The 115,343-nt window shown below is 40.5% G+C and carries 120 protein-coding genes, 1 tRNA gene and 1 pseudogene (2 of these 122 running past the window's edge); 49 read left to right on the top strand and 73 right to left on the bottom strand.

The window, feature by feature from the left end:
• From AC570I_RS20200 to AC570I_RS20175, 6 genes are all read right to left on the bottom strand, one after another.
• Positions 1 to 72: the 5' portion of a hypothetical protein gene (locus AC570I_RS20200; RefSeq protein WP_497406942.1), read on the bottom strand. Its footprint begins 507 nt before the window's first position; the window shows 72 of its 579 coding nt (coding positions 1-72); it begins with the start codon at positions 70 to 72; its stop codon lies off the left edge, out of view.
• 216 nt (positions 73 to 288) lie between these two features.
• Positions 289 to 1,089 carry a hypothetical protein gene (locus AC570I_RS20195; protein ID WP_497406941.1) on the bottom strand — a complete coding sequence of 267 codons (801 nt, stop codon included), beginning with the start codon at positions 1,087 to 1,089 and terminating at the stop codon, positions 289 to 291.
• A gap of 293 nt (positions 1,090 to 1,382) precedes the next feature.
• The gene (locus tag AC570I_RS20190) at positions 1,383 to 1,823 is read right to left on the bottom strand and encodes a hypothetical protein (protein ID WP_497406940.1); all 441 of its coding nucleotides are present in this window, start codon (positions 1,821 to 1,823) and stop codon (positions 1,383 to 1,385) included.
• Complete coding sequence (locus AC570I_RS20185; protein ID WP_497406939.1) at positions 1,820 to 2,368, bottom strand: C40 family peptidase; 549 nt, start codon at positions 2,366 to 2,368, stop codon at positions 1,820 to 1,822. Before AC570I_RS20185 ends, AC570I_RS20190 begins: the two co-directional genes overlap by 4 nt.
• Positions 2,287 to 2,661, bottom strand: coding sequence for a hypothetical protein (locus tag AC570I_RS20180; RefSeq protein ID WP_497406938.1), 375 nt, complete (start codon positions 2,659 to 2,661; stop codon positions 2,287 to 2,289). Before AC570I_RS20180 ends, AC570I_RS20185 begins: the two co-directional genes overlap by 82 nt.
• 109 nt (positions 2,662 to 2,770) lie before the next feature.
• On the bottom strand, positions 2,771 to 3,421 hold the full coding sequence (locus AC570I_RS20175; protein ID WP_497406937.1) for a DUF6266 family protein: 651 nt from the start codon (positions 3,419 to 3,421) through the stop codon (positions 2,771 to 2,773).
• 536 nt (positions 3,422 to 3,957) lie between these two features.
• On the opposite strand from AC570I_RS20175, the gene AC570I_RS20170 reads away from it, so the two are divergent.
• Positions 3,958 to 4,593 carry a DUF6266 family protein gene (locus tag AC570I_RS20170; protein WP_497406936.1) on the top strand — a complete coding sequence of 212 codons (636 nt, stop codon included), beginning with the start codon at positions 3,958 to 3,960 and terminating at the stop codon, positions 4,591 to 4,593.
• Positions 4,590 to 5,774, top strand: coding sequence for a hypothetical protein (locus AC570I_RS20165; RefSeq protein ID WP_497406935.1), 1,185 nt, complete (start codon positions 4,590 to 4,592; stop codon positions 5,772 to 5,774). The genes AC570I_RS20170 and AC570I_RS20165 overlap by 4 nt, the downstream gene beginning before the upstream one ends.
• Positions 5,775 to 5,865: 91 nt before the next feature.
• Here the strand turns inward: AC570I_RS20165 and AC570I_RS20160 are convergent, their stop codons facing one another.
• The gene (locus AC570I_RS20160; protein ID WP_497406934.1) at positions 5,866 to 6,762 is read right to left on the bottom strand and encodes a LytTR family transcriptional regulator DNA-binding domain-containing protein; all 897 of its coding nucleotides are present in this window, start codon (positions 6,760 to 6,762) and stop codon (positions 5,866 to 5,868) included.
• 176 nt (positions 6,763 to 6,938) lie between these two features.
• On the opposite strand from AC570I_RS20160, the gene AC570I_RS20155 reads away from it, so the two are divergent.
• From AC570I_RS20155 to AC570I_RS20145, 3 genes are all read left to right on the top strand, one after another.
• Entirely contained in the window at positions 6,939 to 7,322 is a 384-nt protein-coding gene (locus AC570I_RS20155; RefSeq protein WP_497406933.1) for a hypothetical protein, read from the top strand.
• Positions 7,323 to 7,406: 84 nt separating this feature from the next.
• A complete protein-coding gene (locus tag AC570I_RS20150; RefSeq protein WP_497406932.1) occupies positions 7,407 to 7,961 on the top strand; it encodes a Crp/Fnr family transcriptional regulator in 555 nt (184 codons plus the stop codon).
• A 234-nt stretch (positions 7,962 to 8,195) separates the two neighbouring features.
• On the top strand, positions 8,196 to 8,555 hold the full coding sequence (locus AC570I_RS20145; protein ID WP_497406931.1) for a hypothetical protein: 360 nt from the start codon (positions 8,196 to 8,198) through the stop codon (positions 8,553 to 8,555).
• Between the two features lie 41 nt (positions 8,556 to 8,596).
• Here the strand turns inward: AC570I_RS20145 and AC570I_RS20140 are convergent, their stop codons facing one another.
• The 3 genes from AC570I_RS20140 to AC570I_RS20130 form a co-directional block, all read right to left on the bottom strand.
• The gene (locus AC570I_RS20140; RefSeq protein ID WP_497406930.1) at positions 8,597 to 9,952 is read right to left on the bottom strand and encodes a RagB/SusD family nutrient uptake outer membrane protein; all 1,356 of its coding nucleotides are present in this window, start codon (positions 9,950 to 9,952) and stop codon (positions 8,597 to 8,599) included.
• 15 nt (positions 9,953 to 9,967) lie between these two features.
• Positions 9,968 to 13,078 carry a SusC/RagA family TonB-linked outer membrane protein gene (locus tag AC570I_RS20135; protein ID WP_497406929.1) on the bottom strand — a complete coding sequence of 1,037 codons (3,111 nt, stop codon included), beginning with the start codon at positions 13,076 to 13,078 and terminating at the stop codon, positions 9,968 to 9,970.
• A gap of 62 nt (positions 13,079 to 13,140) precedes the next feature.
• The gene (locus tag AC570I_RS20130) at positions 13,141 to 13,734 is read right to left on the bottom strand and encodes a TlpA family protein disulfide reductase (protein ID WP_497406928.1); all 594 of its coding nucleotides are present in this window, start codon (positions 13,732 to 13,734) and stop codon (positions 13,141 to 13,143) included.
• Positions 13,735 to 14,054: 320 nt separating this feature from the next.
• Here AC570I_RS20130 and AC570I_RS20125 point away from each other — a divergent pair, with 320 nt between their 5' ends.
• The 4 genes from AC570I_RS20125 to tcmP (AC570I_RS20110) all read left to right on the top strand — a co-directional run bounded on the left by AC570I_RS20125 (position 14,055) and on the right by tcmP (AC570I_RS20110) (position 18,681).
• The gene (locus AC570I_RS20125; protein WP_497406927.1) at positions 14,055 to 14,306 is read left to right on the top strand and encodes a hypothetical protein; all 252 of its coding nucleotides are present in this window, start codon (positions 14,055 to 14,057) and stop codon (positions 14,304 to 14,306) included.
• Positions 14,307 to 14,890: 584 nt separating this feature from the next.
• Positions 14,891 to 15,451, top strand: coding sequence for a hypothetical protein (locus AC570I_RS20120; protein WP_497406926.1), 561 nt, complete (start codon positions 14,891 to 14,893; stop codon positions 15,449 to 15,451).
• A 584-nt stretch (positions 15,452 to 16,035) separates the two neighbouring features.
• Entirely contained in the window at positions 16,036 to 17,379 is a 1,344-nt protein-coding gene (locus tag AC570I_RS20115; protein WP_497406925.1) for a hypothetical protein, read from the top strand.
• A 462-nt stretch (positions 17,380 to 17,841) separates the two neighbouring features.
• Positions 17,842 to 18,681 (top strand): three-Cys-motif partner protein TcmP, encoded by an 840-nt coding sequence (gene tcmP, locus AC570I_RS20110; RefSeq protein WP_497406924.1) that lies wholly within the window; start codon positions 17,842 to 17,844, stop codon positions 18,679 to 18,681.
• On the opposite strand, the gene AC570I_RS20105 is transcribed toward tcmP (AC570I_RS20110), so the two are convergent.
• The 4 genes from AC570I_RS20105 to AC570I_RS20090 form a co-directional block, all read right to left on the bottom strand.
• Positions 18,682 to 19,443 (bottom strand): DUF5131 family protein, encoded by a 762-nt coding sequence (locus AC570I_RS20105; protein ID WP_497406923.1) that lies wholly within the window; start codon positions 19,441 to 19,443, stop codon positions 18,682 to 18,684.
• A gap of 1 nt (position 19,444) precedes the next feature.
• Positions 19,445 to 20,524: a three-Cys-motif partner protein TcmP gene (tcmP, locus tag AC570I_RS20100; RefSeq protein WP_497406922.1), complete on the bottom strand. Its 1,080-nt coding sequence runs from the start codon at positions 20,522 to 20,524 to the stop codon at positions 19,445 to 19,447.
• Positions 20,525 to 20,554: 30 nt separating this feature from the next.
• Positions 20,555 to 21,994 (bottom strand): AlbA family DNA-binding domain-containing protein, encoded by a 1,440-nt coding sequence (locus tag AC570I_RS20095; RefSeq protein WP_497406921.1) that lies wholly within the window; start codon positions 21,992 to 21,994, stop codon positions 20,555 to 20,557.
• Positions 21,995 to 22,084: 90 nt separating this feature from the next.
• The gene (locus tag AC570I_RS20090) at positions 22,085 to 22,342 is read right to left on the bottom strand and encodes a DUF5763 domain-containing protein (RefSeq protein ID WP_497407012.1); all 258 of its coding nucleotides are present in this window, start codon (positions 22,340 to 22,342) and stop codon (positions 22,085 to 22,087) included.
• A 383-nt stretch (positions 22,343 to 22,725) separates the two neighbouring features.
• Here AC570I_RS20090 and AC570I_RS20085 point away from each other — a divergent pair, with 383 nt between their 5' ends.
• Entirely contained in the window at positions 22,726 to 23,796 is a 1,071-nt protein-coding gene (locus AC570I_RS20085) for a hypothetical protein (protein ID WP_497406920.1), read from the top strand.
• 403 nt (positions 23,797 to 24,199) lie between these two features.
• Here AC570I_RS20085 and AC570I_RS20080 read toward each other — a convergent pair whose 3' ends face one another.
• Positions 24,200 to 24,328, bottom strand: coding sequence for a hypothetical protein (locus tag AC570I_RS20080; RefSeq protein WP_497406919.1), 129 nt, complete (start codon positions 24,326 to 24,328; stop codon positions 24,200 to 24,202).
• A 131-nt stretch (positions 24,329 to 24,459) separates the two neighbouring features.
• Between AC570I_RS20080 and AC570I_RS20075 the strand changes: the two genes are divergently transcribed.
• The 3 genes from AC570I_RS20075 (at position 24,460) to AC570I_RS20065 (ending at position 26,386) form a co-directional block, all read left to right on the top strand.
• On the top strand, positions 24,460 to 25,164 hold the full coding sequence (locus tag AC570I_RS20075) for a hypothetical protein (RefSeq protein WP_497406918.1): 705 nt from the start codon (positions 24,460 to 24,462) through the stop codon (positions 25,162 to 25,164).
• A 278-nt stretch (positions 25,165 to 25,442) separates the two neighbouring features.
• The gene (locus AC570I_RS20070; RefSeq protein ID WP_497406917.1) at positions 25,443 to 25,889 is read left to right on the top strand and encodes a LexA family protein; all 447 of its coding nucleotides are present in this window, start codon (positions 25,443 to 25,445) and stop codon (positions 25,887 to 25,889) included.
• Between the two features lie 215 nt (positions 25,890 to 26,104).
• Complete coding sequence (locus AC570I_RS20065; RefSeq protein WP_497407011.1) at positions 26,105 to 26,386, top strand: Y-family DNA polymerase; 282 nt, start codon at positions 26,105 to 26,107, stop codon at positions 26,384 to 26,386.
• A 13-nt stretch (positions 26,387 to 26,399) separates the two neighbouring features.
• On the opposite strand, the gene AC570I_RS20060 is transcribed toward AC570I_RS20065, so the two are convergent.
• A complete protein-coding gene (locus AC570I_RS20060) occupies positions 26,400 to 26,672 on the bottom strand; it encodes a hypothetical protein (protein ID WP_497406916.1) in 273 nt (90 codons plus the stop codon).
• A gap of 326 nt (positions 26,673 to 26,998) precedes the next feature.
• On the opposite strand from AC570I_RS20060, the gene AC570I_RS20055 reads away from it, so the two are divergent.
• Together AC570I_RS20055 and AC570I_RS20050 are read left to right on the top strand one after the other, a co-directional pair.
• A complete protein-coding gene (locus AC570I_RS20055; protein ID WP_497406915.1) occupies positions 26,999 to 27,430 on the top strand; it encodes a response regulator in 432 nt (143 codons plus the stop codon).
• Between the two features lie 19 nt (positions 27,431 to 27,449).
• A complete protein-coding gene (locus AC570I_RS20050) occupies positions 27,450 to 27,866 on the top strand; it encodes a hypothetical protein (RefSeq protein ID WP_497406914.1) in 417 nt (138 codons plus the stop codon).
• Between the two features lie 313 nt (positions 27,867 to 28,179).
• Here the strand turns inward: AC570I_RS20050 and AC570I_RS20045 are convergent, their stop codons facing one another.
• From AC570I_RS20045 to AC570I_RS19990, 12 genes and pseudogenes are all read right to left on the bottom strand, one after another.
• Entirely contained in the window at positions 28,180 to 28,968 is a 789-nt protein-coding gene (locus tag AC570I_RS20045; RefSeq protein ID WP_497406913.1) for a hypothetical protein, read from the bottom strand.
• A 564-nt stretch (positions 28,969 to 29,532) separates the two neighbouring features.
• The gene (locus tag AC570I_RS20040) at positions 29,533 to 29,748 is read right to left on the bottom strand and encodes a hypothetical protein (RefSeq protein ID WP_497406912.1); all 216 of its coding nucleotides are present in this window, start codon (positions 29,746 to 29,748) and stop codon (positions 29,533 to 29,535) included.
• A gap of 3 nt (positions 29,749 to 29,751) precedes the next feature.
• Positions 29,752 to 30,489, bottom strand: coding sequence for an SOS response-associated peptidase (locus AC570I_RS20035; protein ID WP_497406911.1), 738 nt, complete (start codon positions 30,487 to 30,489; stop codon positions 29,752 to 29,754).
• Positions 30,490 to 31,084: 595 nt separating this feature from the next.
• Positions 31,085 to 31,438, bottom strand: coding sequence for a hypothetical protein (locus AC570I_RS20030; protein ID WP_047801017.1), 354 nt, complete (start codon positions 31,436 to 31,438; stop codon positions 31,085 to 31,087).
• A 578-nt stretch (positions 31,439 to 32,016) separates the two neighbouring features.
• On the bottom strand, positions 32,017 to 32,778 hold the full coding sequence (locus AC570I_RS20025) for a hypothetical protein (RefSeq protein ID WP_047801016.1): 762 nt from the start codon (positions 32,776 to 32,778) through the stop codon (positions 32,017 to 32,019).
• Between the two features lie 46 nt (positions 32,779 to 32,824).
• Positions 32,825 to 34,039, bottom strand: a complete 1,215-nt coding sequence (locus AC570I_RS20020) for a hypothetical protein (protein WP_047801015.1) — start codon at positions 34,037 to 34,039, stop codon at positions 32,825 to 32,827.
• A gap of 1,510 nt (positions 34,040 to 35,549) precedes the next feature.
• Positions 35,550 to 35,822, bottom strand: coding sequence for a hypothetical protein (locus AC570I_RS20015; RefSeq protein WP_047801013.1), 273 nt, complete (start codon positions 35,820 to 35,822; stop codon positions 35,550 to 35,552).
• Between the two features lie 75 nt (positions 35,823 to 35,897).
• A pseudogene (locus tag AC570I_RS20010) lies at positions 35,898 to 36,035 on the bottom strand (YfcE family phosphodiesterase); the annotation flags it as partial.
• Positions 36,036 to 36,124: 89 nt separating this feature from the next.
• Positions 36,125 to 37,210 (bottom strand): ACR3 family arsenite efflux transporter, encoded by a 1,086-nt coding sequence (gene arsB, locus AC570I_RS20005; RefSeq protein WP_047801012.1) that lies wholly within the window; start codon positions 37,208 to 37,210, stop codon positions 36,125 to 36,127.
• A 4-nt stretch (positions 37,211 to 37,214) separates the two neighbouring features.
• Positions 37,215 to 37,634: an arsenate reductase ArsC gene (locus tag AC570I_RS20000; protein ID WP_047801011.1), complete on the bottom strand. Its 420-nt coding sequence runs from the start codon at positions 37,632 to 37,634 to the stop codon at positions 37,215 to 37,217.
• Positions 37,635 to 37,694: 60 nt separating this feature from the next.
• The gene (locus AC570I_RS19995) at positions 37,695 to 38,165 is read right to left on the bottom strand and encodes a DUF6428 family protein (RefSeq protein ID WP_047801010.1); all 471 of its coding nucleotides are present in this window, start codon (positions 38,163 to 38,165) and stop codon (positions 37,695 to 37,697) included.
• 48 nt (positions 38,166 to 38,213) lie between these two features.
• Positions 38,214 to 38,543: an ArsR/SmtB family transcription factor gene (locus AC570I_RS19990; protein WP_047801009.1), complete on the bottom strand. Its 330-nt coding sequence runs from the start codon at positions 38,541 to 38,543 to the stop codon at positions 38,214 to 38,216.
• A gap of 274 nt (positions 38,544 to 38,817) precedes the next feature.
• Between AC570I_RS19990 and blaOXA (AC570I_RS19985) the strand changes: the two genes are divergently transcribed.
• Positions 38,818 to 39,627, top strand: a complete 810-nt coding sequence (gene blaOXA / locus AC570I_RS19985) for a class D beta-lactamase (RefSeq protein ID WP_497406910.1) — start codon at positions 38,818 to 38,820, stop codon at positions 39,625 to 39,627.
• A 214-nt stretch (positions 39,628 to 39,841) separates the two neighbouring features.
• The gene (locus AC570I_RS19980; protein ID WP_497406909.1) at positions 39,842 to 41,062 is read left to right on the top strand and encodes a hypothetical protein; all 1,221 of its coding nucleotides are present in this window, start codon (positions 39,842 to 39,844) and stop codon (positions 41,060 to 41,062) included.
• A gap of 184 nt (positions 41,063 to 41,246) precedes the next feature.
• Here the strand turns inward: AC570I_RS19980 and AC570I_RS19975 are convergent, their stop codons facing one another.
• The 3 genes from AC570I_RS19975 to AC570I_RS19965 all read right to left on the bottom strand — a co-directional run bounded on the left by AC570I_RS19975 (position 41,247) and on the right by AC570I_RS19965 (position 43,837).
• Entirely contained in the window at positions 41,247 to 42,416 is a 1,170-nt protein-coding gene (locus AC570I_RS19975) for a chromate transporter (RefSeq protein ID WP_497406908.1), read from the bottom strand.
• Positions 42,417 to 42,419: 3 nt separating this feature from the next.
• Positions 42,420 to 42,935 (bottom strand): hypothetical protein, encoded by a 516-nt coding sequence (locus tag AC570I_RS19970; protein ID WP_497406907.1) that lies wholly within the window; start codon positions 42,933 to 42,935, stop codon positions 42,420 to 42,422.
• 62 nt (positions 42,936 to 42,997) lie between these two features.
• The gene (locus AC570I_RS19965; RefSeq protein WP_497406906.1) at positions 42,998 to 43,837 is read right to left on the bottom strand and encodes a chromate resistance protein ChrB domain-containing protein; all 840 of its coding nucleotides are present in this window, start codon (positions 43,835 to 43,837) and stop codon (positions 42,998 to 43,000) included.
• 129 nt (positions 43,838 to 43,966) lie between these two features.
• On the opposite strand from AC570I_RS19965, the gene AC570I_RS19960 reads away from it, so the two are divergent.
• The 3 genes from AC570I_RS19960 (at position 43,967) to blaOXA (AC570I_RS19950) (ending at position 45,825) form a co-directional block, all read left to right on the top strand.
• A complete protein-coding gene (locus AC570I_RS19960; protein WP_497406905.1) occupies positions 43,967 to 44,338 on the top strand; it encodes a hypothetical protein in 372 nt (123 codons plus the stop codon).
• A gap of 40 nt (positions 44,339 to 44,378) precedes the next feature.
• Positions 44,379 to 44,798 (top strand): hypothetical protein, encoded by a 420-nt coding sequence (locus AC570I_RS19955; protein WP_497406904.1) that lies wholly within the window; start codon positions 44,379 to 44,381, stop codon positions 44,796 to 44,798.
• A gap of 220 nt (positions 44,799 to 45,018) precedes the next feature.
• On the top strand, positions 45,019 to 45,825 hold the full coding sequence (blaOXA, locus tag AC570I_RS19950) for a class D beta-lactamase (RefSeq protein ID WP_497406903.1): 807 nt from the start codon (positions 45,019 to 45,021) through the stop codon (positions 45,823 to 45,825).
• A gap of 79 nt (positions 45,826 to 45,904) precedes the next feature.
• On the opposite strand, the gene AC570I_RS19945 is transcribed toward blaOXA (AC570I_RS19950), so the two are convergent.
• Positions 45,905 to 47,011: a transglutaminase domain-containing protein gene (locus AC570I_RS19945; protein WP_497406902.1), complete on the bottom strand. Its 1,107-nt coding sequence runs from the start codon at positions 47,009 to 47,011 to the stop codon at positions 45,905 to 45,907.
• 364 nt (positions 47,012 to 47,375) lie between these two features.
• Positions 47,376 to 47,543, bottom strand: coding sequence for a hypothetical protein (locus tag AC570I_RS19940; RefSeq protein WP_497406901.1), 168 nt, complete (start codon positions 47,541 to 47,543; stop codon positions 47,376 to 47,378).
• Positions 47,544 to 47,671: 128 nt separating this feature from the next.
• Here AC570I_RS19940 and AC570I_RS19935 point away from each other — a divergent pair, with 128 nt between their 5' ends.
• Entirely contained in the window at positions 47,672 to 47,887 is a 216-nt protein-coding gene (locus AC570I_RS19935; protein WP_497406900.1) for a hypothetical protein, read from the top strand.
• 462 nt (positions 47,888 to 48,349) lie between these two features.
• On the opposite strand, the gene AC570I_RS19930 is transcribed toward AC570I_RS19935, so the two are convergent.
• Complete coding sequence (locus AC570I_RS19930; protein WP_497406899.1) at positions 48,350 to 51,529, bottom strand: glycoside hydrolase family 2 TIM barrel-domain containing protein; 3,180 nt, start codon at positions 51,527 to 51,529, stop codon at positions 48,350 to 48,352.
• A gap of 322 nt (positions 51,530 to 51,851) precedes the next feature.
• Between AC570I_RS19930 and AC570I_RS19925 the strand changes: the two genes are divergently transcribed.
• Together AC570I_RS19925 and AC570I_RS19920 are read left to right on the top strand one after the other, a co-directional pair.
• Complete coding sequence (locus tag AC570I_RS19925) at positions 51,852 to 56,012, top strand: hybrid sensor histidine kinase/response regulator (protein WP_497406898.1); 4,161 nt, start codon at positions 51,852 to 51,854, stop codon at positions 56,010 to 56,012.
• 407 nt (positions 56,013 to 56,419) lie between these two features.
• Positions 56,420 to 57,493: a PAS domain-containing sensor histidine kinase gene (locus AC570I_RS19920; protein ID WP_497406897.1), complete on the top strand. Its 1,074-nt coding sequence runs from the start codon at positions 56,420 to 56,422 to the stop codon at positions 57,491 to 57,493.
• 161 nt (positions 57,494 to 57,654) lie between these two features.
• Here AC570I_RS19920 and AC570I_RS19915 read toward each other — a convergent pair whose 3' ends face one another.
• From AC570I_RS19915 to AC570I_RS19905, 3 genes are all read right to left on the bottom strand, one after another.
• Entirely contained in the window at positions 57,655 to 58,014 is a 360-nt protein-coding gene (locus AC570I_RS19915) for a response regulator (RefSeq protein ID WP_497406896.1), read from the bottom strand.
• Positions 58,007 to 59,560 carry a sensor histidine kinase gene (locus AC570I_RS19910; protein ID WP_497406895.1) on the bottom strand — a complete coding sequence of 518 codons (1,554 nt, stop codon included), beginning with the start codon at positions 59,558 to 59,560 and terminating at the stop codon, positions 58,007 to 58,009. Before AC570I_RS19910 ends, AC570I_RS19915 begins: the two co-directional genes overlap by 8 nt.
• Before the next feature lie 130 nt (positions 59,561 to 59,690).
• Positions 59,691 to 61,562 carry a glycoside hydrolase family 97 protein gene (locus AC570I_RS19905; RefSeq protein WP_497406894.1) on the bottom strand — a complete coding sequence of 624 codons (1,872 nt, stop codon included), beginning with the start codon at positions 61,560 to 61,562 and terminating at the stop codon, positions 59,691 to 59,693.
• Positions 61,563 to 62,103: 541 nt separating this feature from the next.
• On the opposite strand from AC570I_RS19905, the gene AC570I_RS19900 reads away from it, so the two are divergent.
• Entirely contained in the window at positions 62,104 to 62,739 is a 636-nt protein-coding gene (locus AC570I_RS19900; protein ID WP_497406893.1) for a DUF2306 domain-containing protein, read from the top strand.
• Positions 62,740 to 63,214: 475 nt separating this feature from the next.
• Here AC570I_RS19900 and AC570I_RS19895 read toward each other — a convergent pair whose 3' ends face one another.
• Positions 63,215 to 64,024, bottom strand: coding sequence for an alpha/beta hydrolase (locus AC570I_RS19895; protein WP_497406892.1), 810 nt, complete (start codon positions 64,022 to 64,024; stop codon positions 63,215 to 63,217).
• A gap of 82 nt (positions 64,025 to 64,106) precedes the next feature.
• Between AC570I_RS19895 and AC570I_RS19890 the strand changes: the two genes are divergently transcribed.
• Positions 64,107 to 64,460: a winged helix-turn-helix transcriptional regulator gene (locus AC570I_RS19890; RefSeq protein ID WP_497406891.1), complete on the top strand. Its 354-nt coding sequence runs from the start codon at positions 64,107 to 64,109 to the stop codon at positions 64,458 to 64,460.
• A gap of 205 nt (positions 64,461 to 64,665) precedes the next feature.
• Here the strand turns inward: AC570I_RS19890 and AC570I_RS19885 are convergent, their stop codons facing one another.
• Together AC570I_RS19885 and AC570I_RS19880 are read right to left on the bottom strand one after the other, a co-directional pair.
• Positions 64,666 to 64,884, bottom strand: coding sequence for a hypothetical protein (locus tag AC570I_RS19885; RefSeq protein WP_497406890.1), 219 nt, complete (start codon positions 64,882 to 64,884; stop codon positions 64,666 to 64,668).
• Complete coding sequence (locus AC570I_RS19880; RefSeq protein WP_497406889.1) at positions 64,884 to 65,261, bottom strand: hypothetical protein; 378 nt, start codon at positions 65,259 to 65,261, stop codon at positions 64,884 to 64,886. Before AC570I_RS19880 ends, AC570I_RS19885 begins: the two co-directional genes overlap by 1 nt.
• A gap of 417 nt (positions 65,262 to 65,678) precedes the next feature.
• On the opposite strand from AC570I_RS19880, the gene AC570I_RS19875 reads away from it, so the two are divergent.
• Positions 65,679 to 66,083, top strand: a complete 405-nt coding sequence (locus tag AC570I_RS19875; protein WP_497406888.1) for a DUF1801 domain-containing protein — start codon at positions 65,679 to 65,681, stop codon at positions 66,081 to 66,083.
• A gap of 58 nt (positions 66,084 to 66,141) precedes the next feature.
• On the opposite strand, the gene AC570I_RS19870 is transcribed toward AC570I_RS19875, so the two are convergent.
• Positions 66,142 to 67,158, bottom strand: coding sequence for a TlpA disulfide reductase family protein (locus AC570I_RS19870; protein ID WP_497406887.1), 1,017 nt, complete (start codon positions 67,156 to 67,158; stop codon positions 66,142 to 66,144).
• Between the two features lie 597 nt (positions 67,159 to 67,755).
• Here AC570I_RS19870 and AC570I_RS19865 point away from each other — a divergent pair.
• Complete coding sequence (locus AC570I_RS19865) at positions 67,756 to 68,721, top strand: NADP-dependent oxidoreductase (protein ID WP_497406886.1); 966 nt, start codon at positions 67,756 to 67,758, stop codon at positions 68,719 to 68,721.
• Positions 68,721 to 69,632 carry a helix-turn-helix domain-containing protein gene (locus tag AC570I_RS19860; protein ID WP_497406885.1) on the top strand — a complete coding sequence of 304 codons (912 nt, stop codon included), beginning with the start codon at positions 68,721 to 68,723 and terminating at the stop codon, positions 69,630 to 69,632. Before AC570I_RS19865 ends, AC570I_RS19860 begins: the two co-directional genes overlap by 1 nt.
• A 52-nt stretch (positions 69,633 to 69,684) precedes the next feature.
• On the opposite strand, the gene AC570I_RS19855 is transcribed toward AC570I_RS19860, so the two are convergent.
• Positions 69,685 to 70,107, bottom strand: a complete 423-nt coding sequence (locus AC570I_RS19855; protein ID WP_497406884.1) for a hypothetical protein — start codon at positions 70,105 to 70,107, stop codon at positions 69,685 to 69,687.
• Between the two features lie 338 nt (positions 70,108 to 70,445).
• Here AC570I_RS19855 and AC570I_RS19850 point away from each other — a divergent pair, with 338 nt between their 5' ends.
• Positions 70,446 to 70,886: a hypothetical protein gene (locus AC570I_RS19850; RefSeq protein ID WP_497406883.1), complete on the top strand. Its 441-nt coding sequence runs from the start codon at positions 70,446 to 70,448 to the stop codon at positions 70,884 to 70,886.
• Positions 70,887 to 71,009: 123 nt separating this feature from the next.
• Here the strand turns inward: AC570I_RS19850 and AC570I_RS19845 are convergent, their stop codons facing one another.
• Positions 71,010 to 71,162, bottom strand: coding sequence for a helix-turn-helix domain-containing protein (locus AC570I_RS19845; protein WP_497406882.1), 153 nt, complete (start codon positions 71,160 to 71,162; stop codon positions 71,010 to 71,012).
• On the bottom strand, positions 71,159 to 71,887 hold the full coding sequence (locus tag AC570I_RS19840) for an AraC family transcriptional regulator (protein ID WP_497406881.1): 729 nt from the start codon (positions 71,885 to 71,887) through the stop codon (positions 71,159 to 71,161). The genes AC570I_RS19845 and AC570I_RS19840 overlap by 4 nt, the downstream gene beginning before the upstream one ends.
• Before the next feature lie 210 nt (positions 71,888 to 72,097).
• Between AC570I_RS19840 and AC570I_RS19835 the strand changes: the two genes are divergently transcribed.
• The 4 genes from AC570I_RS19835 (at position 72,098) to AC570I_RS19820 (ending at position 75,985) form a co-directional block, all read left to right on the top strand.
• Positions 72,098 to 72,670 (top strand): DapH/DapD/GlmU-related protein, encoded by a 573-nt coding sequence (locus tag AC570I_RS19835; protein ID WP_497406880.1) that lies wholly within the window; start codon positions 72,098 to 72,100, stop codon positions 72,668 to 72,670.
• A gap of 222 nt (positions 72,671 to 72,892) precedes the next feature.
• On the top strand, positions 72,893 to 73,303 hold the full coding sequence (locus AC570I_RS19830; RefSeq protein WP_497406879.1) for a (R)-mandelonitrile lyase: 411 nt from the start codon (positions 72,893 to 72,895) through the stop codon (positions 73,301 to 73,303).
• Between the two features lie 81 nt (positions 73,304 to 73,384).
• Positions 73,385 to 74,383: a carboxymuconolactone decarboxylase family protein gene (locus AC570I_RS19825; protein WP_497406878.1), complete on the top strand. Its 999-nt coding sequence runs from the start codon at positions 73,385 to 73,387 to the stop codon at positions 74,381 to 74,383.
• 204 nt (positions 74,384 to 74,587) lie between these two features.
• Complete coding sequence (locus AC570I_RS19820) at positions 74,588 to 75,985, top strand: serine hydrolase domain-containing protein (RefSeq protein WP_497406877.1); 1,398 nt, start codon at positions 74,588 to 74,590, stop codon at positions 75,983 to 75,985.
• Positions 75,986 to 76,062: 77 nt separating this feature from the next.
• Here AC570I_RS19820 and AC570I_RS19815 read toward each other — a convergent pair whose 3' ends face one another.
• Both AC570I_RS19815 and AC570I_RS19810 read right to left on the bottom strand, forming a co-directional pair.
• Positions 76,063 to 76,329, bottom strand: a complete 267-nt coding sequence (locus tag AC570I_RS19815) for a type II toxin-antitoxin system RelE family toxin (RefSeq protein WP_497406876.1) — start codon at positions 76,327 to 76,329, stop codon at positions 76,063 to 76,065.
• Positions 76,329 to 76,577, bottom strand: a complete 249-nt coding sequence (locus AC570I_RS19810) for a hypothetical protein (protein WP_497406875.1) — start codon at positions 76,575 to 76,577, stop codon at positions 76,329 to 76,331. The genes AC570I_RS19815 and AC570I_RS19810 overlap by 1 nt, the downstream gene beginning before the upstream one ends.
• Positions 76,578 to 76,986: 409 nt before the next feature.
• Between AC570I_RS19810 and AC570I_RS19805 the strand changes: the two genes are divergently transcribed.
• The 3 genes from AC570I_RS19805 to AC570I_RS19795 all read left to right on the top strand — a co-directional run bounded on the left by AC570I_RS19805 (position 76,987) and on the right by AC570I_RS19795 (position 79,807).
• On the top strand, positions 76,987 to 77,460 hold the full coding sequence (locus tag AC570I_RS19805) for a hypothetical protein (protein WP_497406874.1): 474 nt from the start codon (positions 76,987 to 76,989) through the stop codon (positions 77,458 to 77,460).
• 201 nt (positions 77,461 to 77,661) lie between these two features.
• Complete coding sequence (locus AC570I_RS19800) at positions 77,662 to 79,467, top strand: glycoside hydrolase family 13 protein (RefSeq protein WP_497406873.1); 1,806 nt, start codon at positions 77,662 to 77,664, stop codon at positions 79,465 to 79,467.
• A gap of 70 nt (positions 79,468 to 79,537) precedes the next feature.
• The gene (locus tag AC570I_RS19795) at positions 79,538 to 79,807 is read left to right on the top strand and encodes a hypothetical protein (protein ID WP_497406872.1); all 270 of its coding nucleotides are present in this window, start codon (positions 79,538 to 79,540) and stop codon (positions 79,805 to 79,807) included.
• Positions 79,808 to 80,134: 327 nt separating this feature from the next.
• On the opposite strand, the gene AC570I_RS19790 is transcribed toward AC570I_RS19795, so the two are convergent.
• Entirely contained in the window at positions 80,135 to 80,713 is a 579-nt protein-coding gene (locus AC570I_RS19790; protein ID WP_497406871.1) for a Crp/Fnr family transcriptional regulator, read from the bottom strand.
• 1 nt (position 80,714) lies between these two features.
• Positions 80,715 to 81,071 (bottom strand): hypothetical protein, encoded by a 357-nt coding sequence (locus AC570I_RS19785; protein WP_497406870.1) that lies wholly within the window; start codon positions 81,069 to 81,071, stop codon positions 80,715 to 80,717.
• 162 nt (positions 81,072 to 81,233) lie between these two features.
• Here AC570I_RS19785 and AC570I_RS19780 point away from each other — a divergent pair, with 162 nt between their 5' ends.
• The 5 genes from AC570I_RS19780 (at position 81,234) to AC570I_RS19760 (ending at position 86,589) form a co-directional block, all read left to right on the top strand.
• Positions 81,234 to 81,578, top strand: a complete 345-nt coding sequence (locus AC570I_RS19780; RefSeq protein ID WP_497406869.1) for a hypothetical protein — start codon at positions 81,234 to 81,236, stop codon at positions 81,576 to 81,578.
• A 114-nt stretch (positions 81,579 to 81,692) separates the two neighbouring features.
• Positions 81,693 to 84,086 carry a TonB-dependent receptor gene (locus tag AC570I_RS19775; RefSeq protein ID WP_497406868.1) on the top strand — a complete coding sequence of 798 codons (2,394 nt, stop codon included), beginning with the start codon at positions 81,693 to 81,695 and terminating at the stop codon, positions 84,084 to 84,086.
• Positions 84,087 to 84,118: 32 nt separating this feature from the next.
• Positions 84,119 to 84,832 (top strand): DUF4625 domain-containing protein, encoded by a 714-nt coding sequence (locus AC570I_RS19770; protein WP_497406867.1) that lies wholly within the window; start codon positions 84,119 to 84,121, stop codon positions 84,830 to 84,832.
• Between the two features lie 8 nt (positions 84,833 to 84,840).
• On the top strand, positions 84,841 to 85,332 hold the full coding sequence (locus tag AC570I_RS19765; RefSeq protein WP_497406866.1) for a DUF4625 domain-containing protein: 492 nt from the start codon (positions 84,841 to 84,843) through the stop codon (positions 85,330 to 85,332).
• A gap of 18 nt (positions 85,333 to 85,350) precedes the next feature.
• Entirely contained in the window at positions 85,351 to 86,589 is a 1,239-nt protein-coding gene (locus AC570I_RS19760) for a YncE family protein (RefSeq protein WP_497406865.1), read from the top strand.
• Positions 86,590 to 86,791: 202 nt separating this feature from the next.
• On the opposite strand, the gene AC570I_RS19755 is transcribed toward AC570I_RS19760, so the two are convergent.
• The 5 genes from AC570I_RS19755 to AC570I_RS19735 form a co-directional block, all read right to left on the bottom strand.
• Positions 86,792 to 87,688, bottom strand: a complete 897-nt coding sequence (locus tag AC570I_RS19755) for an NmrA family NAD(P)-binding protein (protein WP_497406864.1) — start codon at positions 87,686 to 87,688, stop codon at positions 86,792 to 86,794.
• A gap of 12 nt (positions 87,689 to 87,700) precedes the next feature.
• Positions 87,701 to 88,630 (bottom strand): alpha/beta fold hydrolase, encoded by a 930-nt coding sequence (locus AC570I_RS19750; RefSeq protein ID WP_497406863.1) that lies wholly within the window; start codon positions 88,628 to 88,630, stop codon positions 87,701 to 87,703.
• Positions 88,631 to 88,704: 74 nt separating this feature from the next.
• Positions 88,705 to 89,274 (bottom strand): Crp/Fnr family transcriptional regulator, encoded by a 570-nt coding sequence (locus tag AC570I_RS19745; protein WP_497406862.1) that lies wholly within the window; start codon positions 89,272 to 89,274, stop codon positions 88,705 to 88,707.
• An 89-nt stretch (positions 89,275 to 89,363) separates the two neighbouring features.
• Positions 89,364 to 89,897, bottom strand: coding sequence for a GNAT family N-acetyltransferase (locus AC570I_RS19740; RefSeq protein WP_497406861.1), 534 nt, complete (start codon positions 89,895 to 89,897; stop codon positions 89,364 to 89,366).
• Positions 89,898 to 89,929: 32 nt separating this feature from the next.
• Positions 89,930 to 90,256 (bottom strand): DMT family transporter, encoded by a 327-nt coding sequence (locus AC570I_RS19735; protein ID WP_047800979.1) that lies wholly within the window; start codon positions 90,254 to 90,256, stop codon positions 89,930 to 89,932.
• A 141-nt stretch (positions 90,257 to 90,397) separates the two neighbouring features.
• On the opposite strand from AC570I_RS19735, the gene AC570I_RS19730 reads away from it, so the two are divergent.
• Positions 90,398 to 91,264: a LysR family transcriptional regulator gene (locus AC570I_RS19730; protein ID WP_497406860.1), complete on the top strand. Its 867-nt coding sequence runs from the start codon at positions 90,398 to 90,400 to the stop codon at positions 91,262 to 91,264.
• Between the two features lie 180 nt (positions 91,265 to 91,444).
• Here AC570I_RS19730 and AC570I_RS19725 read toward each other — a convergent pair whose 3' ends face one another.
• From AC570I_RS19725 to glgP, 6 genes are all read right to left on the bottom strand, one after another.
• Entirely contained in the window at positions 91,445 to 92,770 is a 1,326-nt protein-coding gene (locus AC570I_RS19725; RefSeq protein ID WP_497406859.1) for a MutS-related protein, read from the bottom strand.
• A 162-nt stretch (positions 92,771 to 92,932) separates the two neighbouring features.
• Positions 92,933 to 96,163: an error-prone DNA polymerase gene (locus tag AC570I_RS19720; protein WP_497406858.1), complete on the bottom strand. Its 3,231-nt coding sequence runs from the start codon at positions 96,161 to 96,163 to the stop codon at positions 92,933 to 92,935.
• Positions 96,164 to 96,174: 11 nt separating this feature from the next.
• Positions 96,175 to 97,683 (bottom strand): Y-family DNA polymerase, encoded by a 1,509-nt coding sequence (locus AC570I_RS19715; protein WP_497406857.1) that lies wholly within the window; start codon positions 97,681 to 97,683, stop codon positions 96,175 to 96,177.
• Positions 97,684 to 97,688: 5 nt separating this feature from the next.
• Positions 97,689 to 98,426 (bottom strand): ImuA family protein, encoded by a 738-nt coding sequence (locus AC570I_RS19710; RefSeq protein ID WP_497406856.1) that lies wholly within the window; start codon positions 98,424 to 98,426, stop codon positions 97,689 to 97,691.
• A 140-nt stretch (positions 98,427 to 98,566) separates the two neighbouring features.
• Positions 98,567 to 98,716 carry a hypothetical protein gene (locus AC570I_RS19705; RefSeq protein WP_497406855.1) on the bottom strand — a complete coding sequence of 50 codons (150 nt, stop codon included), beginning with the start codon at positions 98,714 to 98,716 and terminating at the stop codon, positions 98,567 to 98,569.
• On the bottom strand, positions 98,716 to 100,212 hold the full coding sequence (glgP, locus tag AC570I_RS19700) for an alpha-glucan family phosphorylase (RefSeq protein ID WP_497406854.1): 1,497 nt from the start codon (positions 100,210 to 100,212) through the stop codon (positions 98,716 to 98,718). The genes AC570I_RS19705 and glgP overlap by 1 nt, the downstream gene beginning before the upstream one ends.
• 325 nt (positions 100,213 to 100,537) lie before the next feature.
• Between glgP and AC570I_RS19695 the strand changes: the two genes are divergently transcribed.
• Positions 100,538 to 100,619, top strand: a tRNA-Leu gene (locus AC570I_RS19695).
• Between the two features lie 69 nt (positions 100,620 to 100,688).
• On the opposite strand, the gene AC570I_RS19690 is transcribed toward AC570I_RS19695, so the two are convergent.
• From AC570I_RS19690 to AC570I_RS19660, 7 genes are all read right to left on the bottom strand, one after another.
• On the bottom strand, positions 100,689 to 101,183 hold the full coding sequence (locus AC570I_RS19690) for a hypothetical protein (RefSeq protein ID WP_497406853.1): 495 nt from the start codon (positions 101,181 to 101,183) through the stop codon (positions 100,689 to 100,691).
• Between the two features lie 73 nt (positions 101,184 to 101,256).
• Positions 101,257 to 102,789 (bottom strand): DEAD/DEAH box helicase, encoded by a 1,533-nt coding sequence (locus tag AC570I_RS19685; RefSeq protein ID WP_497406852.1) that lies wholly within the window; start codon positions 102,787 to 102,789, stop codon positions 101,257 to 101,259.
• 122 nt (positions 102,790 to 102,911) lie between these two features.
• Positions 102,912 to 104,111: an ATP-binding protein gene (locus AC570I_RS19680; protein ID WP_497406851.1), complete on the bottom strand. Its 1,200-nt coding sequence runs from the start codon at positions 104,109 to 104,111 to the stop codon at positions 102,912 to 102,914.
• Between the two features lies 1 nt (position 104,112).
• On the bottom strand, positions 104,113 to 105,120 hold the full coding sequence (locus tag AC570I_RS19675; RefSeq protein ID WP_497406850.1) for an ATP-binding protein: 1,008 nt from the start codon (positions 105,118 to 105,120) through the stop codon (positions 104,113 to 104,115).
• Entirely contained in the window at positions 105,113 to 105,532 is a 420-nt protein-coding gene (locus AC570I_RS19670) for an anti-sigma regulatory factor (protein ID WP_231582718.1), read from the bottom strand. The genes AC570I_RS19675 and AC570I_RS19670 overlap by 8 nt, the downstream gene beginning before the upstream one ends.
• Complete coding sequence (locus tag AC570I_RS19665) at positions 105,507 to 105,914, bottom strand: STAS domain-containing protein (RefSeq protein WP_497406849.1); 408 nt, start codon at positions 105,912 to 105,914, stop codon at positions 105,507 to 105,509. The genes AC570I_RS19670 and AC570I_RS19665 overlap by 26 nt, the downstream gene beginning before the upstream one ends.
• 5 nt (positions 105,915 to 105,919) lie before the next feature.
• Positions 105,920 to 106,786 carry an STAS domain-containing protein gene (locus AC570I_RS19660; RefSeq protein WP_497406848.1) on the bottom strand — a complete coding sequence of 289 codons (867 nt, stop codon included), beginning with the start codon at positions 106,784 to 106,786 and terminating at the stop codon, positions 105,920 to 105,922.
• A 274-nt stretch (positions 106,787 to 107,060) separates the two neighbouring features.
• On the opposite strand from AC570I_RS19660, the gene AC570I_RS19655 reads away from it, so the two are divergent.
• A complete protein-coding gene (locus AC570I_RS19655; RefSeq protein WP_497406847.1) occupies positions 107,061 to 107,363 on the top strand; it encodes a hypothetical protein in 303 nt (100 codons plus the stop codon).
• Between the two features lie 13 nt (positions 107,364 to 107,376).
• Entirely contained in the window at positions 107,377 to 107,628 is a 252-nt protein-coding gene (locus AC570I_RS19650) for a hypothetical protein (protein WP_156166794.1), read from the top strand.
• Here the strand turns inward: AC570I_RS19650 and AC570I_RS19645 are convergent.
• On the bottom strand, positions 107,623 to 108,558 hold the full coding sequence (locus AC570I_RS19645) for a LysR family transcriptional regulator (protein WP_497406846.1): 936 nt from the start codon (positions 108,556 to 108,558) through the stop codon (positions 107,623 to 107,625). The two genes, AC570I_RS19650 and AC570I_RS19645, sit on opposite strands and share 6 nt — an antisense overlap.
• Before the next feature lie 89 nt (positions 108,559 to 108,647).
• Between AC570I_RS19645 and AC570I_RS19640 the strand changes: the two genes are divergently transcribed.
• A complete protein-coding gene (locus AC570I_RS19640; protein WP_497406845.1) occupies positions 108,648 to 109,253 on the top strand; it encodes an NAD(P)H-dependent oxidoreductase in 606 nt (201 codons plus the stop codon).
• Positions 109,254 to 109,309: 56 nt separating this feature from the next.
• Here AC570I_RS19640 and AC570I_RS19635 read toward each other — a convergent pair whose 3' ends face one another.
• On the bottom strand, positions 109,310 to 109,669 hold the full coding sequence (locus AC570I_RS19635; protein WP_047800963.1) for a winged helix-turn-helix transcriptional regulator: 360 nt from the start codon (positions 109,667 to 109,669) through the stop codon (positions 109,310 to 109,312).
• A gap of 100 nt (positions 109,670 to 109,769) precedes the next feature.
• On the opposite strand from AC570I_RS19635, the gene AC570I_RS19630 reads away from it, so the two are divergent.
• Positions 109,770 to 110,399 carry an NAD(P)H-dependent oxidoreductase gene (locus AC570I_RS19630; protein ID WP_497406844.1) on the top strand — a complete coding sequence of 210 codons (630 nt, stop codon included), beginning with the start codon at positions 109,770 to 109,772 and terminating at the stop codon, positions 110,397 to 110,399.
• Between the two features lie 72 nt (positions 110,400 to 110,471).
• On the opposite strand, the gene AC570I_RS19625 is transcribed toward AC570I_RS19630, so the two are convergent.
• Positions 110,472 to 111,812: a paraquat-inducible protein A gene (locus AC570I_RS19625; protein WP_497406843.1), complete on the bottom strand. Its 1,341-nt coding sequence runs from the start codon at positions 111,810 to 111,812 to the stop codon at positions 110,472 to 110,474.
• Between the two features lie 35 nt (positions 111,813 to 111,847).
• Positions 111,848 to 113,185: a paraquat-inducible protein A gene (locus AC570I_RS19620; RefSeq protein WP_497406842.1), complete on the bottom strand. Its 1,338-nt coding sequence runs from the start codon at positions 113,183 to 113,185 to the stop codon at positions 111,848 to 111,850.
• Positions 113,186 to 113,414: 229 nt separating this feature from the next.
• Here AC570I_RS19620 and AC570I_RS19615 point away from each other — a divergent pair, with 229 nt between their 5' ends.
• Both AC570I_RS19615 and AC570I_RS19610 read left to right on the top strand, forming a co-directional pair.
• Complete coding sequence (locus tag AC570I_RS19615; protein ID WP_255352168.1) at positions 113,415 to 113,543, top strand: hypothetical protein; 129 nt, start codon at positions 113,415 to 113,417, stop codon at positions 113,541 to 113,543.
• 307 nt (positions 113,544 to 113,850) lie between these two features.
• The gene (locus AC570I_RS19610) at positions 113,851 to 114,126 is read left to right on the top strand and encodes a hypothetical protein (RefSeq protein ID WP_497406841.1); all 276 of its coding nucleotides are present in this window, start codon (positions 113,851 to 113,853) and stop codon (positions 114,124 to 114,126) included.
• A 15-nt stretch (positions 114,127 to 114,141) separates the two neighbouring features.
• On the opposite strand, the gene AC570I_RS19605 is transcribed toward AC570I_RS19610, so the two are convergent.
• The 3 genes from AC570I_RS19605 to AC570I_RS19595 all read right to left on the bottom strand — a co-directional run.
• Complete coding sequence (locus AC570I_RS19605; RefSeq protein WP_497406840.1) at positions 114,142 to 114,453, bottom strand: hypothetical protein; 312 nt, start codon at positions 114,451 to 114,453, stop codon at positions 114,142 to 114,144.
• 118 nt (positions 114,454 to 114,571) lie between these two features.
• On the bottom strand, positions 114,572 to 114,973 hold the full coding sequence (locus AC570I_RS19600; RefSeq protein ID WP_047800958.1) for a DUF1634 domain-containing protein: 402 nt from the start codon (positions 114,971 to 114,973) through the stop codon (positions 114,572 to 114,574).
• A gap of 11 nt (positions 114,974 to 114,984) precedes the next feature.
• On the bottom strand, positions 114,985 to 115,343 hold the end of the coding sequence (locus AC570I_RS19595) for a sulfite exporter TauE/SafE family protein (RefSeq protein ID WP_047800957.1). It continues 475 nt past the right edge of the window; the window shows 359 of its 834 coding nt (coding positions 476-834); its start codon lies beyond the right edge, outside the window — the gene reads right to left on this strand; the stop codon is at positions 114,985 to 114,987.

The raw sequence follows: 115,343 nt of genomic DNA, 5'->3' as shown, positions 1-115,343 counted from the left end.
TTTTAGATGATCGATCAAGGCATCAACCTGATCAACACTATTAAGCGGTAAGAATTTATTGAGATCGAGCATACAAATTTAGTTGTATAAATTTAATAGAAGAAACATTAAAATCAAATACAGGAGTAAAAAACAAGAAAAATTTTCAGTTGCCAACCTCTTTAACCGCCCCGGCCTAAAACCCTGTATAGCCAGTCGATATTTTAGTTAAAAGACATTTAATAGTATTAGACATCTCAAAAGTCCGGCAGATGAAACACCTGCCGGACCAAATTTGCTAAAATGTGTTTAGCCGGTTTGTCTTGCCAGATCGTCAGCTTCAGCTGCCAGTGAAATAACATATTCCACAGAGAAGGTATCAATCAAAGAAAGTGCATAATCACGATCTATGGGCAACAATTCGGGCTTCAATATTTCTTCATCGATAAAACGATCAGCGTCCCACAAAGAACGGGTCAATTTCGGGTTATCTGGTTCTATGCGCTCAAAGACGCGTTCGAATGACTGGTTCGCCTCATATATAAATTCTTCCCTGTCCTCTTTATTTAAAGGAAATGAGGAAATTATTCGGATAGAAATATCTGAGAAGGTCTCAACTCCCGACAATGGTTCATCATATTCCCATTCAATTTCATCTTCATCACCTTTGAAAAGTCGATAATCATTATAATAAACGTTTTCCTGCCAAACTAAAAACCCTTCTTTAAAGATTTGGACTTTAAATTCGTCATCTAGCGTGACATTATTGGCGGTTTCAATATTTAAAACATATTGATTCCAATCTCGCACTTCGGCCTTATCCATATTGGTAAACAATAGAATTGACAATTCAATTCTAGCTGGCGATGCTTTTAATAGATCTGTCCATTTATTCAGTCCGCATAGTTTAGCAATGACATGCTGCGCATTACCTAGTTTAAAGCGTTCTTCATTAACGTTGAAGTCGTTCACAATCAAATCGAACTTGAAATACATTGGATCGTAATCATACAAGTTACGCCCCAGTTTCGAGTCGAAAGAAGAAGTTTGGGTTTTGAAATCTTTGTGAAGATTTTTTGCTTGCAGTTTTAAATACTCAATAGGTGTCATAATACATTCCTGTTTAGACCTACTTAGTTATCCGTGGTATTTGCGTTCGTAATCTTGTTTGGATAATAAGCAGGCAGGTTTGCATTATTAAACAATTAATTGGCTGAATAGATCTTTGCACGAACGGGCAAGCTTGCCAAAAAGCTTAAACAATTATAGGAATAAAAATCCTTATTGTCAATACTCAAAAATCATGTAATATCAGTCGGGATATACCCAACCTGCCAACTATACACAAACCTAAAACTTGATAATTGTTCCGTCGAAATAAAAACGTTAATCTTATTTTTAGTTTAACGCCCCACCCTCCACCACACCCACCCCACCATTCCCACCCCACCCACAACCCAATACCACCAGGTAACCCCAGCCTTCGTACTGCTCACCGCTCCCTTCTTCTCCTTTACACTCTGCTGCGCCTGTTGCTTTTGCGTCACAGTAGCCGCTCCTATTGTTTTTGTTGCCACCTTCCGGTTATCCCTTTTCCAAAGCTCCATCATTTCTACTTCCCCCTTAAAACCACTATCAGGCGAATAGTACACGATGCCCTTCGGCCAAATGCGCCATTGCAATTCGGAGTTAATGCTGTCATGAGTCATTATTGTCCATTGACGCGTAGCCACCAATTCACTTTGAAAACTACTCTTCTCAACAAATGATGATTTAGCACTCTCTTTCCGTAAAGCACTGCAGGCCGCCAGACAGGCGGCCAACAGTAATAGTAAACGCTTCATGACTTATTCCCTTTCAGCCAGTTGGCAAAATACTTGATCGTGCGGATATGGCGGTACTTGCTATACACGCCGTCACCTTCACGGCTTCCGACAACATTGGTATTCCCTTCCACGGTAATAATCCAGGAGCCACGTTGCATTTTCACGATGCCGCAATGGGCAATGCGCTTAAGCCCCGGGAAGTAAATGCCAAATACATCTGAAGGCTCAGGCTTGCTGGTACGTTTGCCTTCAGGAAACAATGCCGGACTCCAGGCCGAGCGGGGTTGCCCGCAGCCGGCTTGTCCGTATACCCAGCTTACAAACGCTGCACACCAGGGATCGCCTTTGGCATTGCCAGTATAATACAAAAACTTCTCTACAGCAGGGCCGTCATTGCTGCCGGTGGCTTCATGAATACCCAACTGGCTTTCCGCAACCTGAAGGATCAGTTGCCGGGTGGGTTGATTACGAAAAGGCGGTTTTAAAATACCGCCGCCAGGCAGCCCACTGCCGATAATAAAAGCAGTGCAAAGCAGGCATAATAAAAACTTAACTGTTGCCATGATGGTAAATTTTCAAATTGTGAAACCATGAAATAAATTGAAGGTAGTGCGAGTTGCTTTCGTAAAATATTGAGCAAGCCCAGCGTTAAGAGCAGCAGGCAGAACCAGCAAATCAAACTGAAAAATGCGAGTTGCCAGATGCCGGCGTCTAACCATCCTACGGTAGCATCGCCATTGCCCAGAAACATTGGTAACACCCGCCAGGCAGTTGTTAATCCCGATACCAATAGTAGCAGGAGAAAAACACGAAATAGTAAATCTCCTTTTCGGAGCTGTAATAATAAAGTTTTCATGATGAATAAATTTTAAGGTGAAAGAAATACCGCCCGGCTAAACCTTATGTTGCCCCTGGCTATAACCCCGGCTGGCCGGGCGGTAAATCAGGATAATTGATTTAGCCCCTTACAGCACCGTTAACTCGGAGATGTACGTGCTATCACTGTTTAAATCGGCAGTGGTAGTAGAGCTAAAAGCCACATAAATGTGAACCGTATCCCCAACAAACACGTTGGGAAGCTGCATGGCATAAGTACCGGCAGATCGCTCCGCTACCAGCGAAGCCCTCATGAATTTGGATTTTACCGGGTTGTATACCAATACACTTAAGCTGTCGCTAGGCATGTAGCGATCATCTTTAAGTTGTACATCATACTCCCAGCTGATGTTCACAATACCGCCCGCAGCCGGTTCTACCAGAAACTCAACCGGCAATTCCAGCGAACCTTCACTGAAACGTACCTTGGTCAGCTCGATTTCGTAATCCGGATAGATGCCCACAATTGCGTTTTTGATGTGATAAGAAACTGCAACGTTCATCGGCGTAGACACACCTGCCGATGAGGCAAAGCCCCTGTTGATCAGGGCTGCAAACCTGCTCAGGAATGGTGTGACCAATCCAAATTTAAGCTGTACCGACAGTTGCTTTTCGGTTGCCGCTTTTCCGCTACTGCGGGGCAAACCCCTGATTACATCTAAGCTGCGCCAATAAGCACCAACCACTGTTCCTGTTTTCTTACGGAATCCACCAAGGATCCCCTGTTTAATTACTCCCATTGTTTTATGGATTAAATGAAAAAATTTGTTAACTCGTCGACCTGTACCTGAAGCTAACCGGTGTGTTCATGCCAGCGGCGACAGAACAAAGGAACAGGAATAAAAAGCCCTAAAATAGTCCCCTGGGTACGGTACCTTTGGGCGAAATGTGCCATAGCACACACATAAAGGACATTTATTTTTATTTACAATTAATTTTGAGGGCTGTATTTCCGCTCAATAGGGTGACATTTGTAACCAAAAAATATTTTTTTTGGAAATTAAATTCTGATATTTTAAATTTAAGTGTTGGTTCGTCACAACACCTGTCTTTGAAATGAGGGAATGCTTCATTCTCCTCCTGTATTTCAGGCATAATACTTTTACTTTTCCCTATAACTTGTTCGTATTTCGTACGTGTCTTGAACGTGTCTCGAACGTGTCTGCTACGTGTTTTTACGTTCCAGGCCAGTTTCGGGTATGGCCCGGCTATGCTATGACCCTGTACAGGTTATATGCCGTGGTCGAAGGATTATAAAACTAAAACCAAAGGAATTATGACGAAGATTAAAAAAGGAATTTTAGGCGGCCTGTCAGGAAAGATAGGGCCTGTTGTTGGCGCTAACTGGAAAGGGACGGATTATTTACGGTCCAAGCCCTCCATACCGCCGGTGCAAACCCCACCGCGCAAAATGGCCCAGGCTAAATTTGGGTACCTCACTTCTTTTCTCAAACCCTTCCACCCCTATCTGTTGCAGGGATTTAAACATGCGGCAATAGGGAAAACGGAATTCAATGCCGCTTTTACGGCCAACTTCAAAACGGCGCTGCAAGGGGAATATCCCGATTTCAGTATCGACTTCAGTCAGTTGCTTTTGAGTTCGGGAAAGCTGGAAGTGGTTGCAAACCCAACATGTACCCGGCTAAGCCCATCAAAACTGCAGTTTACCTGGCAAGATGTAACCAAGGGTCATTTCCATATTGATGATCTGATCATGATTGTGGTATACAGTGCTAAACGGAAAAGGGCCGATGGTATGATCGGGGGTGTAAAAAGAAATGTGGGCAACTGTATATTCAAGATGGAGAAACGTTTATGGACCAGCGAGGTGGAGGTTTTCATCAGTGTGATTGGCCATAACGGAAGAGCAGTATCTAACAGCTATTATCTGGGAAAGGTAGATGTGATATGAAAAAACAGCTTCATCTACTCAGGCAGTTGGTGCAGCAAGCAGTAACGCACTCAGACAATACCACATCCATTGTTACAGATTCCTTTGCCGTAAATCAGGCTGGCGATTTGTTGATGATTAAAGATGTAATGATTGATTATTTACAGAATTTGAGCTTTAGTAAAAAGCCGGAAGTTTTCATTAAAAGGAAAATCCTGCATACGCAGCGCGAGTGTATAACGCTGCTTGATATGTTGCCCAGAACCAAAATGGCTACTCCTGATCAGGTTGCATTAGCAGATCAAATGAGGAAATGCCTGGATGAGTTACTGCGACATCTGCATCAGCACAACTGTTATTTCAGCTATGAGGTCAATGCGCCCTACATAGAAATACAGCGCATTACGGATAAAACCTTTCAGAAAATGACGGTGATGAAAGCTGCTTTGAAACGTAAAAAGATCTACAGTGAATTGCTCAACATTATTTGCGCTGCTTTTGAACGGTTTCATCTGAGTCAGCAACATACCTACCAGCACCTGCAATACATGTCTGCGCTACAGCTTTCCATTTTAAAACTATGTGAGAAAGCGAGTGATCTGGATTTCGATTATCAGCTCATCGAACACCTCACTTACTGGTGCTTCAATGAATGTCATTTTGTGGATTACTGCAAGTCGTTGATTAAAAAGGCGCTAAAACCCCATTATGGAACAAAACAGTGTTATGAACAACTATGTCATTTCGAAAAGCGGCTAACCGTACAACAGGAAAAAGCCAATCTCCGATATAGCGTGCAACGTAACAGTGTTAAGTATCAGTTAATGGTTTTTGTGCAGGCCGAGCTGGAGTGCATTGAAAAGAAACAGCAGTACCATTCTGGAGGTAAAGGTGTAACCCTGAAGCATACCGCTCAAATAGGTAGCTACCGGGTGCAAACCAGTTTCTCTGTAGCGGCACTGGCTTATTTCATGAAACTGTTGTGCGAGTCAGGCATCATTCAAGCCGAACCCCGGTCACAACTGCTGGCCTTTATTGCGCATCATTTCCAAACACCGCGCATTGGCGAGCAAGAGTTATCAGCCAGTAGTTTAGCCACTAAATACAAGCAGGTAACTCCGCGAACGGCCCATGCAATGAAAGCCAAGCTGAAGGAGCTTTGTCAGAGAATTGATGATGATTTTGGAGAAGAATTTAGCTGAATATCATCGAAATGATCGTTTAACAAGCGCGGTATTGACTCACCCAATATCGCGCTTTATTATCCATTGCCCTCAATTGCCGCATTCTCTATTAGGCACGCTTATTTCTGTACTTATCATACCACCTCTTTACACCTGCAACATTTCTTCTGCTTACCTTATAACATGCATTCTCGGGATAAAATACTACTATATATAATTCCTTCCCCTTTTGTTTAAAGTCCCTGACGTTCTTCCAGTGAATCAGAGCGCCTCTATTAATACGGAAATATTCATCAGATTTTAGTAACTCATAGGTTTGGTTTAAATTTGTTAGCCATATACCACTTTCTCCATCACTATTATAGAATTCAAATACAACATCCTTTATGTAAAATATATAATAAAAGTCCCCCTTTGCAATCAATTCTTTTTTGACAGGTTTAGATTTCAATATCTTGTATCTCACCTTTGGCGTCGCGGCGGGTGTCGGAATTGGAGGCACCGGATCTGCAGGCGGTACCGGAACGGGCAGCGGCGAATCAACTGGTACGCTTGGTTCAAGCATGTTAAAATATATGAAATAAATCAAATTCAGGATGAATACATATAACATCGCCATTATAAAAATAGTGTAGAAAAAACTTCCGGAAAGCGGTTTACGGCCATGAACTGTATATAAAATTGTTGCCAATATCATCTCCAGAATTGCCCCCAGGCCAACTCCGTAGATGACCTGATTTTTCAAACGCTTGATAGTCCGTTTGAATCCACCATCCCGTTCATTCAACCAGTTTGTAATTCCAAAGATATACCAGATCAAAATGAAGGCAGCTGCACCATTTAATACAGTTGAATAATAATACCGAAACTGGTAAATCAATTCAGAAAATCCAATTTGCTGACGCTGTAGTGAAATGATCCCACCAGCAAACAAAGAAACAAACAGGGTAACTCCAAAATGTACCCACGCCCACTTTGCGGGGCGGAAAGAAAAAAGGAAATGCATAAACCTAAGCTTTAATAAATAAGCTCATGGGATGTGATCTTGCCAACCAGTACCGTTCCTGAAAAAAGAATATACCGGTTAAATTCTAAGTGGTTGATTTGCTACAAATATAAAAATATACGGAATATTTTTGTAGTGCCGAAGATACACAAGGCAAAAAAAAATAATTACAAAATATGATTAAACAATCTTTTGATGAGGAGGGCGTACTGCAGGTGCAGGAAACCCTTCATGGTTTAACCGATGCGGAACGGCAGGAAGAAACTGCCGTCATCCGGCTGGATCTGCACACCTGGGTAGTCCGATGGTTTGAGCTTGATGCTCAACAACAAGCGTACTTTAATCAGATGAACAGCCAGATGATTGGTTTTTTAGCTGAGCAAGTCAGTTTCGCAGTAGCCAACCGTTTACCCATTACTTTAATCAAAAACAGCGCAAGAGCTGCAGGTGATGAAGCGGATAAACTATTTACACCGACCAGTAGCCTTACCGCCACTGCCGATGCAAACGGCAACTTCGAAGCCAGCGGAAGCCTGACGATTGAAGTAAGCTATAACTGACATGATATGGAACGAACAAGTCCTTAAATTAAGCCCTGCAATTGACGAAGGTTGCAGGGCATTTCTCATTTAAACTCAAAACCTATGGATCAGCTCATCCAACTTAAAACCAGTTTAGATACCCTCGGGCTCGCCGGGCTCCTGGCCTGGGAAGCACTTTCTGCAGCCTGCGTTAAGGTAGCGCTCAAAGCTGGCGAAAACTTTATCTGCCAGCCAGGTACAGTTGCATTTATTATCGAAGGTATTATTAAAGAATATGATTCCTCGCTTCGCAATAAGCCGTCAATCGTAAACCTGCTCACTACCAATCAATATGTTGTAACATTTGTCGGCAGCAATCACCACTTCTACCGGGCGAGTTGCCCATCTACCCTTGTCTACATTGACAATACCAAGCAGTGGCAGCTTTTCGATCAGTTCAACGAATTGCAAAATCTATACTTCAATATTGAAGATTTGCATTTTCAATCCCTGCAACGCCGTAGCCACTTACTGGAGTACAATACAGCACGAGCACGCATAAAGGAGTTTATCAAACTCAACCGCAGCATCATTCCTTTCCTGCGAAAAAAGGACATGGCAAACTACCTTAGCCTCGAATACAATTTATTCGTCAGATACTACAGCAAACTGCTATAATGCCTTTTTGGTGTTCGTCCGACAGTAAATTTACTACCCATCGCACAGCATTTTTGCCACCCGTTGAACATCGTTTCCAGGTAGCGTTTCATGGTACCTTAGTATTAGAAATCAGATACAAAACCCTGATCGCCTGAACCTGTACCGATACGGTTATCTTCAAAATTTTGGCGGAGTGGTTTACGTGATTGTGGTAATGCTTTTTGGTTTCTGTAAACCTTAAATTATAACATTATGTACAAATTAGTTAGTATCAAGTCCGGCCTGGTGGCCGTAGTACTTGGTTTAGCTACCGTAGCGGGCATGAGTGCCTTCACCCGCTCCGATGGCGAAAAAGAAAACAAGAGGGTGGAGTATTTTTATAAATACAAATTAACCACCTACACGCAGGCACAAATCGAGAATCCTGCAAATTACCAAAGAGAAGATTCTCCTTGTTCTACGGGTCCTCATGTATGTGGTTTATTCTTAGCTACAGATAACGGCGCACTTGCTGCACCAGATACCGATGAATTTGATGAACTTAAAGATCAATTGTGGCCTTCAGAACAAGGTGATGCCGCAACTATTAGCGAAATCAAAATGCGTAATTAAAACTTGGAGCGGCGGCATGCGGATACATGCCACCGCTTTTTTTATGGATTCTGTTCGATCCCGCTTAGCTGTATTGCTGTTTTGTCAATCGGTAACACATACCGGATGTCACCTGGCTTTAAAGTATAAACCACCTGTTTTATGGTTCGCGATAAAGTATTCGCCTGTGCAGGTTCCTGATTCAGGCGTTTTAAATCCGGCCAGCGCAAATTCCTGAACAGCAACTCCATTCTGCGTTCCAGCAAAACTGTACTTAAAGCAGTAGCCTGACTGGTAAATGTGTATGGACTGAATGTTCCTGTTTTAAATCTTTTACTTAGAAGGGTATTCAGGTCGCTTGCTGCAGCAGAAAGCAAGCCCAACCTGGCTTTGCATTCTGCCCTGATCAGCAGCACTTCATCGGTAGCCATGCCGCTAAAAAATACCGCAGTGCTTAATCCCGTATAATTTCCTTTAAATGCATAAGTAGCATCCGTGTTTTTCTTGAAGAATACGACTTTTCGGAGATCGTTCGCGGCATACGAGGCATACAATACCGGATCGACCTTCGCTTTGGTTTGTGCCAGTACCGAAGCTACCGCTGTCCGGCAATCGTAAATCACTTCATCATTGAACTGGGCAAAAGGAATGCTGGCTGTTGTACTTACACTATTATAATCGATTAGCGTACTGCTTACCTGCAGACAGGAATCGGCGTAAAGGGCGGCATCCTGATAATTCCCCATCAACAGGTTTATCCGCGCCAGTAATGCCCATGCGGCAGGTTTAGCTGCCAGATATTTGCCCTTAGCCTTATTGGGCAATAATCGTACAGCAGCTTTTCCATCGGCCAATATTTGCGAGTAGGTTTCAGCCAGGTTTGCCCTCACGCTTCTGGCCTCTACATCGCTAACCAGTTTAAGCGGAATACCCGGTTGGCTGGCCGCGTTGCTATTATTGTAGGTAGTGGCAAAAAGCTGCCCAAGTGCCAGATGATAAAAGGATCTTAAAAACAAAGCCTGCCCTTTAATTATATTCCCCTGGGGCTGTTCAGCATCGCTAAGCTGTAGTTTTGGTATAGTCTCAATAATCAAATTGGCGTTAAAGATTACTTTGTAGGGAGCGTTCCAATCTGCCGTGATCAGATCATACTTTTGCCAGAGGTATAGATTGCGTTGCTTTTCAGTTGATGATGACCAGCTGGCGTCGGTAAGGTAATAATCATCTGCCGAGGTTTCCCCTGCTGATGGGTATTGGGCGTTCATCACGAAATAATTATCCAGTATTCCTTGAAGGTCGCTCAACTTGTCGGGGGTCGAAATCCTTTTATTGGGTTTTTCTTCCAGGTATTTCTCACAACTCCAGTGCATTACTGAAAGTACGATGATTAAAGTGAGGTATAAAAATCTTGTTTTCATTATTTTTATTTTAAATTAAAAACCGGCTTTAATTCCAGCTGCCAGGCTGATCCTGTTTTGAATCCCTTGAACTGCATCAGGATCAAGTTTTAGTTTATTTTCCCTCCAAAGGATCAGGTTAAGCTGATTGGTGTAGAGGTAAAAGTTAACCTGCTTCAGGAATTTAATTTTTTGTGGCTGCCACCGGTAATTGAGGTAAACATCTTCTAATCGAATATGATCGCCCCTTTCAACAGTGATCTCTGATTGTGTATAAAACAGATCGCGCATCCCATTGTCCGGATAAACCAGCGAAGGCACACTGGTATTCGTTTCATCGCCTGGTTTTTGCCAGCGCTGTTCGTATTCACTGATTCCACTACTATTGAGGTACATACTTGCATAATTCAGAGCCGGCTTCCGGAAATAATATCCAAGTTTATAGCGGATATTTAACGTCAGGCTCAGACTTTTCCAGTTGAAGGTGTTGCGTAGGTTTCCGAAAACGGGCGGAACAGCAGGGCCATGTACCACCTGCTGGCTGAGCGGAGTCAGGGCAATGGCGTCGTAATCGGTGCTGATTTGGCCGTTTACATAACCACGCGGATTCCCTGTTGCCGGATCGAGTCCAGCCCATCTGAAGCTTACTACTGCATAAGGATTAAGGCCCAGAACTGGAAAAACGCTTACGCCATCACTGGTAAGCCCATCGGTTATTAAATTTGCTGAGGTACCCACCACTTTGTAATTAATGTAACTAAACAATAAGCTGCTCTGCCAGCTGAAATTACCATTAATGTTCCTACTGTTCAGTACCACGTCTATGCCTCTGGCTTTGATAGCTGCCGAGTTCAGTGTAACAGAACTAAAACCTGAAGTGGCATCCATATAAACCGTATTCATCAGATCAAAAGAATATTTTGAAAAGGCCTCGATAGTGCCGTTAACCCGATCATTTTTAATAGCGAAATCAAGACCCAGATTTAACTGTTCAGTTTGCTCCCACCTCAGGTTGGGATTAGGCGGCGTATTTACGGTAACGTATGCCTGGTTGATCGGTGAATTTGCAGCCTCTGCATAGGTGATCCGCGTGAGTGCAGATGCATTCGTATTTACATTCCCGCTAAAGCCATAAGATCCCCTCAGGTTCATTTTCGGGATGAACTCACTGTGATAAAATGATTCTTCACTCAATTTCCATAACGCGCCTACCGACCATAAGGGCACCCAACGTTGATTCGTCCTTACCCCGAACAAATTCGATGCATCCCTGCGTACGGTTCCCGTAATCGTGTAACGCTCGCGAAAGGTATAGGCAGCATTGGCATAGGCCGAAATAAAACGGTTCACAGTTTCAGCAGGTATGCCCGCAGTGGGAATATATACACTGCTGCTGAGGTTTAAATATGTTGGATAGGCATGTACCCCATCTACGGCCACACTATTCAGTGTTTCAGGATTATACCCATATAACAATGTATTATCCGTCCGCTGGTTTATTTCCCTTTGCTCCCCGCCTAAAATCGCATCCATCTGGTGATTGCCCCAGTGATGGTTCAGGTTGAGCTGTGCCCGTAGCGCATGGCTCTGCTGCGCAATCTCTGATGATTTATAAATTCCACCGCGAGGCAGGTTGTAGGTAGTAGAACTGCCTAACACGGTGAAACGGTTAATCAGGTCGCGGGTAAAATAGGTGTCTTCGCTATTGAATTGAGGTGTTTTCTCATTACTTCTTTGGTATTGATACTTCACATCGGCGCTGAGCCAGGGCGCGATGCGATAACTACTGCCCACATTCATCACCACGTCGAAAAGCCGGTTTTGTTTATCACTATTGGCAAGTTCATCGAGCGGCCGATATTTCCAGTCAAGTAAGCGGCCTTTCCCTACTGTATCGGTAAAGCGCCCCCTGTAATATAAATTGATGGGCAGGGCATTCCCCTGATCATCGGCTATCCTGCTGTAAGCAGAAACTCCGCCTTCTGATGCCGAAAAGCTGCCGTAACCGGCAGGGCTGTTGTTTTTACTCAGGCTAGTGGTTACCGCCACCCCCGCTTGTACCTTCCAGTTTTTGTTTAGCGAAATGGTATTGTCAAATCGAAAGGTTAACCGTTGTGATTCATTACCTACAAGATTACTCAAATTCTTGTCAGCACCTGCCGACAAACGGTAAGTTACCGAATTGCTATTCCCTGCAATGGACAAGGCATACTGCTGACCTACTGCTGTACGGTAAAGATATTTTAGCATATCGCTGCGCAAATCCTGTGTTCTCAGCTGATTCAGTTTTTGCCCTGCAAGCGTGGTTGTAATTGTACCTTGTCGCTGATCATTGAGAATTTCTGCAACCTCGGGAATAACCGGATAATGGGGACTATTGAAGCGATCATCATAATAGCCTTGTGCAAAAAGCATGCTTTCCAGATCAACAGTTGCTGCCGGACTAAGCTGATCGGCCTTGTATAGGTCTGGTTTGGCCTGAATGTTCACACTGCTGTTGAAATCAATATGCATGGCCTCCCCTGATTTGGCTTTTTTACTGGTCAAAACAATGACGCCGTTCCCTGCCCTCGCACCCCATATAGCACTTGCCGCAGCATCTTTCAGTACCGTTACACTTTCAATGTCGTTGGGGTTAATGTTATCAAGGTTGCCTTCATATGGAAAATTATCTAATACCACTAAAGGCATCATGCTTCGGCTATCCAGTGAAGCCAGCCCCCTAATCTGGTAGGTAGTGGCTACATTCGCCCGCTTATCTACCTGAAAACTACTGGTGATGTTCGCCAGTCTGGTCAAAATTGAAGGACTCACATTCTGTATTAGCTGTGCCTGATCTACTTTATAAAATGATGCGGTTGAACGGCCTTTTACCACATCCTGGTATCCTGTGCTCACCGTTACCTCTTCCAGCTGCCGGTTAGCAGGTTGCATCATTACCTGTAGATCGCGCTCCAATGGAACATTAACCACCGTATCAATAAAATGATACCCGGTATAGGTAATATTGAGGCGGTGCCTTCCCGCTGACAACGTGAACATGAACTCACCCCTGCCCCCACTTGATGTTTTATGGTTTGAGGGTAAGATTAATATAGTTGCATCTTTAAGTGGTTCTCCCTTCTCATTTAAGATAGTTCCTTTCAAGCTTTGGCCATATAAAACACAGCTATAACTCATCAGTAGCAATAAAAAAATATACTTCCTGATCATGGCTTTACCTTTTTCTGTTGTCTATACCTTTCCCGAATTACAAGGAGCTTCCTTCGTTCCTCAGCTAATGCAATGATGTCTGAGGAATGAAACATAGCACCCTCCATTACAGCGGTCAAATATCCATCTCCAGTGATAACCACCACAGTTGGTAAAGAAATGGATGGAAACAAATTGGCAATCAATGTATCTTCAACAAGCGTAAACATATTCGTTAGTGCCGCCTGATTTTTCTTGAATACCTCTTCAAGTGCAGGTCTGCTATCATACACTGTTTTCCTGTTTACCAAAACGACTTGAATGTCTTTTCCAAGACTATCTTGTAACTTTTTCAGTTTTGGAAAGCCTTCAATACAGCTCCCACAAGTACTCGCCCAAAAATCGAAAACAATGACCTTTCCTTTGTACGGCATTAAGTTCTCTGTAGTGTAAATTCCATTTCTGTAGACATGAAAGGAAGTATTCCAAAGTTCGTCAGGAACCTTTTCACCCCCTCTTACAGACCTAAGTGGATTTTGTTTTTTTTGCGCACTGGCGCAGAAATTCAGGCATAGCAAAGCCACTGCGCTGAAAAATATGTTTTTTAGCATTTGGTTTATTTTAAAAGTTTAGGATTGAGAAGAAAAAACAAGGCAGGTCAGTATAATCCGAAGATAAAAGAATTACATAACATGATCCGCCTGCCTTGCAATGGGGTTATTCTGGCTGCCGCGGCTTCATTGCGTAAAGCCTGTTGAGATGGTAAAATTGTCGTGGGTTCATAATATAGTTAGTTGTTTGTTTTAAATCATCGTCATTGCGAGGCTGAACTATCTTGAGCCTAATCAATCATATTCCATCAATACCTTTATCCTCAACATTGAGCGCCCCCCGCTGTCATCCTGAGCGCAGCGCCTGTCCCGAAATTTTGATGAAGGATCTATTCGCTATACACATTATTTACCTACCCTTACTTGTTCCCTTCGCCGCCCGGCACCCCGCGGCCATCGTGATGCACAGGCAACTCAGGAATCATACACCGCTCTCGTGGTTTGTCTTTTATGAAAAAATACCAAGCCTGATGGTTTTCTACCAATTGGCAGAAAACCATTACGCTAAATATCAAAAAGATGCTTACCTTAGAATCGCCACAACCCACTGGAATACACCTCATGTTAATTAGCATGGGGCTGGATCCGGAATTTAAATTGACTTAGCATCAAAAATCGCCTGTTTCAATAAGCAGGTACGCTTCTTTTTGCTTTAGCGCAATTCTCTTTCCGAGATTTCTTAATGTATAGGGATGTTAAAAGCAATTGTTCTTAAACAACTGAGGAAATGATCAGTGTAAACCATTTCAACTAAAATGGAACACTTCATTAAAGCGTAATCTTTTCGCTTTAATAAACACGTCATTTGGTAATGTTAACGACGTATACCCTTCAAAGCATGCAATAAAGCGCTAGCTATAAGGCAAATAAGCGAACCTTACTGCTTTTTAAAGAAATATCGTCACGAACCTTTTGCAACCTTGAATGTCACAAATGATTCACTTACAGCCACCTTATTAAGCAGCATACCACTTAGGTAACAAGCTCAATTTATAAGTCAGCTTATGATTGATTCATACGAAATTAGCCTGTATTTGTTCATATATAATACTGTAAAAGCAAAATTACACCCTCCTATTTGTCGATTTAATTAACTGATAACAAATATAATAGAAATTATTATAAATATATAATAATTTCTAATAATTAATTTTCTATGTCTGTATCCTCAGAATATGCGAAACAATTAAGGAAATACATGCGCCGATTTGGCTTGTTTAGCGTTGACATAGCTCATCTTGCTGATACGACAAGTGAAGTCATAAATGGGGTGCTTGAAGAAAAAAAGGGGTTAGTTTTGAACACGTTAGAGTCTATTTCATGTATCTTTTCATTGCGATATTTCGAATTTGGTAACCCAAAACATCCCTTCCCAAAATTTAAGCAGCTACCGGAAAAGACGCAATTAAGAATAAAATCTAGGAAAGAAAATGGACCACCAGAGAAAATCATTTATAAGCAACGTGATATTAATGCCCAAATCAGGGTAATATTAAGTACATATGATTCAAAAGATAACATCCTAATTACTGATGTTTTGAATAAAATACAGGACAAATATGGTGTATTATACAAGCCTAATGAAATAGCAGATCGTTTTTCCAAAACCTTTAATGGAGTAATATTCGACACTGGAGAAAAAGAAGATTCCAAAAAGGGACGAGGAGCAAAACCAAAAATTTATAGGTTGCTAAAGCCAGCCAAGCAAGATAGTTAGTTCTAGAATATCCTTTGTCAGTATTTTAACCGTAAAAAATCGACAGACAATGTCCGCTTGCCGATTTTAGATAACTTTTTCTCCAGGATTGAATAATTCCTGCAGCATATATGTCTAGAATCTCATCTGGCTACTTTCGAAGCATCTATCACAAAATATGACTTGTCCTTTAGAAGCCCTGATTGCTCGTTTTTTGTTGAAAAAATTGACTTTTAAATTCTTAGAGCAAGTATCCGACTTTTAGCCAAAATCATTTAAAGTCAATCAAAAAGTTACATCAGGTAAGAGATAGTAACAGAATCAGGAATCAAAATCAGCTTAAATGGAATCGAGTTTACTATGGGCTTGAAGAGAAAAAGAATTTTTGCCCAGACCTCAAACTTTTGAGGGGAAAGAGACATCATTGAGAAAATCCGATCAACAAATCTTCGACCAGTTTGGACCGAAATGGATGGTACACTTACGTTGGTATATCCACTACAGTTATTTTCCGTAAATTTAGGGATTACATGTTCACCTTTGCTGAATGTTAAAGATGATGTTTGGAATATTCACATTATTGTACCAAAACTTTCTATAACACTATGGAGCCAATCTCAAAAAACTTAGCTGATTTATACCTTTTATTCACCAGGGAGCCTTTTGCAAGAGCGCTTTGCACGGAGCTTGAGTACTATTCAAGCTCTGATGGTGGCTTGCTTGGGATTATTTTGGAGGACAATACTGACAGAGATTTTTTGACGATTGTTTTATCACGAGATGAATCCAGACAATATAAAGCTGTTAGTATCAAGATTGATATTGCAGATTTGGCTGGTGCTCGGGTTGTGCTCGGGGAAGAAATGCTAAAAGAGCAGGTAATTTCTCATGGTGACGCAAAGTTCTTTGATGTTTTTCAAGCGATTAATAAGCCTGATCAGGAACATCCATTTTTTGCCCTTTTGCGGGATAGCAGCGCATATTCTTCTGCGAAGGAAGCGATTAGGGAAGTTAGCTACCATTATAAAGATGTGGATGGCAATTTTGTGGATCAGTTTCAATCGATAAACGGTTTTGATGCCAGATTATGGGAACTGTATCTATATTGCTTTTTTAGGGAGCAGCTCTTTAGTTTTAACAGGAATCATGATGCTCCGGATTATATTGTTGAGAAGGGCGAAGTTAAAATTGCCGTTGAGGCTGTTATAGTGAGTAGGAAGAATAGTGATTTCGAACCTAAAGACATGAAAACTCCTGAGGAAATGAATAAACTTCTCAGGAATGAAGTTCCCTTGATGGTTTCGAGCGCCATATATGATAAAGTAAAGAAAAAGTATTGGGAGAAGGAGCATGTGAAGGGTCTTCCTTTTGTTCTTGCTATGGCTGATTTTCATGATACCGGTTCCATGACTTGGACATTTGAGGCTTTTTTAGTTGTTTTGTTCGGTGTGAAGCCTAAGATCAACGAAGATACAGTCAAGGGGCCTCATCAGGTGTTTGAGGAAGTGGGGCCTTTTATCAAAAAAAACGGTATGGAAATCCCTGCAGGATTATTCCATCAAGATGGTTATAAAGACATCAGTGCGGTTTTTTTCAACCCAACGGCAACAATTGCAAAATTCAATAGGCTCGGTATGCAGGCTGGAATAGGGACACTTGAACACACGCTAACCTGGTTTGTAGCCTTTCACGATCACGAACCGGGTGCGCTGAATCCGAAGATGGCTATATTGAACATTGATGAGCATTCAGGTGAGCCATGGTCTGCTGGCGCAAGCATTTTCCATAACCCTAATGCGAAAATCCCACTAAACCCTATATTGTTCAATCCTCAGGTTGCTCACTATTTCTTTGACGAAGGGAAGATTATTAGCCTGATACCCGATCTACACCCTTATAGTGGGAGGACTCTTAATCAACCGATACCTAACCTATCGAAAAATTCATGAAAATATAGGATCGGATTGATCAAAAAGGACATTGAATTTTTAGCCTTACCGACATCTTCAGGCTTAACAATTTTGAACACAAACATTGATAACATACTGATAACTTTTCACCTTCTATAGCTTGAAGAACTGACATTATTCTTGATAATATTCATCTAACCAATTCACAAGTACCTCTCACCTAACTCCAATATCAAATCAAATTGTTGTTCAGTGAAATAAGCAAGCATATTAGTAAAACTTTGAATAATTTAGCCCCTGCCCGCCTTTCAAATCATTTGTTTTTTGTGAAAACTCAATGAATGGTGTACTTATTATTCACACCCACTTTTGAGTCATTAATAATCATTGAATACAGAGTAGAAAATATATATAACTTTAAATGTCCATATTGAAAATAAATAAATATCATACTCTCTTACAAAAGAAAAATCTTATCTTGAACAAATCAAACGCACTCAAATGGAAAATGAATTTGGCGGTATCTGGACACAGACAAAAATAGAAATACTCGAAAAGTACACAACTGCATATCTAACTATCATGAATAAGCAGAGATTTCACCTGACTTACTTTGATGGTTTTGCGGGTAGCGGCGATATTAAAATAGGTAACAAGAATGATTTCAAGATAATTGAAGGAGCCGCAAAAAAGATAGTAAGTATTGCTAACCCAAGGAGTTTTGATATTTATTACTTTGTTGAGAAAGACGAAGAAAAGAAACAATTATTGGATTTTGCGGTTCGCTCGATACGGCCATCAAATGTTTTTGTCGTTGCCGAAGATTGCAACGCTGTACTTAAAAGACTAGCAGAATATTTACGAGCCGATAAGATGCGTAAAGCATTAGTTTTTCTTGATCCATTTGGAATGAGTCTGGATTGGGAATCAATTGAAGTATTGAAAAATCTGGGTGTTGATTTATGGCTATTAGCACCAACAGGTGTTGGTGCGAACCGCTTGTTAAAAAAGGATTTAAAAATTTCTGAAGCCTGGTGGAACAGGTTAGAGAAGTTTTTCGGTGTGAAACGGGAAGAAATAATTTCGAGTATTTATCAAGAGAATGAAATCCCTGACCTGTTTGGTATCAACAGGATAATTACTAAAACCACTAAGGCTAATGAAAAGTTATTTGAGATATATGCTAAGAAATTAAATACAGTATTCAAACTGATATCTAAACCTTACATTATAGTCAACAAAAACAACTCTTTAATGTATCATTTCTTTTGTGCGTCGAATAATGAAAGTGCTATAAAAATAGCGAACGACATCGTAGCTAAACATAACAAAAAAGATTAATTATGCAGCCTTCTTGGGCATAGCTCTGTAAATCTTACCATCTAACTCGCAACCACCTTTGGCATGTTTGGGATGTTTTGCATCAATTGTAGGGTCATTTTGATTTACATTAAATTTGGGCTTGCCCCATTGTTTGAAAAAGAATGCAACTTTCGATTCTACACAACGCTTTTTAACGTAATCAACCCACGATTTTTCAATTGGTCGTGCTTTATGTCCAGATTCGCCACCAACAATTACCCAGTCAATATTGCCAAGGTTTAATGTTTTTACAGGGCCGATTAGTGGTTCAATAGATAAAAATTTTATGTGGGCTGGCGTAATAGATAAATCATCTACTCTATAGGTGTAATCTTCGTTTTCAACCGAAACGCCCATCCAGATATTCTTTGTCCATTTCAATTCATGAGCAATTTCTACCAATCTTTCAGATCTTTTTGTTAAAACCTGGTAAATATGCTGTGGAGTTTGATTCATAACCAAAAATACAGCCTTAATAAATTCGAGAGGTACATCAGGATGAAATAAGTCACTCATTGAGTTTACAAAAACAACTTTAGGCTTTTTCCATGTAAACGGAATATTCAATGTATCAGGATGTACCCGTACCTTAAAGCCATCTTTATACTTTTCAACTCCCATTGCGGTCAACCGTTTGGTCATTGATTCTGCGTAGCAGAATTTGCAACCTGGGCTTATTTTACTGCAACCTGTAACCGGGTTCCATGTAAGTTCTGTCCACTCTATGTTTGACTGTGCCATATTATAAAATTAAACCTTGGTACTCTAAATTTCTATGCAAATCTGTTAAAATATATGTAATTTCAGATTTTATTTTTTTTTCGCTTCTTACTTTTTTCATCACCACGTTAGCATCCTTCAGCAAAAAGCCTTCATTCAATGCATATACGTAAGCTTCATTTCTCATAAGTATTTTACCCTCTTTGATTAGTTGGGCGAGCTTTTTTTCAAAGACTTCTCTCTTACTGGGAATATTATATTCTGGAAATAAACCAGGTGCCGTTACATCAATTCTTTCGCTATCGATATCATAATTTGCCTCACCTCTCAACGTATCATTTTTCCAAGCCACACTAAGAAATTTCTCTATACCAAGTGTATGGTTTGTCCCAAACACCAATCCATATATATTTTTGTCCTTTTTAATTGAAAATGGAGCTAAATAATACACCTTATTCCCAGGTATTAAGCTTTTGTAGTGATCCACCACTTTCCTATGAACATGATAATAGTGTATGCTGCGCATTTCAACCGGATCAAATGGAAAGTATTTCTGAAATTCAGGAGTATTGGCAAATCGCCTGAAATAAGATGATGATATAAAGAAAAGAAAATCAGTTTGACGGAGCTGTGTTATACGAACAAATAAATCAGAGGTAATTTCCTTAATCCCATTTTGATCTAAAAAAAGAAAGTTAGCTGAATATTTCATCGATTGATAATGTTCATTAAATAGTTCCTTAAAATCTCTTTGATATGGTTTTATATCAAAATTCACTCGCACATCCTTTAAACAGTTTATCAATGAAAGAAACTTATCTTCATCCAATTCATTAAGATGTAAGATAACTTTTATTTCTCTCTTTCTAATTAATTCTGCAAATGAACTCACGACATCAATTGCAATCAAAGGGCTGCCCGGATTGTTTGCTGAGTCTCTCCCCTGCCCCGCGAAAAAATCAAAAATTTGTACTGTTTTCCAAATTGGATTTTTCTTTGATAAAAAAACAGGAGCCCATTCTTTCAAGTAATCACTATATAGCTTAAGCTTTATTGCTGTACCCTCATCAAATGGTTTCCTAAACAGATTCTTACCTGCCATACTCAAATATACTAAAAATATTAGTAAAAATTAATTAATTTTTTCCAGCCTAGATATGTTTTCCTCACTTTGGGCCTTCTCCGCTCTTTCAGAATTTGCTAGAGCTATTGGCTGAGAGCTGTAAAGCACTTTATCAACGAAACATATAGCTTTTTTAAAAAATGTATTATTTTTTTGAGGATAAAGTTTAGTTATGATGCCCAAAACATAGTCAGGGTTAGTTGTAATATGCTCGTGTTCGAGATTGGAAAGCGCATCTACTACTAATCCAGGATAATCATTAAATGTCTGTTGATCGACAACTTCGTATGATTTAATTGTATTAAAAATCATTGTTCTCACCACTTTTGAGTGCATGGTTGTTGAGAATCCATATTTCGTTAAGACCCCTGATACAATTGCACCTTTACACTTGCCATCTTTTAATTTCTCGGTGATTTCAGCGATGATAACACCATTCTTGCTATATTGGTAGTCTGTAGTAATTCTTTCACGTATTTTCTCGGCTATCTTAGATTTCATGCTTTTTATCGCTGGGGATTCGATAAATTTTAAAGTTTCTTCCACACTCCATTTACATTGATTCATAAAGAAGTGAATCGGAAAATATGGTGAGCTTAGGCTAAGGAGTTTTTCCATGACCAATTCTGGACAGTCACAAGAACAAGATGTGAAATATTTTATTATATCGCTTTCATATAAGTTTGATAATATAGTCTTTTCTACAAATTCGATACTACCAGTCTCAATTTCACCTTTTATTACATAAGCGGGCGAACCTAGCTCTTCAACAAATTCCCCCTTTTTAATGAGATTTAAATTTTTAAGAACTTTTTCATCAAGAACGAATTTAGGTTGATGATCGCCAGTATCGATCACTCCAGAGCTGGTATCCAATATAGCTGCATCTTCACCTATGTTAATCAACTTATTCATATTTCCCATTACTCGATTTATGCCGGAAACAACCTCGTCATTTATAATTCTCCTGAGATCTTGCGCTTGAATTTTAGTAGTTTGAGCAGGATAACGATAGTATATCTCCCCTAATTTGAAATCCGCTGCATCAACTTTCATGATTACTGGCTTGCTTATCGCTTTTTCGATTACTAAAAAGCCGACTACTTTAGATAAGAATCTCTTTGTAACAAAATGAAATTTGAAAGAGCCATCTAAGCCATTACTGATCGTACTACTTACATATCTGCCATCAAGATTTTCGTATTCCTCTTTAATACCGACGATCTCATGTTTTTCAGGCGAAACACCGAATATTATTGTTCCTCCAGAGTTATTGGCGAATCCAGAAATGGTTTTGAGATAAGTTTTATCTATGGTATCAGCTTTTGTTTGCAGTGAATTCTTAAACTCAATTTCTGAATTCTCTTCTAAGTCGGTTTTCAGATAAGATTGCTTCAAATCAATACTTCTTTCAAATTTATCTAAAATATCTTCAACATGATTTTTCATCGTGAGCTGTATTTATGAATGATAATCTAATTACTTTTAATAGTGATAATGCTTGTTCAAAATGAACTATAGATGAAAAAAAATCCTTCATTATTTACCATGTTGCCAACAATAGCCACTTCCATTTCCGCTTCGTTTACACCTGCTCCCTTTTTTGGTTAGTGCTTTGCACTGGCCGAAATAATAGGAGGATTTGTTTGCAGTGTTTTTTGCAGTGCTACGAAAAGTATTAATAGAGTTATTGGTTTTGGTGGAGCATACACCACAACTTCCTCCTGCCCCGCAGTGTTTACAGCGGCTACAATTTGAACAGGCATAACAGGGGCTATTGCCGTAACAGGTAGCCACGGGCGGTTTCACTGAAGGCTTTGTAGGTGTTAAGTGAAACAGGCTTAAGCCGAATAAAAGGATGAGCAGCGTTTTCAATAATGAGCGTATTTGGATTAAGGTTTAAATTAAATGAATTGCCATGAAAAATGCAATACCTAGAAATGTGTAAGATGGAAGATGTTTAATTGAAGACATAAAGTGTATCATAAGCCTAACTTAGGGAAATAGATTTGAATGATTTTACGGGAAACCGGAGAACCCAGCGATATAGATTCAGTTATAGATTACTCCATCATAACTTATAATTGCTCTTGTTTTCAGATAAAACATTCCTTATATTAGCATACCTATTGTTATTCATCCATTTTTCATGATTTCGGCATTTAGCCTTCTTGTAAATCATGAAAAAAATATTTGCTTTTGATAAAAAAAACCCGCCCGCTAAATCTGTAAAACCATACTGGCATCATCTGCTGATTGCGGTTTGTATTTTCACTGCTCACTATACCAGTACTTATACTCCAGACCTAATTTGGTCACCTACTTATCAATTACTGCTCATCCCCGCATGGCTTTTATTTTATTGTCACTATCTAATCTGCATGCCATTAATATCCAGGTTAGGATGGAAACATTCTATTATCCTTGGGCTTACACTTGCAGAAATTGCTATTTACATGGGAATGTCTCATATGATAGTCGAACTTTCCGAGTCGTCTTGGTCAACTGGACCAAAAACGGATGATACGATAAATTTCCTGGAGCTATTATTTGGTGTGTTCTGGTATTTATTATTAGGCCTGGCTTACTACTATTATAGTGAAGTGTGGCATGTAAAAATTCAGGTAAGTAAAGCATTTGTGAAATTATTTTTATTTAATGATGTGATCAGTGAAGCAGAGCGGAATTTATTGCTGAACGATCACATCTTTACAATGATCTATTCATCAATTAAATATATGGAGCCAGATGAAAAAACGGATGGACCAGGGGCACCAGAAACTCGTGAAAGTTTGCTTAAGCTGGTAAATTATGTTTTTTACGCATCCGACAATAGCACTGTTCCTGTAGCGACGGAGATTGACCAGATTCCAAACCTAATTAGATTTATTGAACATGACGAAGTAGAAAAACTTGAAGTACGATTTAAATCGACCGTTAATTACCAAAATCTTAATATCATTCCTTTAATTTATCTCAACCTGGTAGCGCGACTATTGAAATCGACCGAAAGGACAACATCTAGATTAGCTGCGGAAATTTATATTGAACAGAACGAAAATCATCTTCAATTCACAACGAAATACATCCCCAAAAGTGATGCATCGCACCTTATAAAAAAAGATCTGAATAAATTGAGGCGGCGCCTGGCAAGGCATTACGCTAAGCAATTTACCCTTACACAACAATTGGACGCACAAGGTTACCTCATTACGGATTTAAGGATTGAAGCAGGTTGTTTATGCATATAAAGTGAAGGATGGAACCAAATTCCTTGTATTCTGTATTTCCGTGGGAAAAGGCCTTAAGATCCCTCCCGAATGAAGGTCGGGACAGGCAGCCTGCGCGAGGTACATCCCGTTTAATACGGGGATGACGATGCAAGGTTGAGGTTTCGGGGGAGAATCTAAAAGCTAAAAGGCGAAAGCTGAAAGCGTCCCCGCAATTCTCGCTGTTGACGAAGATTTTCAGAAAAACTGAAAGTGGCGCGTGAAGACATGAGTCACGGGATAGCAGCGCCAACACACCAGATTTAATCATATACGTCACAAAGAAGATATCTTCACGAAACTTATTAATCAATTCAAAAGCAAATTGAAACTGAGGCTAAGCAGGACGAAAGTAAGCCCACAGCACCTGAAGGTATTTTTATTGCTATAGTTTGTATCCCTTATATCTGGAAAAGCTGGAGAATTCCGTGTATTCAATGGGATATGCTGTTCCGGTTAAAGTTTTATCAAGCGTATGTTTATTGATAATTACAGCGGCATTACCGGCAATCATATCGGATATAATTTGGTTTCAAGATATCGCCTGTTGTAATATAAAAGGCTAATGTGAAAATCAAAATAATTTATCACTTAAATGCTCACACAGGAAATCCTTTTTCTCACTTAATGTGTTAACTTCCACTTATGAAACTTAAAATCGCTTTACGGACGATAGAATGGGATAGTTTACCACGGAAAGCTGTTGTTTTGATATTTATGACATCAGTTTTAAAGTTTTCTGCTTTTTCTCAGAAAAATATGGTAATAAAAGATGATAATTTAACCGAATACAATTATCAAGGGGCATCAAAAACAGTGAAGTCGTTGGATCAACTCCCAAAGGATATTCAAATGGAAGTAAGGCAAATTATAGCCGATTCATTTGATGGCTTCGAGGACTCGATACATCTTGTAAATGCACAGATTGTGAACATCCGGGCCTACCTGGAAGACAAAAATCCACACAAGCGTCATAGGGTGGTGCCACGTTATGAGATTAATATGTTTTTGAAAGATACATCGATAGGATTTATCAGATACAATATCACGCTACATTTAGACGATTACGGCCAGGTTTTGTACCTAAACTGGCCGCAGGAGGGCATTGGCGGTAAAAACAGTTTTCTAAACAGACAGTCGATCAGAAAATTTGCATTTGATGAAGCTAAAAAACGAGGGTACGATTTAAAGCACTATCAGATCAGATTTGAATACAATAATTTCTTAAAAGCGCTTTGCTGGGAATTTAGTTTTTTACAAAAAATGGAACCGGGAGCTGCTTATTATAATTTTATCGCCATTCCATGGAATGAATTAACTATCATCGATAGCACAAAACAAGAACATTAGCCTTTGAGGTAGCAGTTGGAATCATTGAAGAAAATGAGTAAAGATTTTCCAGCCAGCCTTTAAATGCATTGGAGTTTCGTCATTGCGAGGCCGGACGGTGTGAGCCGAAGCAATCGCTAAAGGACAATCTAATTGCGATCGCTTCGCTCCATACACTTTGTCCCGCTTCAGCTCACAATGACGTTTTTTGATTGATTAACTATAACCAACCGAAGTGTTGATAACATTAATATCAAATACTAATATTATTAGTAATTTTGTTAATCAATCACCCTGTTATGATACGTCAACTAGATCTACCTAAAAATAATGTTCTCGACACTCTGGATAACCCCGGCCGGGTTTTGGGCTCTAACTCTCCTGCCGGGGAACACAACCAACGGCGTTTGCACATTGCGCAAAAAATTGTGGCCGACCCTACCAATACCTTTTATTTTGAGTCCGATGACGAGCAGATGCGCTATTTCGGCATAATGAAGGGCAGCATCATTGTGGTGGATAAATTGGTTCAGGTAAGCTCGGGCATGCTGGTGGTTTGCTGGGTAGATGATGAGTGGCTTACGCGTAAGCTGTTGGTTAAGGGCGATGCGGTTTATATGTGCGTTAACGATAGTATGGACGCCTGCTTGAATGTAACGGGAAAAAGCATTAATATTTTTGGTGCCGTAACCTGGATCTGTTCACCCCATACCAACCTGCAGCATGTTCTCACTGGCCGGTTTTAAGAACTTTTACACCAGTTGTCACCGCCTGGTTGAACCACAATACAACGGTAAAGCCGTGGTGGTGCTGCGCAATAATGATGGTTGTGTAATTGCCCCCCCGGAACGAGGCCAAAGCCTGTGGGATTGCCATGGGTACACCCTACTTCTAAATCAGGGACGAGATTAAAAAGCATTGCATTGCGGTATTTAGCAGTCACTAAACCTTATATGGCGCCATCAGCGCACGTTTAATGACCATCCTGGCGCGCTTTATCCCCGAGGTGGAGGTGCACAGCATTGACGAATGTTTTTTTGGTTTCAGTGGTTTTAGCAACCTATCCGCTTATGCCCGTATCAAAGAAACGGTGGCTGCCTATACCGGCATTCCGGTGAGCGTAGGCGTGACGCCTACCATGGTATTGGCTAAAGCAGCCAACAAAAGGGCACCAAAAGCACCAGGAAGTAATTGTTCTGGAAACAGAAGAAAAGCCCTTGATTCCATCCCCTACCTTGATTAAGTCAATCTGCTATCTATTTATTCATTTTAACTATCTTTTTCTCAATTTGTGTATCGTAGTCAGTGATGATTTCAATGAGGGGTTGAAGGTCGCCCGCACAGTAATCGGGATTGTAATTTTGAAAAACCACCTTCCATCCTGTATTGTACTTAATGATGCTGCCATAGTAGAAGTTATTAATCATTAAATGATAATTACCTCCACCTCCTTTCGGTGCAGATATTTCAACAACTTTATCTCCATCAGGAAAAGCACCGATAAATTTTATTGAGATAAGATATGACATACTTTTAAATTAACAGCACAAAGTATGCTAATTTTTTTAGTAATAGCAAAATAGTTTATGAACAATTGGCAGTGCTTATCGATGATAATAGCATTACCTCTGATAATTTTTAGAAAAAGTGATGCTAGAAACCGTGGAGAGCAGAGAAGAGATAAAAACAGGTATAGAAAAGGAAATCTTATAGTAGATGCACAATCAATCATTCCTTTATTAAAGGCTTTTTTTATAGGATTATTTATTTTCTATTTCTTAAATTAGCATTCCCCTAATTGTTGTAAGACATCTCATGATTTAGCTGGCATTTAAAAAAGTTAAATCTATTTATCATGAGTGAAGAATATTCTACCGAATCAAGGCAACCAATTACGGTTGCTTATGCTGAAGATGACTATGTGCAACTTAAAGCCATTGTTGAAATATTGGAAGAAAACGAATTTGTTGTTGATTTTGCCGTTAGCGATGGAGCCCAATTGATTCGTGTTGCGCAGCAATGTCTAAAAAGACCTGATATTTACATTACCGATCTAAAGATGCCAAAGTTGGACGGTATACACGCTACAGCAGAACTGATGAGGCACTGGCCGGAAAGCAAAGTGGTCATCTTAACCGGCGAAACCGAAAAATGTTATGTGGATGCCGCCAGAAATGCCGGTGCGCTTGCATTTCTAAACAAGCCCATTACTGATGTAAAGCTGAGCCTGGCCTTAAAGGAGGTTTATGAAACAGGCAAAACCAGCGTAGGCTTGATTAACGTATAGCCCTGCTCATGGTTTAAGTATGGAAAATATACAGGATAAGGTGGTGCCTTTGGTAACTGAATTGGAAGTGCTAAGGGAAATGATTGCAAAGTTCACAGCGCAAAGCACCCCTGCTCATTTGATAATGGCATCACCTGAAAAGGTGGAAAGTCTATTCGTTATGCCACGCTTAATCGTATGCCTTGCCGAAAATATGTATAAGCATGGGGATTTAACTAAAGCTGAATACCCGGGGTTAATCAGGATTGAGCATCACTCGACAGCACTTAAAATCACCACAAAAAACCTGATAACGCCTAAGAGGCGTGGTAATGGCTTCAATAGTGGCATGGATAACTTGAGGAAAAGGCTAGTCTATACCTATGGAGATATAGCAAGTATTGAAACCTGGAGCGATGGTCGGTTTTTCGAGGTGCGGGTGGTGATAGGATTATAATAAACTATTCATTTAAGGGAGCTGAAAACATGATTATTATTAATGCAATAATAAAATTTATGTAACATGGTCAAAGAGTTAGATTATACGTCTGTATGGTGAAGAAGCAATTGTGATATTGATAAAATTTATAAAAATTATCAAAAGCGAAGAGTAGGTTCATTTGGGTATGGATACTCAAATATTGCCGATAAGAAGTGGCATAACTACCCCCAAATAATTGGTATACAGTCGAAAGTTATCTTAAATAGAATAACAGTTTAAATCAAATGAGGCAGCCTCAAGCTTTAAGAATAACCGCCTCATTTAAAATCTATTGACTATAATTATTTAAAGAAAGAATTATATCACCGGATATAACCTTGTGTAGAAACCCTTTAAAAAGCTGAATTTCCTTTAGAAGCAACGTATCGGTCGTGTTAAATTTATCAAGAATATCAATCAATACTTTTGCAGTTTTAGGATCTACGCTATGTGGACTTATTACAGATGGATCACCAGTATCTAATTTCTTGATGACCGGTAAATGATTTGGACTGGTCTCATCAAGATCATACAGATATTGGTTATATAAAAGCTCTCGTTTGGTCTTAAATACCGAATCTAAAAGGTCATTAGAAAAATAATAATCAGGTGAAATTAACCAGTCTTCCGGAAAGGTCTCACTACAATTGATTAACATCCAATAATAATCCACCTTTGAGGCTTTATCTTTAATACTTTCATTGTTCTTAAGTAGCGATTTCACTAGCCCTAGGTTTGCTAACAGACTTTCTTTACTTGCCTGAGCTTTATCCACATAATTACTTAATGGTATAAAGTTATAAGGTTGATAGTACGTATAATAGTCTCGTAGAGTGTCGGGGTTATATTTGATTGTTCTACTACCCAATTCAGTTATTACCCTATCCAACGAACCTTTGGACATTGAACTAGGCCAAACAAAATTTTCAAACTTTTCATGATTGTAAACATGGAAAGAGATTTCATAATTAAGATTAGTTTGTGTTTTGTTTTGCATAGTCATTTTATTTTTCTTTTCATTTTTGCATGAAAAAAGAAATAGTTGGATTAATATACAAATTACTAAGTTTCTTCTCATTAGCTTGATGTGTTATTTTTTATCTCAACTATTAATTGATTCACTAGCTGTTGGGCACTACTGATAAAATCTGCTTGCAAGAGAAGTTTCCCACCCCCAGTTAGCAATCTATTGTACTCACTCGTAGCAGGATAAGAAATTTTAAAATCCCAGGTTCCCCCATTCCGATATAAGGTACAACGTAGTCACCTCTGCCTCTGGATGATCCTGCGACCTGTACAGCATTCCAATTATTATATTCTTTATACATCGCTAATCCCTCGCCTGTAATACCCAGCGCACCGGTATAACTACTTGATGGTTTTCCACGAGACAGCCGCCACCAAGCGGCATATTTAAAATTCGATTTATTGCTTTTTATAATGTCATCCAGAAAAACTCCCGCTCCGGAAACCAACCCAAAGAAAGAACTATCATAGTCTCTGATAATTTTTGCGAAAGTGGAATTTGTTTAATAAGATATTTGGAGAATAGCCTCGATCTAAGTAGTATTGATAGCCTAAACGCAATTTCGTAACCCACCCTGCTTAGGCATCACCAATAAAGTACAAACCAAAAAAGATTTTACCGGTCACAATACATGATCATAGCACCAATTTTGTCGACCAGCTCATCACAAATGAGGTCGCCGGTATGCCATTGAATAAAAGGTGAATCATTTAAAAAGCTGGTATACATGATGCCAATATATTTTCCATCAATGCTAACGTGATATTCGTTTTCTCTTTCGGCAGTAACGCCGATTTCAAAATTATCGATATCGAAGTTATAAATTTCCATGAATTAGAATAAAAGAGGAGCCCTTTTGCTTCCCGGTGTATTATCTACATGATCTAAAGCTTCTGGCTTATTTCCGGTTTTAATTAAATCTACATCTACCCTATAGGCAGCAAGGTTCACATCATCACATGGCTGCATTAAATGAATGATTTCCTCTTTACTGGTTGTTGGGTTTAGCCAGGAATTGATTTGCTCATTTGAAATGATTACAGGCTGCCTGAGCTTGATGTTGTGGATATCGGCCATAAATTCGTTTGCTGGTGCGGTCAGGATTGAAAATGATTTAATCCATTCTTTATCTTCAGGATTCTGATAGAAAGCATAGATACAAGCCAGGTTGAAATAAGGGTGCGCCTTGGGATGAATGAAGTAGGGTAATTTATCTTTATTAACATCCTTGTACTCAAAGAAACCTTCAACGGGCACAATGCACCTTTTAGTCATGATGGAGCCTTTGAACGAAGCCAGTTCAAATACCGTTTCGCTCTTGGCATTAAGCGTGTTGTTTGAAAGTTTCACCATATCAGCCAGTGGCTTTTTCCAGTTTGGCATTAGCCCCCACTGCATACGCTCCGCTTGCCGTTCACCATCTTTAGCAGTTATGGTTACCAGGTTTGGATGCGAAAATCCATTGGCATGGTAATAGATTTGATCTTGTAAATCTTTCTCATCAATTACCGGCGCCTTATAGTAATCGGCGTACTCGTAGGTTTTGCTTTTTTGGGTGGCTCTGTAACACATAAACCTAAATTACAAATAATTGGATAAACCAGCAATGGGTTACTGACTTGAGTACATATTCATTGGCCGACCGAACCTGGCTAATTTCAATAATTGGCATATGAGTTCAGCCCCTACCCGGTAATTAAGCATGGCTACCTATTTGTTTATGTCAAGCCTTTTTTTTTCAACTGGGTCGAACTCTGTTAAGATATCAATGAGCGGTTGAAGGTCGCCCGCAGAATAATCGGGATTGTAATTTTGAAAAACCACCTTCCAGCCTGTATTGTACTTAATGATGCTGCCATAGTAAAAGTTATTTATCGTTAAATGATAATTACCTCCACCTCCATTAGGTGCACACACTTCACCAACTTTATCTCCATCATGAAATGATATTTCATACCAGCACGATTCACGCGTAATAAAACATAGGATGTGATTGCCCTACAGGCAATAAGGACTACTCAAATATATTGATTTTTTGAAAATAGAAAAATAAAGGAGTCGCAGATGCACAATTATTATTTTTCTGTTTGAGTAAAGATGAGAAAGGAATAGATAACAAGTTCGTTCTTCATTTAGGATATTTTAATCCGTCGCTATGATTTATTCTTTACTGGTTGTTGGGCGGTATTACTAAGTCGCATTCAGAATACTCAATCGTTCTAATACCAGAAGTGGTTTGCATTTCAACTTTATTTCTCACTACTTCAATTTGATTTGTACCAGTTCCAAATATTTTTGTTAGCTGGCCAAAATTAACTATTTCCAAAATTGTAGGTTGTCCACTAACTGGGATTTCATCAATATTGTAATAAATAACGTCTTTAAATCTTAAAATTCTTTTTTCGAAAACATTATTCTTCCACTCGGTACAGAAGTGAATTAAAAAATCAATTGTCTGCCCCGAAGTTTCTCTAACTTCTATTATCTGTGAATCGTGAAAGGAAAAATCGTCAATATTCATATCGTTCCAAATAATTGTGATCAAGGGTTTGCAGCTTGGCGAAGGTGGCGGTTAAAGATAAAATTAATAAAGTTAGATGCAACCTTTAGCATAGGAAATAATATCTTATTATAAATAAGATAGATGAAGTATAAACGGCAAAACGAAATTCCACTTATCTTTAATAATTAATTAAAAACGAGGTTCTTATCCATTCTATTCAGGGCGCCCATGTGTACACCCATTTATCATTATCCACTATTAAAATCTGCTTAAACCACTCAAGACGGCACTTTAAATGGTACTAAAATGTATTTTTCGGACTTTTCGTTTTTTACGTTAATGTGGTAACTATCTGATTAATATGTTTTTATTATTTTAGTGTTGGAAATTTCATTTTGCAGTTTATATATAAGCTGTTTATAAATTTCAGGAGTAATTTTCTCAAAGAACAATAGCCGATAGCCCTCAAGGTACACAGTGCTGATTTCAACGAGGCCTTCAAAGTGAGTGTGTACTGATTTTGTTCTGATTCATATTAAACAAAATGGCCACTTGCAGAAAGTGGCCATTGTTGATGTTTTCGAAACAAGAAATTATCACTGATTTAAGCTTCCTTCATTTTTTTTAAACCTTGATAATACACTCATTATTTCATCCAGGTCAGATTTGCTTATCGCTTTATTTAAAATCCTCATGTCAATTGAGCGTTTGGGTAAAGATGGCCCTCCAGTTAATGTTTGTTGAAGTACAGGTTTGAAGCTCAGGTTAACCCTTGTTAGCTTTTGACCGCTACTTTTATCCAAAGTTTTTGAAAGGCTATAATCGATTTCACTTTTCCAGTGTTTATCAAATTCAAATGTAGTAGTATCAGGAAAGTTGATGTCTGCTACTCCCGGATTGACATACTTTTCAATAACCTTTCCGTTTTTAGTAACTTTTTTTGAAAGCAGTTTATTGCGATCATCCTGCTCAGTCGTCCCACCAGCAAAAACGGGGTTTTCTTTTAATAATGAGTCCACCTTAAACCGTGTTCCTTTTGATTGTGGAGACTGAGGTTCAAATACTAAACCAAACTCACTTCCGAGCTTATAAATAAAGAAACGGTGAATATTTGTTCTTTCATCAATACTACTTTTATCATCAGAAAATTCCATCCTTCCGTTTTTCAATGCATTCTGATTGTACTGGGTAAATTCCACAGACTGTCGGTAAACAACAGTATTATTTATTCGGCAAATCATACTTGTATCATCATGCATGTAGAACATTTTTCTTGTAGTAGCATCTAACATATCGATATTCAATACAACAGTTAAGTGATCTATTTTTTGCGTCTTAACAAGTGTACAAGCAGACATAAAAACGAGGAATACCAATAATGATCGAAGTATTCTGGACAATTTTTTAGTATCCATCATTTACATGCCATGCTGGCGAATTTATTTTTAGAGGCATATTTACTCCTTTTATTGGATTTAATTTATCGTCGCAAAGTATAACGGATTTATAATTAAAAAAAGCCTGAACGCCGGAGTAGTAAATTCCCATTACAGGCACAATTACAAATTGTTCAAAGCTTATGTCAGCGCCCGGTGTAACTCCTTGAAGACCGGTCTTTAGATGCTCTATCCCAGCATCCTGATCCCATTTCCACTCACCGTTAACCTTTACATGATGGCCAATTTCAGTACTCGTGAATTCCCAAAACCCCACCGGGTTTCTGATCACAGTCCAATTTAAAATGACTTTCCGTTTAGTAGGACTCTCAGCTTCTATGGTAATTGAATTCGCTTCCCCTGCATTTTCAGTTTTGAGGACATCTCCAACTTCAGAACAAGCATTCGAATTATCCTGATCGACAGACACAACAATATCAGAATCTTTTGAATCACCTTCTTCATCACAGGAATTATACAGAAAAGTTTGAGAGATGATCTGTCCTGTTTGCTTGATATAGACAATCAAGTATACGGGGTCGCACGAAGAGGAGGTTTTGGCTAACACCGTACGCTCGCCTTCAAGAGATTTTGAGATTAACTTTCTTTGATACACCCGATTGTTCAGATCTATATTGCCATTTTTTATAACATATCCACCCATGCTTCGGTGATGACGGGGGCTATATTGAAAAACAGTACCATTTACATCCGACTGATCTGCCCTTTCTGAACCATAACCTGCCAGGATATGCAGCCCCTTGTTTTTTACAAGTGAGGACTCACCATAAAATTCCAAAACTCGAACGTTCACCACATTCTCATCCCGAAACCTAAAAACTGTTCCGGAGATCATAGCTGCATGGTCCTTGTTAATTTTATCGGGATCAAGGCTATTGATTCCCCTTGATTGAACGACCAAAATACTGTCGCCTTCTACAAAATAATTTTCCCAATCCAAATGGAATTTACTTGTTGGACTTACAGATGCCTCTCTGGTTGCATACAACTTTTTTGCAACTGCTAACAATTTCCTGGATTCAACATTTTCTGACAATTGATCATCGCCAAATTGCTTTTTACAGGAATAAATTACTAACGATAATACACAAACGATTAGACATAGGCTTAGATAAGCGCCTCGGTTGGGATTTCTTTTGAATTCCCATTTTAAGATTTTCATATTGGAGCATTTTTTTTCAAAGAAAATCAATAAAGATTAAAACAATATTAATTTCAAAATAACTTTAGACCTCCATTCATTTTTTTGGTTTTGCATCTATGGAATGGCAATACCAGTTGGGGGTTCTTCCAGGTGCGCTCAATCCTTCCGCATAAACCGACCATTTTTTTACGATCCAGAACATGTACAAAACACTCTATAAATTGGCTAGCTACGTTAAGACAGTCGATTAAGGTTCTGTTTATTGGGATTAATATTGAATATATAAACGGCAAAACGAAATTTCCAGTAATTCAAAACCAAATTTCCACTTATTTTTAATAATTACTTAAAAACGAGGTCCTTATCCTTTCTATCCAGGGCGCCCATGTGTGCACCCAATTATCCTTATCCGCTATTAAAATCTGCTTAAACCACTCAACACCGCACTTTAATTGCACTAAAATATTTTTTTCGGAATTTTCGTTTTTTACGTTCATGTGGTAACTATCTGATTAATATGTTTTTATTATTTTATTGTTGGAAATTTCGTTTTACCGTTTATAGAAGTGTTTATACCTTTTTACGATTTGCCTAATCCTTACCCAAAAGCTTAACGCACAATATATTTCAAAATCCTAAGCGGTAGCAGAAATACATTATTATTACAAAGCCCTACTTGATGTTAATAATAATCTGTACCTCTAAATAAGTGAGAAGTTATAGAAAGTTTTTGGAGTGAGGGTGGTCATCAAATATTAACCAACTTGGTTTCCAGATTAATGCCCCCCTTTCGCAAACATTAACACAATATCTATATTCAAAAATAAAATCAAATGATATGAATAACGAACTTATCGTTGTATGGAACAGCGACTAAAGTGACGAACCTACAAAAAATAGCATTGGCAACGTAAAAATGACATTTACGGAAATGGGAAACTGATTTATGATATCATCAATGCCAATAGATTGAAAAGGATGAACTTAGTCTATAAAATAGAAGATGATATTATCATTTCTGACCAACCTTCACATCCGAAGGAAGAAAAGTCCAAATTTAAAGTTGAAAATCATAATAGATTAATCATGGAATTCGAAGGTGCTAAAACGATGTTTATACGGGCTAAGAAGAAGTGGAATTTGTTCAATAAGATATTTGGATAATAGCCTCGATCTAAGTAGTATTGATAGCCTAAAGGCAATTTCGTAACACAGCCTTCTTAGGAATCACCAATAAAGTACAAACCAAAAAGAAGTTTACCGGTCACAATACATGATCATATCTCCAATTTTGTGAACCAGCTCATCACAAATGAGGTCGCCGGTATGCCACTGAATAAAAGGTGAATCGTTTAAAAAGCTGGTGTACATGATGCCGATATATTTTCCATCAATGCTAACGTGATATTCGTTTTCTCTTTCGGCAGTAACGCCGATTTCTAAACTATCGTATCGAAGTTATAGATCTCCATTAAAATATAATTGGCTGATGATTCCATCCCCTACCCTGGTTAAATAAAACTGCTATCTATTTATTCATTTTAACTATCCTTTTTTCAATTTGTGTATCGTACTCTGTGATGATATCAATGAGGGGTTGCAGGTCGCCCGCACAGTAATCGGGATTGTAATTTTGAAAAACCACCTTCCAGCCTGTAGTGTACTTAATGATGCTGCCATAGTAAAAGTTGTTTATCATTAAATGATAATTACCACCACCTCCGTTCGGTGCAGATATTTCAACAACTTTATCTCCATCAGGAAAAGCACCGATAAACTTTATTGAGATAAGATATGACATACTTTTAAATTAACAGCACAAAGTATGCTAACTTTTTTAGTAAAAGCAAAATAGTTTATGAACAATCTACAGTGCTTATCGATGCGTAGTGATCAGGTTTTCTACTTTTAAATCATGGTTTCCGGCAAGGGTACCAATACCTCGCCTGCGAATTTCAGCTATGACTTCATTTGGCCACACGTTGTAACCAACCAGATCGCCAAGAAAGTATACAGCATCGGGCGTCTGCTAGTACAGATCTTCCAGCATAGCCTTAAAAGCTGAAAGGTTGGCATGTACATCCGGAAAAAGCGCATTTTTAATTATTGTATTGTTTCTATGGTTTTGGAAGGATAATATTTCTTTCGGAAGTAAAAAGCAAGATTCACCAGGGCAATTAATGCCGGAACTTCCACCAAAGGGCCGATCACTCCGGCAAATGCCTGACCTGAATTAATTCCAAAAACGCCAATAGCTACTGCAATCGCCAATTCAAAATTATTTCCAGTTGCGGTAAATGCAATAGAAGCACTCTTGGAATAGTCTGCGCCAAAATAACGTCCTGCAAAGAAGCTCATGACAAACATGATGGAAAAGTAAATGACCAATGGAATAGCAATTCTAACCACATCTATGGGTATGTGAACGATTAATTCTCCTTTTAAACTGAACATGATGACAATAGTGAAAAGTAAAGAAATAAGGGTAATGGGCGAAATCATGGGTACAAAAACATCATTAAACCATTCTTTTCCCTTTAGACTAATTATTGCATATCTTGATAGAATTCCAAGCGCAAAAGGCAGACCTAAATAAATCGCAACACTTTTGGCGATCTCGCCAATTGTAATGTTTATTTCTAATCCTTTTAATCCAAAATAAGGGGGCAGTACCGTAATAAAAATATAGGCAAATACACTGTATAGCAAGACCTGGAAAATGCTGTTCAAGGCAATTAGTCCTGCTGCATATTCCCTGTTTCCTTCGGCAAGTTCATTCCAGACCACTACCATGGCAATACACCTGGCAAGTCCAATCAGAATTAGTCCAACCATATATTCAGGATAATCCTTTAAAAAGATGATGGCTAGGAAAAACATCAACAATGGCCCAACTACCCAGTTTAGTACCAGCGAGACGCTTAATACTTTAATGTCTTTGAATACTTCACCCATTTTTTCATAATTCACCTTTACAAGCGGAGGGTACATCATCAGAATCAGTCCGGTAGCTAAAGGAATGTTGGTGGTGCCGCTGGAAAAGGAATTGATAAAATCAGATGATGAAGGCACAAAATAACCAATGCTCACTCCAAGAACCATGGAGATAAATATCCATAATGTCAGATACCGGTCAAGGAAACCAAGCTTTTTTCTTTCGGACACCGGGGCACAATTATTTGCACTCATATAATTACCCCGTAATATATTTGCTTATAAAATCAGCAGAATAAACTTTAATCAGGTTTCTAACCCTTCTGAATTCGTCCATGATTTCTTCTGGCGTTCCTTTTGCTTTTGCAGGATCCGGAAAGTTCTGGTGAAAGCGCTCTACCTTTCCGGGAAAATAGGGACAAGCCTGATTTGCATTGTCACACACGGTAATCACTGCATCAAAAGGAATAGACAGGTAATCATCCACATGATTGGAAGTATGAGATGAAATATCAATGTGGTCTTCTGCCATTACCTGAACCGCTTTTGGATTTACGCCATGGGTTTCTATTCCTGCACTATAAATATTGGCTTTACCTTCTGCATAATGACGCAGGTAACCTTCAGCAAGCTGGCTTCTGCAGCTATTTCCTGTACACAGGACTAATATGTTTTTCAATTTTCTTTAAATTAAAGTTTGACCGAAGAAACTAAAATCCTAATCCCCATGATCATTTATTTAGCAACAGCCACCACCTGGAGTGCATGCATTTGCAGCACCTGTTAGGTTTACCATTTCAAGTTTTTCTTTCTTTTCCGGAATGCCGCATTTGTCAATTGCCAGGCAAGCAGTCGTTTTAGAGATTAAAATAAAGTTATCCCCATCAAACGCAAGGTCATATTTTCCAATGGTCTCAGATTGGTATTCTACTTCTATATCAAGGTCTTCCATGCCAATTACCCGCTCTGATAGGGAAATGATGTTCAATAATTTCCCTGCTTTTAAACGGTGCTCAAAATCATTGGCATCCCAAAGCTGGAAATTTGCGACTTTTTCATGACGCACAGTACCACCGCAGTCTATAAAGTCTTTAGTGATCACGCCCACTTCTGTAATATGAAAGTGTTCAGGCACAACCTGACCATTCTCTAACTGAAAATTAACACTTTCTTTTTTAGCCAGGATTTCTTTAATTTCTGATAGTTTCATAACGATATTTTAATATTGCAATTTAACGATTGATTTGATTAAAAAAAGCTAACAGCAGCTAGCCTCTTGTTTATAAGCACCTAGAAATGCACTCATTTGAGTTTCTATTGATTTCCACGTTACCGGATTAATACAGTAACAAACACTCACTCCTTCAATTGTACCCTGGATGATTTCAGCATTTTTGAGTTCTTTTAGATGCTGTGAAATTGTTGCCTGGGCAAGACCAAGTTCATCTACCAGATCACCACAAATGCATGTATTAGAACTAAGGATCCTTTGCAAAATAGCAATACGGGCAGGGTGGGCTAATGCTTTAAATAAAGTAGCCAGTTGGTTTTGTTCGGTGCTGAAAATTTCTGTTCTGGTAAGTCCCATAATTATATATTGCAATATTACGATTTAATTTATTAAAGAAAATGTTTTTTAAAATTTACTTAATGTCCCCCCCCCTTTGCGATTATTCAAACAACAACTATATCCAAAAACAATTCTACCAATCACAATGCATGATCATATCGCCAATTTTGTGAACCAGCAATACCAGATTGTGTTTTTTTCCATACTTGTAAGTGAAGTAACTACATTAAGCATAAACTAAAATTTGTACTTTAGATTTTACTATTTATCTATGTTCCCTATGATACTAAATTTGAAACAAAAGCCTGTAGCAATCTTTGTACTTCTATTAATTCTGATAGCAACAAGTTCCTTTAATAATCTGCCAAATGAGGTAATTAGGGACGATTTTAAGAAATTTTATGATAAATATAATGTACAGGGGTCTTTTGTGATTTATAACCAAAATAAAGATGAATACACTTATTATAATAAGGAACAAATTTCTCAATTCTTTACTCCTGCATCGACCTTTAAAATTTGTAATACTTTAATCTCACTTGATAGCAAAGTTATCAGTGATGAAAATGCAATCATCAAATGGGATGGTAAAGAACGTCAAAATCCGGCCTGGAACCATGACACCAATATGAGACAGGCTTTTAAAAATTCAACTGTCTGGTTCTATCAGGAGATGGCAAGAAGAGTCGGAGAAACAAGAATGAAAGAATCAATAGAACGGGCGCATTATGGTAACAAGGATATTAGCGGAGGTATTGATGCTTTCTGGTTAACAGGTAGTCTCCGGGTAACACCAAATCAACAGATCGATTTTTTGAGAAAGTTGCAAAGTGGCAAACTACCTTTTTCTAAATCGTCAATGGATATCTTAAAAGATATTATGGTTGTTGATAATAACCCAAACTACGTTTTGCGTGCCAAAACTGGATCTGGAAAGCAAGATGGTAATTATATTGGGTGGTATGTTGGTTATGTAACTACTAAAGACAATGTTTTTTATTTTTCAAATTGCATTCAAACAACAGAAAAGAATCCTGATTTCAATAATGCTCGTATTGAAATTTCGAATATTATTCTTGGTGAAATGGGTGCTTTAAAATAGGTTTTCCAGTTCGGGAGCGCTTTGAGGTACAAGCATGATGGAGCGCTTTCCTTCAATTGTTTTCTTGGCGGAAATGCGAGTACCAGAGGAATTCTATGTTGGCAAGATATCCGCCCCAATAAATTGTTGTTTTAAATTCCCTGAATATTTATATTAGCCTTACCTATTGTTGTTGTTCATTTTCATGATGGCGGTTTAATTAACTTTCTTCATCATGAGCAAACAACATTCACCAGACCCGGAATCACCTGCGGATATGGCTGTAAAGCGATATGGGCCTCAGGCGTTATTATTATTAATCATTTTTGGCTTTCATCGGCTAAGTGGCTATGTATTTTCCATGGAGCCGTCCATCACCTACTACCTCTTGCTCATTCCGAATATTCTGCTCTTCTATCACCACTTTCTGACCACAATGAGCTGTATAAAACGCAACAGAGATGAGGCGTTGATTTTAGGTTTATTGATGGTTACGGTTGAACTGTTGTCTTATTTCGGATTCTTTTCGGTAATAGTTTACACCACCGGGGCGAACTGGGCATATAAAGCAGGCACCCCCGGCAGCATTTCTTTAGGATATATGATTTTAGCAGGCTTATTTCATATATTAATGGCTACTGCGTTCTTTTACATGATTAGTGATTACTATACCGCGCAGGAAGGTATTGAAAATGGGGAATTAAGTAACGAAATCGGGAAACTGCAGGTTGAATGTGATATGCTGAAGGACCGGATTCGGCAACAAGAACAGCAGCACGAACTATGGCAACAAGGACTGAATCAAAATCGTGAGTTGGAAACGGCAGATGAAATGTTAATGGCAGAAAATAGAGCGCTCAGGAAAAAAATTACTGATGATGCGAAAACAAGACTTCGAAGGGATATGAATTTTAGCCTGATTTATGCCGCGCTTAAATTTTTCAAAGTTGAGCAGGATGAATCAAATGAAGAACTTGCAGAGGCGGTAGAAAGTTTTCATGCGATGACCAGATATGCTAGCCTTATTCACAATAAAAATGTGGTGTTATTAGAACTGGAAATCAAACAGGTAACTAATCTGATCAGATTTTATGAATTCTTAAACAAGGGTAATAGTAATATTAGAATCATATGTAAAGTAAACCCTCACAGATATAAAATTATTTCTTTAATTTATGTAAGCCTGGTATCAAAAATGCTGACCAGGGCTCAGTTAAACCGCGATGAATATACCTCTGAAATTCTCATTGATGTAAGGAAAGGTTATTTAATGTTTGTAATCAGATACATGCCGAAGGTATCAACGTTAGACGAATTGAAATGGGAAACGACAAGACTCCAAACGCGACTCAATCATTTTTACAAAGGAAATTCCTGGTTAGGAAATAGTATAGACGAACAAAAATACCTGAGAACTTCCTTATGGATTAAACTTGAGTGTTGTGAGTTAGGTTAGCGAAAACAACAACTTTACCAGGGACTTATGCCATTCGCTGCACTTACATATCATCAAAATCAATTAGGGTAATTCCTTTCCCGACAAGAATGTAGGTTTTGCTTTTTTGGGTGGCTCTGTAACACATAACCCTAATCTACAAAAATTTGGATAAACCACCAACGGGTAAGTGCAGGTTCATTAATCAGAGGCCCTTGATCATTAAGCCGGTTATGGCAGCCAGCAATATGATATGCGGTTCTTTGATTTTCTTGCTGAAGATTAATATTATGGCGGCAACCACAGCTATCATTACAGTTGGAATATCGACAATTGCCCTACTGGCAATAATGATCACCGCACCGACCAAAGCGCCGACTACCACTGCCGTTATCCCATTCACAAACTCTTTAATGCTCGCGTTCCTGGCGATCTTTTTAAAGGACGGGGCTAAAGCCACCGTGAACAGGTAACAAGGAAGAAAGGTAGCAAACGCTGCTACACATGCACCCGGAAAGCCTGCCACCAGATAGCCGATAAATGCAACCGTAATCACAACAGGGCCTGGTGTAATCATGGCTACCGCTACCGCATCGACAAACCCCTGTTCATTCAACCAGTGATATTGATCTACCGCACCGCTGTGCAAAAAAGGCACGATAGCAAGTCCACTGCCAAAGACCAAAGCACCAGCTTTTAAGAAGAACCAGCCGAGTTCCTGTAAAGTTTTACCTTCATACTGCCAGATACCTGTACCCGTCAAGATCAATACCGGCAATGCAGATGGTTTTTTGATCCACTTGGGAGGTGCTTTGACCAGCATATAGATGACACCACATCCTGCAAAGAGCAGAATATCCTCTTTTTGGGTAATCACAGTAGCGACAACGCCGATCAGATAAAAAAGCCAGAGCAACCACTTGGAAAGTATTGCATTTAGATTTATCCTGCTAACGGATTTTATCGTCAGCTTGTATGCGCTGATGGCAATGATACCGATCACCGCAGCACTTACCCCGTAAAAAACGGCCTGCATCCAGGATAGTCCGCTATAAAGTTTATAGGCCATCCCGAGCAGAACAACCATTACAAAAGATGGCAGCACAAAAGCGAATCCGACCAGTGTTGCGCCCAAAAAGCGATAATGCACAAAGCCGATATATATGCCGAGTTGTGCCGCAAGCGGACCAGGTGCAAGTTGCGCCAGTGCCAAACCTTCCTTATATTCTTCTTCGGTAAGCCATTTTTTGCTTTCAACAAGATCACTGTACATGTATCCGACAAGGGCAACCGGACCGCCAAAACCCCATGTACCCAATTTTAGATAATACAGGATCAGATCGATTAGGAGGTATCGCGCAGGTAATTTTTCCATAAACTAAAAAGCAATGCCAAATTGAAAACCAATACCAAAAGATGAAGGCTGATCATTGCCAAATCTTACCGGAAGCGGAATAGCGACAAAATAGCTGCTGCCTTTATTCTTCTTCACCGTTTTATTAATAACCGGGGTTAGCCCATAACGCCCTGAAGTTTCAAAAGCGGCGCGTCCTGCAAAAGTAAAGCCACTGCCCAGAGCCACGAGTATACCCGGATGAAAAAGCACATTACTGACTTTGCTGCTACTATTTGTGGCCTTTATTGTTGGGACAATTTCAGTGGAGAAACCGATTTTGGCACTTTTCCAGATATTGATTCCAATGGGCATACCTACCGTATAGCTATCTTTAAAGTTGCTGTGCGTGCCTTGCGAACTAAATGTGACGATAGGATGCACGATCCCGATATAGCCGGCCAATTTGGGATAGGTTTGCGTTGTTTGCCCTGAACTGATGCAAGCGTTTATCATAATCAGGACTAAACAGATAAGAATTTTGTTTACTTGTGTTTGCATACCACAAGATTATGGGATTCTCCGGTGCTAAAATAGAACAGGATTTACTCTTGGTATGTAACTTACCTTTTGCTCCTGTTTTTCTTAAATTCTGAAGGAGTACGTCCGGTTTCCAGCTTGAAAATACGTGTAAAGTGGCTCTGGTCAGAAAATCCGGTCAGATAGGCGATCTCAGATAAGGCATAATCTGAGGTCTGGATGTACTTAATAGCTTTCTCAATTCGTATTTTACGGATGTATTCACCGAAGGAAAGATTATCAAAATATTTGGAAAATTCCCTTGATACGTAGGCCGGGTTTATGTTGAGCTCACTGGAGATTCCGGTCAGGGTCAATGCCAGGTTGGTATCGATCTGATCCTGTATAATGGTTTTCAATTCTTTAGCCCACGCGGGAATCTTGCTACCCTTGCCCTGCTTTAAAAATTTTTGATAGACATCCACCAGAAGTTGCTCCACTGGGCTTTCGGTGTGCCTCACATCCTGAAGGTGTTTGGCCCATGTGTACAATGCATCATAAATGATCATGCCTGCTTTTAGCAATTCCTGGTCATCCTTGATATTATATGCCATGCCCGCGGCAATTGCCCATAGTCCGGAAGCCTGACTTGCAAGACCATGCTGATCGGTATCTGCTCCCCTTACGATGGGCGCCATGACCTGCAAAGCAGGATCATCCAGCTTATATTTGTGAAGCAGAACATCAAAAGTACAAAGACCGTTTTTATGTGTCAGCTCCACTCCCAGTACGTCAAACGGGGTAGCGTTTAATTCACCGGCTTTCTCTATAACCGTATCGAAAGGCACGTAATAAAAAACGGCATCAGGATCAATAAAATTCCTGATCAGCCAGGGGCAGGCTATTCTGTCAATCTTTGGTCTTTCTCGGGTGATCCAGTTCATGATCCAAAACTAATTAGAAATAATGAGATATGATCTGCCATCAATGATGTAAAAGCCATAATCCGGGAACCGATAAAGCCATAAGGGTTCATACCCTTTCTAATTGGAATTACTAGTATATTTCTGCCAATGGCTACACCTATTTCTCGATCCGCGCAGTTGCTCATATTTAAACCATTCATTTTACCAACACAAGGCAGCGGCAAAGTGAAAGTCGGTCAGGAAGTAATTGTGAAACTTGATAACTTTCCGTACACCGAATATGGTTCAATTAGAGGAAAAGTTAGATCTATATCATTGGTAACCAGTAATGTTAAAACAGAAAAAGCAGATATTGAAACCTATTTGCTATTTTTAGATTTTCCTGACCATTTTAGAACAAACTACGGTACGACTCTTTCGTTCAGCGCAGATACCAAGGGGACTGCCGAAGTAATAACTGATGATGAAAGGTTAATTATGAGGTTGTTTGATAACCTAAAATACCACACAAATAATTAGTTGTTTTGTTGATTGTATTAAGAATTTTAATCAAGGAAGTATGGCAAAAAAAGTAAGCTCTTTTTGGGCGATGGATTGGAATAGTATATTGCGAATAGCAGGTTTTTTGGCAGCAGGAATATTGATTTTATTTTTTGCTTTTAATATTTCTTTCTTCGGAATGTTGTATCAGGGCATTGGAAAAAAAGGTTTAGCTAAAGCTACCATTATTAGTCGCACGGAAATTTTTACCACTGTGCAAACGATTAGTAAAGGAAATAAAACCAAAATGGATAAATTAATGCTTACATATACTTTCACTGTAGGGAACTTTTCCAGAATAGATTCATCGGTGATTAGCTATTCATTTATGAATGCTGAAACCCTAAACATGATTTATACACATGATTTGCCAGTAGAGGTAAAATTGAAGTATAATATTAAAAAAATTAATGATCATGTACTTTGGTTAGTTGATTAGGAATTATTTAATCATCCTATGGTCAGTAACACCTTGCAACGGATTCGCATGATCTCGCAAATGAGAGTCTGCCATCAGGCTACCATTATCGAAACGCAGAAAATCTTCTGAAACGTTATTTACCATCACCTCCATTAGATGCGGAAACTCAGCCAGGAGTATAAACTAAAATTTGTACTTTAGATTTTACTATTTAACTATGTTCCCTATGATACTAAATTTGAAACAGAAGCCTGTACCAATCTTTGTACTTTTATTAATCTTGATAGCGACAAGTTCCTTTAATAATCTGCCAAATGAAGTGATTAGGGACGATTTTAAGAAATTTTATGTTAAATATAATGTACAGGGCTCTTTTGTGATTTATAACCAAAATAAAGATGAATACACTTACTATAACAAGGAACAAATTTCTCAATTCTTTACTCCTGCATCGACCTTTAAAATTTGTAATACGTTAATCTCACTTGATAGCAAAGTTATCAGTGATGAAAATGCGATCATCAAATGGGATGGTAAAGAACGTCAAAATCCGGCCTGGAACCATGACACCGATATGAGACATGCTTTTAAAAATTCAACTGTCTGGTTCTATCAGGAGATGGCAAGAAGAGTCGGAGAAAAAAGAATGAAAGAATCAATAGAACGGGCGCATTATGGTAACCAGGATATTAGTGGTGGTATTGATGCTTTCTGGTTAACAGGTAGTCTCCGGGTAACACCAAATCAACAGATCGAATTTTTGAGAAAGTTGCAAAGTGGCAAACTACCTTTTTCTAAATCGTCAATGGATATCTTAAAAGATATTATGATTGTTGATAATAACCCAAAGTACGTTTTGCGTGCCAAAACTGGCTCCGGAAAGCAAGATGGTAAATTTATTGGGTGGTATGTTGGTTATGTAACTACTAAAAACAATGTTTTTTATTTTTCAAATTGCATTCAAACAAAAGAAAAGAATCCTGATTTCAATAATGCTCGTATTGAAATTTCGAATAATATTCTTGGTGAAATGGGTGCTTTGTAATAGCTGGTGAATTAACAATTGTTATAAATAATTATTACCTGATTATTTTAATTTTTTGGGTGGCTCTGTAACACATACCTTAGTTCATTTTGGGATAGAAATCATTGATATTGTTGGTATAGATACAGTAATCCACTAACGAATTCCAAAATTCTATGTTTTTCAGTTCTGGAGCGCCTTGAGGTACAAGCATGATGGAACGTTTTCCTTCAATTGTTTTCTTGGCGGAAATGCGGTTATCAAGGGCGGTATCGAGATAATAAAGGTAGTCATAAACAAATTCGGTGTAACCCCGTTTAGAAACCTGATCACGGCTGGAGATTTCTACCTGATCGTAATGTTGGCTAAGTGCCTGTTGAAATTCGACGGCATTTAAAGGTTTGCCATTAAGCATTGGCATTACATTAAACTGTCCGTCGATGAATACCCATTTCTTCAGATCTTTCAAGTATACCTCTGTGGCCACGTGGCCAGGAGAGCTTTTTCTGTGTTCAGCATCCTTGGTTTTAAGGTAGAGTACCCTTGATGGAAATCCGTATGCGGTAAGCTGATCCCGAAGCACGATGGCGTAGGCAAAACAAGGAAATCGTCCACCTGCCTTTGCCTCATTCAGGATGGAGATGCCATCGCCACCCTTTGGGCTATTCCCACCGTCGTGCTTCCACTGGTGGTGCGTCCAGTTGAGGATGGAAATAACGTTTTCAGTATCGCTCTTTTTTTCGTCGATAAGGCTTGCGATTGGATAGGAAAACCTAAGGGAATCGAAATAGGAATGATCCTTATTCTCGAAAAGCAGCTGCACATCTTTTCTTTGGACAAAATTAGCATATGATATCTTGTCCCAACGATAAGCAGAAGCGGTGATAAAAGTATGCGCGGGTGGGGCATCTCCAAGCTTCACGTAAAATGACTTAGTCTCCCCGGGCTTAATGCCAAATCTAATGCTGTCCTTATCGGTTCTAAAAGCAAACTGCTCATTTTTTCCGTAGATCATGATGCGCATGCTATCACGTTCGACCTGAGGGGATATCCGCCAGCGATTCTTGTACCAATCATTCCCGATAGATATATCCGCACGCTCGGAAGAGGCATAAAGCAACTGCTCTTTATTGAATTTTTGCTGGCTGGATGCCTGATGGGCAAAAGCTAGAAATAAAATCGAGAGGGATAAGAATGGTGTTTTCATAAGCGTAATTTAATGCCCGAAGTTAATCAAATAAACAGCCTAAACCACTTTTTTTATAAAGAAGTTACAGCGTGTTGAACATACTTTTCGCCGGAAAACTTGTGTGGATGTTTTCCCTTTTGGAAAATTTTTAGACTGGCCGGTCATGGGCAGTTACTTGTTAGGCCTGATTTCAATCCCCCAAGAAGTGTATCAGGGGATTCTATGTTCGCAAGATATCTGCCCCATCCTAAGTTACAAACATTCGGGTAAATCACCAATGCATTACTGACTTCACTATATTCATCGGCCGATCGAACCTGGCTAATTTCAAGATTTGAGCTGCTGATTCCCATGCGCTACCCATGTAACGGAGCATGGCTACCTATTTCTTTATATTTACCCTCTTTCGTTCAATTGGGTCGTGCTCTGTTATGATATCAGTGAGGGGTTGCAGGTCGCCTCCACAATAATCATGATTGTAATTCTGAAAAACCACCTTCCAGCCAGTATTGTACTTGATGATATGGCCCTGATAAAAGTTGTTTATCATTTAATGATAAATACCTGAACTTCCGTTCGGTGCAGTTAACTCAATAACTTATCTACATCAGGAAACGCCCCGAACACACACAAAATAATTTGCATACTTATTGTATAGAAATATTTCTAAATTTGAATATGGAAAGATTGACTATCAATATTCCCGAAACAAAAAGCTCACTTGTAAAACAGATTCTCAAAGAGCTTGGCGTTGTTATACAGCCAGAAAAACAAGCTAATGTATCAGATTTTAGAATAAAGTTAGCGGATGTCTCAGTTTGGTCTGATGCCGATCTTAAGGTTTTTGAAGAAAGTAAAATAGCTTTTGAAAACTTAAAGGCCCAGCAATGGTAGCGGATACTGGAATTTTTATTGAGCATCTTCGTGCCAAAGACAAACTTTCAACTACCCTTTACAAGATTTCAGAAAGCAGCGAAATTTATGTTTCTGCCGTAACTTCGCTAAGATCATTAGCAATACCTGGGTTTTAAAATATTTGGATAAACCGCCAAATTTCAGGTTTCAAAATAAAATATATTGCTGCCACCAAAGATGAAGATGTCATAGACCTGAGTCCGCTTTCCTTAAATGATGAAAGTCGAAATAGGAATGATCCTTATTCTCGAAAAGCAGCTGCACATCCTTTCTTTGGACAACATTAGCATATGATATCTTATCCTAAAAATAGGCAGAAGCGCTAATAAAAGTATTCGCGAGTGGGGCATCTCCAAGCTTCACGTAAAATGACTTAGTCTCCCCGGGCTTAATGCCAAATCTAATGCTGTCCTTATGATGTGCCACTGATGACGTCGGGAATTATTTTGTGCTCGTCAGCCTTAACTGATAGCTGAACGATGTGGGCTTGGCATACACCATGAACTGCTCAAGGGGCCTGGGGCCACAACCAAACGATCCCACACCTAGTGTCTTGTGACTAATGCAGAGCACCGTACCATTACTCTTGGGAAGGTCGATCTGGTACTCCACTTTCTCAAGCTCTTCGTCACTGTATGGAAGGGCTCCCACCTGCAGGCTTCCATCCAGTTTTTTCACGCTCAACCCTCTCCCTTTTGCCGAAGTCAGGTTTGCCCATCTTACGTCCTCATGGTTTCCACTTTCCATTGGTTTTTCATATGGCGTCATCTGCTTGTTTACCTTACTGAAATAGTGGCCGATGTCCGAGCCGCTCTTCCTATCGGCATAGTTTTCCATCGGCCCTCTGCCCAGGTAGTCAACCTCGTCAAGGTCCTGGGTCAGGAAAAAACGGACCCCGATCCGTGCAAGTATGAGTTTGGGATTGCTGAAATCCACCTTATTGGCAACATTTACTACCCCCGTCCCGTAGATGGAATAGATTACATGGTGATGGACAGTAAAATCATTGCCGCCCTTCCCCGTCAATTTCACGTTTACCTTCACCTCGCCCGGAGCGACCTTTGACCAACTTAGGCTGTCAACAGTCCATTTAATCGATCTCAATCCATTTTTTTCCCAGTCGGGATTCGCCCACATGTCATCGATCTGATGCGGGGCGCGCCACAGGTGGAGCATTGGTCCGCCGTCTTGGCGAAGCATGTTCAAGCCCTTTTTCTCGATTTTGGCAAAAGTGCCTTTATCCTTGTCGAACGCTAAACTGAAATCGCTACCGGTGATAACCAGTAGCTTCTCCGATTCGGTAAGGGAAAGGTCGCCAGTGGCCTGTTCTTCTTCCGCCCTGGTCGTTACCGGAAGCTCAAACTGCTGTGCTGCAACTACGTACCCATTACTTGCCCAGTTCTTATCTTCGCTAAGTTGGAAAGATATCCGCAGGAAGTATTCGGCACCTGGTTTTGGATCCACCTTGAATGGAACCTTCACCTCCCTTGTTTCTCCCGGCCTGATGGATCCGGTGGAAAGATTGCCTGTCGCAATGGCCTTTCCATTTTCGCTCAATTCCCACTTGCATGTCAGTGAACTGATATTGGTCACCTGGTAACGGTTTTTGATGGCTATGATCCCGTTGCTGAGGTCAACTCCCGTGATGCTGATCCATTGATAGGCATGTTTGAGCTCCGGATAATGGGGCTTAGGCGAGCGGTCGGAGAATACTACGCCTTTGTGTATATAGTAACGGTCATTTGGATAATCGCCAAACCCTCCTCCAAAGGCGGTTACCTGATGCTGGGGATTGCGCTTGTTGTAAACTCCCTGATCTTGCCATTCCCAGATCGCTCCGCCTAACAGAGCAGGATATTTATCGAAGAGCTCATTGTAAATGTCTACCGAACCCATGGAATTGAACATGGCGTGAGCATATTCGCAGAGATAAAACGGCTTGCTCAGCGTACCCTCAGTTGCCCTCTTTTCCAGGCTGTACACATCGGTGTACATCTGGCTGTCGATGTCCGCGGGATTTTTTTCCCCGATGCCAAATCCCTCATAGTGTGTAGGCCTGGTAGGATCAATGGCCCTCACCGCACTGAGCGCGGCTCTGAAATTTGTTCCACCCGTTCCATTCTCATTGCCTAGCGACCAGATCAGAACCGAGGCATGGTTCTTGAAATTTTCCGTATTGGCAACGTTGCGGTCGATGATCGCTGCCTTGATACGCGGATCTTCGTTAAACTCATTCACTGCTCCATGGCATTCCACGTTTGCCTCAGCCACCAGGTAAAGTCCGTACTCATCGCACAGTTCGTACCACCTGGGATCATCTGAGTAATGACTCGTTCGCACATGGTTGCAGTTAGCCTGCTTAATCAGCAAGATGTCCTTTATCATCTGAGCCTCTGTAACGGCATGGCCGTTATCTGGCCAGTTCTCGTGACGGTTGACTCCCTTTAGCTTAATGGGCACGCCATTGACCATGAACAGTCGTCCCTTGATCTCAATTTCACGGAAGCCAATTTTAGATGACAGGATTTCAACCGGGGCGTTGCCTTGCTTCAATGTGATGACCGTGGTATACAACCTGGGAGTTTCAGCTGTCCATTTTTGCGGATTGTTCGCGCTGAACTTCAGTTCCACGTCTATTTCCTCGCCAGGTTTTAAGGCAGGTACGATTCCATTGGCCTTTGACCCGGCGATTGCCTTCGTGCCATCATACAAAGTGGCCAAAATGGTCCTGGCACTAATGGCAGTTGTCCCGTAATTCTTTATCCTGGCAGTAACGCTAACTACCGCATTTTTGTATTGATTGTCCAGATCGGTTTTGATGAAATAGTCACGAATATGTTGCTGGGGCGCACTCCATAGGGTGACGTTTCTGAAGATGCCACTCATTCGCCACATGTCCTGGTCTTCCAGATAACTTCCCGATGTAAGCCTATATACTTCAACTGCAAGCACATTTTTACCGGGCTTAATATATTTAGTCAGGTCAAATTCCGCCGCATTCCTGCTATTTACACTATATCCTACCTTTTTGCCATTTACCCAAATGAAAAAACCGGCATCAACGCCATCGAAGGTGATAAATACGCGGCGGCCGCTCCAATTCCCGGGAACCACAAAGTCCCTTCGGTAACTACCTACCGGATTTCTTTCGCCAAAGGCGGTGAACTTTTGATTGGGTGCGGTCATAATCCTGGGAAAATCCTTCTTGAAGGGATAATTGTAGTTGGTATAAATGGGCGTCCCGTAACCTTCTACCTCCATATTGGAAGGCACCTTTATGGTTTTCCACCTGGAAACATCATAGCCTGGCTTATAAAAGTCAACCTGTCGCTTTTGAGGCCAGCTTGCCCAGCTGAACTTCCACATGCCATTCATGCTACGTCTAAAGGTAGAAGCATGCCTTTTGGCAACCAGTGCCTCGGCAAGGGAACCATAGGGCATAGAGGTAGCGTGGGCCCTTTCCTTATTGATGCCTATATTTTGCGGATCCTCAATTTCCCCTGGAACAGCAGCCGTATCTGCGCTGGATAAAAAACTATTGGATTGCGAGCGAACACTGTTTGCCTTTAGGCAACAGGAGGCAAAAATAAGCACAACGATAAATTTCTGGATAATCTTCACTGATGGATGCTGGTTTATAAATAAGGTACTACTAAAAGGTTTATTAAAACATGAACAGCCAGGAATGTCCGAACTTGAGTACATTGTTTTCATCATCACAAATAACCCTGTATAATCGGATATGGCGTTTACCAAATCATACATGTTTTTTGACCCGATGTACATAAAATCCAGGCAATGGACACATATCCCGTTAAATAAGCCGACATTTACCTTTACAGGCTTGTAACTTTATAACAGACTATTTATTTTGGTATCGGGAAACTAATATTCCATTACACGGGAAATTGGGGAAACCTTACACCACCAACCAGATGCTCGTTTGACACTCAGAAAACTCCTTTTTTTAATCACACTGAAAATTTTTTCAGTTTATACCTGCCATGAGGCACACGGGCAGTCTTATCCATTTAAGTTCAACTATCTGACCGTTGACAATGGCCTGTCGCATACCGATGCAAACGACCTGGCCCAGGACGGCAAAGGCTACATCTGGATAGCAACCTATTTCGGACTGAACAGGTACGACGGCTATGCCATTAAAAAGTACTACAATAGCAACCTCCCGCTAAAAAATGCGTTCAAGAACCGGATCAGTTGCCTTTACCCGGATCGCCAGGGCGTAATCTGGCTGGGCACAGAGGATGGCCTGCAGCGGTTCGATCCCAGGCTCGAGAGATATACCGACCTGACTGCAGGAAACTCCAGTAGTCCACTTCGTTTCACTAAGATCATCAAGCCCCAGGGCAATTACATCTATGGAATCCTGGGATCATACTTCAAGGTATACCAGATCATGGGAAAGCAATTGGAAGAAAAAAAGTTTGACCTCCCCGCCGGCACCACGTGCACAGACATGGCCCTTTCGGCCGATGGATCGTTGTATCTGGCAACTGACCGGGGACTATGGATGTTGACACCGAAACTGAAGCTCAGAAAAGTGCATATCCTGGGACTTAGGGACGACGAGCCGCTCCGCCTGGTTTTTCTGGATAGACACCAAAACTTATTTCTCGCCAACGGCACCAGGTTAATGTTGGCCACCGGTAAAACCGGCCAAATCATGGCCCTGGCAAAGGACCATAACATTACTGGTGCAGGTGAGCTGAGGGAGATCGTACAGTCGGTTAAGGGCGAGTACTGGGCAAATGATGGCAGGAACCTCTTTAGGCTCGATTACGAACTAAAGGCAGTAGACACTATAAATGCAAAGAGCCATCAGCACAGCCTAAAGGCCAACAGACTTTCCAGGATATTGATCGACCGTTCTGGATGCTTATGGGTGGCAACTTTTGGAGGTGGAGTACAGTATTGTGACCTGAACCAGAAGTTATTCTATACCCTTCAGCACGACCCCGAACTTAAAAATTCATTATCTGGCAACCAGGTACGTTCGATCCTGTCGGATGGTGACCAGCTTTGGATAGGCACCACCGCGGGCGGGCTTAACCGGTATGACATGAATGCTAAAAAATTTACCGTTTACACTTCCAAAGACGGCCCGGCAAGGTTGAAGAACGAAACGGTTACCGCCATGACTCTTGATAATGACCGCAACCTATGGATCGGAAGCGAATCGGGCATTGACATCCTCAGGCCCGGAAGGAAAGCGCTATACATACCTCCAGGTTCTGATAAATTCCCCCGTTATGTCATCGAAACATTGGTCAAGGACTACTACGGCAACATCTGGTTCGGGAACCATACTGATAGCTTCGGCGTGATCTTTCGGAAAGCAGACGGCAGCTATGGTGTAAAGTACTACGGGGAAGGCTACTTTATATTTCCAGATAGCGACAGGCCCCAAATATTTGTTTCAAGCACCAGCGGGCTTAAAAGATTCAGTATCGATGGACAGGGCAACATTACCAAAAGCTTCGGGTACAGGGGCGGCAGTGATCCGGGCTCACTGAGCTCTGACTATACCTATCCTATTGGCAAGCAGAACGACAGCACCTACTGGATAGGGACTATAGGTGGCGGACTGAACAAGTTGACGCTTGACCACCGCACTAATGGCTACGTCATCAAGCATTACGGCGCAAGCTATGGGGTGTTCAACGACGTAGAGAGCCTGGAAATTGACGAGCGGGGAAATATATGGATGGGTGGCAACGGACTGGCCTATTTTAACACGAAAACGGAAAAACTCATCCGCTACGATAAGAATGACGGATTGCAGGGAAATAGCTTTAAAGTCGGTGCGTCTTACAAGGATAGCAACGGCCGCTTATACTTTGGCGGCATAAACGGCCTGAATTATTTCAGTGCGAAGGACATCCGGCCCAATGAGATTTCAGCCAGGCCCATGCTGACCGATATAGTGATCAATAACCAGAAACCCCTCTATGGCCCCGGGGGTTCTTCCGCACAGGCAGTGAGCAATGCGCTTGGCTATTCCCGGTCACTGGAAATCACCTACCTCCAGAATAATTTTGTGATCTATTTCTCTTCGATGCACTATGCCAACCCGGCTAAATGCAAATACCGCTACAAGCTAGAGGGATTCGACAAAGACTGGCAATTTACCGATGGCAGTAATCCAAGTGCATCTTACAGCAACCTTGGTTTCAAAAGCTACCGTTTCCTTGTACAGGCTACAAATAACGATGGCATCTGGAGCAGCCATACGGCTGAGACAGAGATCATCATCACTCCCCCCTGGTACAAGTCCGACCTGGCAAAAACCCTGTATTTCATTATCGTGATCAGTGGACTGGCAGGCATCTACTTTCTTCAGGCCCGATGGTACCGCCTGAAGGGAGAAATCGCCGTGAGGGAAGTCAACGCGCGAAGAAGAGAGGAAATGCACAAGCAAAGGGAAGAACTTTCCCAGCAGCAGCTAATGTTTTTTACCAACATTTCCCATGAGTTCCGCACGCCGCTGACATTGATACTCGGCCCACTGGAAAAACTGATCAAGAAAAATGAAAGCCCGGCATTCGACAGCGCCTATCAGCTGATGTACAGAAATGCCAAACGACTTTTGAACCTTGTCAGCGAACTCATGAACTTCAAGAAAGTCACCGACCAGCTCATTCTACTTCAGGTGCAGCCGGTTTTGGTAGGGGATTTTTTTGCTAATCTTGCAAGTGAATTCGAAGGGTTGGCAAAGGGCAAGAATATTGCGTTTCATACTGAAAGCCATGCCCTTGCTTCGCATTCCTCGTCCTTGACTGGTTATTTCGACATCCAGATACTAGAGAAGATTTTGTTTAACCTATTGAACAATTCATTTAAGTACACCAATGATGGAGGCAGCGTTAGATTTGAGGTATTTACAGACATGGAAAACTTTCGGCCTTTGTTCTCTACTGAATTCAAATTACTGAATGAGCAGTACAGGGCACGGACGTACCTTTATTTTGGCATCACCGATACCGGGGTTGGCATTTCCAGCGATACCATTACACGGATATTCGACCGCTACTACCGCATCAGCAAAGACCACCTGGGATCTGGGATAGGCCTCGCGCTGGTCAAGAGCCTAACCCAGTTGCATAAGGGGGACATATACGTCTACAGCGAAAGGAACATGGGTACCCAGATCATCATAGGGATACCCATGGGTCGGGAAGATTACATAAAGGATGAAAGACTGCCGGCCCAACAGGCCATCGATGCCAAACTGGAACCAGTCGATAATAGCATTTTAATGCCACCGCACAATGACCTCCGGGAAGTGGCACCTCAGCATCCAAAAACTACGAAAAGCATACTTATAGTTGAGGACAACGTTGAGTTGCGTGATTTCTTGAGCGCGCAACTGTCAGAAAAATACCGGATTTATGAAGCCGGCGACGGAAACTCGGGAATGGAGATTGCCACTGCCCATGCACCCGACCTAATCATCAGTGATGTCATGATGCCAGGAATGGATGGTGTGGAATTCTGCAAACTAATCAAGGAAACTTTTGAGACCAGCCATATCCCCTTTATCATCCTGTCGGCCAAAGATGCACTGGATTCCAAGATCAAGGGCATGGAATCAGGTGCTGATTTCTATTTCGCCAAGCCCTTGAGTACCGAGCTGCTTTTGCTGACTATACACAATATTTTCCTTCAGGGACAGAGGTTAAAGGAGAGATATGCAGAGAATTACCTGGTCGAAGCCACCGAACTGGTCCATTCAGAAAAAGACAAGGCCTTTCTGCAGAAACTCCTGGAAGTCATCGAAAAGCATATCGAACTCCCCGACCTGGATGTGGAGTTCCTGTGTAACCACCTGTTTATCAGCAGAACCAAACTGTACCAAAAGATCAAGAATGTATCAAACCAGTCGGTGGGGGAATTCATAAGGACTGTCCGGCTGAAAAAGGCCATCTACATTATGACCCATGAGGACGTTTCCATGTCAGAGGTCGCAGACCGCGTGGGTCTGCAGAGCACCTCCAACTTCTCCAGAGCGTTCAAGAAGGAGTATGGAAAGCCACCGTTCCAGTTTATCCAGTCGATAAGGGAGCACTCGCGCAAATCACGCTGATTTGCTAATGCTGCTGGTGGAAGTATCGATTAGGGCAATAACTAAAATGAACTGGTTTTTTGATACGAATCAGCTATCGTGTAAATGCGCTGGCTTTTGCTTCTGAAATAGCGCTGGAAGAGCTGCTCTTCTTCCCCTTTGACTATTCCTAAACCCTGATTACCATAAGACAACCGGGTATTAAGTTGAGTGAATATTTGAGCTCAGCTGATAGCGTATCTTCCATTGGTAACCGGATTTTATTGTATGTGTAAAGTTTCTGATATATTATTTGACCTTATCGACCTGACAGTGATTTAACCACTTATTTAACTGAATGTTTCAACTGATTTGAGATTTCAAGGATCGCTTATATTTGAAAGTTATGAATCAATCCTTAACTTTGCTAAAATAAATAGCTAAAACATTTGCCAAAAGATTTTTTTAATTCTGCCAGGATTTCTGAGGAAGATCTGGCTATAGCCCTTGCCCAGGTTAAACTTGGCTTTTGGGAGCTCGATCTGGAAACTAATATTATTGAATGTACATATCAAAACCGAATCAACTTAGGTTTGTCTGCTGATGAAGTCATTACGGAGCAAACGATTGTCAACGCGATGTTACCTGAAGATCGCCGGAGAAGAGAGAAAGCATTGAAGGAGGCTATGAACCCGGAGACACCTACCTATGATTTCGAAGCACGGTTTAGACACACCGGCAATAAAATTCATTGGTTGCGGGTAAGAGGAACGGTTATTTTCGAGAGATTAAACCCAGTTCGCATAATCGGCAGTACGATTGACATCTCTGAAAAGAAAGGAGTGGAAGTTTTGCGGGATGAACTTTTAAATATCACCACCCACGAGCTTAAGTCACCCTTGTCGGTTGTCAAAGGATATTTACAGCTACTGCAGAAATTTATAACCAAAATCGGTGACTCAAAACATCTGCTTATTGCGGAAAGGGCAATTACTGCAAGTGGTAAGGTGGAGAGACTGATGGAGGAAATGACGGCTGAACGACTGCACCAGCAGTCAGGCATGGTGCTTAATAAAGAGACCATCAATTTCGAAGAACTGACACTGGAGGTCATTGCCAATGCAAATCTTACCAATGAGGATTTTCAAATCAGCCTGGATATCAAAACAGATAGTTTACATGTTATAGCTGACAGATACCGAATTGCACAGGTAATGACAAACCTGATCAATAACGCGATTAAGTATTCACCAGGCGAATCTAAAATTCATATTCAAATCTCCGGTAACGATACAAATATTAAATTCTCGGTGATAGATAATGGCATTGGCATATCCGAAAATGAACATACAAGAGTTTTCGAAAAGTTTTACAGAGTGGAAAATACGAGCAAGATTGCATCCGGCAGCGGAATAGGTTTATTTCTATGTTCAGAGATTGTTGCCCATCATGGTGGTGAGATTCGGATAGAGGCTAATAATGCTGGTAAAGGAACAATGGCCAGCTTTACTTTGCCGCTTTAGTTATAACAGAAATGTTGGTGTTCTAATTTCACTAACATTTCTGTTTGGAGCTTGTGCTTTCGCCCATACTCATACTGAGCCAGCCTCACAATAGTTAGAATTAAGATACATACCTGGTTGAATGAAACCTTCCATACTATTACTTTCGGGTTAATACTGATTTAATTCATAAATTCATTGACTATTTGAAGGAGTTTATTGATATCGAAAGGTTTTGGGATGTACGCGTTTGCCCCCACCCTTGAGGCAACTTCCTTACCATCCTGGGCGGCTGACATCATCACTACTGGTATTGATGACAGCATTTCATCTTCCCGCATAAGCCTTATTACCTGATCCCCTGAAATCACTGGCATCCACAAATCTACTAATACCAAATGGGGCTGGGTGTGATAAATTAGCTCCAATACTTTTTTACTGTTTGTTTCTGTGATGATTTCAAAGCCGCTATCATCCAGAACGATTTCCAGCATTTCAATGATATCAATATCATCATCGCAAATAAGGAGTTTCTTACTCATGACTAGCTCCCTCTCCGTTTTTTGGTAAAGTGAAACTAAAGGTTGAGCCTTTGCCCGGCTCACTATCTACCCACAATGTTCCGCCATGCTGCTTAATGATCTGGGCACAAATGTACAGGCCTATACCCATGCCGGGAAAATGCTTCTGAACGTTTGAAACCCTGAAAAATCGTTCAAATATCATTTTCTGATCCTCCTGACTAATCCCAAACCCGTAGTCGGTTATGGAAACTTTGACATAATTAGCTACCCCGGAAAGAATAACCTTGATTTCTTTAGCCTCCGGAGAATATTTAATGGCATTGGTCAACAAATTCTGTATTACCTGAACAATTTGGGATTCATCACCACGGATGCTATCATTAATATGCCCTTCAAACTTAAATGCGTGCTCGGGGTGCGCTTCCTGCACCTCCTCAAGCATTTCCTTAATTAATACGTTCATGTCGATTGCATCTGCATCCAATACCAACTTACCGGATTGTATTCTCGACATTTCCAGTAAACTGGTGATAATGTTCTGCAAGCGGTCGATTTGTTTTCCCGATTTTGTTACCATTATTGGTATTTTAGGATTGATGTTATCTGGCAATAACCGTAAAATGGTTTGGTTGTATCCTTTTATCGTGGTTAACGGAGTCTTCAGTTCATGACTGGACACCGAAAGAAAATCGTCTTTCCTGTTTTCTGAGGCGCGAATTTCGGTAATATCTTCTATTGCAATCAGGATTCTGTCCTTAAACGATCCCTCAAGCTCAATTCTATGTGCATTCAACAGCATCAGCTTTCTTCCGATGTGTGGAAATTCATGATCAACTTCGAAATCGAGCACCGGATTATTACTGGGAAGTATCTGTTCCAGAAGTATACGGAGCTGTTTAATATTCCACTGTCCATTTCCGAGTTCGTATAATGATCGTCCGATGGTATCTCTCTTTTCTACCTTGAAAGTTTTATAGAAAAAATCATTTGCCGATATTACTTTATACTCAGGATCTAATACCACAAGCCCCTGACGAATGGTTTGAATGATGCTATCCAGGTATTCCCTGTTCTCATTTAATTCGCGGGTTCTTTTTTCGATTCTCAGTTCTACCTGCTCTCGTTCGTGTACCAAATTCTCTTCGGCATTTTTTCTTCTGGTTATATCATTCTGAACACCAATAAAATGAGTAACCTGCCCATCACTACCCTTAATAGGCGAGATGTAAAGTTCATTCCAGAACAGTTCCCCACCTTTTCGGTAGTTTCGCAGTTCTACAGTAATAGATTCACCGGTTTTAATTGCGTTCCTGATATCTTCCCTTGCCTGCTGAGCTCGTTCGCTTCCTTGAAGGAAGCGACAATTTCTGCCAATCACTTCTTCTCTTAAGTATCCTGAAAGTTTTTCAAAAGCCTTGTTACAATAAATGATAGGGTTATCAAACTGGGTATTGTCAGTGATGATAATTCCGGAAATTGATGAGTCCAGTGCGGACTTTAACAGATTAATATTTGCAGGATCATTTCCAGATATCGGAAGATCAGATGTATGTTCTAAACTCAAAACTTAACGATTGTTTTCTAGATTATCTTTTGCATTAACACTCTTAAAATCGAATTGTTTGTGATCTTGCTATCAAATGTAACCGAATTGATTTGGCCTGCTTAAGTATTTAAAATTGTAATACAATCTGCTATTTCATCAAAAGTATACATGCACCCCCACCATGTGCTAGCCTAACGTATAGCATATCATTTCGCCCAACCTGTTTTTCCATTACTGTGTAGCTTTCAACAGGTTTTCTATAGTCCGAATCATCCCCATCCTGGATAATGATTGCCTTATATTTACCTTTTTTCAAAAAATCCAGTGGAATTTCCAAATCCCGGGCTTTTTCATTTGTGGCGGCACCAATCAGCCAATTTCCATCATTCGCTTGTCTGGCCATCACGATGAATTCGCCTATCTCGCCGCTAAGTGTTTTGCTCTCCAGCCATGGCATTTTTTCAGAAGATATATAGCGGAGCAGTTCCGGGTGCTTTTGATAATTTTCAGGTATGTCAGGTATTACGGTTGCACCAGAGAAGGTAATCAGCGTTCTGGCTGCCTCACCAGCAAGCGTGGTATTGGTTGGATAAGCAGCTCCATGCGTTCTTCCGGTTTGCAAAAGATCGGCGAGCCCATTGTTCATATCAAGTGGTCCTGCAAGCATATTTACAAAAACTGAAGTAACAAAAGTGCCAGGTTGCAAAGGGGTACCTGCGTCAAGTTGAGCCTGACAATATTCACGTGTCAGCGCATTGGGGAAAGTGCGCATCTGGCCATATGGATGAACAGGGCCATCATGAAAATTACACATAAGCCGGTTCTTTGCACACAATTCGGTAATCATTCTTGTACGTTCATTTTTTTCCTCCGCACTACCAGACATAAAGCCATATTTTATACCTGCAGCGCCCCAGTCACCATACTGTTTGAGGGTTTGCGCTATCGGGAACCTGCGTCCGCCGACATCATTCAGATAAAGCCAGATCCCAACTCCCTTAGTTTTTCCATATTTTATAATTTCATGAACCTCAGCCACTTTCCCGCCCTTAAGCGGATCTGACTGCTGGCCAAATTCAGGTCCATACCAGTCTGCATCCAGACTTAAATATCTGATATTGTTTTTTGCGGCGAAGTCAACCATTTTCTTCCATGAAACAAGCGACATATCATATTTAAACCCGTCGACCTGCGCTCCGGCAATCCTCCAGTCCCATACCGAGACACCGGGCTTTACCCAGTTAAAATCCATAGATTTTGCTGGCGGTGGATTGAGTAATTCCAGTATATGGGAATCCACCAGCGCTCCCGGCTTAGCTCCGTACATTATAACCTTCCACGAATCACTGGGTTTAGAGGCTATGTCAAACAATGTCTCATGCTTTCGCGACTGCAATACCAGTGGTTCACCCCATGATAAATTGGCTTCATGAATCGCCACATAATTATCATTGTCAACTTTAATTGTCATCACAGGAAAGCGCTTACCATCGCAATCCATTAATTTCTCGGGCCCAATGTTCGCACGCTCACCGTTATAATACCACGCCGTATAATTACCAGTGAATTTAAATTCAGTCAGATCCTTTACTGGTTTTCCTAGAGGAATTTCATACCTGAATGCGATTCCATCATTGTATGCCCTAATGATGATGACATAGGTAGACAGGTCTATTTTGATTTCATTATATATATCGGTAACCCTTGACCTTTTTCCCCACACGGGTTTCCAGACACTATTGTTCGAACGACGTGAGGAGCCATTGAGTACGGCCCTTTGCGATCCATTTAATCCAAGCCTGGAATCTGAAATAATTAATTTAGCATTGGCAGAAAAGGAATAGATAAGTTCGCCGGTTTGATTACTGTTTAATTCAAAACGTAATCTATCGTCTGGCGAGACGAGCACAAAAGGAAATAGGGTAGTGACTTTATGTCCGGGCACTATCCACGCTCTGCCTGAGACATAAAGTGATACAGAGGTAAATAAAATAAACAAGATTAATGTCCTGCGATTCATGAAGCTAGTTTTTAATTTTTTGATGAAGAGAAATGTTTGAGCCGATCGTTCCTTTGAGCATTGAATTTGAGTGACATCTTGCAATAATTGTATATGATAAATATTGTAATTCAGTAATTTATAGCCACAAGCCAACCCACTTAACCCGGCTTTTAAAGCTTTCGTTTTATCCCAGGTAACCGGCACGTCTGCGATAAAGCAGGGACATTCCTCCTCTTTGTATTTACATATGCAAGTTAATTAATAAAACAATTTATACAATTTTCCCCTATCCGGGCTATATTTTATATAAGGCCTGTGCTCGTGAGTGTATGTACGGACATGCTATAGTCCCGGAGAAGCCTACTATACAAATATTACTCATAAATTTGCAAACATCCTTATTCCCAAAAAGTTATTTTTGTTCTTTTTCTGCGACAACTGTTCCTATCTGCACTGGAATTATAATTTACTTTGCACCTGTATATTTTTGGGATACTTACATTAACTTAGCGGCGGATAATTTATTTCCCGATGTGATCATTTTAGTTCAATACTCCAAATGAAAAGACTTTCTTTAACATTGCTATCGATAGTGTCAGTTATTATCGGTTTATATCCACTAATTTATTTCTTTTTAGATCGAAAATTCGGCCTGTTACAATCGAAGTCTGACGCACTACTTTCAAATATAGGCTGGAACACAGCCTTTTATATCCATATTATATTGGGGGGATTGTCATTATTGATCGGATGGGCGCAATTTTATGACGAGATAAGAATCAAATATCCGAAGCGCCATAGAATAATTGGTAAGATTTACACCACGGCATGCTTGATATCGGCTTTGTCAGGCTTTTACATTGCACTTTCTGCTACCGGAGGTACCGCATCGTCTTTAGGGTTCATATCATTATCAGTCATTTGGTTTTCAAGCACTTTAATTGGTTTTCTATCGATAATTCGAGGTAATGTTCTGAACCATAGGGTAATGATGGTTTACAGTTATGCAGCTTGTTGTTCGGCAATTACATTAAGAATATATCTTCCTTTGCTAGTGATTTTTTATGGCTCCTTTGAACGTGCTTATGTTACAGTTGCATGGCTATGTTGGGTTCCAAATATCATAGTAGCTTACCTAATAAATAGATCAATAATAAGAAACACCGGTAACAACCTCACGCTGTACCAGGATTAAATATATTTTTTATTCTCCTTGTTTTTAATAGCTACCAGTTCTTTAATAATCTTCCAAAGGAGGTGTTTAGGAACGATTTTAAGAAATTCTATGCTAAATATAATGTACAGGGCTCTTTTTGTGATTTATGACCACACTAAAGATGAAATTAATAAGAGTTGACCTGCGTGAACTCGATAAAGACTTGCACAGGCGGAAGAAAGCTTTGGTGCGATATTGTGAATAAGACTAGCATATCCTAATATATAAATGTTTGATAAGATTGTCAATCCTTTTGATTTGGAATGATATTATGCTCCTGTATAATCATCGTACATAACTAGGCTCAGATCAATAAGTTCCACATACATGCCCCTTTTTCTTGCAATCTTTCAGACAATAACCATATTCAAAACAAAATCAAATGATATGACCAATGAAAGCAAGTGTTAGATAGCCCTAATTGTGTAAAATTTGTGCGGCACTCTGAAGTGAACTAATCAGAAATTAACTTTTGCAGCATATTACATAATAATAGGGGCATTGTAATCATGGCATCATGGCCGGTTTCGAGCTCCAGATACTTCCAGTCCTTGCTTGCCTTTGTCCGATCTGCAAAAGGCTGGATTGCGCGCAGTTCAGGCTTTGTACATGCGATATATACTAATGGCTTATGATTACCGAAAGCGTTTTTCAACACTAATGGCTGAGAAAATGTTTTGAAGGGTTGATTGGTGAGACGGTCATTGACCCACTTAACATCTTTTGGATTGGTAACACCAAAAAAATCGCTTGTAAAGTAGGGAATACTCAATCCCCTATCATTATCCTTTGCGGCCTTGATAAAATATTGCTTAATGTCTTCAGGACTCACATCCAATGCACTCTGTCCATTTTCCATCAGCATAGCATCAAGAAAGACAAGCTTAGATAAACGTCCGGGTATCTTATCTGCCACACCTGCGATAACCGCTCCGCCGTAGCTGTGGCCTACCAGGATTACTTCATAAAGGTCCTCAGCAATGATAAAGTTTACTATATCAGCAATGTGCGTATTGAGATCTATTTGATCATTTAGCGTGTGCTTACGTTCTGCCAGGCCGCTTAAGGTCGGCGTATAGACTATGTCTCCTTTTGCACGTAATTCTTTGCTTACGTTCTGCCAACACCAACCTCCATGGAATGCACCATGGACCAAGACAAAAACAGGCTGTTTTTGTAGAGACTGCGCCTTAATATTGAAAGCTGATATAACTAAGATCAGGATGAAGTAAAATGACTTCTTGTGAATGATATGTGTTTTCATATTTTTAATTTTGTACAAAAATCGCTACAGTCACCAGGTTATACAATAACTCACCCAAAAGTGAGCCTTTATCTAATTTCATATGTCAAGTAAGCTTAAACCCGGAACATCTAACGCCTGTAATATCACTGCCCTTAGCCTGGCCTGTGAAGTGAACGACGTATTAAGAGATATAAGCCCGAGATGGAAGATGCAGATCCTTCACAAAATTGCTGCAGGCACCAATCAATTCAGTTCTTTAAAAATAGCCTTCCCCTCGTTGTCTGACCAGATCCTTGGAAAGCGGCTTGCTGAACTGGTGAGCGAGACACTCATCGATAAGCACATTATTAAGGAAACGGCTCCAAAACGCATCCATTATTTCGTAAATGATAAAGGTCTCGACCTATTAAAGATCATCGACGACTTGCATAAGTGGGGAATTAAATGGCAGTAAACTTGTAGATAGCTTTTCCGGGACTTCACCCTATTACTCAATGCAGGTGGATTTGAATCTAAATAATCCTTAATCCCGTCTAGTGTAATTTTAGTCAAAATCAATAAAGTTTTTCAATTCGAAGAAATTCAGGCGGCTTATCAATATGCAGAAAAAGGCGGTTTTGCAGGGAAAGTGCAGTAGAAATGAAAGGGGCTGATCAATTTCATTGAGATAAGTGATGGCATAGTCGTGCAAAAATTAAATCGTGAATATCGCTACCTTCTGTTTTGGAGTATTTGCCATCTTTACGTAGGATGTAGCCTTTAAACCGTTGCTGTATGTGGATTCTGAAAAGATTTTGATCACCTTTTACAGGCTCAATACTAATGATATCAGATCCTATTTTGATTTCCGTTTTTACGGTTGCTGCTTTTACGTTCATTATTTGAATTTATCTTTTGATTTTGCCTGGTAATATGCGATAACGCGTTGTGAAAAAGCCTCTCCCCTTTCACGAAGTTCTTTTGTTTCAATTTCGAATCTGGCTAACTTATCGGCTAATGCTTTGTGATAAGCTTTTATACCCTTGTTTGGATCAATGATTGAAATGTTTTCAAGTAAGGTTCGGATGTTGAAGTTGGTATCCCTGTAATTGGAATACTTTTCATAAAACTCTTCCGGGGTGTACCAGGTATTATTCAGTTTATTGTAGAGCCAGCAGTTGGCCCTTCTTGCTTCACCCACTATCGACATACTGGTAAACACGCCTGCTTGTTTATCAAAATCGCTTTGCTGATTTGTACCGTTCACAACTTTCATAACACAAAGTTTGCTAACTTTTTTAGTAAAAACAAAATAGTTTATGAACATTTTACATTGCTTATCGATGATCATAAACAAAAGGAAAATACAGCGTTGGTATCTGGTCGATTAGAAACAATTTGATTCACTTAAATCTGAAATTGCCTATCTCGGTTCTCCAAAAAAATTGGTGTATCAAATAGAAAAGGCTAAATAAGAATTAGGCAGTGCGGGAACTAAAATTTGCATCAACTCGTTAAATATCTTACGTTTATAAATTCGGCGATGCAGGGTCAAATACATTTGGTTGTTCCAGTCAAGAGAGCAATCAGGGAATAAAGGTAAATAGCACAAAATTTTAGGCAGAAAGATCTTGCCCATGCACAATGGAGTTATTTATATGGATTGAACCGACAAAAAACTTAAAAAAATAAAATGACAGAGGAAAGCAATATGAATGGTGAAGTAACAGACTTCCTGGATGTGCAAAACCATCCGTTTAGAAATGAAATTGAACAATTGAGGATCTGTATTTTATCATCAAACACAGCCTTGACAGAAAATATAAAATGGAATGGACCAAATTATTCCTTTAATAATGAAGACAGAATTACAATGAAAATTCAACCTCCAATAAAACAAGCCTCCCTTATTTTTCACAGAGGAGTTAAAAAGCAGATACAGCCCAAAGAAAAATTAATATCAAATAAAAGCAAAATGTTGGTTTGGAAAGAAAATGACCGGGCAGTTGTAACTTTCAAAAGTTTACTTGACATTGAAAACGGAAAAGTAGAATTAGCAGACATCGTGGCTGAATGGCTACAGGCAACAAAAAAATAATTATCCAACAGGTTGTTGAACAATTGAAGATTGATAAAATTCAAAGAATTGCTTTGCATTATGGCAATAGCTTTTCTAGTAATTTCCCGAGCTCGCCACCTCTCAGGTTTTTAGCAATAATTTTTCCATTAGTATCTATTAGGTAATTGGCCGGGATGGCGTTTATACCAAGTTTTTTGGCTATGTTATCTGTTCCACCAGCATTAAATAGGTTTTCCCAAACATCGGCCTTATCTTTTTCGATCGCGGCCAGCCATTTGGCCTTGTCTTTTTCCTTGTCAATTGAAACAGCCACTATATTGAAACCTTTTTTATGAAATTTTTTGTATGCAGATATAAGATTTGGAGTTTCAGCCCTGCAGGGAGTACACCAACTGGCCCAGAAATCGATTAATGTGTATTTGTTAAATAAATCCGTACTATTTAGCAAAGTCCCTTTTGTATTAGGTAGAGAAAAAACCGGCATAAGCTCGCCAACCTCTATTCCATCTTTCGACATATTCTCTTGTACACTTAACAGGCTATCGACATATTGACCTTTTTTACTCCTCTTCACCTCATTAGAAAATCCGCTGAACACATCTCTTAATTCCGCTACAGGCCGGAAGGGAACCATGGCATAAATAATAAATTTTTGAAGTGATACCTTCGAATCAATATTTTCCCTGATAAGGTTTAATGTGCTGTCCTTTTCCGCTAAGAAAATGTTACGCCTGACTTTCTTTCTTTCCTTTTCCCTTAACTGAGGATCTGAATACTGAGCATCTGCAATCTTAATCAAACTGTCCTCTTTCAGGGAAAATTTCCATTCATTTTCCTGAAATACATTTTGTGCCTTATTTAGCAATCCTCCTTGCACAGAAAAGTGCTTATTATCACTATCAAAACCAACATCAACGGTGTGCTCCAACAGAAAATCGCGTCTATTTCTTGCCTTATTTTTTAATAAATCCTTTTCTGGTATATTTTCGTCACTTATTATGACGACGGCAGCTTGATAGCTGTCATCGTCCGTGATGGGCTTGTAATGACCTCTAAAGACTGCCTTGTTATTGATCAGATCTTGTTTTTGCATAGACCCATCAGTCCAGGTATAGAAATATGCATATTTATATTTAGTTCTTCCTTTTACTTCTACATTAACCTGGTATTCCTGTTGAGCAAAGCTGAGGGTTACAGTGAAAAAGAGCAGTAATGTTGGTAGGTATTTCATCTTTCAGAATTTAGCTATTGATTGAATCTGTAAACATTTGCATTTTGATAAATCACGATGACCTATTACTATTTCGGGCCGTTGTTGGTAATAATACTGAAAAGACCGAAAAAAAGCATTACAAATAAATTCAAATTTTAACTGGTTTTTTGACTTAAACAAAAGGTGTTTTGGCTAACTCCGTCTTTCAATCATTTCTAACCTTTGTTTCACAAAGAAAATGAAATGTAGCAAAATGGAAAAAGTTAAGATTAACCAAGCAGGAAGCCCTCCTACCATCGAAGCACCAGAAATGGCACGACGAATAATCAAACACTTACTTACGCTGCTACTCACAAGTGTGAAAATAGAAACGCTGTGTGGCTTTTACAAAAACAACAGATGAAGAGTATTTAAAAGAACAAACTCCTCTCAATTAGAATCCTGATAAGCAATTTATTCACGAGAAAAATAAGGTTTATGAAAGCAATTAGAATTAGCGAATTCGGACTACCGAAAGTAATGGAATTAAAAGAAATAGACAGGCCTGTACCTAAACCGGATGAAATTTTGGTGAAAGTATATGCAAGCGGCATAAATCCTGTAGATCTAGTGGTTCGTGCCGGCAGTAATGCTGCACTAAGCTCCCTTCTCAGCTTGCCGATGACGCTAGGTTGGGACACAGCAGGAACTATAGAAGAATTGGGCGATGAAGTAACCGGATTTCAAAAAGGAGATGCCGTTTACGGGGTACCGAATTTCCCCGGCGACGGGAGTTATGCAGAATATGTTGTTGCAAAGGCATCACAATTTGCAATTAAACCAAAGAATATCTGTTTTAATGATGCAGCAGGAATTCCATTGGCGGCACTTACAGCGTGGACTGCCATGTTTGAATTTGGAAAATTAAAAATGGGTCAACGGATTTTAATTCAAGGTGCATCAGGCAGTGTAGGTGGTTTTGCTGTGCAGTTTTCAAAATCAATAGGAGCTTATGTAATAGGAACTGCATCTGCAAATAACTTTGATTACCTTAAACAAATCGGCGCAGATGAATTGATCGATTACAGAACACAAAAATTTGAAGATTTAGTACAGGAAGTCGATATTGTGTTAGAAGTTTCATCTGTTCGCGATAACAATGAACGGATAAAATCTGTACAAGTTTTAAAGCAGAGTGGTATTTTTGTGAGCGTAAATACCGATTTCGCTTTTAATGATGAAGTAATTCATGCGCTTAACAAAAAGAATTGTAAGGGTGAACTTTCCGCCAACCAGGCAAGAAAAGAATCTTTGGAAGAAATCGCAAAACTTATAGAGTCAGGACAGGTAAAAGTTCCACAAGGTAAAATCTTCGCACTGCGTGATGCTGTTGAAGCTCACCAGTTAATGGAAAGTAAATCTGTTAACGGGAAAGTAATATTGCAGGTAAGAGAACAAGACTAATGAAGCATATTAAAACCATCAGTGAATTCCACGAATATACGAATCTGCCACAACCAGACCATCCGCTCATTAGCGTCATAAATGTTGCAGATGCACATCCGGATTCGCACGGCGGCAATTCAGAACATTTGATATTGGATTTTTATTCGATAGCTGTGAAAAGAATGCACAATGTCAAAGTAAAATACGGACAGCAACCGTTTGATTTTAATGAAGGTGTGATGTCTTTTATGTCGCCCAAACAAGTTTTTAGCATGACTGCTGACAACAAAGATAAAGAAGTGAAGAAATCAGGATGGGCTATTTATGTCCATCCTGATTTTATCTGGAATACATCTTTGGCAAAAACGATCAATAATTATGATTTTTGGGGTTACACACTAAACGAAGCGCTTTTTCTTTCTGAAAAAGAAGAGGAAACCATCAACCATATTATTCAAAATATCAAAAAGGAAACCCAATCCAACATTGACAAATTCACCAAACACATTATCATCTCTCAGATTGAAACTCTTTTGAATTACGCTGATAGGTTTTACAGCCGTCAGTTTATTACCAGAGAAAAAAGTAACCATCAGATATTGAAAGATTTTGAGGTTTTAATAAACGATTATTTTAACCGGGAAAATTTAATTGATGTAGGTTTGCCAACCGTTCAACACATTGCACAACAGCTGAATGTTTCCCCGAAATATCTTTCCAGTTTATTTCAAATGCTAACGGGACAAACTACACAGCAACTTATACACGATAAACTGATTGAGAAAGCAAAGGAAAAATTATCTACATCGCAATTGACGATTAGTGAAATCTCCTACTCATTGGGATTTGAGCATATCCAGTCATTTAGCAAACTTTTTAAGGTAAAAACAAATCTTTCGCCAAAGGAATTCAGACAGTCTTTTAACTGAAAAATATTGTGAATGACAATGCTCTTAGTTGCCAGTACATGAAGATCAGAATCTACATTCTACGCTCGTAATGCTTGAAAAGCTGATCTTCTCTTTTTATAAAATAATAAGTCAACATGCCAGTAGATAATAACAACCAACAGATATTGTCGTCAAGTGGTACGTTGCACGCCTGTGTGAATGGTTGTGAAACATTTGTGTAATACTGACCCGTTTTTGTGACCTGGTTTTCGGTTACCGAACAGCTGCCACTTGGCGCTCCGAAAACCTGAATATAGGTATGAGGTCCACAGGTACCCGTATAATTGACATAGTTATTTCCATTCCCAGGAATAAATGTTGTTGCGCCTGCAGCAGTGGGTTTATTAAACACCTTATCAAATTGATCGTAGTTGTTGATCAGGCAGCCCTGGGCTGAACTGGATTGCGTTACGAAAATGATCAATAATGCAGCAAGAGTTAATCTGATTTTCATGAGATGGCGCTGGATTTAGCGAAAAAATAGCTCATCAAATGACTCAGCCAGTATCCCTGTCATCAATAAAATGATAATAATAAATAAAGCCAGTAGAAAAAGGGAAACGTTTTTGCAATAGCTAATGAATTTTGTTTCATTAAACATTACGCAAGCTTTGACGGCAAGCCAGTCGTAAGCCGAGATTATAGATCGCATAAATAAGGGATAGATGATAAGTTAACACCATTTGTCATCTAAAAGTTTTAATAAACTTTTATGGCCAATAAATCAATCCATTTTTACAAAATACCCGTATAACTTATCATACAAAAAAATAAAAAAAGTACCTTTACACAATGTCTATCCCTTTCCGTTTAATTGTCGCCTCCATGCTAATGGTATGCGCTGCGACTTCTGTATTTGCCGAAACTGGCTGCCTTGTACCTCCCGCAGGAAGTGCTGGAAGAAGCGCTGTAGATCTGATATATTCAACCCCTCAACCAGGCGAGACGCCTGGTAAATTTTACACCAACGACAATCCGTATCGGCTAAACTGTTCATCCGGAGCCGCATCTTCGACCACTTATGCTACGAATGTTACTGATGTGCCTGGAGCCGGATGCTGGGTTGAATATAAAGGAGGCGGTACCCAGTACCCTAATAATTATTATCAAAATGGAAGGGTTGTAAACTTTAGCATCCAACAATGCCCCATTGATGATTATATGCCGATAATTTTTGTTGGACTTGGAGGGTTTGGCTATTTCATTGTGAGACGATCAACCTCGCTTAGCTAACGCTTACCATGCAGTTTATTCAATATACATCATGGTATTCATCCATTGATGTGGATGAATTTAACCAGGTTTAATAATGTTATATATCTTTTCGTTAATTGGCATTATGATCTTTGATTTACGTTAATTTAGATTTCTGTACTCATTCGGCGTCATGCCGGTTTTTTGCTTAAAAATCCTGGTAAAATGCTGTTGATATTTAAAGCCGAGATTGCTTGCAATTTCATTGACGGTTCTTGAGCGATCAAAAATATAGGTTTTTGCCTGGTCTATCATTTTGGTTTGGATGTAATCCAGTGCGGTACTGCCGGTTTCCTTCTTGTCAGGTCGCCAAAATAGTTCGGTGAGAGGTGCAACTGATCTGCACAATAGGCCACGCTTGGAAGACCTAGCGCTGAAGCCTTGCCAGACTGGAAATAATCGATCAAAAGGGTTTCGAAGCGGATCAGGATATCCTTATTTGCATGGCTACGGGTGATAACCTGGCGATCGTAGAAGCGCATACAATAGTTCAGGAAGAGTTCGATGTTTGAAACGATCAGCGTCTTGCTGTGCTTGTCGATGTTCTGCTCGATTTCTGCAGAAATCTTTTTCAGGGAATCCATTATCGTCTCTTTCTCCTTTTTAGAGAGGTGAAGTGCCTCATTAACTTCATACGAAAAGAAGGTATACTCCCCTATGGTTTTCCCGAGATGCGTACCCTTTAGCAGATCAGGATGAAATACCAGTCCATATCCTGACGGAATCACTGCTTTGCCATTGCTGTCTATTCCGTAGACCTGTCCTGGTTGAACAAATACCATGGTTCCATCCTCATAATCATAGGTTTGGCAACCATAAGTCATGTTGCCACATTTGATATTCTTGAAAAATATGGCATAGATACCCATGTAATGTCGATAGTGGATAATGGTTGGAATTTCGTTGAAATTAACCACACTAACTAAGGGATGCAGTGTATCTACCCCGACATAATCATTATACTGGCGAACAGTGTCCAATCTTTTTACCTCTGCTATATCATTGGTTTATAGATCAAATTTAGCAAAAATGAATCTTCGTAGTTCACGTGTAATAGAGAATCCGTAAAAGTGGTAAACAAAACAGTATTCTGTATAACACCGAAGCCAGCACTGCTGCCGATATTTGCATTACAAATTTTAGAAGGGCAAGCTCACCAGGAGCAGTATTTCAAATCAAATTCGATGATAATGAATCCAGCAGATGAACAAGTAAATATTTTAGAAAGGTTAAGATCAGGTGAACTCATTCGTTTAAACGACCCTGAATATTATCAAATAAATGAAGTGGTGGGAAGAACCATCAAGCTTTCCGGGCAGCTGAATAATGCGGCTGACATCAATTCCATGCGTGATCTACTTAGCGAGATCATTAGTACCAGAATTGATGAAAGCACGACAATTTTTGCTCCGTTTTATACCAACTTCGGAAAGTTTATCGCGATAGGCAAGAACGTCTTCATCAACCATGCATGCTCATTTCTCGATATGGGCGGTATCACCATCGAAGATGATGTACTAATCGGGCCGAGGGTTAACCTTGTGACCGAAAATCATCCATTGGATCCGGCAGATAGAAGCGCTTTGCTTACAAAGCCGATTGTGATCAAACGAAATGCGTGGATTGGTGCAGGAGCCACCATACTTCCGGGGATTACCGTCGGAGAAAATGCTGTAGTTGCCGCCGGAGCCGTTGTTTCAAAAGACGTAGCAACAAATACTGTTGTCGCAGGTGTGCCTGCTAGATTTATTAAGAGAATTTAACAATTAAATCTCCAAAGATGCGAGATTGACCTAGATGCTACATATATTGTTCGCCTTCAGTTACATGCTTTAGCTGGAATGGAGGTATTCACAGGCAGCGGTACCTTCGCAGTAAAAATAGAACTGGAAAATAAAATGAAAATAAACATCAAAAATTTAATAATGCTGTTAGTTATGATTACACTAACCACAGCTTGTTATCAAAATATAAAAAATAAAACTATGGAAACACAAACAGAGAACTCGCTTTTTCCAAAAGGCGACAAATTGGAGAACGGATATTTTACAGGTGATGCATTCTTAAAGCCTTTACTCGCAAAAGACAGGAACAACGAATTTGCACTGGGGAGTGTAACTTTTGAACCGGGAGCGAGAACCAATTGGCATACACATCCTAAGGGTCAGGTACTGATTGTGACTGAGGGAGAAGGCTTTTACCAGGAAAAAGGTAAATCTGCTCAATCAATAAAAAAAGGTGATGTAGTTAATATTGCAGAGAATATAACGCACTGGCACGGAGCAACGGCGAATACCCGGATGGTACATATTGCCATAAGCAACTACAAAGGAGAAGAGAATGTTACCTGGCTTAAACCAGTGAGCGACGAAGAATTTGACGCAGTAAATAAATAATTAATTACAAAAACCATGAGTAAAATCAAGTTTTTCAAATGGATGCTTTGTTTCATTTTAATCATAGTTGGAAGGACAATCATGAACGCACAAACAATATCTAAAACTTCGGATCTTAATCCAATACAGAGAAGTCTGGTAACGATTTCCGTTCTTACTGCAAAGGGAGATTTGGAAAATCTCAACACTCAACTTCATATCGCACTGGATGAGGGCCTTACGGTCAATGAAACGAAAGAAGTCCTCGTTCAGCTGTACGCGTATTGTGGTTTCCCCCGGAGCCTTAACGCAATCAATACTTTTATGGGAGTATTGGAGGAGAGAAAATTGAAAGGAATTATTGATAAACAAGGCCCGGCAACAACTAATAGAAGTGACACAGCTGATAAATACGAACAGGGCAGGAAAGTCCTGGAACAGCTAACAGGAACGCCACAGGCTAAGCCTGCGCAAGGTTTTGGTGACTTCGCACCCAGGGTTGATGCATTTTTGAAGGAGCATTTGTTCGGCGATATTTTTGAAAGTGATGTGCTTACCTATCAGCAAAGAGAATTAGTCACAATATCAGCATTGGCTGCGATGCCGGGTGTTGAACCACAGCTTCAAGCCCACATCAAAATGGGAATCAATACCGGCATCACGAATGGACAACTCGTAGAGATTGCAAACATGATCGCAAAGTTAGTAAGCAAAACTCAGGCAAACGTTTTATATAAATTAATAAGTAAACCTGAACTTCCGCTTATAGCAGCTGACATGATGGTTCGCATTTCCGAAATTGAGGTACTACCCGAGTTTCTGGAAGAATACAAATCGATCCTTAAAGAAGAATCAGCTGTATCAGTGAAAATTGAACCAGGGGTTATAGCGCTGTTCGCGATGTATCAAAAAGAAAATCCGGTTCAGGTTAGAATTGTCGAAATCTATGCCAACAAAGAAGCTTACCAGTCACATTTGAAAACTCCACATTTTCAGCACTATAAAACCATCACTATGAAAATGGTAAAATCTTTAAAGCTGGTTGATATGACAGATGTTGATACGCAAACAATGCCAGGCATCTTCAAAAAAATAAACTAGGCTACAATGAAGAGCAAATGAGCACTCCTCCAGACGGACAAGTCCGGTTATATTCACTGCGTAAAGCCATATGGTACCGGGATGTTGTTAGCTAGCTTATTAAGCATAATAAATGCATAGAAATAAATAGCATGGCTATATGATGTAAGATGTAATTGTTTAAGATTTATGCATAAGTTAGTGGTATTATAATATAACAAATCCATGAGAAGACTCCTTGCCGCCCTAATAGCGATTTTTATTACCAACCTTGCTTTCGGTCAGAACAAAAATTATAAGGCTGCGGGTGAAGATTTTCAGCGGAACTACAATGCGAATAAATACGATGAGATTTTTAATCATTTCTCACAAGAAATGAAAAAAGCATTGCCTCTTGAGAAAACAAAAGAGTTTCTAATCAATGTGAAAAACCAGGCAGGTAATATAGATAGTATGGAGTTCGTCAGCTTTCAACAGGAAACTTATGCACTGTATAAAACTAAATTTGAAAAATTGGTTATGGCGGTAAACATTTCGCTGAATGATCAAAACCAAATTAATGGTTTTTTTATAAAACCTTACAAAAACCTCCAGGTACGTGAAAACAACACTGTAAATTCATTGGGCAGTTATCCGAAGGAAATTGGCGATATCGTTTTTGCAAAATCCAAAGATTTACCTAATAAGGCGCAACTTTCTATTGCCATCATCCAGAATGGAATAACCAATTATTATGGAATCATCAAAATAAATGACACCATAAAGCCTGCCATAAATCAGAGTAATTTGTTTGAAATCGGCTCAATAACAAAGGTTTTTAATTCAACAGTGTTAGCCTCACTTGTTGAAAGTAAGAAGCTTAAATTAACGGATAAAATTAATTCATATTATCCATTTCCTTTCAAAGACAGTATCAAATTGACTTTTGAAAGCTTAGCTAATCATACATCTGGATTACCCCGATTGCCTGAGAATTTGGATTCATCAAATGATCAAAATCCATATAAGACTTATGATAAAAATAAAATTGAAGCGTATCTTAAAAGTGTAGTGAAACTTGAAAATAAACCATCCACGAGCTATTCATATTCAAACGTCGGCGCCGGGCTACTGGGCTATACGCTAGGCTTGTCTCAGAAAACAAGCTTCCAGAACCTGTTACAAAAGAAAGTTTTCGATAAATATAAAATGACAAATTCAGTCACAAGTTCAAAAAATTTGGGGAATAGATTGGTGAAGGGACTTAGTAAGAATGGTGAGATCGTATCGAATTGGGATTTTGACGTATTGTTTGCTGCTGGCGGGATATTATCTACAACAGAAGATTTAGCGAAGTTTGCAAATGCACAATTCAATCCTGACAACAAAGAACTTGCAATGACGAGAACAACAACTTTCGTAATTAAAGGAGATACCAAAATTGGTTTAGGTTGGCACAAAGTTGAATCTACAAATGGCGACGAATTATGTTGGCACAACGGCGGAACAGGCGGATATTCATCTTCGCTTGTAATGAATGTTAAAGAAAAAAAGGCAGTCGTTATCTTATCAAATGTGTTTGATGTTAATGATAGTATTGATGCTTTATCTTTTGATTTGATCAAGCTGAAGACTAGCAAATAAGGCGGTAGATATCATTTACAATTTACTTTTGTGCTTATCGCATACATCAATTTTTACAATTGCTATCACTGGTGCAATTAGGGAAATATCTTGTATATGTCGTTTCTTTTTACAAAACGGGCTAACTCAATAGTGTTTTCATTCTTATAGAATCCCAATCGATAATCCCCTATCCTCCAAAGATAAGCGGTAGAAAAACCTCTCATTTTTTTAATATTTGCAAGTTCTTCTAAGCTTTCAGCATTTTCAATCTCTAAAATGAATTCTTTGATTTTAGATTTCAATTTTTTATCGTTGAGTTTCTGGATATCATTTAAAAAACTTCGTAAAAAAATAATGTCCATTAGTCCAAAGCCTTCATTAATTCCTCACGGCTTACTATATCACTTCTATCTGCTTGTTGCATAAGTAATAATAAACCCAAATCCTCTTTATCTTCTTCAGACAATGTCTTCAACCGCTCTTTTTCTTTATATTCTACATAAAAAGAAACAGCCTTTTCCATAACTGATTTAACGCTCACCTCTTCAAAAACAGACAATATTTTTAATTTAGTTAGAAGACTTTCATCAATATCAATGTTCTTTTTCATTCCGTAATATCTTATAAAGTAAATATATACAAAACATTTTATATACACAAAGTATATAATATATTATTGCATCCCAATTCTAAGATGTTTAGTATCAAGGAAATATTTAGCTTCACTCATTAAATTGATTGTAACATTGCCTACGGTGTCGTATCTAACCCGGCATAAATAAGAAGGTAAAGTATCCGTATTGATGATAACAATGTTTGAGGATCAAACAAAAATTATCGGAGGTATAAACATCTTTCAATTGGATATAATCAAAATATTTTCTAAGTTTAAACCATAAGCGTTGAGCTTCTCATCCCGATTACACCTTTTAGACATCCCATATGTGCGTAACACCATAGCTATCCTACGGCTTTTGAGCTAACAGGGGGCTATGTTTTTTGTATGCTCATGGATGAATATGATAATAGAACAAAGTTATACCGAATATAATGCCAAGCTCATCGGCTTTCGATCCAGCTATAATCAAATAAGTACCATTCCACGAACGGTAACGAACTTTTTTAATCATTTGTACTTGTTGCGCAATTGTTTAACGCAGCTGCATACAGCATTGGAAATAGCACCTGATTTATCTGCAGATGATAAAAACATCGTTCGCACCATTTGCTCCTGGCACCTGTATGTGTTATTTCCCTCCCGGCGGATTTATAGACCTTTGGAAATGGAAGGAATTGATACCATTATCGATTTATTAAACAGCAACATGGAAACCTTGCGCACCACCCCGGGTTTAGACGAATCGGCGATCGAAAAGATTAACATCACACTCTGTCAGCACAACCTGTATTTCGGTATGCTTGATAATCACGACCACATCTTCGAGCAAGAACCATTGGAGATGGACTGCAGTATGGTTTCAACCGGAGGATGATAAATCGTAAACGTGCCTGTTTTTTTATCAAAAACACATTGCTTATTTTTACCGCTCATAAGTCTCATAGCACAATTCTGCTATTTTTTTTAGTGTAACCATAACAGTTCATGAACAACTTGTACAAATGTTTTTGCTTATCATTGCGCCGTAGATGAAATTACCTAAGGGTAGGTAAATGATTCCATACATTAATTTTTTATGAAGAATATACTCAGATCAGCCTTATTGGGCGGACTAATATTAATATCTGTTACTTCTTTCGCCCAAAAAAGTTTTACGCCTGAATGGAGCAAGGGGATTGTATGGTACCAGATTTTTCCGGAACGTTTTAACAATGGTGACCCTTCCAATGATCCAAAAGCAGAAGATCAGGACGGGGCTTACCCGTTTAATACCACCTCACCTTTTCAGATCCATCCATGGACGAGCGACTGGTATGAATTGCAGCCTTACGAGCAGCAAAACGGCAAGGACATTTACTACAACCTGCAACGTCGCCGGTATGGTGGTGACTTAAAGGGCGTTATCGATAAACTGGATTACATTAAATCTTTAGGGGTTGATGCCATTTACATGACGCCAATTTTCTGGTCTCCCTCCTCTCATAAATATGACGCCCTTTGTTACCACCACGTTGATCCTACCTTTGGCCCCGACCCTAAAGGAGATATCGCTTTGATGGAAACGGAAAATCCGCTGGACGTAAAAACCTGGGTATGGACGAAGGCCGATCTTTTAGCCTTAAGACTGATTAAAGAGGTTCATACCCGCAATATGCGCATCATTTTTGACGGTGTATTTAACCACATGGGTGTGAAAAGTTTTGCCTTCCGCGATGTGGAGAAAAACCAGCAAGCTTCGCCATACGCAAATTGGTTTATGGTGAAGAGCTGGAACGACGTCGCCAAGGGTACAACTTTTGATTATAACGGATGGTTTGGAGTAAAGACATTGCCAGAATTTAAGGAAGATGAGCATGGTATTGTGGCTGGCCCAAAAAAATATATTTTTAACGCCACTAAACGCTGGATGAACCCTATGGATAAGGGCACAAAAGATGGGATTGATGGTTGGCGCCTGGATGTGGCATATGATGTGGGTCATCCATTTTGGAAAGACTGGAGAAAATGGGTGCGCAGCATCAACCCAACCGCTTACATGACTGCAGAGTTGGTTTATCCTATAGATCAGACAAAACCTTACCTGCAGGGTGATGAGTTTGATGCGACGATGAATTACAATTTTGCGTTCATTATGCACGATTTTTTCATCCAGGACAAAACCGGGTCTTCGGTAACAGCATTCGACGCCCGTTTGAAAGAACTGCGTGAGGCCTTTGGAAATGATGTGGCGCTAAACATGCAGAACCTGATGAACAGTCACGACGCCACCCGCCTGGCAAGTGCTGTTGCTAATCCTGATGGGTTGAAATTTGGCGATTGGGGAAATTATTTTAACTGGAGCCAGAAGAGCAATAACAAGACTTATAATGCCCGTAAGCCTACGGCCAGTCAGATACAGAAACAAAAACTGATTGCTGCTTTTCAGATGCTCTATTCAGGCTCGCCGATGATTTTTTATGGAGATGAGGCAGGTATTTGGGGTGGCAATGACCCTGACTGCCGCAAGCCGATGATTTGGGAAAGCAAAAAATACGATCCCGAAACCCACAACCCGGACCAGACCAGACATGAGGCCGATAACGTTGCCTTTAATAGGGATCTTTTTGAATGGTACCAGAAGTTTATGGGATTGCGCAAAAAATACAAATCGCTGCAACTTGGAGACTTTACCACAATTGAAAAGAATGATGCCCAAAGATTCTATGTTTTCAGCCGGAAATATAATAACGAGGAAGTACTGGTGCTTGTAAACCGTTCTGATCAGCCTATACAGTATAAAGGTGCAAAATTACAGGGTAGCCAGTATAAAGAGGTCTTTTCAAATAAAACGGTTAAGTCGGTAACGATTGCACCTATGAATCTGGTGGTACTCGCGAAATAAGTTTCTCATTGCTTGATGGTTAGCCTTAAATACGCTAACTTAAGGTATTGATGGGCGATAAATTTAAGTAATGTTCAAAATTATAGGTATAAACTTATTGGTATTTGCGGTATATGCTTTGCTTATCGTCCGTACAAGTGCCATTGCAGATAGAGGGTTTAGCATAGCCATTGGTATGGGTTTGTGTATTTTTTTACATGTGGTGCTAAACCTGATTGCCGGAGTTGTTTTTCTGGTTCTGGGCAAGAAAGAGTTTATGAAATCATTTTTTATAAGTGCAGGGGTGCTGGCACCGGTTGGCTTCGTTGCCTGGTTGATTTTACTGAGTATCTATGGTTAAGTTTTACCGCGATAAGAACTAATCTGTTCATAACAAATAGTCTTTAAGATAGCAACAGAAAAAAAATTATCAAGTTAAGACTTTAGGTAAATCTCTATATTCAATAAATCATCAAATTCTCCGATTTAACGAGTGAACCACTTATACCATGCAATGCTTTATAATGCCATTTCACGATTAATATTGGAAAGAATAATTAGCAAAATATGCTGTGGAACATTTAATAATCTTCAACCGCAAAGACAACTTTTGTCATAATTTAAGATGATATAATGAATATTGTATTATTAGAATAGGGTAAGCCGAATTTTGATTAAGACAACAACTTTAACCTTTCCTTTTACGGATCATGCTTAAAAAAACTGGCGTAATACCCAGATAAGAAGCAATATATTTCTGAGCGATGCGCTGTTCCAGTTTCGGATAAAGTTGCTGAAACTGCATATAACGTTCTTCGGCGGACCTGGAAATGATTGAATTAATGCGCCGCTGATATAAGCTGAAACCGTTTTGTGCCAGAATCCTAAAAAATCGTTCCATTTTAGGAACATCAATATATAACTGCTCTAATGCAGAGTAACTAAAATAAAACAGCTCAGTATTTTCCAGTGCGGAGATGTTGTAATAGGCTGGCACCTGGCCCGAGAAGCTGGTCATGTCTGAAGCCCACCAGTTTTCGGTACAGAAAAGCACAATATGCTCCAAACCCTCTTTATCACGGTTAAAAACGCGCAGGCTGCCTTTGTCAACGAAATATAGATTACGACATATTTTACCGGTTTCTAGCAGTATTTCGTTCTTATTTAATGCCGTATACTGAATAACAGACTGTATATAAGCCTGTTCTTCAGCATTAAGATTCACGTGAAGCGCAAAGTTCGCGAAAATGTTGTCAAAAGAAAGCATGCTACAAGGTAGGAACAAATCCTATAATCTTCGTCAGCTTGTTTTCATCGTTATATTCGACATAATCTTGTCCTGCAAATTCACCATGACCGGGAATATTGATCTTCCAGGAATAGAAACAGTGATGATCAAAATATTCCGGCTCACTCAATAGGGAAAAGGTACGGCCGGGAACTTTCTCATGCGACAACATTACCAGATCGACAAATGCATCAATTCCAATAACCAAAGGAGTATTTTTGTCCTGGTAAGTAATTTCATCAGCCAGGATGTGTGCAAAAGCAGCTTTCACTGCCTCGATTGTTTTTTCATTCCACGCGCTAGTGTAGCGATCTATGGTTTCTTTCATATTTCTCATATCACAAAATTAGGAGATCGCCAGCTGCCAGAAATTAAAGTAGTTTAATAAAATGCCTTTGCTTAAAGCAAGGGATGAAAATCCTCTCCCGTTTACTGCTAAAATGATTTTTTTTAACTCAACACTTGTATTTATAAAAATTAAATGCAACTTTGTGGCGTAATGAGTCTATCTAAAACAAAACAGGTATTACCATGGGAAAAGGCAATAAGCCTTTTATTGGTATGTACTTTTTTGTTTATTTCAATTGTTCAAATTATCCATGCGCATAAAAACAGTGAAATTGAACGCGTGGTTGATCAAAAAGAAAGTGTTGCTTTCTCGGAGAAATGTTCGGTTTGTGATTACATTTTTCATAAACATGGAAAAGATGTAGTATTACCGCCCCCGTTTTTCGTTTCCTTTCCTTTACCCAAAGCAAATATCAGCGCTACAGGTATGTTTGTAGGAAATTACAAATTTACGCTTCAAGGCTTTACCAATAAAGGTCCACCTGCTGTTGCCTAAATAAATGCCACTTTGGTGTCTTCTTTTTTACACTGATTCCTTTATTTCTTAATATGGTGAGTTGCAATGATTGAATTGTGCTGACCATTAATCAATCGGCCAAGGCCTCTTGTAATGCGTTATATTTTTATTTTTTTCAGCTGCCTTTTTTTGGCTGGGCAAGTGTGTGCTCAGCAATTTCGACTTAGCGGTAAAGTTTTACACGGCAAAATCCCGGTGAGTAATGCTACGGCTTATTTGGAACACACTACACTTTCCGTTGGCACCAACGACAAAGGGGAGTTTTTATTTACCGGTTTGCCAAAAGGGAACTATCATTTGGTGGTGGTTTCCGTAGGCTTCAGTAAAAATTGGACGAAAGTGGAGATCACAGACCACGACGTGTTTAAAACAGTGATACTTGATAAAGATGTCAGGCAGTTGAGTGATATCACGATAAAAGATGAACACATAAAAGATCGGCAAAAGGCCGAATCAATGAATATTGAAGTGGTGAATCAGGATTTTATCCAGCGAAATCTTGGCGGCAGCCTGATGAAAAGTTTAGAACGCCTTCCCGGCATTAAAACCATCGGCATTGGTTCGGGCCAGTCGAAACCATTAATAAGAGGTTTAGGCTTTAACCGTGTGGTAGTTGTTGATAAAGGAATTAAACATGAAGGGCAGCAATGGGGCGCAGATCATGGTTTGGAAATTGATCAGTTTGCTACCGGTGAAATCGAATTAATCAAAGGTTCTGCTTCCTTTATTTATGGTGCTGATGCCATTGGAGGAGTGATTGATATTCTCCCTGTGGCTATTCCTGCTTCCAACACAATTGGAGGTTCGGTCGATTTAATTGCAAAGAGCAACAATAATTTGTACGGCACATCTACCAACTTATATGGCAGAAATAAAAAATGGTTCTTCGATTCGCGGTTTACCTATCAGAATTATGGCGATTACCGTGTACCCACGAATCAGGTTTATGTTTACGATTATGCCGTAAATTTATATCAAAATCGGCTACGCAATACAGCCGGACGGGAAACAGGAATACACTTCAATACGGGCTACCTGGGTGAAAGGTTCCGGTCGGTATTTTACCTCAGCAATACCTTTACCAAAGGTGGATTTTTTGCCAATGCGCACGGACTTGAACCAAGACGTGTGAACGAGGAATTGCACGACGCCTCAAGCAGGGATATTTTACTTCCCTATCAGTCAGTTAATCATTTCAAACTGATTAACAGGTCTGCCTATCAATTGTTAAATCAGAAGATTGAATTTGAATTAGGGTACCAGAAAAACTTCAGGCAAGAATTTAGCCAGTATGTGAATCATGGTTTTATGCCGGCAATTTACCCTGCCAGTTTTCAAATCCCCAGCGACCTGGAAAGGGAATTTAACAAAACGGTTTATTCGGTCAATGTAAGAGACAAAATAACCATCGATGCGCATGAATTAACGGTTGGGGTAAATGCAGAGGCGCAAAAAAATCACATTAATGGCTGGAGTTTTTTAGTGCCGGCCTTTAATCAGCAAACCATCGGCGCTTTTGCTTATGACAAAGTTAAAATCAATGAGCATGTATTGCTACATGGTGCGTTACGCTACGATCGAGCAGAAATCGACATGTTCCAATACAACGATTGGTTTCCTTCAGAAATTGCTATAAACGGCACAACGATTCAACAAAACCTGCAACGTGCGGCCAATTTAAAACGAAGTTTTAATAGCCTGGTTTGGTCTGCCGGCGTAAATTACAATCTTGAGGAATTTAGTTTAAAGCTTAATATCGGTAAGAGCTTTAGGATGCCCATTGCCAAAGAGTTGGGTGCGAACGGGGTAAATTATCACTATTTCAGTTATGAAAAGGGAAATCCGGATCTCTTGCCAGAGCGATCTTATCAGGCAGATTTAACCCTTGGCTTGACTGCAGATAGATGGTCTGTTCAATTTAGCCCATTCTATAACTATTTTCCAAATTATATTTATTTAAACCCTACTTCGGGGCATGATTATGCCTATGGTGCCGGTAATCAGATTTTTGAATACGCACAAAGCAGCGTTCAAAGATTTGGTGGAGAAGTGCAGTTTAAATATGAGATTTTCAACCACTTGAGCGCTCAGTTTTTAGGGGAATTTTTACGTGCCAAACAGTTATCCGGAGATAAAAGAGGATTTACATTGCCTTTTTCTCCACCGGCATCTGCCCTGCTCAATCTGACTTATGCTCCCAGCTTGGGCGAAAAGTTGACTGATACTTATTTCTCCGTTGATTATCGCTTAACCAGCAAACAGGACAATATCGTTCCCCCAGAAAAGAAAACGCCCGGATATCAGGTGATTCATATTCAAGCAGGAACCCGGCTATCTGTGTACGGAAGTCCTTTGCAATTGAGTGTACAGGTTCAAAATCTCTTGAACACAAATTATTTAAATCATACCAGTTTCTATCGCCTTATCGAACTTCCGGAAGCAGGGAGAAATATTGTGCTTTCACTTAAAATTCCATTTGCGAAATAATACAAATTAATATATCCCTTAACAAAACATCCATGATGAACAAAATTACCAAACCCTTTTTAGGGCTGATGCTGATTGCAGCAACCTTTACTGCTTGTAAAAAAGAAGAAAGCCCTACCGACCCGCCAACCATTACAAATCTGGAAGTTGGTACCGGCAACAACAAAACCGCTTATCCTGGAACCGACATTCATCTTGAGGCGGACCTTTTTGCAATGAGCAATTTAGCGGGTGTTGATTTAATCATTAAACCGAAATCAGGTACAGGTTGGAACTTCAATCAAAACTATACTGAAGGTTTTGCAAACGTAAAAAACGCAAATTTCCATCAACATATTGACATTCCGGCCACTGCCCCGGTGGGAAATTATATGGTAACGATAAAAGTGACCGATCAGCTGGGAAGAACAACCGAAGTGACCAGTGAGCTGGAAATAAAATATGACCCGACACTTCCGGGTGCTACAGGTTTTGAGGTGGGTTTAAATTCTGCGGGCAATGATTTACATGTTGAAGCCAACCTTAATGCCACTAATAAAATAGCCAGAGTGGAAGTGGAAGTACATGGTTCGGCCTGGGAAAAGGATTTTCTATTTACTGATGCGGCCATGGTTGGCTTAACCAGCTACAACTTTCACAAACACCTTGATGTTGCGGCTGCACCTAAAGGACATTACCATGTGCACATGAAAATTGTAGATCAGCTGGGGAAAGAAAATGAATTTGAGGAACATTTTGACAAGTAAAATAAATTATGAAAAAAAACACATTCAAATTGCCAAGGATCAGTTTTGCCGCTTTAGGTGTTTTATGCATTCTGCTGCTGAATAATTGTAAAAAAGAAACGGATGACATTGATACTACCTACCCTGAAATTATGGCAAGTGCAACAGCGTTTCCGCAACAATGCAGTGTAATTAAACGTGGTGAACCCTTTAGTTTCAAAGCGCAGGTAAGTGACAATGTAGCATTGGGCTCCATAAGCATTGATATCCATCATAATTTCGATCATCATTCTCATAGTACTGAAGTCAACAGTTGCAATATGGAAGCCATAAAAACACCGGTGAAACCTTACTTACTGATTAGGGAGGTAAGCATTCCGGCAGGACAAAAAAACTATGAAGCCACGGCCATTATAAACGTACCTGCAGATGTAGATCCGGGAGATTATCATTTTTTGATCAGAGTTACCGACAAAGCCGGATGGCAAACGATTAAAGGAATCAGCGTAAAAATTAATTAATCAATAAAATCAAACCTTATGTTATCTAAAAACAACTTTAAAAAAACCGCCTTACTGGTGGCTATTGCTGCAACCTTTGCCGCATGTAAAAAAGACAGTGAACAACCTGAAGAAACTCCGGCACCAGTGGCAAAGGAATTTAAGTATGTACGTTTGCTTACTGCAGACGAATCGTCAAACAAACTGACATTGATCGACCCTTCAACAGCTGCAGTCACTGCTTTTGATACGAAATTCCCTTTGGCTAATCTGTATGCAACCTCTTCGGGAAGATATGCTGCCGTGCTTTATGGCGCGCAGAATCTGGTGGAAGTTTTCGACAGCGGCCTTGCATCTCATGTGGACCATGTTGATGTGTTGAACAATCCGAAATGGGCAACCATTACAGCAACAGGCATTAAGCCCACCCATTTCAAAACCAAAGCCAACGAAAGTTTAATTTTCAATGATGGAGATGGAACTTTAAGCCGTGGCATAGAAAGTGATTTTAACGCAGCAGGCGCTAAATTTTCAACTGTGAATGCTGGTCTTTTGCCACATCATGGTGCGATGGCTCAATTTACCAACGGAACCTATGCAGTTACTTCTACAGCTGTTGCCGGAGCATCTCCAAACCGTGTTTTGATTATCGACAAAAACGGTAAAACTGTGTATGCCTCTACATTGGAAATCGGCGCCATTCATGGTAATGCGAGCGATGGTACGAATGCTGTTTTTGGCGGCTTTAGCAGCTCTGCCGCAACTGCAGGTGGTGTTTTGGTTGTGAAATCTACAGGCGAGCAAAGATTGATCCCTAACCCCGATGGCTTCGGTGCATTTAGGTTGGCCAGCATTTATTATGCAGAGTGGGCAAAAAAGTTTATTGGTTACGTGGCCACGAAAGGTGCTTATCTGGTAGATATTACCACAGATAAAATTACACCAATTTACAGCGGAGCCGATGCTTTTCAATGTAAAGTTGATTTTGCAGGTAAAAACTTACTGGTGCTGACTTTGGATGGAAAACTAAGGGTTTACGATTTAACAACAGGAACTTTGAAGAAGGAAGGCACTGTAATTTCGGCAACTGCCAGTACAGATACTTACAAACCAGTGCTGGAAGCAACAGGCAAATTTGCATATATCGCAATGCCGGCTTTGGGCGAAGTTCATCAAATCGATCTATCCACTTTTGCAGTTACCGCGAAACATAAAGTTTCTGCTAAACCAGTGCGTTTGGCCATCTTTGGTTTCGAAAGCGATGCTTCACACAATTAGTTAGTAAACAGTCCGATCGCTGTTATTGAATAGGTCTGCTTTTATGCTTGTCAGGTTGAGCTTGTCGGAAAAATTCAGAAAACGTTTTTTGATCCTCCGACAAGCTTGAGCTGACAATTTTGGTTATGCCCCTTTAGCAAGCATTGGTTGCCAGCGGTAAAAAAAGCATAAAGAATAGATTATGAAACTCACAGAATTAATTTTATTTCAGGAAAGTTTCGATGAATGCTGAAGCAGAGGTCCATTTTAAATTTCCATACAGGTGATTATCTATTTCCGGATGTTGAGTTGAAAACATGGAATAAAGGTATTGCGCCTGTTGCCATTTTGAATACAATTCCACCTCTCCAGAAGGATTGCTTGCCCTTTGCAGCTTGATCGATTCTAAAAATTGATCCATTTCAGAAAGCTTGTGTACGGTAAATGTTTCACCGGTAACCGACTGAATCAGTTCAGCTAAGCCATTTGGACTTATTTGAAAACTGGCAATGTGTAAATTACGCGGGGTCTGCTCCTGTAATGCGACCTCAGATGTGAAGGCAGCCGTATTTGGTATTGTAGTAAAGTCCAGTTTCCAATCTGCTTTATCACCCCAATATCCGATAGTTTTGTTTTTAAGATTAAGTATGGGTGTGTTATATTTGAGAATATCAGCAAAGGCACCATTAAAGATTGAAGTGACGGATATGTCTGTCTTATCGATGTGTTCTTTAAAGTTTCTTCTTAAGTCAAAGTTTCGGTTTTCTTCCGGGATTAATGTGTTAAAGTCTGTGCAAAAATCTGAGGGTATGAATCGTTTAACCCCCGCGCTTAATGCTGCATCTAACAAAGTTTTCTGCGTGTCTAATATCACATCTGAGAGTCCGGCAAGTGCAGAGATCAAGCAGTGAACACCTTCACAAGCTTTAATGAGACTTTCTGAATCATTATAATTTACAGGAATCACTTCTATTCCAGCCTCTTTTAAGATAGATGTCTTGGTAACATCACTATCATTCCTTACCAACGCTTTTACTAACGCACCCCGTTTTACGAGTTCAAGAGAGATCATTTTGCCCAGATTTCCGGTTGCGCCGGCAACTAAAATTATTTTTTTCATGTTATAAAGGGTTTAATCTTTTAAAAACGTATTCACTGCATTGACAACCATGTCCGGAGATTCCTCGAACATGTAGTGACCGCTCGCAGTGAGGTCTGTTAAGGAGCTGTTCTGACATAAATAAGGCATAGCCATCTTCATATACTGATAGCTTACGTTACTGCCCATTCCAAGTATAGGCATTGAAAGTGGCTGGTAGGTTTTGCTATCCTCAATATCCTGAGCAAAGGTTTGATACCAGGCATTTGATGCTCTGATGCTTTGGTGGTCATCATAAGCCTTGGCATAAATGGCTCGTTCCTGCTCACTCATCTTCAAAGGGTCAATCATAACATAATTGAAAAGCCAGTCAATAAGATATCTAAAACGGCCTTCAAGAATCTTTTCGGGAAGTTCTTTAACCTGATTAAATCCCATCCACCAGGCATAAGGCATATTGGTATCCATTTTCTCCCCGAAAGTACCCGCGGCAGGAATCAAAGGCATTTGCAACATCCCCTCGCTTGGATGTAACCCATCGGCCACGATAAGCTTTTCAACATACTGCGAATGATTGAATGCCAGGCTCATGGCCACCATGCCACCAATATCATGCCCCATAATGTTTACCTTTTCAAAACCGAGTTTCTTAATTAATTCCAGGATATCTCTGGCCATATTTTTTTTGTCGAATCCGGAAACTGGTTTCTCTGAAGTACCCATCCCTCTGATGTCTACAACGATTACCCGATGTTGCTTTGATAGTTCTATTGCCACCTTACGATAAGAGTACCAGGTTTGTGGCCAGCCAGGCAGGCATATCAATGGAGTACCGGCACCACCCTCTACATAATGGAGGTCGATACCGTTTACGTTAACATAGTGGTTGGTGAAACCCGGAAACTGTTTAACCAGTTCCTCATCTGAAAATAGGTTTTGTTGCTCTTTGAAATGATCGCTCATGGTATCCTTTGTTTTGTTTGAACAAAGTTAAAGCCAGATCACATCAATAAAACTACCAATTGGTAGATATTCACTTATCTGATTTTATTCCTGATTCTGCTTAAGGCATTAGGGGTGATTCCAAGTATGGAAGCAAGTTGATTTACTGGTATCTTTTGAAGCATTTCGGGAGTCAGTAAAAATCTTCGATATCTTTCTTCAGCAGATAGTGTTTGGAAATTTAATAGCTGATCTATCATTCTTGCAACTGTTGCTTCCCAGATTTTGCGACCGAATTCCTCCCAGGCAGGGATGTATGCATAGAGGAAATCCATATCCTTTTTATCTAAGACAATTAGCGTTGTTTCTTCAACGGCCTGTATATTAAACCGGGTCGGCTTTTGTGGATGGAGGCTGGAGATTTCACTGAAAAACTCATTTTGAAAGCATACCCAGGTAGTGGTTTCCTTATCGTTGAGCTCATAATAAAACCTCAGCCCCCCTTTGGCAACGTAGTAATACTGGTTGGCAATCTGACCAGCTTTTAACACCAACTTACCTTTAGGGATAACCTTCAACCTGCATTTAGAAATGACCAGATCTAACTCTTGCGCTTCAAGATATACTACTTCGCTAACGAATTTGCTAAATTGTTTAAGTTCCATTAATACCTGCAAATTTACTACAAAGCTTAAAATTCAGGTCACTATTGTGCTTCTAAATAATAAAAACTACATCTTAACCTGTTTTTCGTTTATTGTAGCTCCGGATTTATATTTTTTTTCATGATGATATCGGTTTGTTCGTCATTACCCAATTTAAAAACATGTTTGCCGAACGCAACAAATCCATTCTTCTCGTAAAAGCGGATGGCCCTGAGGTTGTTTTCCCATACGCCCAACCAAATGAAAGGTGCTTTTAATTCTTCGGCTACGTGCAGGGCTTTATGATAAAGAATTTGGCCTACTTTCTGCCCGTGATAGGCAGCAAGGACATATATACGCTCAATCTCAAGGGCACCCTGCTCCAGTATTTCAGTTTGTGCATTCCCGGTATTCAGTTTCAGGTAACCAATCACTTGCCGATTTAATGTGGCAAAGTAAAACTGAGAGGCAATATTACTGACTTCTTCAGTCAGTTTTGCAATGGAAAAACCTTCTTCCAGATACTTCGCCATGTTATCGGCACTGTTAGTATCGGAAAAGGTTTCTTCAAAGGTTTGCCTGCCGGTTTGTGCCAAAGCTTCGATATCATTCAGGGTTACTTTCTTAATTTCTACGTGATCCATTTTATGTTGTATTAAATAATGGTAATGTTCTGCTAATGCGATACAGCCTTTAATCCGATAATAGAGCCAATGAGTGTGACAAGGAAGAGCAGCCTCAAAAATGTTGCGGGTTCTTTGAATACTAGTATGCCAACCATGACGGTACCCACCGCACCTATGCCCGTCCATACCGCATACGCCGTTCCAATAGGTAAGGTTTGTGTAGCTTTGATCAGGAGTGCCATGCTTAAAGTGAGCATCACCAGAAACCCGGCATACCAGCCATACATCTCATTTCCGGCGGTATCCTTAGCCTTACCGAGACAGAAGGCGAATGCAACTTCGCAAAGGCCACCAATGATTAAAAATATCCAGTTCATTTTTTATGATTTATAGCGGTAACGTAAACATTACTTTATTTTTCTTATACCACCAGTACATTGGTGAAAGTAACAAAACTACATGATATGCTGATGCCTAAAAATGCTATTTTCGCATGAACTAATGTTTATATTACATTAATGAATATTCAACAGATCAAATATTTTCTAATCCTGGCGCAGGAACTCCACTTCTGGAAAACAGCAGGAAGGACACATATCACCCAATCTGCCCTTAGCCGCCAGATTCAGGCATTGGAACGGGAACTAGGCGTTCAGCTATTCGAGCGTGACAAGAGAAATGTTAAACTTACCTCAGCCGGGCAGTTTTTGAAAGAAAAGTGGGAAGTACAAATAAACGAGCTGGAGTTTTTCCATGAACACGCCCGCCAGATGCAGTTAGGTGAAAGCGGCACCATCATTATAGCGCACCCCGATTCAATATCTGCCTCCCTTATGCCCGACATGCTGAGTAGCATTGCTTCCGCCTATCCTAAACTTAATATCGAGCTGGTACAGGTAAGGTACGAAGATCAGCAGGAATTTTTAAGGAACTATAAAGTAGACCTGGTTATTACGAGGGATATCAATAAAACCGATGATATCAGTTCTGAGCAGATTGCTACCGATCATTTGTCTATCGTGGTGCCCGATAGCCATCCTTTTCAAAGCGTTGAGGATCTTACCACAGAAACTCTTGACAGCCAGAAATTTATCCTGCCCATAAAAGACGAGGGAAGCAGCTACAGCGACCTTATCCAGCAGTTGTTCCGTGCTTATAATGTTGTACCTAATGCTTATTTACATTCAGAATTCGGTTCGGCAATTATTTCACTGGTGAAAAGGGGATTGGGTATAGCGGTATTACCCACCTCCTACATGTGGCATGAAACACCCGGCATTAGATTTATTACTTTGCCGTATCAAACCGATTTGTTCCTGAACTGGAGAGTCAATGATCATCATCCGGTACTGAATAACGTGCTAAAGCTTATCTTGAAACGATAAGATTTATAGCGGCGTTACCTGTTTTTTATTGAGACAAGACATGTCATACCCTGCATAGCCATTGGACAAAACCCTATCTGTTTATCATGGTGGCTAAACTGGTGATCTGCCTGGGGTGGTTTAAAGATAAATACAGGGGATTTTGAATAGTCAACAAATACCATAAAATAACGTTGTACTTTATCTGTTGGCATTTTTATGGAGAATTTTTAAAATACCTTCATTCTCAATGATCCAATGCCCCATTCGATCTGTACTAATTCCTGCTAATAACCGACGGGAGAAAACCGGCGAGTTATGGATCATTTGTGTTTCCAGGTATCGAAAATCGATGTGAACATTGCTTTCCAGTTCCTGGGCTACTTCAACAATATGAGTTGAAACTAAAAACAAGCAGGTTTTGATTTTCGAAAATGCATCAATAATTGATATAGACGCATCATGAGCATCTATTACGTTTGTTCCTCGGAATAGTTCATCAAAAATAACAACAGTTTTTGATGAACTGGTAAGCTTCGCAACATCTTTGACACGTTTAACTTCATTATAAAAATGGCTGAATCCGGCAGTTAAATTGTCGGATAGGTTTATTGTGGTTACTAGTCCATCGAAAATAGTTGAAGTGATGTGCTGAGCAGGAACTGGAAATCCTAAATGTGTGAGGTAAACTGCTATTCCGACCGATTTAAGAAATGTTGATTTTCCGGCCATATTCACGCCTGTAATGAACGAAACATTTTTTTCAGAAGAGATACAGAAATCATTGACGATTGGATTTTCGACAAACAGGTGTCGCAAATCCTTAATTTGAATAAAATTGTCCTGTTTATCACTAATAACGGGATAGTTTAGCTGATAACTTCGCGCTGTTTTTGCAACAGCAAAATAGGCGTCCAATTCATATACAAATGACAGTAACTGATTAATTTTACTTTTCTCATTTTTCCTTATTTCATAATCAAGAATGAGTGAAGCAGAAAAACTGAGCGCTTTATCGGAAGAAATATAATAGGAAATTTCTTTATTCGACTTAATAGAGACAATTATTTCGGATAACTTTTTGAGAAAAGGATAATCAATAACATCTTTTAAATCAACAAGTAAAGCATCGATATAGCTAATCAGTTGAATGACTTCATTTGTACCTCTGTTTCTTAGATACAGCTCTTTAGTAGGGTTAAGCTTATCGTAAACGACCTGAATTAGTCTTAAGCCTGACGTAGTGTTTCCGGAGAAAGTATTTTGGCGAAGATAATATTCAATAAAATCAATTGATTCTTTATCGAGATCAAAATTGATATCGCTCTTTTGTAGCTGTTCAATTAGGGCTATTCTTTGTGAAATTAATGATGAACTGGTTAGTGGATGCTTGAATATAGATTTTAAAGTGGCGGAACCTTCTATAGTTGTTGTTTTGTCGAATATTTGAAATAAAGATTTAGCGCCATAACCGTTAAAGATTTCAAGGTCGTCTATAGTTTGCTGATCTATACTGAACTGACTCATTATCATGTATTAAAAACCTAATATACACATTTGAATTTCAGAAAAAAGTGAGCACTTTAGTTCCTATCTATAAACATGATAAGACAGCCCGAAATATAAGGGGAAGATATCCGGTTTGTACTCATCAACTTTGAGGCACTTATGATTGAGAATAAGATAAAATTATTTAAAATTCCTTCCCCCGTGAAAGGCATCTTTTGTTGCTTCTTCCCTTACCTGCGATCTTTTGTTTTGCGCGGGATAAGGTGCCGATTTCTCATCGCCCCTGGCCAATGTTAATACCGGCAAATTATCCACCTCCCGCTGCACGAGTTTACCCAGCATTTTGGTAAAATCAAAACATTTGCTTACAATAACATGCACCACTTGGCCCTCGCGCTGCAACCGTCCCTCTACCATCAGCAACCTGGAATGCAGAATTTCTTTACGGTAAGTTTCAAATAATTTTTCAAATACCACCAGATTAGAATAGCCGGTTTCATCTTCAATGGTGATAAAACAAACCCCTCCGGCTGTTCCCGGGCGCTGACGTACGAGAACCAGCCCGGCAACTTTAACCAATTGCCCATCGGTAGATTCATGGTTGATGTGGTGGCAGGTACGAATGTTTAACATATCCAGTTGCGAACGTACGAAGCTCACCGGATGTGCTTTGAGGGATAGTCCAACAGTTGCATAATCCTGTACCACGTGCTCGCCTTTGCCCATCAATGGTAATTCCACCTGTGTTTCCAGTACACTCTCGGAAGCCTGACCTTTGAAAAGCTCAACCGGCATATCCTGTAAGGCGGAGACTTCCCATAATGCTTTCCGGCGATCCATCCCCAATGAGCGAAAGGCATCGGCATCGGCTAGCCGCTCCAGGCTGGCAATTGAAATTCCTGCATCACGCAGGGCGGTAATGCTTTTGTAACCCTCGCCCCGCGCATTCACAAGCGTTTCCATTTCTTCTGCCCTCACCCCACTGATTTGCCGGAATCCTAAACGGATGGCAAAATATTTACCCGATTTTTCTTCAAGCCTGTTATCCCAGGTGGAATGGTTGATATCTACTTCGCGGACCTGAACCGTATGTTTCTGTGCATCGATTACGATTTGGGCGGGCTGATAAAAGCCCATCGGCATACTGTTCAATAATGCAGTAGCAAATACATCAGGATAATAATGTTTCAACCAGCAGGATACATATACCAGAAGGGCAAAACTAGCGGCGTGACTTTCAGGAAATCCGTAGCTTCCGAAACCTTCTAATTGCCGGAATATCCGTTTGGCGAATTCTTCTGAATAGCCTTTATTCATCATCCCATCGATTAGCTTCTGCTCATATTGGTTCACCATCCCTTTGAACTTAAAAGTAGCCATGCTTCTGCGCAGTCCATCGGCTTCTGCAGGGGTAAATCCAGCAGCTACAATGGCGATTTTCATGGCTTGTTCCTGGAATAGTGGAACGCCTAAAGTCCTGTGAAGTATAGCCTCCAGTTCTTTGGAAGGATAAACCGGGTCTTCTTCATTATTCCGCCTGCGCAGATAAGGGTGTACCATATCGCCCTGTATCGGGCCTGGCCTGACAATGGCCACCTCAATCACCAGATCATAAAATTCTCTGGGTTTTAATCTGGGCAGCATCGACATCTGGGCGCGGCTCTCAATCTGGAATACCCCTAAAGTATCTGCCACACAGATCATATCATAAACATCAGGATCATCTTCGGGAATATTGGCCAGCGTATATTGCACGCCGTAATGATCCCGGCACAAATCAAAGGCTTTACGGATACAGGTGAGCATGCCCAGCGCCAGGACATCTACCTTTAAAAAACCAAGGGCATCTATATCATCCTTGTTCCATTCGATATTGGTCCGGTCGGCCATGCGGGCATTCAGGATCGGGCAGAGATCAGTCAGCTTGCCCTGCGTTACCACAAAGCCACCCGTATGTTGCCCTAGCTGCCGTGGGAAACCCATCATTTGAGAGGTGAGTTCCAGGGTCTTCTTCAGGTGGGGATCATTCGGGTTGAGACCTTGTTCCGTTACACGTTTACCCTCGAACCATTCATCGGTAAATTCCCAGATGGAACTGGACAAACGGTTAATGGTATCTACGGAAAGGCCCATGGCTTTACCCACATCCCGGATAGCCCCTTTTTGATGTTGCTGAGTTACGGTAGCCACAATGGCTGCCCGGTCGCGGCCGTATTTATTGTAGATATACTGTATGATCTCTTCTCTCCGCTCATGTTCAAAATCGACATCAATATCAGGTGGTTCATTTCTGGCCGGTGAAATGAAACGTTCGAACAGCAAATCGAACTTCATGGGGTTTACCGAAGTGATGCCCAGTACAAAGCAGATGGCTGAATTGGCGGCCGATCCCCTCCCCTGGCACAGGATTCCCCGCGACCTAGCCTCACGCACAATATCTTCTACAAAAAGAAAATAGTTGGCATAATCCATCTGCCTGACATATTCCATTTCACGGTTAATCATATTAATCACCTTCTCCGGGATCTCCTCCCCATAGTATCCGTGTGCACCTTTCCAGGTCAGGTATTCAAGTTCTTCCATTGGGCTTCGCCCGCTTTGATTAATCTCTTCCGGATACACGTATCTAAGCTCATCAAGTGAAAAATTACAGGCTTCGGCAATTACCATGGTATTGTGGATGGCGCTGGGGTACCTTCTGAAGAGACGTTCCATCTCCGCTACCTCTTTCATATACCGTTCGGCATTTTGATGCAAACGAAAGCCAGCTTCCTGAATCGTACATTTTTCACGTACACAGGTCAGCACATCCTGCAATTCCCTGCGTGAGGGATCATGATAATGGATATCACCGGTGGCTACAACCGGGATGTTATAAAATTCCGAGAGCTGTGAAGTCCTAAAGATGAGTTTATCATCATTGCCCATATAAGAGCGCGTTGCGCTGAGGTATAACTGGTTTCCAAATGCCTGCTTGTATTCGGCCACGGCGTTGATGAAATCCGTTTCATATTGAAAGCGGCGGTTGAGCACTCCCGGCATCACTACCATAAAAATGATGCCTTTGCTATGCGCATACACATCTGCCCGTGAGATATGGCAGGAACCTTTTTCGGCCCGCATATTCCCCAGGGTTAATAATGCCGAGAGCCGACCATAAGCCTCTTTATCCGTAGGGTAAGCCAGCAGAGCTGGCCCATCTAACAGATCTAGTCTGCAGGCAGGAATCAGCTTAACATTGGTTTCCCTGCAGGCCGCATGGGCACGCACGATTCCGGCAAGGGTATTCCGATCGGTAATGGCGATCTTATGATAACCAAACGATTCGGCCTGTTGCACCAGTTCATGGGCATGGGATGCCCCGCGCAGAAAGCTAAAATTTGAAGTGATCTGTAATTCGCTATATGTCATAACCCATTTCTTTAAGCAAAAAATCCATGAATAAACCATTGATACTTTTCATCACCGCCATAGTGCCCGGAACGGAATAGCCAGTAACGGCTACCCTGCTCATCTTCCACCTGATAGTAATCCCGGTGCTCCCCCTGATCTAACCACCACTCCCGCTCAATCCGCTCAGGGCCATCGGCTTTGGTGATCAGATGGCGAACACCATTGTAGATAAAAAACTTGGGCGGGTGATCGGGAATCAGTGCCATCACTTCGATGGGTGCAGGATTCTTCAGTAACTCCGTAGGCCGCGGCTTATCCACCCGCCAGCCGGATATGGATTTTTCGGTGATGGATGCCGCGCGTAAAACTGACCGCTCGGGCCAGAACCTGGTCGCCGGTAAATATCTTTGTATGGCCTGCGGACCAACCTTTCCTGCTACACGGTCCAAAAGGCGGATCACACTCTGATCATCCAGTCCGGGTGTGGAAGTCCACATCTCTTCCTGAGCGATTTGCACATCATCTACTTTGGGTGCATCGAGCACGAAAAGCTCAATCCCCAATCCCGGCCGGATCTGATCGATCTTCAACTCAAAAAGCTTGAAAAGATGGCTGATGCTATGGGTGGCAGCGCTGGTACCGATGGAAACCTGCACGATTTTACCATCAATCCGGTAACCAGTCAGTATTCCGGCACGCAGCCCCTGGCCTTCTGCCTGCATGCGTTTACACAGGCTTTTCAGCATTTTGGTAATGGCAATTTCTATTCCCACTTTAGTTTTAATGGGCTCCAGGCAGGCCAGCCTTTCACTGAAAGGAACAGGTACTTGTAGTGGCACCAGTACTTCAGTTTCGGTACCGATGGCCTGGGCAAGCCGCAACAGGAAATCTTCGCCAAAGCGCCTGCGTAAAATAGAGCGGGGCATGCCGATAAAACTTTTAATCTGATAAAAGCCCAGTTTACGCAGTTTCACCAGTGTAGAGGCATCCAGTCGCAGCGCATCAGGCTCAAGCGCAAGCAATGCATCAACATGTGCTCCGGTGGGAATTAATGGGGTAAGCTTGCCATAATGCGATACTGCCCAGGCAGCACCAGGTGTATCGGCAATGGCTAAGCGGACGTTATATCCTTTGCTTTTTAACCGGGAAACAATTTCTTTCAGGTATTCCCGCTCGCCGCCCCAAAGGTGTGCGCAGCCCGAAATATCCAGCAACAGTCCATCCATTCCAAACTCATCAATGGCCACAACAGGCGAATAACGAACGCACCATTCACCCAGGCCTTTAAGTAGTTTTTTTGCCCGGCCAGGTTTATCATCAAGAATTTCCAGTCCCGGACAAATGGCCTTTGCATCGGCTGCGCGCATACCCACTTCAACCCCAAAGCCAAAAGCTAACGGACTTACTGCGGTGATCATCATACGCCCATGATCGGGCGCAGCAAAAACAAAAGGCACTTCAGCAAGTTCCGGACGGCGGATAAGCTGCCAGTCAGCCAGCAGCTGGCGGAACCATATGGAAACAAAACGCTTTTGCATGGTGGCTATCCAATTTGCCTGTCCTCCAGATCAGACCACATCGTTGTTGTTTGCACTTCCTTCACTTCTACAAATCTTTCTCCTGCCCATTCCAGTATAAAGGTTCCGGGATTGCCGTTCCGGACTTTTAACAATTCTACCTGCCAGCGCGGGAAACCAAGCCCGGGCATCCCGTCTTCGGTATCAGAAGGCAAAGGACTAATTTTCCACCTCGCAGTGGCAACCGTACTGGCTTTTTTATTTCCGTCCTTGCGCAGTATAAATCCTGTTACCCCGCTGTTTTCTACAGCAAGCTGGAGCCTTCGGGATTCAATGAGCGATACATTATTGACTTCTGCCACCACCGCAGCGAGGCCCTCGCATTTTAAAGCTTCTTCCGTTATCCAGAGCACATCCTTTTCTGTTTGCACATCCATAAAGATGATCCGTTCGGTTTCAACGTTAAAAAGGCTTAAGGAAGCAGGGAATAAATTCCGGGAAGTGCTTACCCAAACGCAGGCGGCACCGTTCTCCATGAGTACGGAAAGCAGCCCGGCAATAAAGCCGTCACTCGCAGCTGCATGTTCGGGATAAAGGGTGATAAATTCATGGATGGCTTTTTTGGGAAATATGCCACCAGGGAAAGCATCTTCGATTTCGCCAAGTCCGATACGCTCAGCTTTGCCGGCAGATTTAGGCTTAAAGCCCTGCCAGAGCAGGATATCCTGCTGCAGTTTTTGAACGATTTCTTTTTTAGCCTCCATGATTATTGCATAATTATAATACTAAATTAAATAGTAATATAAAATTACACAACAAACATAAAGCTAATTTTGTTAGCAATACATGAATTGTGGAAAAGATTAATATTTTGACATGAACTGGCGCATGTAAATTTTGGGATTTAACGGTACATTTTATCGTAATACGCTTTGGCCATTCTTGCAGATTCAAATTCTGGTAGCACTCCCTCAACTCCCTTTTGTATCATATGGAACCAACGATCGCTCTTTTCATAATAAGCAGGTATTACAGCATTTTCAAGCTGATCCATCAGACTGGCGTTTTCCCTAACGTCCCTTTCAGCTTCTGAAATATCTCCGGTGAAGGAGTGATGAGAAAGCAATTTTCTCCATCGATGGCAAATTCAGGAATCCAGCCGTCGGGAATGGAAAGATTGACTGCGCCATTCATTACCGCCGTCATTCCGCTTGTACCTGAGGCTTCCCGATACATTTTCGGATTATTGAGCCAAACGTCAGCACCCTTTTTAAGTAGTGCAGAGAGACCTAATTCGTAGCCTACTAGAACGGCACAATTGGCAAAACTTTTTGTTTTACGAATAATGTCGTTGAAGATCTGATTTGCATCGGCATCTTCAGGATAGGGCTTTCCAGCCCAGATCAGTTGAATGGGCTGATCTGTTTTTGCCAATAGCGCAATAAAACGTTCCCAGTCAAGCATCAACAGGTCTGCTCTTTTATAAGCTGCAAATCGCCTGGCCCAAACAATAGTGAGTACCTCTGTATCGAAGAGTTTTCCCGTTTGATTGGCCACCTCTTTAAAAAGCAGGGATTTCATTTCTTTTTTTCTCGCTGCCAGGCCAGGGTCATCGTTTGCGGTGAGCTTTTCTGCGAGTTCAGCATCCTGCCAGTATTTCTGGTTTTGAGCATTGGTAATGGAGGTGATTTCACATATTCCTTCGTAGTTCCCCCACATTTCCCTGGCAACTTCTCCGTGAAGTTTGGAAACACCATTGGCCTTGCCGGAAAATTTCAATGCGGCAAGTGTATAGTTGAATTGATCACCCTCCAGCCCCAGGATGAATTTCACTTCATGTTCCTGCATGTGATAAAAAAAGGACATCTCTTTGAGCAAAGTAAAGGCGTGCTCCTCATTCCCGGCCAGTTCGGGTGTATGCGTTGTAAACACAACGTGCTTTTTTAATTCATCGAGGTTCTTAAATTTCGAATAAAGGTAAAAATTAAGCGGAACGGCGTGTCCCTCATTCATGTGATAAATTTCTGGCTGCATATTAAGCTGATCCAGAAGCATGCCGCCACCGATACCCAATATCATTGATTGGGCAATACGGGTGGTTTCGTTCGGATCGTATAGCCGGTGGGTGATGCTTTTGCTCACCTCATCATTTTCATCCAGGTCGGTACTCAATAAAAATAAAGGTGCAGTTCCAAAAGTCTCCGGCTTCAATAAATAGGCTTTTACCTTCACCATTGCACTATGTACAGGAACAGAAAAAACGATGCCGGTATCTTCCAGAAAAGAATAGTCCTTCTCAATGAAAGCGGGAACCATATTGTTGTCACGGTCGCGAACCTGATCATAATATCCATACTTCCAGAGCATACCAATACCAATGAGGTTTTGCTTAAGTTCAAAAGCACTGCGGAGATGAGAGCCTGAAAGAAAACCCAGCCCTCCACTGTAAATCTTGAGCGACTGGTCAATGGCAAATTCCATGGAAAAATAAGCAACCGATTTATTGTATTCGGGATTGGGCGTATACCCGAAGATATCTGATGAGGTCATAAGTTGACAGTAAGTTTAAAGTACAGCTTATTCAACATCTCAACCCCTCCAATGTTTTACTTTGCTGTTGATTAGGTTATTCGACCAGCCTGGCTTTTTTCATTCTTCGATCCGCCTGGTTTTTTTCTGTGTATTGCTGGGTACATGGTTGTTTGGTTTTTTTGATTTTTGTGATTGTGAATTACACTTTAAAGCGGAAGTATAGGAGAATATCTTTTTCCCCTTTAAATCATCACATTAGAAAAGCGGATGAAAATTATTATTCAAAAATCCTTTGATTAGTGAATCTGGTTTCTATCTTTGCAGTCCTTAAAACATCCTAACTGCGGAAGTGGCGTAATTGGTAGCCGCACCAGACTTAGGATCTGGCGCTTCACGGCGTGGGGGTTCGAGTCCCTTCTTCCGCACAAAAAAACCGCTTTGATTTTTATCGAAGCGGTTTTTTTATTTTAGACATTTGCATCATTTTGCTGAAGTTAAAATACCCTTACCACAAAATCATCATCAAAATCTGAATTATAAACCTTAAACTCAACAGCCCATTCATCTTCTATCAGATTCCCGATATATTCGGTAAAAAACCGTTTGAAAGCTGTAAAATTGATGCCGGCGCGAGTAACAATGATGTATTCGCTGTCGGTTTGCATGATCACCTGCTCTATGAAATCTTCCCACTTCTGCCTGATTTTTTCGGGTAAGCGGTTGAAATGCTGCTGATCAATAAATATTCCGATATTTAAAACCCTTTCAACACTCAGCTCTTCGCCGTTGACGGCAGTCCACTGCTCATCAATTTTCTTGATGGAACCTAAGAGAAAACCATTCGACAGCACATTCCATCCTTCACCGGGCGCAAATCTCACCAGCTGGTAAACCCTGATTTGGCCACTATCTACAAAATGGTAATCGAGCATCACCATATTTGATCCGGCTATCAGGTCTGCGTTAAATCCCTTCGCATTTTGTTCCATTATGATCGGTATAACTATTTTTTATTTTTTTCAATTAATATCACCTGAGTGCAGGCTTTTACTGGCAACCCGTTTAAACTGCCTCACGCATAACCGGACGTGCATACATCTTCTTTTCAATCATCTTTCTGAGCTTTTTCCTGTAGTCTTCGCCTAGCCATAATCGATAATTTTTGGTCACACTGCCGAGGCATTTACAGAATTCTTTTATTCTCCAGTCGATTTCTTTATCCAGTACCAGGCTCAAATCGAAAGCAGACTGCACAGTAGCGGCATTATCCACACACATCTGCACATGTTGCTCAATGGATTGGCTTATTACGGTCATGGCCTTTTCATCTTGCTGAATGGCCAGTTGATAATGCTGGAGTACATCAAAAGAAACTTCCAGGCTATTGGGAAAAGATGCCCGGAGCTCTGAAGGGATATGATGAATATCTTGTACTGATTTAGATAGTTGGTGGTGGTATTTCTCGGGAAAGTGAAACACATCGTTCCAGTCTACCGGTTCTTCCCAATGGCCAAACCTTTCTACGTTATTGCCAAGATCAATGATACTGAATCGTTTTTTGTTTTTCATGGCACGTGCACCCCTCCCAACCATTTGATGGTATAATGTAAGTGAAGTGGTGGCGCGGTTCAGGATGACGGTTTGTATGGAGGGTTCATCGAAACCGGTGGTGAGAATGGAAACAGAGCTTAATATCGCCCCTTTGGTTTTCTTAAACCATTTCAGGATATCCTTACGCTCGGCGGTTTCTGTTTTATTGTCGAGATGCCTGATGGGATAGCCCAGGGCCATAAATGTTTCACTTACGCGCCGGGAAGTGAAAATACCGTTATTGAAGATGAGGGTTCGTTTTCCTTTTGCGTGAGACTCATATGCTTTAACAAGAAGATCGAGCATGGGCTTGCTGCTGTAAAGCTCATCCGACGTACTTACTGAGAAATCGCCTCCGGTACCTGTAGTGAGGGTATTAAGTTCCACTTCATAATCAAAAGTACGCGGTTTGGCTAAGAAACCTCTGTTAATCAGTTCATCTATCGTAGGGCCAGAAACCAGCATATTGTAATCGCTGTTCAACGGAAGCTCCGGATCGGATGAGAAAGGCGTTGCAGTAACACCAATGATAGATGCAGCGGGAAACTGGTCGAGCAGTTTTCTGAACGAGTTATGGTGTGCTTCATCCACAATCACCAGTCCGATATCCTGTGTATCGAGCAGGTTATCGGAAATTCGGTTATTGAGCGTTTCTACCATCGCCACATAGCATAGATAGGTATCTTTTTTAGGAATACGCTTTACACTGCTGTTGATGATCCTGCATCTTACACCGGCAGATTTGAGTACGCTGGCCGTTTGCGTGCTGAGTTCTTTTCTGTGTGTAAGAACAATGGCTTTACCTTTAAACGATTTGAGATAACGGGATACAATCTGCGAAAAGATTACCGTTTTCCCCCCTCCTGTCGGCAACTGATATAATACCCTGCAATGACCATCGCATTCAGGGTTTTGTAATTGGGTAAATAATGTGTCGATGTCCTTGATCTGGTAATCATAAAGTGCCGCATGCGGGTTTGTATCGGTGGTATTGATGCTGTCCATTCCTCTACAACTCGTTTACGGGTTTAAAGGTTTAGGATAAATGCAGGATATTGATGATTTAGATGGATAAGTTGTACATTCCTTCCACCCTTCCAGCACTTATATGACTTATCGGCTTAATATTACACTACCTGTACCGGTACGGTAAAGAAGAAAGTAGATCCTTCATTTAAAACACTTTTTACCCAGATTTTTCCACCATGATCAGAGATGATTTTAGAAGAAATATAAAGCCCCATACCCAGGCCCGGATGTGAAGTGCTTACCTCATCGAGGCGATAAAATTTATCAAATATTTTGGCGATGCCATCAGGCGACATGCCAAGCCCGCGGTCGGTCACCTTTACAATCACATTATCTTTGGTTTCAGACAATTCTGTTGCGATGTCAATGGTGGAATTTCTGGCAGAATATTTTACAGCATTACCCAGTAAGTTAGTGAGTACCTGCTCTAAACGAAGTGGATCGGCTTTGATTTGGCAGGGTTCACCCAAACTGATATTAATTTGATTACCTGAATGAACATTTGATAAGATGGTTACCGTTTCATTTACAAATTCATTAAGGTCAACATCGACCAGGTCGTATTGTAAGCTCCCGTTTTCTACCTTTGAAACGTCCATGAGTTGCTGTGCAAGAAGGGATAGCTTGGTGGTTTGCATATCAAGCTTATCAATTACGCCGGCTACCTTATCAGTATATTGGTCTTTCAACAATTTCAGCATTTGCGTATAGGCTTTCACCACCGTAATAGGTGTTTTAAGCTCGTGGCTGGCTACAGAAATAAATTCACTTTTCTTCTCATCGAGCTCACGGCGCATTCTGATTTCTTCTTCCTGCTCGCCGGTTAGCCTGTGTAAGTGATTATTTTTCTTTTTAATTTCTTCATAAGCATTTAAAGGAGTTACCTGCTCAAAAAAATCTTTCAGAAGCGCAAGCTTAGGTTCATCAAGTTTTAACGAACGTGGTAAACCCAGTCCCATTTCAATTACATAAGCATTTCCTGACGAACTAAACGAAAAATCGGGAAGCAGCTTTTTTGCATAGAAGAAGCCTTCATCTGTAGCCCTGAAGGTTTGGTCGGAATCAAAAACTACCCTCGCGTATAATGAATATCGTGGATATTTTCCGGAGATAATGATAGTTAAACGGCCATTGTCGGTGTATTCGATTGCAGTTCTGGCGATTTCAGAAACCGCAGTAGCAAAAGTGGTGCGTGTGGCTACAGTAAGCCCCAGCTGCTCGCCCACCTGCATGGATCTGCGGTGAGCCAAAACCAAATCCATTTCATTCTCAAGGGAAATATCTAATACCTCTTTCATACTACCGAACTTTAAGTACTATCACTGACATGTCATCCGTTCCACGGGCATGATCTTTATAAATGCAGGCTGCCAGCAGAACAAGATCGTGTTTTAAAATACCGGGGTACTTTGAAACTTCCCATCTGGTTTTAATACCATCTGAGCAAAGAACCAGCTGGTTGTATTCTGTTGAACTATATACCTGATCATTCATGGTAGTGGGAATGTTGTGCCCAACAATGCCATTATATGACATATGATTTTTTGAAGAAACCGGGCCAATCCACTTTGCAGCTATATTCCCAATTCCGGCCGATAGCCATTCGCCTTTTTCTGCGTCGAAATGGGTAATATTGGCTACCATTCCACGGGTTTTGCGCGTGGCTCCGTGAATAAACCTCAGTGTTGCTGTAGGGCTTTGATCCGGAAAAACTTTAAATACCTTTGTCGCTTCATTTACGGCCAGGTTCGCTTCCGGTCCGTGACCCAATCCATCGCCTAGCATCAGTTTAAAACTATTACCGTTGATACGGCACACAAAGCCATCTCCGCTTACCTTTTCGCCGGGCTTACTTACCACTATCGGCCTGATGAGCAAACCCTTTTTAACCGCTGGCTTTTTGCCCATGTAAATTCTGCTCATTAGAATGGTCCCCCAGCCCACCTGTGAGTAAATATCGAAAGTATCGGAAAGTCTTTTAATACTGCCCAAACCTGCGCCCAGGGTATTACTGGTAGACATGCCATCTTGCAGCATTCTGGATGGGTTCTGTATGCCAGGACCGCGGTCTATACTGATCAGCTCGATATAAGGCACGCCATCCTCCTGAAAAGAGCCGAAAAGGATTTCACCATTATCCGCATATTTAACCAGGTTGCTGGTCATTTCGGCAACAATGATGTCGACCTCTGCTATCCGGGCATGTTCCATGCCTGCATCGAGCAGGCGCTGGTGTATTTCTTTTTTTAGCAGAGAAAAGTAACTTCTGTCGTTTGCCTGAAGGCTTATATGTGTTGCATCAACCATTTGCCCATTTTAATATCATCACTACCGTTCCCTCACCGGGCTTACTTTTTAAGTCAAATTCGTTACAGAGGCGTTTTGCTCCTGGAAGTCCAAGGCCCAGACTTTTTCCTGTAGAAAAGCCATCGCGCATTGCTGCTTCGATATCCGGAATACCTGGTCCATGATCAGTGAAAGTAAGGCGCACGCCGTTATCCCGACCTCGTGTTACCACCTCGATCAGGCAACTGCCGCCGCCCCCGTAACGCAACATATTCCTCAGTAATTCGCTGGCTGCCGTAATCAGCTTGGTTTGATTGACAAGGCCCATTTTGATTTTTACGGCAACTTCCCGCACGCGATTGCGCAACAAAACTACGTCTTGTTCTTTTTGCACCTGAATGTTATCCTTACTCAGCGAAAGTATCATCATCATCGGTTTCGTCTTCGTCCCCGTGGTCATCTCCAATCATCGACTTAAGTAATTTCATTCCCTTTTCTACATCAAGGGCTGTATGCACTCCTTTTAATGGCAGGCCAAGTTCAATTAAAGTAATGGCAACTGCAGGTTGCATGCCCACCACCACTGTTTCGGCATCCAGAATTTTCGACATGCTGGCAATATTTCCAATAATGCGCCCCATAAATGAGTCGACTATCGAAACCGCCGAAATATCAATCAGTACTCCTTTCGAGCCGGTTTTATTCACCATTTGTACCAGATCGGCCTCTAAATCAAGCGCAAGCCTGTCGTAAAGATCAACCTGAATGGTTACCAGCAGAAAGCTTCCCATCCTCAGAATAGGAATTTTATCCATGTTTATTAGAAATTAGGTTTTGCTATTGAACTACTTTTACGAACTTCCAGTCTGAGGACTTTAAACGCATAAGATAATGCACTGGCTAGTGATGCTTTAGTAATAATGTTAGAAAGGTCAATTCCCAAATGAACTACTGTTTGAGCGATTTCCGGGCGAATACCACTGATGATACATTCTGCACCCATTAAACGTGTTGCACTTACCGTTTTGATTAAATGTTGTGCAACCAGTGAGTCGACAGCAGGAACGCCTGAAATATCAAGAATTGCAATGCTTGAACCTGTTTCCACAATCTCCTGAAGAAGATTTTCCATCACAATCTGCGTCCTGGAGCTATCCAGCGTACCGATAATGGGCAAAGCCAGAATGCCATCCCATACGCGGATTACAGGAGTAGAAATTTCTGCAATTTCATCTGTCTGTCTTAGTATCACTTCTTCTCTCCCTTTGATAAAAGTCTCGAAAGTGACAATACTCAGGTTGTCCATCACTTTATTGATCTTCATACTTTCCTCGAAAAGCTGCTTAGGATCTTCAATTTCATGTTGTAAAACTTCCAGTAAAGCATCTTTTAAGCTATGGACAAATCTCCCGGTTTCTCTGGGAGAAAAACCCTGACGGGCACGGGTGATGGCAATACCACCTAATATTTCGATCACCGGATCCCAGCGATCAGCATCGAAATCAACCAGATCATCCCCGGCAAGATTGGTAACCAGCGCAGAGATTAACTCTTCAGACTGACCACGAAGGTCTTCATTACTGATCAGATCTTCTCTGAGGCCATCATCGGAGAGTTGATTTTTCATCCAGATTTCAAGGATGTTCTTTTTTTGTTTCTGTAACAATTTCAGCGTGTTAAATGACATTTTTTTTTAAAAAGGATGGTTAAGGTGTTAAACTCGACATTCCGTACTGGATTTAAGAGTAGAAAGGTAGGAATAGTCTTTGGTATTTTAAAACTTATATTTCTTCGCGTAAAAATACCTTATGGAGCCCGAAAAACGGATAAGCGAGGCGACTCATTCGGGGCTTAACTGCGGGTTGCTCCTGATGAATTTACATCAGATCAGATGAGCATATTCTCAAAACTCTTATGGTAAAAATCTGTTATCACTGCAGTTTACCTTAAATCTGATAGATATGCAACCATTTAATGTTAAAGTAGAACGCAGCGGAACATGCCACTTATTTACTGTATTGCCAAAAGATTCCTATTATGAAATCATGTCGGACGATAAGATTATAGGTGCAATAGTTGAAAAACATGGTGCCTGGGAGGAACTTCCGCTTGGTTCCGTGCATACGGATGACCTTGAGCTTAATTCCGTTGGCGTCTATCAAACAGATTCCGATTTACCATTGCCTATAAATGAAATTGGTAAAGAAATTAACTTAATATTGGCAGGACTTCCGGAGCATGACCAGAATGATACCTGTAACTAACCTGCTTACACAAATGAAAAATCACGAGATACTAAACGTTAGTCCCGCCCATCAGCAATTAAATGATAAATTTAACGAACAGGTGATTGAATCTTACTGGAGTGAAAACGGAGAACTGATCTACATTCTGAAGGATGAAGCCAACCTGGAGCAGTATGCCGGCATTGCAAAAAAACTTTTAACTGCATCGCCAGAGCTCGACCAGAATTTCACCGGTAAAGTGGCGCATACCAACCAGGATATATGGGTTCGGTTTGAGTTATAGCTGCGAATGATGCTCCTGAAGCTGTGTTTCTACTGATGCAAAAGCCAGATGCAGTTTTTCCTGAAGAAATTTAATCTGATCTTCATTAATACTGTTTCTTCTCTTTCCGAAGAACATGGTATTTTCTACGGCAACATATCCCTCCCACAGTACCTTTAACTCTCCGGAAGCCAGCGCCTCCCGGCAGATAAAATCGGGCAAAACCGCAAGTCCTTCACCAGCTGATAAGCAGCGGATAATCGAAAACTTATTGGGAACAATATAATTAGGGACAAATTCTGGTAAAAAACCGAAATTTGCCTGCCAAAACTGATTCAGCAGCTTGGCATCAGAAGCAGTGTTATACCACATCTGCTGTTGGAACCAATGTAAAAGCACCTGCTTATTTCCTAAATCTAATGATTCCCATCCAGAAAGATCGGTGTTTTTGCCGCAAACAATCATCAGCTTCTCAGATGCGAATGGTTCATATTCAAGATTGGGACTGTTCTTAGTTTGAGTGGCCAACACCAGGTCTATCCCACCGTTCTCCAGCAACTCGGTAAGCTTTTCATTTTCACCAAACTGCATAATGAGATTGAAGTTAAGAGAAGGAATGTGTTTTTCGAGCGCATGCTGAAAACTTTCTACGCACATGCCAACACTAACCGTGGGGCGATCGGCACCTGATTTCCGTCTGAACCGGCCCTCAATTTCCTCCAAAATATGTAATGAATGCTGCAATTGCTGATAAAGCAAATGGCCCCTTTCGGTAGGTACCATTTTCCGGGTGGTACGTTCGAAAAGTGTATAGCCGGTATAGGTTTCGAGCGCATTGAGGTGCAGGCCTACTCCGGGCTGCGAAACATAAAGCTGTTTTGCTGCACCGCTTAAAGTACCTGTTTCGTATATCGACTTAAAGGTTCTGAACCATTCTAAATTTGCCTGCATCTATAATATTAATTATACCAATGCAAAAATACTATTATTTTTATTACAATAAAAAGGTATCTACTTTTGCTGCAAGTAAAAAAAAGTATATGCAAAAGATATTAGTGATTAACGGCGGTAAGCCATTTGCCCATTCAGGAGGGCAACTGAATGAGGAAATTACCAGTTGGGACAAATCGTTTTTCAGTGCAGATAAGGGTTTTGAAATACAGATCACCCAACCACACCTGGAGGATTATGATGCAACCACCGAAGTAGAAAAATTCGTTTGGGCCGATGTAATCATTTACCACTTCCCCATCTGGTGGATGTATATGCCAAACTCCTTAAAGAAATACATTGACGAAGTATTTACAGCAGGACACCGGAAAGGCCTGTACTACAGCGACGGACGTAAAGCAGATAACCCGGAACGAAATTACGGAACCGGGGGAATGTTACAGGGCAGAAAATACCTGACTACCACCACGTGGAATGCGCCTAAAACTGCATTCACGCTTGATGAAGAATTCTTTAAAGGAAGAAGTGTTGATGATGGTGTGCTGTTTCCATTTCACAGGATGAATGCCTTTTGTGGTTTGGAAGCCTTACCAAGCCTTCATTTTCACGATGTAGAAAAGAATGGGTCGCCGGAGCTGGTTGCCAGGTTTAAAGCAGAGTATGAATCACATTTGAAAACGATATTTAAGTCTTAACCTGTTACACGATAAGCAGGCACGTTGTTTCAAATCATGGGGATGTGCAGGATGCACTACTTTCCGATAATCTGCTTACGATGCGTTTTACCCCACTCAGCTATAGTCAAGGTAAGCTCTTCTAAAGTTTTGCCATATTCCGTCAAATGGTACAATACAGATATTGGTTTAGTATCTAAAACTTTTCGAACGATGAGTTGATTGGTCTCCATATCTTTCAATTCCCGGCTAAGCACTTTTCCTGCAATCCCTTCAACTTCACGAAGCAATTCAGAAAAACGCATCGGGCGGTATCCAAGGCAGGCGACAATGGATATTTTCCATTTACCGCCAATCACATACATCGTATCATGAATTGCCCGGATATTTGAATTACAAAAATCATTATTATTTAAAACCCCTTCTGTCTGATTCATAAATAGGATGGTTACTAAAATGTCACTATTACTTTTTGTCACAAAGATACCAAAAGTAATTTCTATCAGATATTTTTGCTCAATAAATAAGATTATAGATATGAATTTAATTGATGATTTAAAGTGGCGTTATGCTGTTAAAGTGTATAACGATCAAAAAGTGAGCGAAGAGAAAATAGACTTTATACTCAATGCAATTAACCTTTCAGCATCATCGTGTGGCCTGCAACCCTACCGTGTATTCGTTGTAAATAATGCTGAACTTCAGGCGAAGCTTGGCGCAGATTCTTTCAATAAGCAGATTGCACAAGCATCACACCTGTTAGTTTTCGCTGCTTTTAACAGCGTTTCTACTGAAGATGTGCATGCACTTGTACAACGCACAGCAATAGCTCAGGAGGTTGAGCCAGAAAGTTTAGATTTATTTTCATCTACTGTTGACGGTTATTTCAAAAGTAAGACCGATGAACAAAATAGGGTGTGGGCTGAAAAACAAACCTATATTGCTTTGGGAACCGCACTTATTGCCGCAGCTACTGCAAGGGTTGATGCTACCCCAATGGAAGGATTCAATCCACAGGTATTCGATGAATTGCTGCACCTAAAGGAAAAAGGATTACACAGTACAGTGATTCTCTCATTAGGTTACCGGGATGAGCAAAATGACTACCTTTCAGGCAAAAAGAAGGTTCGTATACCAGTTGAGGAAATGGCGACTAAAGTCTACTAAACTTTTCTCTTTTAATTGATGATGAAACCCGAGGTTTCATCATCATTATGCTACTACCTGCCTTTTCGTATTCTAATTTTTAACCGTTTCCAGCTTTTTATTATCGCGATCAATGCGTTTGAGTATCCATGACAGGATGATCACAAACACCACATAGGTAACGAAAACATAATAGCCTGGCTGTAATGAAGATTTGTTCGCGGTGATGGTTTTCAGGGTGTCCGTATCCATATTTAATCCCGAAAGCTGACTCTTCAATATTCCGTTTAAGCCAATATAGGTCATTGCTATTCCAACTACCATTACGTCGGCCATATCCCATTTACCCAGTTCGAGCGCTATATAACGTATCACTTTATTGTCGGCGTAGCGGTCTCTTCCCCATACATAAATGGCCCTGCCAACCAGTCTGATAACAGGCAGCACCACTACAAACAGCAATATCAATACACCCACAATCACCGCATCAGGCTTCGGTTGGGCCATTAAGGTTTCAACAATTCCGAGAATACTTTTGCTTTGAAAAAATAGCACCTGATTCATAAAAGTAATTTTTTCACCGAGAAGCATAAAATCGAGTCGTTCGATCCGTGCATCGACCTCAATGATGGTGGTACTTACCCCTACCCAGATCAGCACGAGGGCGATCAATGCTGAAAGTAAAAAAAGCGAAGGGTGAAGCCACCTGTATTTTCGTAAAGGAATCCATAACAACAGCGCAATCAGCGCACAGCCGGCCATGACATAAAAGTATTTTTTTAACTGCACCTGAATAGCTGCAATTCTTGATTTTATACTTTTTTCAAAACCGGCGACATTATTTACTTTATATTTCTGAAGGATATACAGTGTCACTTTTGTGGTTGCAGAGCTTGACCTGTCGAAGGTTTGTTTCTCCAGTTCGTCCATTTTACTCGTAGCAATCCCTTTCAATCGCTTCATACTACCCGGGCTATTGATTTTCTGGATGATAGTACGTGCAAAAGACGGCACCTGTGCATGCAGTTCATCTGTATCAACAAAAGTATTGAAGGCGAGTTTCTTCAGCTTCCCGCCAAGTGATTTCTGAGGTTTGGTAATCTCGCGGGTTGTTTTATTGATCAAACCATTAAGCTGGGCTTCGATTTCTTTCTGGAGATCTTCTTTCTGATCGTTATTCATATTGAAATTACCCACCTGATGGTTCACCACATTGCCAATCTTTTCGCCCCATTCATCTACAGAAAATATGCCGAATGTAATGTTATTGATCAGGCTGTAATCTTCCTTGATTTCTTCCTGTTGCCGGGAAAGCACACGTTGCTGCATACCCAGATATACCATAATGGCAAGCAAAGCCAGGAGGAATGTGATCAGTACCGCTGTGCTGATATTTTTTGTTGTGCGGGAAACCTGTTGAATTTGTGCTGACATTCTTTTATCAAATATGATGGTGAATATGATCCGAATTAGTGGGTATTGTGAGGGGTAATGGATTTGAGGATCGTAGATAAAATTAATCCGTAAAGCACGAAGCTGATGAAAATAATGTATCCTGGCTGAAGCGCAGTATTGTTGGTAGCGATTACCGTTAATGTTTCACTTTTCAGACTAAGCGCGCCTAACTGACGATCGAGCAATCCGTTAAGACCAATATAGGCCATCAGTATGGCAATTACAATTACGTCGGCCATGCTCCATTTACCTGATTGAAAGGCGAAATATTTCACCACGCTGTTTTCGGCAATCTTTTTTCCGGATAACAGGTGAACGCCTGTGGCACTTAATTTTACCACAGGAAACAAAATACTGAAAACCAGGATGAGTGCACCGACCAGAATGGAATCGATACCGGGTTGGGTGATGAGTACATGAACCACATCCATAATACTTTTACTTTGGAAAAACAGCACCTGATCTTTGAAGGTAACGTGTTCTTTAAGTAGTACGAAATCAAGGGAACTGATGCGGGCATCCACCTCGATCATTGAAGCTGTTAATCCAACGGCAAGTAAAATAAAGGCGAAAAGCAGCGACATGATAAAGAGCGTAGCATGCAAGTCCGTACGTTTGCGCAAAACCCACCAAATGAACAGCACCAGTGCAATACAGCCCAACATGCCAAAGGAATAACCATAAGTAAATGTGCGGATTCTGTTAAGTCTGTTTACGAGATTGCTGTTAAGCTGACTGGCATCCTGAACCTGATATCTTTTAAAAACGATATCTACTGCAGCCTTATAAGCGGTAAGTGCACTATCGATCTTTTCATTTTGCTCAATTTCACTGAATTTTTTCATGGCCTTGCGGCTGAGCATTTTTTTGTTTTTTGGGTTGTTTACTTCTGCGATAATCTGACTGGCGAATTCCGGTACCTGTGCTTTAATCTTATCAGTATCGACAAAGTTTTTAATGGCAAACTTCTGGATTTTGCCGCTAATGGTTTTTTTCTTTTTATTCACCAGGGCCTCAGCCTTATCAATGAGGGCAAGCAAAATTTGTTCAACTTCCTGATGCAGTGCTTTGTTCTGCTGCTTGGTCATCGTGAAGTGACGAACCTGATGATTCACAATACCGGCTACACGATCTCTCCATTGCTCGACGGAAAAAAGGCCATAAGTAATGTTGTTAATGTGAGCATAATCTTGTTTGATTTGCTCCTGCTTACCTGATAAAACATGCAACTGGTAACCGAAATATCCCTCTGTACATAGCAATAAAGCCAGTAGCGTGATGAGTATCCATTTACCTTTCTGACGGGCTGACGGATCAGCTTTTTGTTGGTTAGAATCTGTTGTGGTAGCCATATATAGTTGATCTGCTGATGATAACCGCCCGTAGTGAAGCTGCTTTTTGAGCATTATCCATACCACAACATCAAATTTTAAAAATGGTTTTACACCGGGGGAAATTGATCACCACTGCCCAACCCCAGTGATGATGGGTTATTGTTTTTTCTTACCAAATGAAAATTTAAATTATTTAGTAAAAAACTAAAAATGACAAATGTTGTTATGGTAAAAAACGCCTGAACTAATGAACCGCAATTACACTGAAAAGAAAAAGCAGCATCACTACTTGCTTGCCCTGATCCTGATTATTATGTTAGTTTTCCTGTGCCGGACACTCGGTCCGGAGCATTATAACGTTTGGCTGGCGCAGTAGATACAAGCACAATCAAATCATTCTGGCGCGTTCGATTAGTCGTATATAAATATATACAGTTGATAAGAAACTGGTAGTGACTACGTAGCTACAGAATAAAGAACACCTTTTTAAACTTATAATTTTCGTTACTAAAATCCGCTCCGGGCGTTAATTTTCAGGATAATTCAATAAATTATACACTAATAAACAAAATAACTCTGACATTTAACGTAACAAAAAGGTGGATTAAGTATAATGAGTACGACATTTGCTAAAACCTTTTACGAATACCAAACTAATGTCGTTTATTCCCGAATAAATTATTATGCGCACAGGCACCGTTACACACATTGACCCAATTTTGAAAAAGGGCTATATTGAGGATGAAAATATGCAGGACATTTGCTTTAAAATAGACGAAGCAACAGGACATATTAACGCAGCAGACTGCGTTTGTTTCGAAATAACACTAGAGCAGGATGGTTTGGTGGCCACACAGATAAAATTGACAAGTGAAACAATTAGCACTCAAAGGTATAGCCGTTTTTTCTGCCCGGATAACCACAACGTACAAGAAAAGCAAGCTTTTGATTACTTGTAAGTACCGTCCTTAATTTTAGCTTACCCATTGATTTGGGATTTCTGTAACCTGCACGGGCATTTCATTTTGAAAATAGACATGCATGTTGCTTTGCGCAGCCAAACCGGCAAATTTAAGTAGCATACCCAGTACTTTCGGAGACAGGCTATTTTTATCGACGGGCAATAAACCAAAAAGCCTCATCAATGTTGTTGTGCTTACGTAATCATTCTGACTTGTGAAAATCGCAACCGATAGTTGCTCACAAGCTTTACGGTTGATCTCTACATCTTTCATCTTATTGAGCAAGCCCGCACGTAGCGCCTGCAGGTTGTCTACACCGTACATATTGATTAGTTAGGTCACTAAAGTAAGACTTAGCATAATCATCTACAAATCATTATAGCTAATGTGTTTAAAATAAGGTAAAAACACCCTGTGTAAACCCGTATACTTATTAGCAATACTAGCCTGCAAAACCACCCAACGTACTTACCAGCATTACACAAAGCACGATAAGGGTGATTACGATGTAAAGCTTATCCTTTTCCAAAGTAAAACCGATTAACGACAATATGATTCTCATTATTGGTGTAGCGATAAGCACTAATACTCCAAATTGAACGATTCCTTTAGCATGTCCGCTGAGCAACCCGCTGAAAATACCTTCAAATGTGGTAAATCCAGCACTTTCCCCTTTGAACTGCGCGTAGGATGGCATGGGATCTGCCCCCATTTTGATCAGGTAGATTAATCCTCCGATAAATACGATACAACTGGCGGTAATGACCCCTACTCTTAATAAACGGCCAACCAACTGCTCAATATCATAATCAGTCGTATGTTTTTTAACTTTTTCTGTTTTCATCTTTTGGTGTATTAGAATTTATGCTGGAAACCGTTATAGATCATTTCGATAGCCACAAAGACAATGGCTACACAAAACAGATATCGCAATACAGTTGGGTTTATCCGGGAGAGCAATCTGGAACCTAAGAAAGCACCACCCAGAACACCCAGTACTACCGGAAACGCGATAGCCGGATCCATGTATCCGCGTTGCAAATAAACCACCGCACTGGCCGCAGCGGTTACGCCAATCATAAAGTTACTGGTGGTCGTACTCACTTTGAAGGGAATATGCATGGCTGTATCCATGGCGAGTACCTTTAAGGCACCTGACCCGATTCCCAGTAAACCAGAAATGACACCCGCGAGGGTCATAATAGAAAAGCCTG

This window comes from Pedobacter sp. A2324, assembly GCF_059693705.1.
This window is presented reverse-complemented; position numbering and strand designations above follow the sequence as displayed.

Bases quoted from the DNA above. Each gene is read 5' to 3' on its own strand.
- AC570I_RS20195 (WP_497406941.1), bottom strand. From the start codon at position 1,089: ATGACACCTATTGAGTATTTAAAACTGCAAGCAAAAAATCTTCACAAA.
- AC570I_RS20190 (WP_497406940.1), bottom strand. From the start codon at position 1,823: ATGAAGCGTTTACTATTACTGTTGGCCGCCTGTCTGGCGGCCTGCAGT.
- AC570I_RS20185 (WP_497406939.1), bottom strand. From the start codon at position 2,368: ATGGCAACAGTTAAGTTTTTATTATGCCTGCTTTGCACTGCTTTTATT.
- AC570I_RS20180 (WP_497406938.1), bottom strand. From the start codon at position 2,661: ATGAAAACTTTATTATTACAGCTCCGAAAAGGAGATTTACTATTTCGT.
- AC570I_RS20175 (WP_497406937.1), bottom strand. From the start codon at position 3,421: ATGGGAGTAATTAAACAGGGGATCCTTGGTGGATTCCGTAAGAAAACA.
- AC570I_RS20170 (WP_497406936.1), top strand. From the start codon at position 3,958: ATGACGAAGATTAAAAAAGGAATTTTAGGCGGCCTGTCAGGAAAGATA.
- AC570I_RS20165 (WP_497406935.1), top strand. From the start codon at position 4,590: ATGAAAAAACAGCTTCATCTACTCAGGCAGTTGGTGCAGCAAGCAGTA.
- AC570I_RS20160 (WP_497406934.1), bottom strand. From the start codon at position 6,762: ATGCATTTCCTTTTTTCTTTCCGCCCCGCAAAGTGGGCGTGGGTACAT.
- AC570I_RS20155 (WP_497406933.1), top strand. From the start codon at position 6,939: ATGATTAAACAATCTTTTGATGAGGAGGGCGTACTGCAGGTGCAGGAA.
- AC570I_RS20150 (WP_497406932.1), top strand. From the start codon at position 7,407: ATGGATCAGCTCATCCAACTTAAAACCAGTTTAGATACCCTCGGGCTC.
- AC570I_RS20145 (WP_497406931.1), top strand. From the start codon at position 8,196: ATGTACAAATTAGTTAGTATCAAGTCCGGCCTGGTGGCCGTAGTACTT.
- AC570I_RS20140 (WP_497406930.1), bottom strand. From the start codon at position 9,952: ATGAAAACAAGATTTTTATACCTCACTTTAATCATCGTACTTTCAGTA.
- AC570I_RS20130 (WP_497406928.1), bottom strand. From the start codon at position 13,734: ATGCTAAAAAACATATTTTTCAGCGCAGTGGCTTTGCTATGCCTGAAT.
- AC570I_RS20125 (WP_497406927.1), top strand. From the start codon at position 14,055: ATGAAGGATCTATTCGCTATACACATTATTTACCTACCCTTACTTGTT.
- AC570I_RS20120 (WP_497406926.1), top strand. From the start codon at position 14,891: ATGTCTGTATCCTCAGAATATGCGAAACAATTAAGGAAATACATGCGC.
- AC570I_RS20115 (WP_497406925.1), top strand. From the start codon at position 16,036: ATGGAGCCAATCTCAAAAAACTTAGCTGATTTATACCTTTTATTCACC.
- tcmP (WP_497406924.1), top strand. From the start codon at position 17,842: ATGGAAAATGAATTTGGCGGTATCTGGACACAGACAAAAATAGAAATA.
- AC570I_RS20105 (WP_497406923.1), bottom strand. From the start codon at position 19,443: ATGGCACAGTCAAACATAGAGTGGACAGAACTTACATGGAACCCGGTT.
- tcmP (WP_497406922.1), bottom strand. From the start codon at position 20,524: ATGGCAGGTAAGAATCTGTTTAGGAAACCATTTGATGAGGGTACAGCA.
- AC570I_RS20095 (WP_497406921.1), bottom strand. From the start codon at position 21,994: ATGAAAAATCATGTTGAAGATATTTTAGATAAATTTGAAAGAAGTATT.
- AC570I_RS20085 (WP_497406920.1), top strand. From the start codon at position 22,726: ATGAAAAAAATATTTGCTTTTGATAAAAAAAACCCGCCCGCTAAATCT.
- AC570I_RS20080 (WP_497406919.1), bottom strand. From the start codon at position 24,328: ATGATTGCCGGTAATGCCGCTGTAATTATCAATAAACATACGCTTGAT.
- AC570I_RS20075 (WP_497406918.1), top strand. From the start codon at position 24,460: ATGAAACTTAAAATCGCTTTACGGACGATAGAATGGGATAGTTTACCA.
- AC570I_RS20070 (WP_497406917.1), top strand. From the start codon at position 25,443: ATGATACGTCAACTAGATCTACCTAAAAATAATGTTCTCGACACTCTG.
- AC570I_RS20060 (WP_497406916.1), bottom strand. From the start codon at position 26,672: ATGTCATATCTTATCTCAATAAAATTTATCGGTGCTTTTCCTGATGGA.
- AC570I_RS20055 (WP_497406915.1), top strand. From the start codon at position 26,999: ATGAGTGAAGAATATTCTACCGAATCAAGGCAACCAATTACGGTTGCT.
- AC570I_RS20050 (WP_497406914.1), top strand. From the start codon at position 27,450: ATGGAAAATATACAGGATAAGGTGGTGCCTTTGGTAACTGAATTGGAA.
- AC570I_RS20045 (WP_497406913.1), bottom strand. From the start codon at position 28,968: ATGAGAAGAAACTTAGTAATTTGTATATTAATCCAACTATTTCTTTTT.
- AC570I_RS20040 (WP_497406912.1), bottom strand. From the start codon at position 29,748: ATGGAAATTTATAACTTCGATATCGATAATTTTGAAATCGGCGTTACT.
- AC570I_RS20035 (WP_497406911.1), bottom strand. From the start codon at position 30,489: ATGTGTTACAGAGCCACCCAAAAAAGCAAAACCTACGAGTACGCCGAT.
- AC570I_RS20030 (WP_047801017.1), bottom strand. From the start codon at position 31,438: ATGAATATTGACGATTTTTCCTTTCACGATTCACAGATAATAGAAGTT.
- AC570I_RS20025 (WP_047801016.1), bottom strand. From the start codon at position 32,778: ATGTCTGCTTGTACACTTGTTAAGACGCAAAAAATAGATCACTTAACT.
- AC570I_RS20020 (WP_047801015.1), bottom strand. From the start codon at position 34,039: ATGAAAATCTTAAAATGGGAATTCAAAAGAAATCCCAACCGAGGCGCT.
- AC570I_RS20015 (WP_047801013.1), bottom strand. From the start codon at position 35,822: ATGTCATATCTTATCTCAATAAAGTTTATCGGTGCTTTTCCTGATGGA.
- arsB (WP_047801012.1), bottom strand. From the start codon at position 37,210: ATGAGTGCAAATAATTGTGCCCCGGTGTCCGAAAGAAAAAAGCTTGGT.
- AC570I_RS19995 (WP_047801010.1), bottom strand. From the start codon at position 38,165: ATGAAACTATCAGAAATTAAAGAAATCCTGGCTAAAAAAGAAAGTGTT.
- AC570I_RS19990 (WP_047801009.1), bottom strand. From the start codon at position 38,543: ATGGGACTTACCAGAACAGAAATTTTCAGCACCGAACAAAACCAACTG.
- AC570I_RS19980 (WP_497406909.1), top strand. From the start codon at position 39,842: ATGAGCAAACAACATTCACCAGACCCGGAATCACCTGCGGATATGGCT.
- AC570I_RS19975 (WP_497406908.1), bottom strand. From the start codon at position 42,416: ATGGAAAAATTACCTGCGCGATACCTCCTAATCGATCTGATCCTGTAT.
- AC570I_RS19970 (WP_497406907.1), bottom strand. From the start codon at position 42,935: ATGCAAACACAAGTAAACAAAATTCTTATCTGTTTAGTCCTGATTATG.
- AC570I_RS19965 (WP_497406906.1), bottom strand. From the start codon at position 43,837: ATGAACTGGATCACCCGAGAAAGACCAAAGATTGACAGAATAGCCTGC.
- AC570I_RS19960 (WP_497406905.1), top strand. From the start codon at position 43,967: ATGGCTACACCTATTTCTCGATCCGCGCAGTTGCTCATATTTAAACCA.
- AC570I_RS19955 (WP_497406904.1), top strand. From the start codon at position 44,379: ATGGCAAAAAAAGTAAGCTCTTTTTGGGCGATGGATTGGAATAGTATA.
- AC570I_RS19945 (WP_497406902.1), bottom strand. From the start codon at position 47,011: ATGAAAACACCATTCTTATCCCTCTCGATTTTATTTCTAGCTTTTGCC.
- AC570I_RS19940 (WP_497406901.1), bottom strand. From the start codon at position 47,543: ATGATAAACAACTTTTATCAGGGCCATATCATCAAGTACAATACTGGC.
- AC570I_RS19935 (WP_497406900.1), top strand. From the start codon at position 47,672: ATGGAAAGATTGACTATCAATATTCCCGAAACAAAAAGCTCACTTGTA.
- AC570I_RS19915 (WP_497406896.1), bottom strand. From the start codon at position 58,014: ATGAGTAAGAAACTCCTTATTTGCGATGATGATATTGATATCATTGAA.
- AC570I_RS19905 (WP_497406894.1), bottom strand. From the start codon at position 61,562: ATGAATCGCAGGACATTAATCTTGTTTATTTTATTTACCTCTGTATCA.
- AC570I_RS19900 (WP_497406893.1), top strand. From the start codon at position 62,104: ATGAAAAGACTTTCTTTAACATTGCTATCGATAGTGTCAGTTATTATC.
- AC570I_RS19895 (WP_497406892.1), bottom strand. From the start codon at position 64,024: ATGAAAACACATATCATTCACAAGAAGTCATTTTACTTCATCCTGATC.
- AC570I_RS19890 (WP_497406891.1), top strand. From the start codon at position 64,107: ATGTCAAGTAAGCTTAAACCCGGAACATCTAACGCCTGTAATATCACT.
- AC570I_RS19885 (WP_497406890.1), bottom strand. From the start codon at position 64,884: ATGAACGTAAAAGCAGCAACCGTAAAAACGGAAATCAAAATAGGATCT.
- AC570I_RS19880 (WP_497406889.1), bottom strand. From the start codon at position 65,261: ATGAAAGTTGTGAACGGTACAAATCAGCAAAGCGATTTTGATAAACAA.
- AC570I_RS19875 (WP_497406888.1), top strand. From the start codon at position 65,679: ATGACAGAGGAAAGCAATATGAATGGTGAAGTAACAGACTTCCTGGAT.
- AC570I_RS19870 (WP_497406887.1), bottom strand. From the start codon at position 67,158: ATGCAAAAACAAGATCTGATCAATAACAAGGCAGTCTTTAGAGGTCAT.
- AC570I_RS19865 (WP_497406886.1), top strand. From the start codon at position 67,756: ATGAAAGCAATTAGAATTAGCGAATTCGGACTACCGAAAGTAATGGAA.
- AC570I_RS19860 (WP_497406885.1), top strand. From the start codon at position 68,721: ATGAAGCATATTAAAACCATCAGTGAATTCCACGAATATACGAATCTG.
- AC570I_RS19855 (WP_497406884.1), bottom strand. From the start codon at position 70,107: ATGAAAATCAGATTAACTCTTGCTGCATTATTGATCATTTTCGTAACG.
- AC570I_RS19850 (WP_497406883.1), top strand. From the start codon at position 70,446: ATGTCTATCCCTTTCCGTTTAATTGTCGCCTCCATGCTAATGGTATGC.
- AC570I_RS19845 (WP_497406882.1), bottom strand. From the start codon at position 71,162: ATGATAGACCAGGCAAAAACCTATATTTTTGATCGCTCAAGAACCGTC.
- AC570I_RS19835 (WP_497406880.1), top strand. From the start codon at position 72,098: ATGAATCCAGCAGATGAACAAGTAAATATTTTAGAAAGGTTAAGATCA.
- AC570I_RS19830 (WP_497406879.1), top strand. From the start codon at position 72,893: ATGGAAACACAAACAGAGAACTCGCTTTTTCCAAAAGGCGACAAATTG.
- AC570I_RS19825 (WP_497406878.1), top strand. From the start codon at position 73,385: ATGAACGCACAAACAATATCTAAAACTTCGGATCTTAATCCAATACAG.
- AC570I_RS19820 (WP_497406877.1), top strand. From the start codon at position 74,588: ATGAGAAGACTCCTTGCCGCCCTAATAGCGATTTTTATTACCAACCTT.
- AC570I_RS19815 (WP_497406876.1), bottom strand. From the start codon at position 76,329: ATGGACATTATTTTTTTACGAAGTTTTTTAAATGATATCCAGAAACTC.
- AC570I_RS19810 (WP_497406875.1), bottom strand. From the start codon at position 76,577: ATGAAAAAGAACATTGATATTGATGAAAGTCTTCTAACTAAATTAAAA.
- AC570I_RS19805 (WP_497406874.1), top strand. From the start codon at position 76,987: ATGATAATAGAACAAAGTTATACCGAATATAATGCCAAGCTCATCGGC.
- AC570I_RS19800 (WP_497406873.1), top strand. From the start codon at position 77,662: ATGAAGAATATACTCAGATCAGCCTTATTGGGCGGACTAATATTAATA.
- AC570I_RS19795 (WP_497406872.1), top strand. From the start codon at position 79,538: ATGTTCAAAATTATAGGTATAAACTTATTGGTATTTGCGGTATATGCT.
- AC570I_RS19790 (WP_497406871.1), bottom strand. From the start codon at position 80,713: ATGCTTTCTTTTGACAACATTTTCGCGAACTTTGCGCTTCACGTGAAT.
- AC570I_RS19785 (WP_497406870.1), bottom strand. From the start codon at position 81,071: ATGAGAAATATGAAAGAAACCATAGATCGCTACACTAGCGCGTGGAAT.
- AC570I_RS19780 (WP_497406869.1), top strand. From the start codon at position 81,234: ATGAGTCTATCTAAAACAAAACAGGTATTACCATGGGAAAAGGCAATA.
- AC570I_RS19775 (WP_497406868.1), top strand. From the start codon at position 81,693: ATGCGTTATATTTTTATTTTTTTCAGCTGCCTTTTTTTGGCTGGGCAA.
- AC570I_RS19770 (WP_497406867.1), top strand. From the start codon at position 84,119: ATGATGAACAAAATTACCAAACCCTTTTTAGGGCTGATGCTGATTGCA.
- AC570I_RS19765 (WP_497406866.1), top strand. From the start codon at position 84,841: ATGAAAAAAAACACATTCAAATTGCCAAGGATCAGTTTTGCCGCTTTA.
- AC570I_RS19760 (WP_497406865.1), top strand. From the start codon at position 85,351: ATGTTATCTAAAAACAACTTTAAAAAAACCGCCTTACTGGTGGCTATT.
- AC570I_RS19755 (WP_497406864.1), bottom strand. From the start codon at position 87,688: ATGAAAAAAATAATTTTAGTTGCCGGCGCAACCGGAAATCTGGGCAAA.
- AC570I_RS19750 (WP_497406863.1), bottom strand. From the start codon at position 88,630: ATGAGCGATCATTTCAAAGAGCAACAAAACCTATTTTCAGATGAGGAA.
- AC570I_RS19745 (WP_497406862.1), bottom strand. From the start codon at position 89,274: ATGGAACTTAAACAATTTAGCAAATTCGTTAGCGAAGTAGTATATCTT.
- AC570I_RS19740 (WP_497406861.1), bottom strand. From the start codon at position 89,897: ATGGATCACGTAGAAATTAAGAAAGTAACCCTGAATGATATCGAAGCT.
- AC570I_RS19735 (WP_047800979.1), bottom strand. From the start codon at position 90,256: ATGAACTGGATATTTTTAATCATTGGTGGCCTTTGCGAAGTTGCATTC.
- AC570I_RS19730 (WP_497406860.1), top strand. From the start codon at position 90,398: ATGAATATTCAACAGATCAAATATTTTCTAATCCTGGCGCAGGAACTC.
- AC570I_RS19725 (WP_497406859.1), bottom strand. From the start codon at position 92,770: ATGAGTCAGTTCAGTATAGATCAGCAAACTATAGACGACCTTGAAATC.
- AC570I_RS19720 (WP_497406858.1), bottom strand. From the start codon at position 96,163: ATGACATATAGCGAATTACAGATCACTTCAAATTTTAGCTTTCTGCGC.
- AC570I_RS19715 (WP_497406857.1), bottom strand. From the start codon at position 97,683: ATGCAAAAGCGTTTTGTTTCCATATGGTTCCGCCAGCTGCTGGCTGAC.
- AC570I_RS19710 (WP_497406856.1), bottom strand. From the start codon at position 98,426: ATGGAGGCTAAAAAAGAAATCGTTCAAAAACTGCAGCAGGATATCCTG.
- AC570I_RS19705 (WP_497406855.1), bottom strand. From the start codon at position 98,716: ATGGATCAGCTTGAAAATGCTGTAATACCTGCTTATTATGAAAAGAGC.
- glgP (WP_497406854.1), bottom strand. From the start codon at position 100,212: ATGACCTCATCAGATATCTTCGGGTATACGCCCAATCCCGAATACAAT.
- AC570I_RS19690 (WP_497406853.1), bottom strand. From the start codon at position 101,183: ATGGAACAAAATGCGAAGGGATTTAACGCAGACCTGATAGCCGGATCA.
- AC570I_RS19685 (WP_497406852.1), bottom strand. From the start codon at position 102,789: ATGGACAGCATCAATACCACCGATACAAACCCGCATGCGGCACTTTAT.
- AC570I_RS19680 (WP_497406851.1), bottom strand. From the start codon at position 104,111: ATGAAAGAGGTATTAGATATTTCCCTTGAGAATGAAATGGATTTGGTT.
- AC570I_RS19675 (WP_497406850.1), bottom strand. From the start codon at position 105,120: ATGGTTGATGCAACACATATAAGCCTTCAGGCAAACGACAGAAGTTAC.
- AC570I_RS19670 (WP_231582718.1), bottom strand. From the start codon at position 105,532: ATGATGATGATACTTTCGCTGAGTAAGGATAACATTCAGGTGCAAAAA.
- AC570I_RS19665 (WP_497406849.1), bottom strand. From the start codon at position 105,914: ATGGATAAAATTCCTATTCTGAGGATGGGAAGCTTTCTGCTGGTAACC.
- AC570I_RS19660 (WP_497406848.1), bottom strand. From the start codon at position 106,786: ATGTCATTTAACACGCTGAAATTGTTACAGAAACAAAAAAAGAACATC.
- AC570I_RS19655 (WP_497406847.1), top strand. From the start codon at position 107,061: ATGCAACCATTTAATGTTAAAGTAGAACGCAGCGGAACATGCCACTTA.
- AC570I_RS19650 (WP_156166794.1), top strand. From the start codon at position 107,377: ATGAAAAATCACGAGATACTAAACGTTAGTCCCGCCCATCAGCAATTA.
- AC570I_RS19645 (WP_497406846.1), bottom strand. From the start codon at position 108,558: ATGCAGGCAAATTTAGAATGGTTCAGAACCTTTAAGTCGATATACGAA.
- AC570I_RS19640 (WP_497406845.1), top strand. From the start codon at position 108,648: ATGCAAAAGATATTAGTGATTAACGGCGGTAAGCCATTTGCCCATTCA.
- AC570I_RS19635 (WP_047800963.1), bottom strand. From the start codon at position 109,669: ATGAATCAGACAGAAGGGGTTTTAAATAATAATGATTTTTGTAATTCA.
- AC570I_RS19630 (WP_497406844.1), top strand. From the start codon at position 109,770: ATGAATTTAATTGATGATTTAAAGTGGCGTTATGCTGTTAAAGTGTAT.
- AC570I_RS19625 (WP_497406843.1), bottom strand. From the start codon at position 111,812: ATGTCAGCACAAATTCAACAGGTTTCCCGCACAACAAAAAATATCAGC.
- AC570I_RS19620 (WP_497406842.1), bottom strand. From the start codon at position 113,185: ATGGCTACCACAACAGATTCTAACCAACAAAAAGCTGATCCGTCAGCC.
- AC570I_RS19615 (WP_255352168.1), top strand. From the start codon at position 113,415: ATGAACCGCAATTACACTGAAAAGAAAAAGCAGCATCACTACTTGCTT.
- AC570I_RS19610 (WP_497406841.1), top strand. From the start codon at position 113,851: ATGCGCACAGGCACCGTTACACACATTGACCCAATTTTGAAAAAGGGC.
- AC570I_RS19605 (WP_497406840.1), bottom strand. From the start codon at position 114,453: ATGTACGGTGTAGACAACCTGCAGGCGCTACGTGCGGGCTTGCTCAAT.
- AC570I_RS19600 (WP_047800958.1), bottom strand. From the start codon at position 114,973: ATGAAAACAGAAAAAGTTAAAAAACATACGACTGATTATGATATTGAG.